The 112,236-nt window shown below is 71.3% G+C and carries 100 protein-coding genes, 1 tRNA gene and 2 pseudogenes (2 of these 103 running past the window's edge); 40 read left to right on the top strand and 63 right to left on the bottom strand.

Going from position 1 to position 112,236, the window contains the following annotated elements:
• Positions 1 to 158 carry the 3' portion of a hypothetical protein gene (locus ACN9MM_RS25765; protein ID WP_426365982.1) on the top strand. 112 nt of this gene lie to the left of the window's left edge, so the window shows 158 of its 270 coding nt (coding positions 113-270); its start codon lies off the left edge, out of view; it ends in the stop codon at positions 156 to 158.
• A gap of 32 nt (positions 159 to 190) precedes the next feature.
• Here ACN9MM_RS25765 and ACN9MM_RS25760 read toward each other — a convergent pair whose 3' ends face one another.
• Positions 191 to 913, bottom strand: coding sequence for a ferritin-like fold-containing protein (locus ACN9MM_RS25760; RefSeq protein ID WP_351192584.1), 723 nt, complete (start codon positions 911 to 913; stop codon positions 191 to 193).
• A 486-nt stretch (positions 914 to 1,399) separates the two neighbouring features.
• Between ACN9MM_RS25760 and ACN9MM_RS25755 the strand changes: the two genes are divergently transcribed.
• The 3 genes and pseudogenes from ACN9MM_RS25755 (at position 1,400) to ACN9MM_RS25745 (ending at position 4,963) form a co-directional block, all read left to right on the top strand.
• Positions 1,400 to 3,919, top strand: coding sequence for a DEAD/DEAH box helicase (locus ACN9MM_RS25755; protein ID WP_426365981.1), 2,520 nt, complete (start codon positions 1,400 to 1,402; stop codon positions 3,917 to 3,919).
• A gap of 155 nt (positions 3,920 to 4,074) precedes the next feature.
• Positions 4,075 to 4,635 (top strand): annotated as a pseudogene (locus ACN9MM_RS25750) (alpha/beta hydrolase); the annotation flags it as partial.
• Entirely contained in the window at positions 4,535 to 4,963 is a 429-nt protein-coding gene (locus ACN9MM_RS25745) for an alpha/beta fold hydrolase (RefSeq protein ID WP_426368967.1), read from the top strand. The pseudogene ACN9MM_RS25750 and the gene ACN9MM_RS25745, both read left to right, overlap by 101 nt.
• Here the strand turns inward: ACN9MM_RS25745 and ACN9MM_RS25740 are convergent.
• Positions 4,947 to 5,780, bottom strand: coding sequence for an NYN domain-containing protein (locus tag ACN9MM_RS25740; protein ID WP_426368827.1), 834 nt, complete (start codon positions 5,778 to 5,780; stop codon positions 4,947 to 4,949). The two genes, ACN9MM_RS25745 and ACN9MM_RS25740, sit on opposite strands and share 17 nt — an antisense overlap.
• 304 nt (positions 5,781 to 6,084) lie before the next feature.
• Here ACN9MM_RS25740 and ACN9MM_RS25735 point away from each other — a divergent pair, with 304 nt between their 5' ends.
• Entirely contained in the window at positions 6,085 to 6,237 is a 153-nt protein-coding gene (locus ACN9MM_RS25735) for a hypothetical protein (protein WP_086823662.1), read from the top strand.
• 104 nt (positions 6,238 to 6,341) lie between these two features.
• On the opposite strand, the gene ACN9MM_RS25730 is transcribed toward ACN9MM_RS25735, so the two are convergent.
• From ACN9MM_RS25730 to ACN9MM_RS25715, 4 genes are all read right to left on the bottom strand, one after another.
• A complete protein-coding gene (locus ACN9MM_RS25730) occupies positions 6,342 to 6,947 on the bottom strand; it encodes a MarC family protein (protein WP_189800030.1) in 606 nt (201 codons plus the stop codon).
• A 218-nt stretch (positions 6,948 to 7,165) separates the two neighbouring features.
• Positions 7,166 to 8,026 carry a PHP domain-containing protein gene (locus ACN9MM_RS25725; protein ID WP_426365980.1) on the bottom strand — a complete coding sequence of 287 codons (861 nt, stop codon included), beginning with the start codon at positions 8,024 to 8,026 and terminating at the stop codon, positions 7,166 to 7,168.
• Between the two features lie 107 nt (positions 8,027 to 8,133).
• Entirely contained in the window at positions 8,134 to 8,772 is a 639-nt protein-coding gene (locus ACN9MM_RS25720; protein ID WP_041131110.1) for a DUF6758 family protein, read from the bottom strand.
• A gap of 220 nt (positions 8,773 to 8,992) precedes the next feature.
• Complete coding sequence (locus ACN9MM_RS25715; protein WP_426365979.1) at positions 8,993 to 9,577, bottom strand: suppressor of fused domain protein; 585 nt, start codon at positions 9,575 to 9,577, stop codon at positions 8,993 to 8,995.
• Between the two features lie 416 nt (positions 9,578 to 9,993).
• Here ACN9MM_RS25715 and ACN9MM_RS25710 point away from each other — a divergent pair, with 416 nt between their 5' ends.
• A complete protein-coding gene (locus ACN9MM_RS25710) occupies positions 9,994 to 11,121 on the top strand; it encodes a magnesium and cobalt transport protein CorA (RefSeq protein WP_426365978.1) in 1,128 nt (375 codons plus the stop codon).
• A 25-nt stretch (positions 11,122 to 11,146) separates the two neighbouring features.
• The gene (locus ACN9MM_RS25705) at positions 11,147 to 11,656 is read left to right on the top strand and encodes a hypothetical protein (RefSeq protein ID WP_426365977.1); all 510 of its coding nucleotides are present in this window, start codon (positions 11,147 to 11,149) and stop codon (positions 11,654 to 11,656) included.
• A gap of 54 nt (positions 11,657 to 11,710) precedes the next feature.
• On the opposite strand, the gene ACN9MM_RS25700 is transcribed toward ACN9MM_RS25705, so the two are convergent.
• On the bottom strand, positions 11,711 to 12,469 hold the full coding sequence (locus ACN9MM_RS25700; RefSeq protein ID WP_382870820.1) for a hypothetical protein: 759 nt from the start codon (positions 12,467 to 12,469) through the stop codon (positions 11,711 to 11,713).
• A 329-nt stretch (positions 12,470 to 12,798) separates the two neighbouring features.
• Between ACN9MM_RS25700 and ACN9MM_RS25695 the strand changes: the two genes are divergently transcribed.
• From ACN9MM_RS25695 to ACN9MM_RS25685, 3 genes are read left to right on the top strand one after another with little or no spacing between them, the layout of a single operon-like run.
• Positions 12,799 to 14,070: a magnesium transporter MgtE N-terminal domain-containing protein gene (locus tag ACN9MM_RS25695; RefSeq protein WP_426365975.1), complete on the top strand. Its 1,272-nt coding sequence runs from the start codon at positions 12,799 to 12,801 to the stop codon at positions 14,068 to 14,070.
• A complete protein-coding gene (locus ACN9MM_RS25690; RefSeq protein WP_426365974.1) occupies positions 14,060 to 14,623 on the top strand; it encodes a DUF1003 domain-containing protein in 564 nt (187 codons plus the stop codon). Before ACN9MM_RS25695 ends, ACN9MM_RS25690 begins: the two co-directional genes overlap by 11 nt.
• Before the next feature lie 44 nt (positions 14,624 to 14,667).
• A complete protein-coding gene (locus tag ACN9MM_RS25685) occupies positions 14,668 to 15,801 on the top strand; it encodes an Mrp/NBP35 family ATP-binding protein (protein ID WP_189800038.1) in 1,134 nt (377 codons plus the stop codon).
• A gap of 65 nt (positions 15,802 to 15,866) precedes the next feature.
• Here the strand turns inward: ACN9MM_RS25685 and ACN9MM_RS25680 are convergent, their stop codons facing one another.
• From ACN9MM_RS25680 to sigE, 5 genes are all read right to left on the bottom strand, one after another.
• Positions 15,867 to 16,472: a hypothetical protein gene (locus ACN9MM_RS25680; protein ID WP_426365973.1), complete on the bottom strand. Its 606-nt coding sequence runs from the start codon at positions 16,470 to 16,472 to the stop codon at positions 15,867 to 15,869.
• Positions 16,473 to 16,546: 74 nt separating this feature from the next.
• On the bottom strand, positions 16,547 to 17,002 hold the full coding sequence (locus ACN9MM_RS25675; RefSeq protein ID WP_426365972.1) for a sec-independent translocase: 456 nt from the start codon (positions 17,000 to 17,002) through the stop codon (positions 16,547 to 16,549).
• Positions 17,003 to 17,093: 91 nt separating this feature from the next.
• Entirely contained in the window at positions 17,094 to 18,947 is a 1,854-nt protein-coding gene (locus tag ACN9MM_RS25670; protein WP_426365971.1) for a trypsin-like peptidase domain-containing protein, read from the bottom strand.
• Between the two features lie 84 nt (positions 18,948 to 19,031).
• Positions 19,032 to 19,991 carry an anti-sigma factor family protein gene (locus ACN9MM_RS25665; RefSeq protein WP_426365970.1) on the bottom strand — a complete coding sequence of 320 codons (960 nt, stop codon included), beginning with the start codon at positions 19,989 to 19,991 and terminating at the stop codon, positions 19,032 to 19,034.
• A complete protein-coding gene (gene sigE / locus ACN9MM_RS25660; protein ID WP_079044462.1) occupies positions 19,970 to 20,728 on the bottom strand; it encodes an RNA polymerase sigma factor SigE in 759 nt (252 codons plus the stop codon). Before sigE ends, ACN9MM_RS25665 begins: the two co-directional genes overlap by 22 nt.
• A gap of 142 nt (positions 20,729 to 20,870) precedes the next feature.
• Here sigE and ACN9MM_RS25655 point away from each other — a divergent pair, with 142 nt between their 5' ends.
• Positions 20,871 to 21,536 carry an O-methyltransferase gene (locus tag ACN9MM_RS25655; RefSeq protein ID WP_426365968.1) on the top strand — a complete coding sequence of 222 codons (666 nt, stop codon included), beginning with the start codon at positions 20,871 to 20,873 and terminating at the stop codon, positions 21,534 to 21,536.
• A gap of 141 nt (positions 21,537 to 21,677) precedes the next feature.
• Here the strand turns inward: ACN9MM_RS25655 and ACN9MM_RS25650 are convergent, their stop codons facing one another.
• A complete protein-coding gene (locus ACN9MM_RS25650; protein WP_009997451.1) occupies positions 21,678 to 21,845 on the bottom strand; it encodes a DUF3117 domain-containing protein in 168 nt (55 codons plus the stop codon).
• Between the two features lie 312 nt (positions 21,846 to 22,157).
• On the opposite strand from ACN9MM_RS25650, the gene ACN9MM_RS25645 reads away from it, so the two are divergent.
• From ACN9MM_RS25645 to ACN9MM_RS25635, 3 genes are all read left to right on the top strand, one after another.
• Positions 22,158 to 22,961, top strand: coding sequence for an enoyl-CoA hydratase/isomerase family protein (locus ACN9MM_RS25645; RefSeq protein WP_382870839.1), 804 nt, complete (start codon positions 22,158 to 22,160; stop codon positions 22,959 to 22,961).
• An 84-nt stretch (positions 22,962 to 23,045) separates the two neighbouring features.
• Positions 23,046 to 24,287 carry an FG-GAP-like repeat-containing protein gene (locus ACN9MM_RS25640; RefSeq protein ID WP_426365966.1) on the top strand — a complete coding sequence of 414 codons (1,242 nt, stop codon included), beginning with the start codon at positions 23,046 to 23,048 and terminating at the stop codon, positions 24,285 to 24,287.
• A 43-nt stretch (positions 24,288 to 24,330) separates the two neighbouring features.
• Positions 24,331 to 25,545, top strand: coding sequence for an FG-GAP-like repeat-containing protein (locus ACN9MM_RS25635; protein WP_426365964.1), 1,215 nt, complete (start codon positions 24,331 to 24,333; stop codon positions 25,543 to 25,545).
• Positions 25,546 to 25,574: 29 nt separating this feature from the next.
• Here ACN9MM_RS25635 and ACN9MM_RS25630 read toward each other — a convergent pair whose 3' ends face one another.
• Both ACN9MM_RS25630 and ACN9MM_RS25625 read right to left on the bottom strand, forming a co-directional pair.
• Entirely contained in the window at positions 25,575 to 26,159 is a 585-nt protein-coding gene (locus ACN9MM_RS25630) for a DNA-3-methyladenine glycosylase I (RefSeq protein ID WP_426365963.1), read from the bottom strand.
• Entirely contained in the window at positions 26,156 to 26,488 is a 333-nt protein-coding gene (locus ACN9MM_RS25625; RefSeq protein WP_426365962.1) for a hypothetical protein, read from the bottom strand. The genes ACN9MM_RS25630 and ACN9MM_RS25625 overlap by 4 nt, the downstream gene beginning before the upstream one ends.
• Before the next feature lie 103 nt (positions 26,489 to 26,591).
• On the opposite strand from ACN9MM_RS25625, the gene folP reads away from it, so the two are divergent.
• On the top strand, positions 26,592 to 27,452 hold the full coding sequence (folP, locus tag ACN9MM_RS25620; protein WP_426365961.1) for a dihydropteroate synthase: 861 nt from the start codon (positions 26,592 to 26,594) through the stop codon (positions 27,450 to 27,452).
• 53 nt (positions 27,453 to 27,505) lie between these two features.
• Here the strand turns inward: folP and ACN9MM_RS25615 are convergent, their stop codons facing one another.
• Together ACN9MM_RS25615 and dapE are read right to left on the bottom strand one after the other, a co-directional pair.
• The gene (locus ACN9MM_RS25615; RefSeq protein WP_382870848.1) at positions 27,506 to 28,255 is read right to left on the bottom strand and encodes a TIGR00730 family Rossman fold protein; all 750 of its coding nucleotides are present in this window, start codon (positions 28,253 to 28,255) and stop codon (positions 27,506 to 27,508) included.
• Between the two features lie 84 nt (positions 28,256 to 28,339).
• Positions 28,340 to 29,434 carry a succinyl-diaminopimelate desuccinylase gene (dapE, locus tag ACN9MM_RS25610; RefSeq protein WP_426365960.1) on the bottom strand — a complete coding sequence of 365 codons (1,095 nt, stop codon included), beginning with the start codon at positions 29,432 to 29,434 and terminating at the stop codon, positions 28,340 to 28,342.
• Between the two features lie 29 nt (positions 29,435 to 29,463).
• Here dapE and ACN9MM_RS25605 point away from each other — a divergent pair, with 29 nt between their 5' ends.
• The gene (locus ACN9MM_RS25605) at positions 29,464 to 30,411 is read left to right on the top strand and encodes a hypothetical protein (protein WP_426365959.1); all 948 of its coding nucleotides are present in this window, start codon (positions 29,464 to 29,466) and stop codon (positions 30,409 to 30,411) included.
• Between the two features lie 346 nt (positions 30,412 to 30,757).
• On the top strand, positions 30,758 to 31,219 hold the full coding sequence (locus tag ACN9MM_RS25600) for an ATP-binding protein (protein ID WP_426365957.1): 462 nt from the start codon (positions 30,758 to 30,760) through the stop codon (positions 31,217 to 31,219).
• Positions 31,220 to 31,287: 68 nt separating this feature from the next.
• Here ACN9MM_RS25600 and ACN9MM_RS25595 read toward each other — a convergent pair whose 3' ends face one another.
• The gene (locus ACN9MM_RS25595) at positions 31,288 to 32,385 is read right to left on the bottom strand and encodes a bifunctional succinyldiaminopimelate transaminase/glutamate-prephenate aminotransferase (RefSeq protein ID WP_426365956.1); all 1,098 of its coding nucleotides are present in this window, start codon (positions 32,383 to 32,385) and stop codon (positions 31,288 to 31,290) included.
• A gap of 82 nt (positions 32,386 to 32,467) precedes the next feature.
• Positions 32,468 to 32,788, bottom strand: coding sequence for a ferredoxin (fdxA, locus tag ACN9MM_RS25590; protein WP_015035968.1), 321 nt, complete (start codon positions 32,786 to 32,788; stop codon positions 32,468 to 32,470).
• A gap of 112 nt (positions 32,789 to 32,900) precedes the next feature.
• Between fdxA and ACN9MM_RS25585 the strand changes: the two genes are divergently transcribed.
• Together ACN9MM_RS25585 and ACN9MM_RS25580 are read left to right on the top strand one after the other, a co-directional pair.
• The gene (locus ACN9MM_RS25585) at positions 32,901 to 33,902 is read left to right on the top strand and encodes a GNAT family N-acetyltransferase (protein ID WP_426365955.1); all 1,002 of its coding nucleotides are present in this window, start codon (positions 32,901 to 32,903) and stop codon (positions 33,900 to 33,902) included.
• Entirely contained in the window at positions 33,887 to 34,744 is an 858-nt protein-coding gene (locus ACN9MM_RS25580) for a tetratricopeptide repeat protein (RefSeq protein ID WP_383673363.1), read from the top strand. The genes ACN9MM_RS25585 and ACN9MM_RS25580 overlap by 16 nt, the downstream gene beginning before the upstream one ends.
• Positions 34,745 to 34,800: 56 nt before the next feature.
• On the opposite strand, the gene ACN9MM_RS25575 is transcribed toward ACN9MM_RS25580, so the two are convergent.
• The 5 genes from ACN9MM_RS25575 to ACN9MM_RS25555 all read right to left on the bottom strand — a co-directional run bounded on the left by ACN9MM_RS25575 (position 34,801) and on the right by ACN9MM_RS25555 (position 38,798).
• Positions 34,801 to 34,875, bottom strand: a tRNA-Leu gene (locus ACN9MM_RS25575).
• Positions 34,876 to 35,006: 131 nt separating this feature from the next.
• Entirely contained in the window at positions 35,007 to 37,139 is a 2,133-nt protein-coding gene (locus tag ACN9MM_RS25570; RefSeq protein WP_426365954.1) for a hypothetical protein, read from the bottom strand.
• A gap of 176 nt (positions 37,140 to 37,315) precedes the next feature.
• On the bottom strand, positions 37,316 to 37,681 hold the full coding sequence (locus tag ACN9MM_RS25565; RefSeq protein WP_426365952.1) for a DUF6113 family protein: 366 nt from the start codon (positions 37,679 to 37,681) through the stop codon (positions 37,316 to 37,318).
• Entirely contained in the window at positions 37,678 to 38,568 is an 891-nt protein-coding gene (gene mshB / locus ACN9MM_RS25560; RefSeq protein WP_426365951.1) for an N-acetyl-1-D-myo-inositol-2-amino-2-deoxy-alpha-D-glucopyranoside deacetylase, read from the bottom strand. The genes ACN9MM_RS25565 and mshB overlap by 4 nt, the downstream gene beginning before the upstream one ends.
• Before the next feature lie 35 nt (positions 38,569 to 38,603).
• The gene (locus ACN9MM_RS25555) at positions 38,604 to 38,798 is read right to left on the bottom strand and encodes a hypothetical protein (protein WP_015035959.1); all 195 of its coding nucleotides are present in this window, start codon (positions 38,796 to 38,798) and stop codon (positions 38,604 to 38,606) included.
• A gap of 177 nt (positions 38,799 to 38,975) precedes the next feature.
• Between ACN9MM_RS25555 and ACN9MM_RS25550 the strand changes: the two genes are divergently transcribed.
• Entirely contained in the window at positions 38,976 to 41,135 is a 2,160-nt protein-coding gene (locus ACN9MM_RS25550; protein WP_426365949.1) for a prolyl oligopeptidase family serine peptidase, read from the top strand.
• Between the two features lies 1 nt (position 41,136).
• Here the strand turns inward: ACN9MM_RS25550 and ACN9MM_RS25545 are convergent, their stop codons facing one another.
• The 7 genes from ACN9MM_RS25545 to ACN9MM_RS25515 form a co-directional block, all read right to left on the bottom strand.
• Entirely contained in the window at positions 41,137 to 42,075 is a 939-nt protein-coding gene (locus ACN9MM_RS25545) for a hypothetical protein (RefSeq protein WP_426365948.1), read from the bottom strand.
• Between the two features lie 176 nt (positions 42,076 to 42,251).
• Positions 42,252 to 43,307, bottom strand: a complete 1,056-nt coding sequence (locus tag ACN9MM_RS25540; RefSeq protein WP_426365947.1) for an ABC transporter ATP-binding protein — start codon at positions 43,305 to 43,307, stop codon at positions 42,252 to 42,254.
• A complete protein-coding gene (locus ACN9MM_RS25535; RefSeq protein ID WP_426365946.1) occupies positions 43,300 to 44,283 on the bottom strand; it encodes an ABC transporter ATP-binding protein in 984 nt (327 codons plus the stop codon). Before ACN9MM_RS25535 ends, ACN9MM_RS25540 begins: the two co-directional genes overlap by 8 nt.
• Before the next feature lie 6 nt (positions 44,284 to 44,289).
• Positions 44,290 to 45,294 carry an ABC transporter permease gene (locus ACN9MM_RS25530; RefSeq protein WP_382865199.1) on the bottom strand — a complete coding sequence of 335 codons (1,005 nt, stop codon included), beginning with the start codon at positions 45,292 to 45,294 and terminating at the stop codon, positions 44,290 to 44,292.
• Entirely contained in the window at positions 45,287 to 46,210 is a 924-nt protein-coding gene (locus ACN9MM_RS25525; protein ID WP_426365945.1) for an ABC transporter permease, read from the bottom strand. The genes ACN9MM_RS25530 and ACN9MM_RS25525 overlap by 8 nt, the downstream gene beginning before the upstream one ends.
• Positions 46,211 to 46,302: 92 nt before the next feature.
• A complete protein-coding gene (locus ACN9MM_RS25520; protein ID WP_426365943.1) occupies positions 46,303 to 47,931 on the bottom strand; it encodes a peptide ABC transporter substrate-binding protein in 1,629 nt (542 codons plus the stop codon).
• A 160-nt stretch (positions 47,932 to 48,091) separates the two neighbouring features.
• Complete coding sequence (locus ACN9MM_RS25515; protein ID WP_426365942.1) at positions 48,092 to 48,586, bottom strand: hypothetical protein; 495 nt, start codon at positions 48,584 to 48,586, stop codon at positions 48,092 to 48,094.
• Between the two features lie 225 nt (positions 48,587 to 48,811).
• On the opposite strand from ACN9MM_RS25515, the gene ACN9MM_RS25510 reads away from it, so the two are divergent.
• A complete protein-coding gene (locus tag ACN9MM_RS25510; protein WP_426365941.1) occupies positions 48,812 to 49,192 on the top strand; it encodes a peptidoglycan-binding domain-containing protein in 381 nt (126 codons plus the stop codon).
• Between the two features lie 68 nt (positions 49,193 to 49,260).
• Here the strand turns inward: ACN9MM_RS25510 and ACN9MM_RS25505 are convergent, their stop codons facing one another.
• From ACN9MM_RS25505 to ACN9MM_RS25475, 7 genes are all read right to left on the bottom strand, one after another.
• On the bottom strand, positions 49,261 to 50,349 hold the full coding sequence (locus ACN9MM_RS25505) for an ABC transporter ATP-binding protein (protein ID WP_426365939.1): 1,089 nt from the start codon (positions 50,347 to 50,349) through the stop codon (positions 49,261 to 49,263).
• Positions 50,342 to 51,400 carry an ABC transporter ATP-binding protein gene (locus ACN9MM_RS25500; protein ID WP_426365938.1) on the bottom strand — a complete coding sequence of 353 codons (1,059 nt, stop codon included), beginning with the start codon at positions 51,398 to 51,400 and terminating at the stop codon, positions 50,342 to 50,344. The genes ACN9MM_RS25505 and ACN9MM_RS25500 overlap by 8 nt, the downstream gene beginning before the upstream one ends.
• 14 nt (positions 51,401 to 51,414) lie before the next feature.
• Positions 51,415 to 52,368: an ABC transporter permease gene (locus ACN9MM_RS25495; RefSeq protein ID WP_426365936.1), complete on the bottom strand. Its 954-nt coding sequence runs from the start codon at positions 52,366 to 52,368 to the stop codon at positions 51,415 to 51,417.
• Positions 52,361 to 53,293: an ABC transporter permease gene (locus ACN9MM_RS25490; protein WP_426365935.1), complete on the bottom strand. Its 933-nt coding sequence runs from the start codon at positions 53,291 to 53,293 to the stop codon at positions 52,361 to 52,363. Before ACN9MM_RS25490 ends, ACN9MM_RS25495 begins: the two co-directional genes overlap by 8 nt.
• A gap of 170 nt (positions 53,294 to 53,463) precedes the next feature.
• Positions 53,464 to 55,104, bottom strand: coding sequence for a peptide ABC transporter substrate-binding protein (locus ACN9MM_RS25485; protein ID WP_426365934.1), 1,641 nt, complete (start codon positions 55,102 to 55,104; stop codon positions 53,464 to 53,466).
• Between the two features lie 479 nt (positions 55,105 to 55,583).
• Complete coding sequence (gene typA / locus ACN9MM_RS25480; protein WP_426365933.1) at positions 55,584 to 57,485, bottom strand: translational GTPase TypA; 1,902 nt, start codon at positions 57,483 to 57,485, stop codon at positions 55,584 to 55,586.
• A gap of 281 nt (positions 57,486 to 57,766) precedes the next feature.
• Positions 57,767 to 60,178, bottom strand: a complete 2,412-nt coding sequence (locus ACN9MM_RS25475) for an ABC transporter family substrate-binding protein (protein WP_426365932.1) — start codon at positions 60,176 to 60,178, stop codon at positions 57,767 to 57,769.
• Positions 60,179 to 60,378: 200 nt separating this feature from the next.
• Here ACN9MM_RS25475 and ACN9MM_RS25470 point away from each other — a divergent pair, with 200 nt between their 5' ends.
• The 4 genes from ACN9MM_RS25470 to ACN9MM_RS25455 all read left to right on the top strand — a co-directional run bounded on the left by ACN9MM_RS25470 (position 60,379) and on the right by ACN9MM_RS25455 (position 64,209).
• On the top strand, positions 60,379 to 60,606 hold the full coding sequence (locus ACN9MM_RS25470; RefSeq protein ID WP_426365931.1) for a hypothetical protein: 228 nt from the start codon (positions 60,379 to 60,381) through the stop codon (positions 60,604 to 60,606).
• 111 nt (positions 60,607 to 60,717) lie between these two features.
• Positions 60,718 to 61,548, top strand: a complete 831-nt coding sequence (locus ACN9MM_RS25465; RefSeq protein WP_426365930.1) for a hypothetical protein — start codon at positions 60,718 to 60,720, stop codon at positions 61,546 to 61,548.
• A 10-nt stretch (positions 61,549 to 61,558) separates the two neighbouring features.
• The gene (locus ACN9MM_RS25460; protein ID WP_426368826.1) at positions 61,559 to 63,442 is read left to right on the top strand and encodes a fumarate reductase/succinate dehydrogenase flavoprotein subunit; all 1,884 of its coding nucleotides are present in this window, start codon (positions 61,559 to 61,561) and stop codon (positions 63,440 to 63,442) included.
• On the top strand, positions 63,439 to 64,209 hold the full coding sequence (locus ACN9MM_RS25455; RefSeq protein WP_426365928.1) for a succinate dehydrogenase/fumarate reductase iron-sulfur subunit: 771 nt from the start codon (positions 63,439 to 63,441) through the stop codon (positions 64,207 to 64,209). Before ACN9MM_RS25460 ends, ACN9MM_RS25455 begins: the two co-directional genes overlap by 4 nt.
• On the opposite strand, the gene ACN9MM_RS25450 is transcribed toward ACN9MM_RS25455, so the two are convergent.
• Together ACN9MM_RS25450 and ACN9MM_RS25445 are read right to left on the bottom strand one after the other, a co-directional pair.
• Positions 64,210 to 65,175 (bottom strand): transglutaminase domain-containing protein, encoded by a 966-nt coding sequence (locus ACN9MM_RS25450; protein ID WP_426365927.1) that lies wholly within the window; start codon positions 65,173 to 65,175, stop codon positions 64,210 to 64,212.
• Between the two features lie 92 nt (positions 65,176 to 65,267).
• Positions 65,268 to 66,293 carry a hypothetical protein gene (locus tag ACN9MM_RS25445; RefSeq protein ID WP_426365926.1) on the bottom strand — a complete coding sequence of 342 codons (1,026 nt, stop codon included), beginning with the start codon at positions 66,291 to 66,293 and terminating at the stop codon, positions 65,268 to 65,270.
• A 197-nt stretch (positions 66,294 to 66,490) separates the two neighbouring features.
• Here ACN9MM_RS25445 and ACN9MM_RS25440 point away from each other — a divergent pair, with 197 nt between their 5' ends.
• Positions 66,491 to 68,578, top strand: coding sequence for a TPM domain-containing protein (locus ACN9MM_RS25440; protein ID WP_426365925.1), 2,088 nt, complete (start codon positions 66,491 to 66,493; stop codon positions 68,576 to 68,578).
• Between the two features lie 29 nt (positions 68,579 to 68,607).
• The gene (locus tag ACN9MM_RS25435; protein ID WP_426365924.1) at positions 68,608 to 69,318 is read left to right on the top strand and encodes a PspA/IM30 family protein; all 711 of its coding nucleotides are present in this window, start codon (positions 68,608 to 68,610) and stop codon (positions 69,316 to 69,318) included.
• Positions 69,319 to 69,352: 34 nt separating this feature from the next.
• Here ACN9MM_RS25435 and ACN9MM_RS25430 read toward each other — a convergent pair whose 3' ends face one another.
• From ACN9MM_RS25430 to ACN9MM_RS25405, 6 genes are all read right to left on the bottom strand, one after another.
• Entirely contained in the window at positions 69,353 to 71,923 is a 2,571-nt protein-coding gene (locus tag ACN9MM_RS25430) for a SpoIIE family protein phosphatase (protein WP_426365923.1), read from the bottom strand.
• A 144-nt stretch (positions 71,924 to 72,067) separates the two neighbouring features.
• A complete protein-coding gene (locus ACN9MM_RS25425; RefSeq protein ID WP_426365922.1) occupies positions 72,068 to 72,490 on the bottom strand; it encodes an ATP-binding protein in 423 nt (140 codons plus the stop codon).
• A 143-nt stretch (positions 72,491 to 72,633) separates the two neighbouring features.
• Entirely contained in the window at positions 72,634 to 73,119 is a 486-nt protein-coding gene (locus ACN9MM_RS25420; RefSeq protein WP_426365921.1) for a (deoxy)nucleoside triphosphate pyrophosphohydrolase, read from the bottom strand.
• Positions 73,120 to 73,158: 39 nt separating this feature from the next.
• Positions 73,159 to 73,338: an SPOR domain-containing protein gene (locus tag ACN9MM_RS25415; RefSeq protein WP_093874257.1), complete on the bottom strand. Its 180-nt coding sequence runs from the start codon at positions 73,336 to 73,338 to the stop codon at positions 73,159 to 73,161.
• Positions 73,339 to 73,493: 155 nt separating this feature from the next.
• A complete protein-coding gene (locus ACN9MM_RS25410) occupies positions 73,494 to 75,224 on the bottom strand; it encodes a purine-cytosine permease family protein (protein WP_426365920.1) in 1,731 nt (576 codons plus the stop codon).
• A 307-nt stretch (positions 75,225 to 75,531) separates the two neighbouring features.
• Positions 75,532 to 76,284, bottom strand: coding sequence for a GntR family transcriptional regulator (locus tag ACN9MM_RS25405; protein ID WP_426365918.1), 753 nt, complete (start codon positions 76,282 to 76,284; stop codon positions 75,532 to 75,534).
• Between the two features lie 213 nt (positions 76,285 to 76,497).
• On the opposite strand from ACN9MM_RS25405, the gene ACN9MM_RS25400 reads away from it, so the two are divergent.
• Entirely contained in the window at positions 76,498 to 77,859 is a 1,362-nt protein-coding gene (locus tag ACN9MM_RS25400; RefSeq protein ID WP_426365917.1) for a glycoside hydrolase family 18 protein, read from the top strand.
• A 163-nt stretch (positions 77,860 to 78,022) separates the two neighbouring features.
• Here the strand turns inward: ACN9MM_RS25400 and ACN9MM_RS25395 are convergent, their stop codons facing one another.
• Both ACN9MM_RS25395 and ACN9MM_RS25390 read right to left on the bottom strand, forming a co-directional pair.
• A complete protein-coding gene (locus ACN9MM_RS25395) occupies positions 78,023 to 79,207 on the bottom strand; it encodes a DUF4190 domain-containing protein (protein WP_426365916.1) in 1,185 nt (394 codons plus the stop codon).
• Positions 79,208 to 79,330: 123 nt separating this feature from the next.
• Positions 79,331 to 80,905 carry a S8 family peptidase gene (locus ACN9MM_RS25390; RefSeq protein ID WP_426365915.1) on the bottom strand — a complete coding sequence of 525 codons (1,575 nt, stop codon included), beginning with the start codon at positions 80,903 to 80,905 and terminating at the stop codon, positions 79,331 to 79,333.
• Between the two features lie 180 nt (positions 80,906 to 81,085).
• Here ACN9MM_RS25390 and ACN9MM_RS25385 point away from each other — a divergent pair, with 180 nt between their 5' ends.
• Complete coding sequence (locus ACN9MM_RS25385; protein ID WP_426365914.1) at positions 81,086 to 82,210, top strand: threonine synthase; 1,125 nt, start codon at positions 81,086 to 81,088, stop codon at positions 82,208 to 82,210.
• 43 nt (positions 82,211 to 82,253) lie between these two features.
• Here ACN9MM_RS25385 and ACN9MM_RS25380 read toward each other — a convergent pair whose 3' ends face one another.
• The 5 genes from ACN9MM_RS25380 to ACN9MM_RS25360 all read right to left on the bottom strand — a co-directional run bounded on the left by ACN9MM_RS25380 (position 82,254) and on the right by ACN9MM_RS25360 (position 92,277).
• Positions 82,254 to 83,021: a DUF4232 domain-containing protein gene (locus ACN9MM_RS25380; protein ID WP_426365913.1), complete on the bottom strand. Its 768-nt coding sequence runs from the start codon at positions 83,019 to 83,021 to the stop codon at positions 82,254 to 82,256.
• A 129-nt stretch (positions 83,022 to 83,150) separates the two neighbouring features.
• The gene (locus ACN9MM_RS25375) at positions 83,151 to 85,796 is read right to left on the bottom strand and encodes a BTAD domain-containing putative transcriptional regulator (RefSeq protein WP_426365912.1); all 2,646 of its coding nucleotides are present in this window, start codon (positions 85,794 to 85,796) and stop codon (positions 83,151 to 83,153) included.
• 453 nt (positions 85,797 to 86,249) lie between these two features.
• Positions 86,250 to 87,833 (bottom strand): N-6 DNA methylase, encoded by a 1,584-nt coding sequence (locus ACN9MM_RS25370; protein ID WP_426365911.1) that lies wholly within the window; start codon positions 87,831 to 87,833, stop codon positions 86,250 to 86,252.
• Positions 87,830 to 89,389, bottom strand: a complete 1,560-nt coding sequence (locus ACN9MM_RS25365) for a restriction endonuclease subunit S (protein WP_426365910.1) — start codon at positions 89,387 to 89,389, stop codon at positions 87,830 to 87,832. The genes ACN9MM_RS25370 and ACN9MM_RS25365 overlap by 4 nt, the downstream gene beginning before the upstream one ends.
• Positions 89,386 to 92,277, bottom strand: coding sequence for a DEAD/DEAH box helicase family protein (locus ACN9MM_RS25360; protein ID WP_426365909.1), 2,892 nt, complete (start codon positions 92,275 to 92,277; stop codon positions 89,386 to 89,388). The genes ACN9MM_RS25365 and ACN9MM_RS25360 overlap by 4 nt, the downstream gene beginning before the upstream one ends.
• Before the next feature lie 161 nt (positions 92,278 to 92,438).
• Here ACN9MM_RS25360 and ACN9MM_RS25355 point away from each other — a divergent pair, with 161 nt between their 5' ends.
• On the top strand, positions 92,439 to 93,842 hold the full coding sequence (locus ACN9MM_RS25355) for an AAA family ATPase (RefSeq protein WP_426368825.1): 1,404 nt from the start codon (positions 92,439 to 92,441) through the stop codon (positions 93,840 to 93,842).
• Positions 93,843 to 93,886: 44 nt separating this feature from the next.
• Positions 93,887 to 94,633, top strand: a complete 747-nt coding sequence (locus ACN9MM_RS25350) for a hypothetical protein (protein WP_234020378.1) — start codon at positions 93,887 to 93,889, stop codon at positions 94,631 to 94,633.
• Positions 94,634 to 94,768: 135 nt separating this feature from the next.
• Here the strand turns inward: ACN9MM_RS25350 and ACN9MM_RS25345 are convergent, their stop codons facing one another.
• Both ACN9MM_RS25345 and ACN9MM_RS25340 read right to left on the bottom strand, forming a co-directional pair.
• The gene (locus ACN9MM_RS25345) at positions 94,769 to 95,299 is read right to left on the bottom strand and encodes an NUDIX domain-containing protein (protein WP_426365908.1); all 531 of its coding nucleotides are present in this window, start codon (positions 95,297 to 95,299) and stop codon (positions 94,769 to 94,771) included.
• 1 nt (position 95,300) lies between these two features.
• Complete coding sequence (locus ACN9MM_RS25340; RefSeq protein WP_426365907.1) at positions 95,301 to 96,656, bottom strand: tetratricopeptide repeat protein; 1,356 nt, start codon at positions 96,654 to 96,656, stop codon at positions 95,301 to 95,303.
• A 223-nt stretch (positions 96,657 to 96,879) separates the two neighbouring features.
• Here ACN9MM_RS25340 and ACN9MM_RS25335 point away from each other — a divergent pair, with 223 nt between their 5' ends.
• The 4 genes and pseudogenes from ACN9MM_RS25335 to ACN9MM_RS25320 all read left to right on the top strand — a co-directional run bounded on the left by ACN9MM_RS25335 (position 96,880) and on the right by ACN9MM_RS25320 (position 99,781).
• Positions 96,880 to 97,629 (top strand): hypothetical protein, encoded by a 750-nt coding sequence (locus ACN9MM_RS25335; protein ID WP_426365906.1) that lies wholly within the window; start codon positions 96,880 to 96,882, stop codon positions 97,627 to 97,629.
• 81 nt (positions 97,630 to 97,710) lie between these two features.
• Complete coding sequence (locus ACN9MM_RS25330) at positions 97,711 to 98,622, top strand: phosphotransferase family protein (protein WP_426365905.1); 912 nt, start codon at positions 97,711 to 97,713, stop codon at positions 98,620 to 98,622.
• 41 nt (positions 98,623 to 98,663) lie between these two features.
• Positions 98,664 to 99,200: pseudogene (locus ACN9MM_RS25325) on the top strand (class I SAM-dependent methyltransferase); the annotation flags it as partial.
• Positions 99,201 to 99,235: 35 nt separating this feature from the next.
• Entirely contained in the window at positions 99,236 to 99,781 is a 546-nt protein-coding gene (locus ACN9MM_RS25320; protein ID WP_426365904.1) for an HAD domain-containing protein, read from the top strand.
• A gap of 91 nt (positions 99,782 to 99,872) precedes the next feature.
• On the opposite strand, the gene ACN9MM_RS25315 is transcribed toward ACN9MM_RS25320, so the two are convergent.
• On the bottom strand, positions 99,873 to 100,376 hold the full coding sequence (locus ACN9MM_RS25315; protein WP_426365903.1) for a DUF2716 domain-containing protein: 504 nt from the start codon (positions 100,374 to 100,376) through the stop codon (positions 99,873 to 99,875).
• Positions 100,377 to 100,556: 180 nt separating this feature from the next.
• Here ACN9MM_RS25315 and ACN9MM_RS25310 point away from each other — a divergent pair, with 180 nt between their 5' ends.
• The gene (locus ACN9MM_RS25310) at positions 100,557 to 101,255 is read left to right on the top strand and encodes a hypothetical protein (RefSeq protein WP_426365901.1); all 699 of its coding nucleotides are present in this window, start codon (positions 100,557 to 100,559) and stop codon (positions 101,253 to 101,255) included.
• 167 nt (positions 101,256 to 101,422) lie between these two features.
• Here the strand turns inward: ACN9MM_RS25310 and ACN9MM_RS25305 are convergent, their stop codons facing one another.
• The 4 genes from ACN9MM_RS25305 to ACN9MM_RS25290 all read right to left on the bottom strand — a co-directional run bounded on the left by ACN9MM_RS25305 (position 101,423) and on the right by ACN9MM_RS25290 (position 106,004).
• Complete coding sequence (locus ACN9MM_RS25305; protein WP_426365900.1) at positions 101,423 to 103,120, bottom strand: relaxase/mobilization nuclease domain-containing protein; 1,698 nt, start codon at positions 103,118 to 103,120, stop codon at positions 101,423 to 101,425.
• Complete coding sequence (locus ACN9MM_RS25300) at positions 103,110 to 103,685, bottom strand: hypothetical protein (RefSeq protein ID WP_426368824.1); 576 nt, start codon at positions 103,683 to 103,685, stop codon at positions 103,110 to 103,112. The genes ACN9MM_RS25305 and ACN9MM_RS25300 overlap by 11 nt, the downstream gene beginning before the upstream one ends.
• A gap of 314 nt (positions 103,686 to 103,999) precedes the next feature.
• Positions 104,000 to 105,175 carry a DUF3631 domain-containing protein gene (locus ACN9MM_RS25295; protein WP_426368823.1) on the bottom strand — a complete coding sequence of 392 codons (1,176 nt, stop codon included), beginning with the start codon at positions 105,173 to 105,175 and terminating at the stop codon, positions 104,000 to 104,002.
• A gap of 634 nt (positions 105,176 to 105,809) precedes the next feature.
• Positions 105,810 to 106,004 carry a helix-turn-helix transcriptional regulator gene (locus ACN9MM_RS25290; RefSeq protein ID WP_385422922.1) on the bottom strand — a complete coding sequence of 65 codons (195 nt, stop codon included), beginning with the start codon at positions 106,002 to 106,004 and terminating at the stop codon, positions 105,810 to 105,812.
• Positions 106,005 to 106,125: 121 nt separating this feature from the next.
• Here ACN9MM_RS25290 and ACN9MM_RS25285 point away from each other — a divergent pair, with 121 nt between their 5' ends.
• Together ACN9MM_RS25285 and ACN9MM_RS25280 are read left to right on the top strand one after the other, a co-directional pair.
• Positions 106,126 to 106,626, top strand: a complete 501-nt coding sequence (locus ACN9MM_RS25285) for a helix-turn-helix transcriptional regulator (protein WP_426365899.1) — start codon at positions 106,126 to 106,128, stop codon at positions 106,624 to 106,626.
• A 24-nt stretch (positions 106,627 to 106,650) separates the two neighbouring features.
• Positions 106,651 to 107,769, top strand: coding sequence for a tyrosine-type recombinase/integrase (locus ACN9MM_RS25280; RefSeq protein WP_426365898.1), 1,119 nt, complete (start codon positions 106,651 to 106,653; stop codon positions 107,767 to 107,769).
• 108 nt (positions 107,770 to 107,877) lie between these two features.
• Here the strand turns inward: ACN9MM_RS25280 and ychF are convergent, their stop codons facing one another.
• Positions 107,878 to 108,966 (bottom strand): redox-regulated ATPase YchF, encoded by a 1,089-nt coding sequence (ychF, locus tag ACN9MM_RS25275; RefSeq protein WP_150266444.1) that lies wholly within the window; start codon positions 108,964 to 108,966, stop codon positions 107,878 to 107,880.
• Positions 108,967 to 109,127: 161 nt separating this feature from the next.
• On the opposite strand from ychF, the gene ACN9MM_RS25270 reads away from it, so the two are divergent.
• Positions 109,128 to 109,865, top strand: a complete 738-nt coding sequence (locus ACN9MM_RS25270) for a DUF6542 domain-containing protein (RefSeq protein ID WP_426365897.1) — start codon at positions 109,128 to 109,130, stop codon at positions 109,863 to 109,865.
• A 30-nt stretch (positions 109,866 to 109,895) separates the two neighbouring features.
• Here the strand turns inward: ACN9MM_RS25270 and ppgK are convergent, their stop codons facing one another.
• Both ppgK and ACN9MM_RS25260 read right to left on the bottom strand, forming a co-directional pair.
• The gene (gene ppgK, locus ACN9MM_RS25265; protein ID WP_426365896.1) at positions 109,896 to 110,639 is read right to left on the bottom strand and encodes a polyphosphate--glucose phosphotransferase; all 744 of its coding nucleotides are present in this window, start codon (positions 110,637 to 110,639) and stop codon (positions 109,896 to 109,898) included.
• A gap of 29 nt (positions 110,640 to 110,668) precedes the next feature.
• Positions 110,669 to 111,712, bottom strand: coding sequence for a 4-hydroxy-3-methylbut-2-enyl diphosphate reductase (locus tag ACN9MM_RS25260; RefSeq protein WP_426365895.1), 1,044 nt, complete (start codon positions 111,710 to 111,712; stop codon positions 110,669 to 110,671).
• A gap of 54 nt (positions 111,713 to 111,766) precedes the next feature.
• On the opposite strand from ACN9MM_RS25260, the gene ACN9MM_RS25255 reads away from it, so the two are divergent.
• Positions 111,767 to 112,236: the 5' end (the start) of an APC family permease gene (locus ACN9MM_RS25255; RefSeq protein ID WP_426365894.1), read on the top strand. The gene runs 883 nt beyond the window's last position; 470 of the gene's 1,353 nt are visible here — the first part of the coding sequence; the start codon lies at positions 111,767 to 111,769; the stop codon falls past the right edge of the window.

Genomic DNA, 112,236 nt, shown 5'->3' with positions numbered 1-112,236 from the left:
CGCTCGGCGGCGTCTTCGGCGCGCTCGTGACCCACGGGGCGCTCGGCCCCGGCCACTTCCTCGCCACCCTGATCGGCGCCGTGGCGGTGGCGGCGGTACTGCTCTCGCTCCTGCTCCGCCCGGCCTCCCGCAGACTGCGCCGATCAGCCACTGTCTGACCGGCGCACGCGCCCGGGACCGTCCGGTCGTCTCAGGCCGCGAGGCCCAGCGCGGCCATCCGCTTGGTGTGCGCCTCGGTGATCCGGGAGAACATCCGGCCGACCTCGGCGAGGTCGAAGCCGTCCGCCACGCCTCCCACCAGCATCGTCGAGAGCGCGTCGCGCTCGGCGACCACGCGCTGCGCCTGCGAGAGCGCCTCGCCCATCAGGCGGCGCGCCCAGAGCGCGAGCCGGCCGCCGACGCGCGGGTCGGCCTCGATCGCCGCGCGGACCTTCTCCACCGCGAAGTTGCCGTGGCCGGTGTCGTCGAGCACCGCGAGGACGAGCCCGCGCGTGTCGGAGTCGAGCCGCGCCGCGACCTCCCGGTAGAAGTCACTGGCGATCGAGTCGCCCACGTACGCCTTGACCAGGCCCTCCAGCCAGTCCGACGGCGCGGTCAGGCGGTGGAAGTCGTCGAGCGCCTTCGCGAAGGGCTCCATGGCCGAGGTCGGCTCGGCGTCGACGGCCGCGAGGCGGTCCCGCAGCCGCTCGAAGTGGTGGAACTCGGCCGAGGCCATCTTCGCCAGCTCCGCCTTGTCCGCGAGGGTGGGCGCCAGCTTGGCGTCCTCGGCGAGCCGCTCGAAGGCCGCGAGCTCTCCGTAGGCGAGGGCGCCGAGGAGGTCGATCACGGCGGCGCGGTACTGCGGTTCCGCGGAAGCCTCCGCCCAGTCCTTGGCGGCGATCCCGGTCGGTGTGGCGTTGTCAGGCGTCTCCATGGAGCGCACAATAGCCCGCCCGCGCGGCCCGGTAAGGCCCTGGTCAGTCAGTGTGACCGTGCCCTCATCACCATTTCTCCCAACACACATGCGCGAATCCGGGGTACAGTGATAAGGCGCCTGCTGAGTATGCGGACATGCTTTCGCACGTTCGGACGTATTCCGTGGGCCGACTCATGAATGAGGATGCCCGGTCGGTGGCCCGATCGGCTCCGGCCCGACAGCCCTTCCGGCGGACCCGCGGAAGGGTCACCCTCAGCGGTACGACGCTCGAGCGACGGCAGTGGTCCCGTGCCACCCGGCGGTGATCTCACCTGATCCCCCCGGAAGATCCCGGCACGGTACGACCCCCTTCGTTCGCCTCGCACCGCGTCTCACAGAAGAGGCAGCACCCTGACTACGACTTTCCGAGACCTCGGAATCCTTCCCGAGACGGCCGAGGCCCTTGAGGCCGTCGGCATCGTCACCCCCTTCCCCATCCAGGAGATGACCCTCCCGGTCGCCCTCACCGGCACCGACGTCATCGGCCAGGCCAAGACCGGTACGGGCAAGACCCTCGGTTTCGGCCTCCCCATCCTGGAGCGCGTCACCGTCCCCACGGACGTCGAGGCCGGCCGGGCCAAGCCCGAGCAGCTGACCGACGCCCCTCAGGCGCTCGTCGTCGTCCCCACCCGCGAGCTGTGCCAGCAGGTCACCAACGACCTGCTGACCGCCGGCAAGGTGCGCAACGTCCGCGTGCTCGCCATCTACGGCGGCCGGGCGTACGAGCCGCAGGTCGAGGCGCTCCAGAAGGGCGTCGACGTCGTCGTCGGCACCCCCGGCCGTCTGCTCGACCTGGCCGGCCAGCGCAAGCTCGACCTCTCGCACGTGAAGGTCCTCGTCCTGGACGAGGCCGACGAGATGCTCGACCTGGGCTTCCTGCCCGACGTCGAGAAGATCATGAACATGCTTCCGCCGAAGCGTCAAACCATGCTGTTCTCGGCCACCATGCCGGGCGCGGTCATCGGCCTGGCCCGCCGCTACATGTCGCAGCCCACCCACATCCGGGCCACCTCGCCCGACGGTGAGGGCGTGACCGTCGCCAACATCAAGCAGCACGTCTACCGCGCGCACAACATGGACAAGCCGGAGATGGTCTCCCGCATCCTGCAGGCCAACGGCCGCGGGCTCGCGATGATCTTCTGCCGCACCAAGCGCACGGCGGCCGACATCGCCGAGCAGCTGGAGCGCCGCGGCTTCGCCTCCGGCGCGGTCCACGGCGACCTCGGCCAGGGCGCCCGCGAGCAGGCGCTGCGCGCCTTCCGCAACGGCAAGGTCGACGTGCTCGTCTGCACCGACGTCGCCGCGCGCGGCATCGACGTCGAGGGCGTCACCCACGTCATCAACTACCAGTCGCCCGAGGACGAGAAGACCTTCCTCCACCGCGTCGGCCGCACCGGCCGCGCGGGTGCCAAGGGCACGGCGGTGACGCTGGTCGACTGGGACGACATCCCGCGCTGGCAGCTCATCAACAAGGCGCTCGGCCTCGACTTCCACGAGCCGGTCGAGACGTACTCCAGCTCCCCGCACCTCTACGAGGAGCTGGACATCCCGGCGGGCACCAAGGGCATCCTGCCCCGCGCCGAGCGGACCCGCGCGGGTCTGAACGCGGAGGAGCTGGAGGACCTGGGCGAGCCGGGCGGTCGCCGCGGCCGCGCCCCGAAGGCCGCCGAGAAGACCGAGGAGCGTCCGGCCCGCACGCGGACCCCGCGCCAGCGTCGCCGCACCCGCAGCGGCGAGCTCGGCGACGCCCCGGCGTCGGCCGCCCCGGCGGTCGAGACCGCGGCCGTCGAGACCCCGGCGGACGAGACCCCGGCGGACGAGGCCCGCACCGAGTCCGGCCCGCGCACCCCGCGCCGCCGCCGTCGCACCCGCGTCGGCGCGCCGGGCTCCGCGCCGGTCACGGCCGCGGTCGAGGTCGTCGAGGCGCCGGCCGCCTCTGCGCCCGTCGTCGAGGCGCCGGCCGCCTCTGCGCCCGTCGTCGAAGCGCCGGTCGCCGTCGAGGCCCCGGTCGCCGTCGAAGCCCCGGTCGTCGTCGAGGAGCCGAAGGCTCCCCGTCGCCGTGCCCGTGCCGCCCGTCCGGAGGCCGTGACGGCCGACCGGACCCCGGCGGCTCCCGCGGCCCCCGCCGCTCCCGAGCCGGCTCCGGCCCCGCGCCGCCGCCGTGCCCGGGTGGCGCGTCCGGTCGAGGAGACCGTGTCGTTCCAGACGCCCGAGACCGCCGCGGTGGCCCTGATGGCCCGGCGTTCCGTCGAGGCGCCGGTCGTCGAGGCCGCTCCGGTCGCCGTCGAGGAGCCGACGAAGGCCCCGCGTCGCCGCACCACGAAGAAGGCCGTCGCCGAGCCGGTCGTCGAGGCCGTCGTCGCCGCTCCGGTGACCGCGACCGTGGCCGAGACCCCGGCCCCGGTCGCGGAGGTCCCCGCGCCGCGCCGTCGCCGTAGCGCCAGCCGGCCCGCCGGTTCGCCGGTGACCGCCGAGGCGCCGGTGGCCGAGGCCCCCGTCGCCGCCCCGGTCGCGGCGGAGCCCGCGCCGCGCCGCCGCCGTGCGGCCAGCCGGCCCGCCGGGTCCCCGGTGGCCGCAGCGGCCGCCGAGGTCATCGTCGTGGCGTCCGTGTCCGCTCCGGTGGTGGAGGAGGAGGCCCCGAAGAAGGCCGCTCCGCGCCGCCGCACCACGAAGAAGGCCGTGGCCGAGCCGGTCGCCGAGACGGTCGAGACGGTCGCGGCCGCCGAGGAGGCCCCCAAGGCTCCCCGTCGCCGCGCGGCCAAGAAGGCGGTCGCCGCCGAGGCTCCCGAGGCTCCCGAGGCGTCCGCGCCGAAGACCGAGCCGAAGGCCCCGGCCCGCCGCCGTACGACCAAGAAGGCCGCGGCCGCCGAGGCCGAGGCGCCGACGGCGGAGGAGGCCCCCAAGAAGGCCGCTCCGCGCCGCCGGACCACGAAGAAGGCGGCGGCGACCCAGCCCGAGAGCTGATCCCACCCCGCACCACCCGAGCGGCCGGCCCCTTCCAAGGGGCCGGCCGCTCGGCCGTATCCCCACGGGGGGGTGGGCGCGGGCCCACAACGGGGTGGGGCGCCGCCCGCGACGGCCGCGCGCGGGCTCGCGAAGGGCGGGGCTACAGTCCACATATGAGCAAGCCCCGTTCCCTCGTTCTGCCGCCCCGCACCCGTGCCCGGCGGCTGGACACCGCCCGCGGACCGTTCGCCGTGCTCGACACGGCGCCCGGCGGCGCGCGGCGGGGCACGGTGCTGCTGCTGCCCGGGTACACCGGCAGCAAGGAGGACTTCCTCGCGCTGCTCGGCCCGCTGAGCGAGGCCGGGTACCGGGCGGTGGCCGTGGACGGGCGCGGCCAGAACGACACGCCGGGCCCCCGCGGCCGGGCCGCCTACCGCCGCAAGGCGCTCGCGCTCGACGCGGTGGCGCAGGCCGCGGCCCTCGGGGACGGCCCCGTGCACCTGGTCGGCCACTCCTTCGGCGGCCTGGTGGCGCGCGCGGCGGTCGCGCTCGCGCCGGGCGCGTTCCGCTCGCTCACCCTGCTCTCTTCGGGCCCCGGCCGGGCTCGCCCGGCCGCAGCGGATCCGGGTCCGGGTGCTGCGCGCCGCGCTCGCGGTGCTGCCGAAGGAGCGGGTGTGGCAGGCGATGTGCTGGCTGGACAGCCGCGGCGAGGAGCCGGACACGACGGACGCGCCGGAGCTCGCGGGCTTCCTGCTGCGTCGCTGGATGCGTACCCGCATCGCCCAACTCGCGGGCGCCGGGCGGCTTCTGCTGGACCGTCAGGACGGTACGGAGCAGCTGGCCGCGCTGCGCCTGCCGCTGCACTTCGCGTACGGCTCGGACGAGATGGTCTGGGCGCCCGCGGACCTCGCGGCGGCGGCCGCCCGCACCGGGGCGCACCGCACGGTGGTGGCGGGCGCCGGCCACTCTCCCAATGTGTCGCACCCGCAGGAGCTGACGGACGGCCTCACCGGTTTCTGGGAGTGGACGAACGCCCCCGCCGGGGTCAGTACTGGGCCTTGAGGTGCTGCCAGAAGCCGTCGCGCAGCGCGCGCCGGAGCGAGGCGTGGCCGCGCAGTGAGCGGCTGAGGAGGCGTTCGGCCTCGACGAGCAGGTCCTGGTCGACCGGTCCGGGCAGGTAGGGGGCGCTCGGCAGCAGCTCGGCGAGGCGGTCCCGGCCGCGTTCGGCGAGCCAGGTCGCGGCGATCTGGGCGCCGACGAAGCGCACCTCCTCGCGGGAGGGCGGCGGCTCGCCCTCGTTCTCGTACGTGGTGACGGGGCGGCGCGTGACGTACGGGCGGCAGAAGTCGAGCTCGAAGGTGCGCTGGCTGTCGACCTCCCAGAGCAGCGCCTCGGCCTGGTTGCGTCCCTCGGCCGCCTCGATCCCCCAGAGGTGGACGCGGGCCCCGTAGCCCTGGGCGGCCTCGACGGCCGAGACGAGGTCCTCGTCACCGCCGACGAGGGCGGCGTCGCTGATGGCGCGGTGGCGGGCGAGGGACTCCAGGTCGGTCCGGATGAGGGAGTCGACGCCCTTCTGCTGGTTGTTGGCGTTGAGGTTGCCGAGGCGGACCTTGACGTCGGGGAGCTCGGCGATCGCCTGCTGCTCGGGGGTGTGGATCCGGCGGCGGGCGCCGTCGTACCAGTAGACGCGGAGGAGTCTGCTGTCGGCGAAGATCGTGCGGGCCTTGTCGATGAAGGCCTCGATGAGGCCCTCGGCGTCGAGGTCGAAGGAGCGCCGGTCCTCGGTGCCCGCCACAAGCAACCCGGCCGCAGCATGGACGTAACCCGCGTCGACGAAGATGGCGTGGGTGGACGGGGTCTTGGCCACCTCGGCCAGCATCCGCTGGAGGAGCTCGTTGGTGCGCTCCAGGCGGGCGTCCAGGGCGTCCAGTGCGCGCTGTCGAGTGTCGGGCTCGGTCGCGTGGGAGCTGTCGGTCTCGGTCATGTGGGGGGTGTCTGCGTCGTTCATACGGGGCTCATTCTCCGCCGCTCCGGGCCCGGCCGCCACACCCCTCTACCCGTCAGTAGTTAGACATCCGAAAATTTTCCTTAGCGTAAGGAATGTTTGCAGGGTGCACGTCGTTGGACCCGTACGTAACGCAGTTCTCCATCTGGAGGATCAACTCAGACGAAGGGAGAAGCCTGTGCGCTTCGAAATCCTGCGACTCGACGACATCGACGGCACGCCCGTCGACCGGACCGTCGTGGACGCCGCCTCCGTCAATCGGATCGTGCAGCAGGCCGCCGCGATCGGCCAGCGCATCTGGATCCGCCCCGCCGAGACCTCGGCCTCGTAACAGGCCGGGTTCCACACCACGCACCGCGCCCCCGCACGGACTTCGCAAGAGCGGAATCCGTACGGGGGCGCAGTGGTGTCCGGGGGCGTTCCCGGGCACCGGCCTCAGGCGTTCTGGATCACCTGGGTGACGCCGTTGATGATCTGCTGCACGGCGATGGCGGAGAGCATCATGCCGGCGAGCCGGGTCACCAGGACGACACCGCCGTCCTTGATGACGCGGATGATCAGCAGCGAGTACCGCATGGTCAGCCAGAGCACGACGTGCATGGCCGCGATGGCGGTCCAGACGGAGACCTGCGAGGCCACGCTGTCGGCGTTCTGCACGGCGAGGATGACCGAGACGATCGCGCCCGGCCCGGCGAGCAGCGGCATGCCGAGCGGGACGAGGGCGACGTTGACGTCCTTGGTCTGCTTGGGCTCGTCGGTCTTGCCGGTGAGCAGGTCGAGCGCGATGAGCAGGAGCAGGAGACCGCCCGCGATCATCAGGGCGGGGACGGAGACGTGCAGGTAGTCCAGGATCTGCTGGCCCAGGAGACCGAAGACGGTGATGACGCCGAAGGCGACGGCGACGGCCTGCCAGGCCATCCGGCGCTGCACCTTGGCCGGGCGGCCGGAGGTGAGGGCGAGGAAGATCGGGGTGATCCCGGGGGGATCCATGATCACGAAGAGAGTGAGGAACAGCGAGCCGAAGACGGCGACGTCGAACACGGTGGGGTGCCTTGCGGGAGAGGTGGAACGGTGGGGTGTACCCCTACGGAGCGGAACACGAGATTCCGCCACCGGGGCAGGAGGAACGCCGCCCCGCGCACGGCACGGAGCCGTACGGGCGGCGTGAGACGGACGGGTGTGGGCACGCGCCGCACCGGAGACGGCGGGCACGGCGGCCCGCCGCCGTCACGAGGGCGGCGGGGAGAGACCCGGAGGGGCTAGAGCGCTCCCCCGGCACCGGGGACCGGGAAGGCACCCGCCGCGCGGCGGGTGATCTCGCCGTAGATCTCGGGGTCGGTGGTGTACTCGCCGGGGCGACAGGTCTTGCGGCTCCCGTGGTAGTCGCTGGAGCCCGTGGTCAGCAGACCGAGCTCCTTCGCGAGTCCGCGCAGCCGGGCGCGCGTCGCCTCGTCGTGGTCCATGTGGTCGACCTCGACGCCGTCGAGTCCGGCCTCGGCGAGCCGGGCTATCGACTCCTCGGACAGCACCTGGCCGCGCTTGACGGCGAGCGGGTGCGCGAAGACGGTGACGCCGCCGGCCGCCTTGACGAGGCGGATCGCGTCGACGGGGTCCAGCTCGTGCTTCTCGACGTACGCCCGGCCGCCGTCGGCGAGCCACTCGGGCGTGAACGCGCCGGACACGTCCGGTACGACCCCGAGCTCGACGAGGGCCTCGGCGACGTGCGGGCGGCCGACGGAGCCGTCGCCGGCGATCCGGGCGACCTGCCCCCAGGTGACGGGGACCCCGAGCTCCTGGAGCTTGCCGACCATGGCGCGGGCGCGCGGCACCCGGTCGTCGCGGACGAGTTCGCGCTCGGCGAGGAGCGCCGGCTCCTCCGCGTCGAAGAGGTACGCGAGCATGTGCAGCCCGATGCCGTCCATCCGGCAGGAGAGCTCGGCCCCGGTGACGAGGGTCAGCCCCTCGGGCAGGGCGGCGATCGCCTCGGCGTGGCCGCGGGTGGTGTCGTGGTCCGTCAGCGCGACGACGTCGAGACCGGCCGCGGCCGCGTTCCGGACGAGCTCGGCCGGGGAGTCCGTACCGTCGGAGGCCGTGGAGTGGGTGTGCAGGTCGATGCGCACGACGCGGTACTCCAGGGGCTCGGCACGGAAGAGGGACGCTCCAGCATAACGGGCGAATCGAACACGCCCGTACGGAACGTCACCGGACGCACCACCGCCGACACCCCCTAGCCGAGCAGCCTCGGGGTGAGCGCGCCGCAGGGCAGCAGGTCGACCTCGGCGCCCGCGTCGCGCAGGTCCGTGAGGACCAGTTCGTCGTACATCAGGAGGCCGGACTGCTCGGGCCACACGATCGCCCACAGCCAGAGGCCGCGCGCCTCCCCCGCGAAGACCGCGCGGTCCTGCGGGGCGCCGGTGACGTGCCAGAGCGGGGTGGGCCGACCGGCGGCGAGGACCTTCGCCTGGGGCGGTTTGTCGATGGCCATGCCGGAGCCGGGGTCGAGGCCGTCGATGCCGGCGTACCGCGCACCGAGTCCGACGCCGAGCTCCTCGGCGACCAGGAGCAGCTCGCCGATCCCGCCGAGCGGGCCGGGCCCGGAGCAGGCGACGGCCGTGGCGCGCCCCCCGCTGCGGTCGTCCCCGGCGTAGGCGACTCCGGTGAAGAGCCAGCCGACGGGCAGGGGCCACGGCATCCACACGGGGACGTGGGACCTGTGCACCACGACCCCGAGGCCCTCGACACTGGGCGGGATCACGGGCTGGAGCGGGTGCACCGAGCCGTGCACGTCACACTGCCAGGAGTCGGCGAAGAGACCGGGCGCCCTGACCCGGCCACCGCACTTCGGACAACTGGGTTCGCCCCTCATAGGGCTCAACGGTCCTAGCTCTTCCGCCCCGCGTCAAGGACGGCCGCACACGATCACCCGTCCGGCCCGGACCGTTCACCCAGGGCACCCGCCGGGGCGGGACGGGGCCGGCGTCCTCGCGACCGGCCGGGACACCCGGCCGCGTCCTCGCGACCAGCCCGGACCCGGACCCGGCCCCGCCCTCGCGAACCGGCCGGGACCCCGCTCGGTCCAGATCCACTCAATCCAGATCCACGGACCTGCGCAGCGGATCGCGCAGGTCCGTCCCCCGGGCCAGCCAGCGCTCCTCCAGGGCCTGCGCCCCGTGCACCCGCTTCCACGCCGCCTCGTTCGACGTCATCGGCAGCAGCGGCAGGAAGCGGACCGGGTCCATCGGCGCGTCGAGGTCCAGGTCCTCCACCAGGCCGCCCGACTCCGCGACGAGCACCGAGCTGAAGGCGGCGCCCGGCCAGAGCGGGTCGCCGACGTCGAGCGAGGCACCCGGGGCCACGATCACGCCCTCGACCTGCGGGGTGGCGGCGAGGACCGCGAGGGGGCGCAGCACCTTGTCGGTGTCGGCGAGCCCGCCCCGTACCGTGAGGACGAGCTCCGCGCGCGGACCCTTCACCGGGTCGGCGAGCGCGGAGGTCGGATCGGCCATCGGCTGCGCGGACATCCCGAGGGTCGCGTACCGCACGAGGTCGCCGTCGACGAACCGCAGCACCTCGATCCGGTCCGTGCCCAGGAAGGTCACCGCGGCCCGCGCGTCCGGTTCGCCGAGTGCCGTCCGCAGCCGGGCCTCGACCAGTGCAAGAACTTCTCCCATGTGGGGAGCATAGATCGCGTATGGAACGGGCAAAGTAAGGGATTGACCCTCTGTCGGCTGATAGTGTTGGCCACTGGTCGGGATTCCCGACTGCTCGTCACACGTCATCCCCGACAGGGGACCGGCCGGAGGAGGTGGGACTGCGATGGACCGAAGTCGATCGGGCAGTACCAGCCGCTCTTCCGCCGCTCCGCACCCCCGCCCGGTGCGCTCCCTCCGGTGACGTCCGGGTCCGGCACGGACCCGCCTCTCCGGCTTCTCGCTCGACGGAAGAGCATCTTCGCCTTTCCCTGTCTGTAGCGACCGCCGTCACCGCGACCCCTCGGTGCCGCCCGCTTTGTGGACGACGTACCTCCCCGTCCCCATTCCGGGCTGTGCCACGCTCGCCGACGGCCGATCCGTGAAGGAGCACGCCCATGTCGATGATCCGTGACCTCACCGCCGCCGTCCGCCCGAGCCTGCGGCACTCCCTGCGCAAGACCCCCACCACGTACACCTCGTACGACCCCACCCGCGACCACTCGGCCTCCAGCGCCGTCGTCGACTGCGCCGTCTACCGCGACGGGCGCCGCGTCGACGACCGCGAGTGCCTCACGCCGCGCGGCGCGATGCACCAGGTGCGGGAGAGCGGCGGCTTCGCCTGGATCGGCCTCCACGAGCCGACCGAGGCCGAATTCGCCGGTATCGCCGCCGAGTTCGGGCTGCACCCGCTCGCCGTCGAGGACGCCGTCCACGCCCACCAGCGGCCCAAGCTGGAGCGGTACGACGACACGCTCTTCACGGTCTTCAAGACCATCCACTACGTCGAGCACGCCGAGCTCACCGCGACCAGCGAGGTCGTCGAGACCGGCGAGGTCATGTGCTTCACCGGCCCCGACTTCGTCATCACCGTCCGGCACGGCGGCCAGGGCTCCCTGCGCAACCTCCGCCACCGCCTCCAGGGCGAGCCGGAGCTCCTCGCCAAGGGCCCCTCGGCCGTCCTGCACGCCATCGCCGACCACGTCGTCGACGGCTACATCGCGGTCGCCGACGCCGTCGAGCTGGACATCGACCAGCTGGAGATCGACGTCTTCTCGCCGGCGGCGAAGGGCTCCACGCGCGGCACGGACACCGGCCGCATCTACCAGCTCAAGCGCGAGGTACTGGAGTTCAAGCGGGCCGTCACGCCGCTGCTCCGCCCGATGCAGCTGCTGAGCGAGCGGCCGATGCGGCTGGTCGACCCCGACATCCAGAAGTACTTCCGGGACGTCGCCGACCACCTCGCCCGGGTCCAGGAGCAGGTCGTCGGCTTCGACGAGCTCCTCAACTCGATCCTCCAGGCCAACCTGGCGCAGGCGACGGTCGCGCAGAACGAGGACATGCGCAAGATCACCTCGTGGGCGGCGATCGTCGCCGTCCCGACGGCGGTCTGCGGCGTGTACGGCATGAACTTCGACCACATGCCGGAGCTGCACTGGAAGTACGGCTACCCGATGGTGCTGACCGGCATCATCGCGGTCTGCTTCACGATCCACCGCACCCTCAAGCGCAACGGCTGGCTGTAGGAACCCGCCCGCTAGGCTTCGGGACATGACAGAAGAGCTGCTCGGGTCCGCCCTCGTCGAGGAGGCCACCAAGAAGTCCGGCCTGGTGTGGGTGCGCGGCACCGGACCCGCCCGCGCGCTCTGGCACGTCTGGCACGACGGTGCCGCGCACGTCGTCGGCGACGGCCCCGGCGAGCAGCCGCTGCCCGGCCTGGTCGACGGCGGTACGGCCGAGGTGACCGTCCGCAGCAAGGACAAGGGCGGCCGGCTCGTCGCATGGACCGCGGCCGTCCGCGAACTCGCCCCCGGTACGGAGGAGTGGGACGCGGCGGTCGCCGAGCTGAAGGGCAAGCGGCTCAACGCCCCGGACGGCGAGGCCATGCCGGGCCGCTGGGCGCGCGAGTGCCGGGTGGTGCGGCTCGACCCCCGGTCCTCGACCACGGACCTGCCGGACGGCTCCCTGGCGGCCGTCCCGCTGCCGACGACGGCGAACACCCGACGCCCGGTCCCGGCGGCACTGCCGAAGCTGCTGTTCGGCAGGAAGAAGCGGCACTAGGGCCTGTCGTCACCTTCCCGTCCGCCCCGCGACGACGGGAAGGTGACGACAGCCCTAGGTGCGCGGCAGCTGCTTGCCGTAGTCGAGGGTCTCTTCCTTCGACGGCTCCGTGAGCGGGAAGTCCTTGCCCCACTCCGAGAGCACCAGGACGCCCCCTCCCCCGCCCCGCGCGAACTGCACCGGGTAGGGCTCGCCGTCCAGGGAGACGTCGAGGGTGCCGCCCTCGCCGTCGGCGCCGCCCTTGACCTTGACCGTGCGGACGCCGCCGATCTGGCTCCGGTCGCCCTTGACCTTCTCGCCGTGCAGGCCGATCAGCCCGTCGAGGAGCGAGCCCATGTCGGTGAAGCCGCGCAGCTGCTTGTACGAGGGGTCGCCCTGCGGGACCTTCACGTACTTGTCGTCGAGCGTGTCGGCGGCCTCGGTGTCCGCCTCCGAGGGCGCGTGGGTCGCCTTGTCGTCGTGGGCCCAGAAGCCGGCGTCGGCCTTCAGGTAGAGCGCGTCGCCGACCCTCAGCAGTTCGAAGGTGCTGTTCTTCGTCGTCACCGAGCCGGTGGCGCCGTCCTGCTTGAGGCGCATGTTGAGCTTGAAGGTGCCGCCCTTGCTGACCAGGGTGCCGGACAGGCGTACGGCCTTCGCCGCGTCGGCCGCGGTCTGCGCCTTCTGCTCGATCTCGGGTGCGGAGAGTCTCCCGACCCCGTTCGTCCCCTCGTCCGGGTCGGCGGCGCAGGCCGTGAGTCCCACCGTCAGTCCGGCGCAGAGCGCCAGGGGCGTGACCGCCCTGCGGATACGCGATGACGGGGTGCGGACGGTCATCTGCGCTGCCTCTCGTGTCGTGGGGGGGGCGACGGCGGGCCCGTACGGGATGCCGCGGGGCGGCCGTGTCCGGGCCGGGCGGAAGGGCCGGGTCCGGTGTGGGGGGCCGAAGGGGGAACGGCAGATCGCAGCGTACCCGGGACAGGTGACGGGCCCCGCAGGCAGCCGTACGGAGTCTCTGCCGGGGCGGGGCGGAACGGCACGGGCTAGCCTGAACCCGGCATAGCTCTGCAATCACCGGCAAAGCTCTACGACAACTCGTATCGACAACTCGTATCGACGACTCGCATCGACGACTCGAATCGTGCGGCACCGAGGAGGCGCGTGGCATGGCGGCAGGCGCCCCCCGGATCTTCGTCTCCCATCTCGCCGGAGTCCCCGTCTTCGACCCCGTCGGCGACCAGGTCGGCCGGGTCAGCGACCTCGTCGCCATGCTCCGCGTCGGCCGCCGCCCGCCCCGGCTGCTCGGCATGGTCGTGGAGGTGCTGAGCCGCCGCCGGGTCTTCGTCCCCATGACCCGGATCACCGGCGTCGCGTCCGGCCAGGTCATCACCACCGGCGTCGTCAACATGCGGCGCTTCGAGCGCCGCCCCACCGAGCGGCTCGTCCTCGGCGAACTCCTCGACCGGCGCGTCACGCTGGTGGAGTCGGGCGAGGAGGTCACCGTCCTCGACGTCGCCATCCAGCAGCTGCCCGCCCGCCGCGACTGGGAGATCGACAAGGTCTTCGTCCGCAAGGGGAAGGGCGGGGTGCTGAGCCGCAAGGGCGAGACGCTGACCGTGGAGTGGTCGGCCGTCACCGGCTTCTCCCTGGAGGAGCACGGGCAGGGCGCCGAGAGCCTCCTCGCGACCTTCGAGAAGCTCCGGCCCGCCGACCTCGCCAACGCCCTGCACCACCTCTCCCCCAAGCGGCGCGCGGAGGTCGCCGCCGCCCTCGACGACGACCGGCTCGCCGACGTCCTCGAAGAGCTGCCGGAGGACGACCAGGTCGAGATCCTCGGCAAGCTGAAGGAGGAGCGGGCCGCCGACGTCCTGGAGGCGATGGACCCCGACGACGCCGCCGACCTGCTGTCCGAGCTGCCCGAGGAGGACCAGGAGCGGCTGCTGACCCTGATGCAGCCGGACGACGCGGCCGACGTGCGCCGGCTCCTGGCGTACGAGGAGCGCACGGCGGGCGGTCTGATGACGACCGAGCCGATCGTGCTGCGTCCCGACGCCACCGTCGCGGACGCCCTCGCCCGGGTCCGCCAGCAGGACCTGTCGCCGGCGCTCGCCGCGCAGGTGTACGTGTGCCGGCCGCCGGACGAGACGCCGACCGGCAAGTACCTGGGCACGGTGCATTTCCAGCGGCTGCTGCGCGACCCGCCGTTCACGCTGGTCAGCTCGCTCGTCGACAGCGACCTGCCGCCGCTGGGCCCGGACACCCCGCTGCCGGCCGTCACGAGCTACCTCGCCGCGTACAACATGGTCGCCGCGCCCGTGGTGGACGAGAGCGGCTCGCTGCTCGGCGCGGTCACCGTCGACGACGTGCTGGACCACCTGCTGCCCGACGACTGGCGGGAGACGGAGTTCCACGAGGAGGGGGCCCGGCATGGCCGCTGAGCGCACGCAGGACCGGGAGCGCGAGCGGGAGCGGTCCGTGCCGCGCATCCGGCTCGACCTGCCGCGCGAGCGGCGGTCCCGGCTGCTGCCGGAGTACGACCCCGAGGCCTTCGGCCGGCTCTCGGAGCGGATCGCCCGCTTCCTGGGGACGGGCCGCTTCCTGGTCTGGATGACGCTGACCGTGGTCGTCTGGATCGGGTGGAACATCTTCGCGCCGGTGTCGTTGCGGTTCGACGAGTACCCCTTCATCTTCCTGACGCTCGCGCTGTCCCTGCAGGCCTCGTACGCGGCGCCGCTGATCCTGCTCGCCCAGAACCGGCAGGACGACCGGGACCGGGTCAACCTCGAACAGGACCGGAAGCAGAACGAGCGGTCGATCGCGGACACCGAGTACCTGACGCGGGAGATCGCGGCGCTGCGGATGGGCCTCGGCGAGGTCGCGACCCGCGACTGGATCCGCTCGGAGCTCCAGGACCTGATCAAGGAGCTGGAGGAGCGCCGGGATCTATTCCCGTCCGGCGACGACCGGGGACGTGACGTACCCGACCGTTGACAGCCCTTTCATGGGCCGGTGGTCCGCGCCGTACCATCGTCGGTATGGCTACGGAAGACGCGGTGCTCGAAGCACTGGCGACGGTGAACGACCCTGAGATCAACAAGCCGATCACTGAGCTCGGCATGGTCAAGTCGGTGGAGATCGAACCGGACGGCAAGGTCGCCGTCACGGTCTACCTGACCGTCTCCGGCTGCCCGATGCGCGAGACCATCACCCAGCGGGTGACCGAGGCGGTCTCCGGCGTCGAGGGCGTCACCGGCGTCGACGTCTCGCTGGACGTGATGAGCGACGAGCAGCGCAAGGAGCTGGCGGCGGCACTGCGCGGCACGAGCGCCGAGCGCGAGGTTCCCTTCGCGAAGCCGGGGTCGCTGACCCGGGTGTACGCGGTGGCCTCCGGCAAGGGCGGTGTCGGCAAGTCCTCCGTGACCGTGAACCTGGCCGCGGCGATGGCCGCCGACGGCCTGAAGGTCGGTGTCGTCGACGCCGACATCTACGGCCACAGCGTGCCGCGGATGCTGGGCGTGGACGGCCGTCCGACCCAGGTCGAGAACATGATCATGCCGCCGTCGGCGAACGGCGTGAAGGTCATCTCCATCGGCATGTTCACCCCGGGCAACGCGCCGGTGGTGTGGCGCGGCCCGATGCTGCACCGCGCGCTCCAGCAGTTCCTCGCGGACGTGTACTGGGGCGACCTGGACGTCCTCCTGCTCGACCTGCCCCCGGGCACCGGCGACATCGCGATCTCGGTCGCGCAGCTCGTCCCGAACGCGGAGATCCTGGTCGTCACCACCCCGCAGCAGGCGGCGGCGGAGGTCGCCGAGCGGGCCGGCTCGATCGCCGTCCAGACCCACCAGAAGATCGTCGGCGTCGTCGAGAACATGGCGGGCCTGCCGTGCCCGCACTGCGACGAGATGGTCGACGTCTTCGGCACGGGCGGCGGCCAGAAGGTCGCGGACGGTCTGACGCAGACCACGGGCGCGACGGTCCCGGTCCTCGGCTCGATCCCGATCGACGTGCGGCTCCGCGAGGGCGGCGACGACGGCAGGCCGGTCGTCCTCTCCGACCCGGACTCCCCGGCGGGCGCGGCCCTCCGCGCGATCGCCGGCAAGCTCGGCGGCCGCCAGCGGGGCCTGTCGGGCATGAGCCTGGGCATCACGCCGCGCAACAAGTTCTGAGCGGCACACCGCACGGCGAAGGGCGCCCCCGAGGGGGGCGCCCTTCGCGTTTCCGTACGCGGTCTCTAGCCGCCGTACGCGCCGAGGTCCTTCACCTGCGAGAACCCGAGCCCGTACGCGCTCATCCCCCGCCCGTACGCCCCGATGTGCACGTCCCCGGCGGAGCCCGCGAGGACCCATCCGAACTCGGACTCCCGGTAGTGGAACGGCACCGGGGCGCCGTCCACCGGCAGCGACAGGGCCGACCAGGCCGGCCCGTCGAGGTCGTCGGCGAGCTCGAAGGCCGTCTCCGTCTGCTGGTCCAGCCAGTGATCCCGCAGCGCGTGGTCGAGCGAGGCGGGCCAGGTGTGGGCGAGGAGCCCGGAGCCGGCCAGCCAGGCGGCGGAGGAGACCGTCGTGGCGTCGAGGACGCCGGTGCCGTCCCCGGTGCGGCGCACGGGGTTCGCGGCGACCGTCACGACGACGGCGAAGCGCTCCTTCTCCGCGCCGCCGGCCTCGGACCTTATCGACGGCTCGTCACCGTGGCCCATCGCACCGTGCTGCACGGTGCCGTCCGCCGCCGTGCCGATCTGCATCAGCCGGCGAGGACCGGTGAACGCCTCGTCGAGCCCGTACCAGGCGAAGGGTGCGCGCAGAAAGCCATCGGCTTCCACCCGACTCGTCGTCTTCATCTCGGCCGCCTCCTCGTTGCGTCAACAGAGGGAGGATAGCCACCGGGGAGGAGCGGGTCGGTGACAGGGCGTCGTCAGGTGGCGTCGGAGTCGTACGGAGGACGCTCGGGAGCGCCCGGATCGTCCCGCTTGTCCTGCTTCTTCAGCAGGTCCGGGGAGCCGTTGACCGCGGCCGGGGCGGACGCGGGTGCGGGCGCGGTCTCCCGGCCGTGAACGGCGTCGGCGACGTCGTTCATCTCCTTCTTGAGGTCGAAGGTCCCGCGCAGCTCCTTGAGCTCCCTGAGGTCCTCGTTGCCCTCCAGCTGCTTGCGGAGGAACGTCTTGGGGTTGAGGTCCTCGAACTCGAAGTCCTTGAACTCCGGTCCCAGCTCGCTGCGGATGTCCTGCTTCGCGCTGTCGGAGAACTCACGGATCTTGCGGACGAACCGGGAGACGTCCTGGATCACCTTCGGGAGCTTCTCCGGCCCGAAGACGAGCACGGCGAGGACCACGAGCGTCACCAGCTCGAGTGCGCCTATGTCGCTGAACACCTAGTAGCTCCTTCACGCCGGTCCAGGGCCCGGTCCACGGTACCCGCCGAAACTGCCGCACGGGTACCTCCCGGCGTCCGCCACATGGCGCTCAGGTGCCCTGGGAGGACCCGAGCGTCAACGTCTTTGTCAGCTCTTTGCCGTTCCGGGTCAGGGTGAGTTCCAGCTTGTCGCCGGGGCGGTGGGCGCGGATCTTCACGATGAGCTCCTCGCCGTTGTGCACGCGCTGGCCGTCGACCTTGGTGATGACGTCCCCGGGCCGGAGCCCCGCCTTGGCCGCCGGGCCTCCGGCGGTGACGGAGGCGGAGCCGTCCTTGCCCTTCTCGCCGACGCGGGCGCCGTCGCCGTTGAACTGCATGTCGAGGCTCACACCGATGACGGGGTGGGTGGCCTTGCCGGTGTTGATGAGCTCCTCGGCGACGCGCTTGCCCTGGTTGATCGGTATGGCGAAGCCGAGGCCGATCGAGCCGGGCTGGCTCGCGCTGCCGCCCTCGCCGTCGCCGGAGCCGCCGCCGGCGGCGCGGATCGCGCTGTTGATGCCGATGACCCGGGCCTTGGAGTCGAGCAGCGGGCCGCCGGAGTTGCCGGGGTTGATGGGGGCGTCGGTCTGGAGGGCGTCGACGTAGCTGACGTCGGTGCCGTCGCCCTTCTCTCCGCCGGCGGTGATCGGGCGCTCCTTGGCGCTGATGATCCCGGAGGTGACGGTGTTGGAGAGGTCGAAGGGCGCGCCGATGGCGACGACGGGGTCGCCGACGCGGACATCGTCGGAGTTGCCGAGCGGCAGCGCGGTGAGGCCGGAGACGCCGGTGACCTGGACGACGGCCAGGTCGTAGCCGGTGTCCTTGCCGATGAGCTTGGCGCGGGCCGTCTCTCCGCTGGAGAACGTCACCGAGATGTCCTCGGAGGACGCGGCGCCGTCGACGACGTGGTTGTTGGTGAGGATGTGGCCCTTGGTGTCGAGCACGAAGCCGGTGCCGGTGCCGGAGGATCCGTTGCCCGTGACGTGCAGGGTGACGACGCCGGGCAGCGCGCTGGCGGCGATCCCGGCGACGCTGTCGGGGGCGCGGTCGGTGTCCCCGGCCTCGGCCTGCGGCAGCTCGACGGTGGTGAGCCCGCCGTTCCGCTCGACGTACGCGCCGATCCCGCCGCCGATGACGCCGGTGATCAGGGCGAAGACGAGCGCGCCCGCGATCGCGAGCCCCTTGCGGGACTTCTTCGCGGGCACCGGCGGGACGCCGGTCCCGGGGGCGCCCCAGGGGTCGTACTGCACCCAGGGCGCGGCCCCGCCCTGCGGCTGGGCCTGCGGGGGCTGCGCCTGCGGAGGCTGGGCCTGCGGAGGCTGGGCCTGCGGAGGCTGGGCCTGCGGGGGCTGGGGCGGCTGGTGGTGCGCCTGCGGCGGTACGGAGGCGGGCGGGCGCTGTACGGGCGGTGCGGGCGCCCACGGGCCCGGCTCGCCGTAGGGCGGCGTGCGGTACTCGTCGGGCGCGTGCAGCGGCTGCTGCGCCTGCGGGGCGGGCGCCCCGGCCGGCACGGGAGCCGCCACGGCCTCCGGCGCGGGCACGGACTTCGTCAGCTCGACGGCCGGCACGGGCGCGGGCTCGGGCACGACCGGCCCGACGGCGGGCGCGGGCACGGGCGCGGCCCCGAGCGGCTCGGCCGCCGGAACCTCGGCCACCGGACCGGGCTCGGTCACCGGACCGGGCTCGGCCACGGGACCTTGCTCGGTCACCGGACCGGGCTCGGTCGGACCGGGCTCCGTCACCGGCGGCTCAGCCGTCGCCGTCGGGTCGGTCGCCTGAGGCTCCGGGGTCTGGCCCGGTCCGGGGTGGGGCGCGGGCAGGGGGAAGTCACCGTCGCCCTCGTCGGCGGGCGGCGGCGTGGGTATCCGCGCCGCCTCCGGTGCGCTCGAAGGCCGGCTCCACCAGTTCGGCTTCCCGTTGTTCATGCTCTCCCCGCAACCGCTGACCCGTCCGCGCCCCTGGGTCGGGCGCCCCTGTCCCTGGATTCAACCAGGTCGTGGGGGCGCCGGTCAGCGGTGGGAGCCGAGCGGTCCGGTCGACGGGCTCGCCACGGGGCTGGGCCCGGGGGCGAAGGCCAGCTGGAGGGCCGGACCCGTCGGACGTATGAACGGCGAGAGCGCGAGGAGCGACTGCGGGGCCGTGTTCCGCAGGTGTACGGCGACCAGCGGGGCGGCCGCCGAGCGCACCGCGTCCGGCGGGACCGCGCCCGACGGCACCGTGCCCTGGTCCGTGGCCGCGACCGGCCCCTGCGGGACGCCGGCCGGGGTCATCGCGGCGAGCGGCTCGGCGGCGGCGACGGACTGGGCGCCCGACCGCTCGCCGGAGCGTGTGCCGCGCCCCGTCCCCGTGCTCGTACCCGCGCCGCCGCCGGAAGCGGTGGCGCGCAGCGGGGTGACGGCGGTGCCGGTGCCCGGGCCGCCGCGAGCGCTCGCGGTCACCGAGGCTTCGAGGGGCAGGGTGCCGCCGAGGGCGATCGCCGCGAACGAGACGGCGCCGGCCGCCGCGACGGCGAAGCGCCGCCCGCGACCGGAGTGCCCGGAGGGGCGGTAGCCGACCTCGTGGATGCGGAAGCCCGTGCCGGGGGTGCCGGGGTGCGGGGTGACGACGGCGGCGGTGGCGAAGCCGTCGGACTTCACTCCGCCCGCGCCGAGGAGGCCTTCCAGGGGGCCGCGCGGTCCTCCGCCGGGTCCGCCCGGCTCACCGGGTCCCCCGGGGAGGCCCTGGAGCCGGGCGAGGAAGCCCTCGGAGGGCGGTGGCGGAGCCGCGGAGGCGAAGACGCTCTTCACCGTGCGCTGGGCGTCGGCCTCGGCCTTGCAGCGGGCGCAGGTCGCGAGGTGCGCGAGGACCCGCTCGCGGGCGTCGTGGCCGAGTTCGCCGTCGACGAGCGCGGCCAGCCGGTCCCCGAGGTGGTGTTCCGCGGGGGTCGGCGACGTGGGACGGGTGCCGCTCACGCTGTCCCTGCCTCCCATCCGACGGAGGCGAGGGCACGCTCCGCCCGGGCCTCGGGCGAGCGGTGCTTGAGGGCCTTGCGCAGGTGGGAGCGGCCGCGGTGGATGCGGCTGCGGACGGTGCCGAGCTTCACGCCGAGGGTCGCGGCGATCTCCTCGTACGAGAGGCCCTCGATGTCGCAGAGGACGACCGCCGCGCGGAACTCGGGCGCGAGGGTGTCGAGGGCCTGCTGCACGTCGGCGTCGAAGTGCGTGTCGTTGAAGACCTGCTGCGGCGAGGGCTCGCGGCTGGGGAGCCGCTCGGCCGCGTCGTCGGCGAGCGCGTCGAAGCGGATGCGCTGCTTGCGGCGGACCATGTCGAGGAACAGGTTGGTGGTGATGCGGTGGAGCCAGCCCTCGAAGGTGCCCGGGGTGTACGTCGACAGCGAGCGGAAGACGCGGACGAAGACCTCCTGGGTCAGGTCCTCGGCGTCGTGCTGGTTGCCCGTCAGGCGGTAGGCGAGGCGGTAGACCCGGCCACTGTGCGTGCTGACGATCTCCTCCCAGGTGGGAGGGGTCCACGCCTGCGATTCCGCATCCGATGCGAAGGTCGCGGTGGTGGGAGCGGAGTCGGTGGAGCGGAAACGGTCAGCTGTGTCGGTCACGGATTTCGGCTCACCCGCCGACCTGAGAAGACGCCGAAGCACTCCTCCCCGATCCACAGGCGCAGCCGCACCTCCCCTGTCGGCTCTGGTGGTGTCCAGTGGAGCCCCTACCATAGCCACCTCGCCCGTTAGCTCCGGATAAGAATCTTTACGCGAATTTGGAACCGGCTCGCCCGGCTGCCTCCTGTCGCGTCCTTCCCCTGGTGAACGCCCGGTCCCATCTGCGGGTTCCCACTGACAGCGGATACAGTCACCGTTGCGTCAACTACGGGGACAGGAGAGGGCCATTACCGCCAACCGGCAGACGAGCTGGTCGTTCGCCGACGCCTTCGTCGCCGAGGACGAAGCTCTGCGCTGGGCCCGTGAGCGGGCCCGGGAGGCAGGGCTGCCCTCGGTGTCCCCGGGCACCGGTGGGGCGCTGCGCCTGCTCGCCGCTACGGCGGACGCCAAGGCGGTGGCGGAGATCGGCACCGGCACGGGCGTGTCGGGCATCTATCTGCTGCTCGGGATGCGGCCGGACGGCGTCCTGACGACCGTGGACCTCCAGCCGGAGCGGCAGCAGTTCGCCAAGACGGCGTTCCGTGCGGCGGGCTTCGCGGGCAACCGGGCGCGTTTCATCCCCGGCCGGGCCCTCGACGTGCTGCCCCGGCTCGCGGACGGCGGGTACGACCTCGTGTTCTGCGACGGCGACCGGCTCGAGTACCTGGACTACCTCGCTGAATCGTTGCGCCTGCTGCGACCGGGGGGTCTCGTCTGCTTCGAGGGGGTCTTCGCGGACGGCCGCACGGTCGATTCGGCGGCCCAGCCGGCGGAGGTCCAGCGGATCCGCGAGCTGCTGCGCGCGGTGCGGGAGAGCCAGGAGCTCGTCCCGTCCCTGCTGCCGGTGGGCGACGGGCTGCTCTGCGCGGTACGCCGGGGCTGATCGCGCCGCCCGGGCCGACCGGCGCCGGGCGCACCGCCGCCGGGCGCACGCGCCGCCCCGCCCCGTCCCGCCCCCGGAGACACCGCTGCCCCGGGACGGCGGACCGTACCGGGGCAGCGCTGGAACTCGTGGAGAAGAGGGTCAGCCGACGACCTTCTTGAGGGCGTCGCCCAGTGCCTCGGCCTCGTCCGGGGTCAGCTCGACGACAAGCCGACCGCCGCCTTCGAGCGGAACGCGCATGACGATGCCCCGCCCCTCCTTGGTCACCTCGAGCGGGCCGTCACCCGTCCGCGGCTTCATGGCCGCCATGCTTGTTCCCCTTCCTGAAACCAGCTCATTGTCAGCCGGGCAGCTCCTTGAAACGGAGCACGCGTCACCGGCTTCGAACACATTGCTTCCAGGTCATTATCCCGCATGGCAGGACCCGATGACCAACATCGATCGGCATCGCTTCCGCAACGCGCTCCCGCAAAACCCCACATTTCGGGGATCGGCCTGCGATACTTCGCCGCTCGAAGTCGGACGGACCGCCTCCAATCTTTGACGCAGCTCACATGGGCGGCACGGGTGATCTCCGCCATGCTGGGCTGGTCAACCACGCGAAGAGGCGAAGGGAACCCGATGGCCGACACGGTGCTGTACGAGGTGAGCGACGGGCTCGCCACCATCACGATCAACCGGCCCGAGGCCATGAACGCGATGAACGTGGCGGCGAAGGTCGCCCTCCGGGACGCCGCGGAAACGGCCGCGGCCGACCCCGCCGTACGGGCGGTGCTGCTGACGGCGGCCGGTGACCGGGCGTTCTGCGTGGGCCAGGACCTGAAGGAGCACGTCGGGCTGCTCACGGCGGACCAGGAGTCCGGCACGCGCGAGACCATGAACACGGTCCGGGACCACTACAACCCGATCGTCCGCGCGCTCACCGGCATGCGCAAGCCGGTCGTCGCCGGGGTGAACGGCGTCGCCGCCGGGGCCGGCTTCGGCTTCGCGCTCGCCGCGGACTACCGGGTGGTCGCCGACACGGCCTCGTTCAACACCTCGTTCGCGGGGGTGGCGCTCACCGCCGACTCCGGCGTGTCGTGGACGCTGCCCCGGCTGATCGGCGCGAGCCGCGCCTCCGACCTGCTGCTCTTCCCGCGCTCGATCGGCGCCCAGGAGGCGTACGAGCTCGGGATCGTGAACCGCCTGGTCCCGGCCGCCGACCTGGCCGCCGAGGCGGAGAAGGTGGCCCGCACCCTCGCGGCGGGCCCGACGGTGGCGTACGCGGCCCTGAAGGAGTCCCTCGCCCACGGCGCCGACCACTCCCTCACCGAGGCCCTCGACAAGGAGGAGGAGCTCCAGACGCTGGCGGGCGCCTCCGAGGACCACACGATCGCGGTCCGCGCCTTCATCGCGAAGGAGAAGCCGAAGTACCTGGGCCGCTGACGCCCGGCGGAACCCGGTCGTACGAAGGGCGGGCGGACCCATAGGATCCGCTCACCATTCGTACGCACATACCTGGGGGGTTCCGTGCGTCCTTCTCCTTCCGCACGCCTGCTGCGCGGCGCGCTCACGACGGGTGTGGCCCTGGGCCTGTCCGCCACCGCGCTGTCGTCGCCGGCACGGGCGGAATCGGGCTACGCCCGCTGTGGGCTGAACCAGATCTGCGCCTTCAGCGCACCGCTCGGTCAGGGCGAGATGCTGGTGCTGCGCAAGAGCGCGATCACGCTCGGCGCCTGGGACAACCGCATCCGTTCCCTCGCCAACTTCTCCGACGAGTCCGTCTGCTTCCACCCCGAACCGGGGTTGGCGCCGGACCGGGCCACGGCCGTCGGCCGGGGCAGCGTGTCCTTCGACGAGAGCCCGTACCCCGAGCTGGACAGGACCATCAGCTCGGTGGAGCTCGGTCCCGGGGCCGGCTACTACTGCGGCTCCGAGAACCGGTACGCGATCCTCTACGGGCCGAACCCGCGGCCCGCCGCCGTCCCGCCGAGCGGCGCCTTCGGCGACATCGACGGCGACCTGTACGCCGACCTGTTCACCCGCGACGGGTTCGGACGGCTGTGGACGTCCCACAACGACGAGCGCGAGGCGACCGCGGCCGCGCTCGTCGGCGGCGGCTGGGGCGCCATGACCGAGCTGACCCGTCACGGTGACTACGACCGGGACGGTCACGAGGACGTCTTCGCCCGCGACGGGGGCGGCGTCCTGTGGTTCTACCCCGGCAACGGCAAGGGCTGGTTCAAGCCCCGCCTCAGGGTCGGCGGCGGCTGGAACTCCGTGCGCGACCTGGCGGCGGCCGGGGACCTGACCGGCGACGGCAAGGGCGACCTGCTCGCCACCGACGGTGCCGGTGTCCTCTGGACGTACCCGGGCGACGGCCAGGGCCGCTTCGGCGCCCGCAAGAAGGTCGGCGGCGGCTGGAAGTCCGTCAACGAGCTCGTCGGCGCCGGAGACATGAACTCCGACGGGAAGGCCGACCTGGTCGCCCGCGACGCCGCGGGCAAGCTGTGGCTCTACCCGGGCAACGGCCGCGGCTGGTTCACGCCGCGCAGGCTCATCGGCGCCGGCGGCTGGAACGGGCTCCGTGAACTGGTGGGCCTCGGTGACGTCACGGGCGACGGCACGGCGGATCTGATCGCGCGCCTCCCCATGGACCCCGACGGCTACGCGCCGACGCGGCGCCTCTACCCGGGGTCCGGGGCGGCGGACGGCCACCTCCGGGCGCCGAAGCCCTTCGGCGAGGCCCGCGGCTCGCACTTCGTCTTCTGATCCCCTCCAGGGACCCCGCATCCGACAGACAGGAGTCCACTTCATGGCCAAGACCGCATGGTCCCGGCGCGCCCTCGTGGCCGCGTCCACGGCGGCGGCCGCGCTCGGCTCGCTCGTCGCCGCCGCACCGGCGGCGACCGCCGCCGACGAGTCCCGCTGCCCCGCGGGCAGGTTCTGCGTCTTCCAGTACCAGTACTACGAAGGCGAGATGAAGATCATCTCGACGAGTCAGCCCACCCTGGGCACCTGGGACAACCGGATCTCGTCGTTCGTCAACAACAGCGGCATGTGGGTGTACCTCGACACGTCGCCCCAGTACCAGGCCGAGGACTACACCATCCTCGAACCGCACAGGGGCGGCATCAGCCTGGGGAGCGGCCTCGACAACAGGATCAGCTCCATCCGCATCGCCACCACCGAACGGGAGGCCGGCGGGTCGGACCCGTGGCTGAACTGGACGTCCAGCGACACGAAGCGCCCCACCGGCCTTCCGGCCGTGGCCCAGTTCGGCGACCTGAACAACGACCGCGTCGCCGACCTGGTGGAGCGCGCGGACGACGGGCGCCTCTGGTTCCTGTCCGGCGTGCGGGACTCCACGTTCAACGGAACCGGGGCGCTCATCGGCGCGGGCTGGAACTCGATGACGCAGATCGTCCGGCACGGCGACTACGACGGCGACCGCAACGAGGACGTCTTCGCCCGCGACCGGTCCGGCGTCCTCTGGCTCTACCCCGGCAACGGCCGGGGCTGGTTCAAGCCCCGCCTCAAGATCGGCGGCGGCTGGAACGGCATGAAGGAGCTCAAGGCGGTCGGTGACATCACCGGCGACGGCCGCCGCGACCTGGTCGCCCGTGACACCGCGGGGGTCCTCTGGACGTACCCCGGCAACGGCCACGGCTGGTTCGGCGCCCGCAAGAAGGTCGGCGGCGGCTGGAACGCCATGACCCGGCTCGCCGCGCCCGGCGACATGACCGGAGACGGCAAGGCCGACCTGCTCGCCCGGGACGGCTCCCGGGGCCTGTGGCTCTACCCCGGCAACGGGCAGGGCGCCTTCGCGGCCCGGAAGAAGCTGCCGTACGCCTGGCCGTCCGGCGAGAGCCTCATGGCCACGGGCGACATCAACGGGGACGGGAAGTCCGACATCCTGCGGACCATCGACGGCGGCCTGTACCTGCACCCCGGCGACGGACGGGGCGGGATCGGCGGCCCCGAGAGCTTCGGCTACTGGGACGAGGCCCCGCGCGTCCACGTCTTCTGATCCCGACGGCCGCGTGGCCCGGGGCGGTCCTACCGCTCGCCCCGGGCCACGCAGCCCGCCAGGTGGTCGTCGACCAGGCCGCAGGCCTGCATCAGGGCGTAGGCCGTGGTGGGGCCGATGAAGCGGAGGCCGCGCTTCTTGAGGGCCTTGGAGAGGGCCGTCGACTCGTCCGTGACCGCCGGGACCTCGGCGAGCGTGCGCGGGGTGGGGCGGGTCTCCGGGTCGGGGGCGTGGGACCAGATCAGCTCGTCGAGCTCGCCCGGGGCCCAGTCGGCGAGCAGCTTCGCGTTGGCCAGGGTCGCGTCGACCTTGGCGCGGTTGCGGATGATGCCCTCGTCGGCGAGGAGCCGCTCGCGGTCCTCCTCGCCGAAGGCGGCGACGGAGGCGATCTCGAAGCCGGCGAAGGCGCGGCGGAAGCCCTCGCGGCGGCGCAGGATCGTGATCCACGACAGGCCCGACTGGAAGGCCTCCAGGCAGAGCCGCTCGAACAGGGCGTCGTCGCCGTGGACCGGCCGCCCCCATTCCTCGTCGTGGTAGGTGACGTAGTCCTCGGCCGACAGGCCCCAGGGGCAGCGCAGCCGCCCGTCGGGCCCGGGGATCGCCTCGCCCGTCACTTCTCGCCGCCCTCCGTGCCGCCGTCACCGGCGGGGGCCGCGCCCGCGAGCGCCTCCTCCAGCTCGGCGATCCGCGCGTCGCGCTCGGCGAGTTCGGCGCCGAGGCGGACGAGGACGTCGTCCACGTCGGCCATCCGGTAGCCGCGGGCGGTGACGGGGAGGCGGAGCGCCTCGACGTCGGCCCGGTCCACCGGGCGGGCAGTGGGCAGGGGGTCGACGAGCTGCTCGGGCGCCACCTCGGGCAGTACCTCGCTGTCGCCGCCGCCGACCACGGCGAGGGTCACCGCGGCCACGACCACCACCATCGTGATGAGCAGAAACCAGAACACCTGCGCGCCTCTTCCCGGAGTGGAAAACGTCCCGTGCCGATCGTGCCATGCGCCACCGACGGTTAGGGTCGCAGGCGAACGGACGCGAGGGAGGACAAAAGGGATGCTGCGCTTGGGACGGCGTGAATTCGGGCCGCACGAGCCGGTGATCATGGCGATCGTGAACCGGACGCCCGACTCCTTCTACGACCAGGGCGCGACCTTCCGCGACGAGCCCGCGCTCGCCCGGGTCGAGCAGGCCGTGGCGGAGGGTGCGGCGATCATCGACATCGGCGGGGTGAAGGCGGGCCCCGGCGAGGAGGTGACGGCCGAGGAGGAGGCGCGGCGCACGGTCGGTTTCGTCGCCGAGGTCCGCAGGCGCCATCCCGACGTGGTGATCAGCGTCGACACCTGGCGGGCGGACGTCGGCGAGGCGGTCTGCGAGGCCGGGGCGGACGTCCTGAACGACGCCTGGGGCGGGGTCGACCCGCGGCTCGCGGAGGTCGCCGCGAAGTACGGCGCGGGGCTCGTCTGCACGCACGCGGGCGGCGCGGAGCCGCGGACGCGGCCGCACCGGGTGGAGTACGAGGACGTGATGGCCGACATCCTGCGGGTCACCGTGGGGCTCGCGGAGCGCGCGGCCTCGCTCGGCGTGCGGCGGGACGCGATCATGATCGACCCCGGTCACGACTTCGGGAAGAACACCCGGCACAGCCTGGAGGCGACGCGCCGGCTCGGCGAGATGACGGAGACGGGGTGGCCGGTGCTGGTGTCGCTGTCCAACAAGGACTTCGTGGGCGAGACCCTCGACCGGCCGGTGAAGGAGCGGGTCCTCGGGACCCTGGCGACGACCGCCGTCTCGGCGTGGCTGGGCGCCCGGGTGTACCGGGTGCACGAGGTCGCCGAGACCCGTCAGGTCCTGGACATGGTGGCGTCCATCGCCGGGCACCGGGCGCCGGCCGTGGCCCGGCGCGGGCTGGCGTAGGGGACGGCTGGGGGGCGCCGGGATCCGGCGCCCCCGTCGGGGTGGGGACGGGCCTACTTGCCGGTCTCCTTGGTCACCAGGGCCACGGCCTCCTCCACGTCGTCCGTGACGTGGAAGAGCAGGAGGTCGCGCTCCGACGCCTTGCCGCCGGCGACGACCGAGTCGCGCAGCCAGTCGACCAGGCCCTTCCAGTACTGGGTGCCGAAGAGCACGATCGGGAAGCGGGTGACCTTGCGGGTCTGGACCAGGGTGAGCGCCTCGAAGAGCTCGTCGAGGGTGCCGAGGCCGCCGGGCAGGACGACGAAGCCCTGCGCGTACTTCACGAACATCGTCTTGCGGACGAAGAAGTAGCGGAAGTTCACGCCGATGTCGACGTGCGGGTTCAGCCCCTGCTCGAAGGGGAGCTCGATGCCGAGGCCGACCGAGACGCCCTTGGCCTCCCTGGCCCCCTTGTTGGCCGCTTCCATGGCACCGGGGCCGCCGCCGGTGATGACGGCGAACCCGGCCTCGACGAGCGCCTTGCCGATCCGTACGCCCGCCTCGTACTCCGGCGAGTCCGGCTTCGTGCGGGCCGAGCCGAAGACGCTGATCGCGCTCGGCAGTTCGGCGAGGGCGCCGAAGCCCTCGACGAACTCGGACTGGATGCGCATGACCCGCCAGGGGTCGGTGTGCACCCATTCCGAGTCGCCCTCGGTGTCGAGCAGCCGCTGGTCCGTGGTGCCCGGCTGGACCTGGTCCCTGCGCCTGAGCACCGGCCCGAGTCGCTGCTCCTCCGGCTTCGTCTCCCCTTCAGGGATACCCATGGCCTGCTCCCTCCGTCGATCCAACGATCTTCTGGTCCGGTCAGCGTAGGACCACAGAGGTGACGAAACGCGAAATTACGGAAGTCAGGCGGTCAGCCAGTCGCGGAGCCGTGCCTCGCAGTGGTGGATCCGCTCGACGGGGACGTGCTCGTCGCGCTTGTGCGCGTAGATCGGGTCGCCGGGGCCGTAGTTGACGGCGGGCACCCCGAGGGCGCTGAAGCGGGCGACGTCGGTCCAGCCGAACTTGGGCTGGGCGCTGCCGCCGACGGCCTTCATGAAGGCCTCGGCCGCGGGGTGGGAGAGGCCGGGGAGGGCGCCGGGGCTCTCGTCGTCGACGACGAACTCGGCGATGTCGCAGCCGTCGAAGAAGGCGCGGACGTAGGCGAGGGCCTCGGCCGGGGAGCGGTCGGGGGCGTACCGGTAGTTCACGGTGACGGCGCAGGCGTCGGGGATGACGTTGGTGGCGACGCCGCCCTCGATCCGTACGGCGTTGAGGCCCTCGTGGTACTGGAGGCCGTCGATGACCGGCTTGCGCGGCTCGTAGGAGGCGAGGCGGGCGAGGATGGGGGCGGCGGTGTGGATGGCGTTGGAGCCCATCCAGGAGCGTGCGGAGTGGGCGCGCTCGCCGGCGGTGTGCAGGATGACGCGCAGGGTGCCCTGGCAGCCGCCCTCGACCTGGGCGTCGGAGGGCTCCAGGAGGACGGCGAAGTCTCCTTCGAGCCAGTCGGGGTGCGCGGCGGCGATCTTCCCGAGGCCGTTGAGGTCGGCGGCGACCTCCTCGTTGTCGTAGAAGACGAAGGTGAGGTCGCGGTTGGGCTCGGGGACGGTGGCGGCGATGCGCAGCTGGACGGCGACCCCGGACTTCATGTCGGAGGTGCCGCAGCCCCACAGGATGCCGTCCTCGTCGAGGCGCGAGGGCACGTTGTCGGCGATCGGCACGGTGTCGATGTGGCCCGCGAGGACGACGCGCTCGCCGCGGCCGAGGTTCGTCCGGGCGACGACGTTGTTCCCGTACCGGTCGACGGTCAGGTGCGGCAGGAGGCGAAGGGCCCGCTCGATCGCGTCGGCGAGCGGCTGCTCGGTCCCGCTGACGGAGGGGAAGTCGACGAGGGCGGCGGTGAGCGCGCCCCCGTCCAGGGAGAGGTCGAGGGGGCCGTCGAGCGGGGTGATGTCTGCCATGTGCCGACCCTAACGCGGCCTCCAGTACGGTGGGCCCCGTGTCCGAGCCCACCCGCCCCCGCCGTCGGGGCCGCCTCGCCCGTTCCGCGGCCGCCTTCGCCGCGCTCCTCGGCCTCGCCTCGTACGTGGCGTTCCACCAGATGACGGGCAGCACGGGCACGCCCCGCTGCAGTGTGGGCAGCGGGGACAACCGCTACGAGTTCACTCCGGAGCAGGCGTCCAACGCGGCGATGATCGCGGCGGTGGGCACGACCCGGGGGCTGCCCGAGCGGGCGGTGACGATCGCGCTGGCGACCGCGCTGCAGGAGTCGGCCCTGCGGAACATCGAGCACGGCGACCGGGACTCGCTGGGGCTCTTCCAGCAGCGGCCCTCGCAGGGCTGGGGGACGCCGGCGCAGATCCTGGACCCGGTGTACTCGGCGGGGAAGTTCTACGAGGGCCTGGAGAAGGTCCCGGGGTACTCGCGGATGCCGCTGACGGTGGCGGCGCAGAAGGTGCAGCGGAGCGGTTTCCCGCAGGCGTACGCGAAGCACGAGCCGGACGCCACGCTGCTCTCGGCCGCGCTGACGGGCCGGTCGCCGGCGGCGCTGACCTGTACGGCGAGCGTGACGGAGGGCCGGCCGGGCGACCCGGAGCAGGTGCGCCGGGAGCTGGTGCGGGCCTTCGGAGAGAAGGCGGCGCCGAAGGTGGTGACGGGTGGTCCGAGCGCGGGGCGTTCGGTGTCGGAGCCGCCGGTGCTCGTGGTGCCGGTCCGGACGGCGACGGGCGCGGGGAGCGCGCCGGGGGCCGGTTCGGACGAGCGGCGCGGCTGGGAGCTGGCGCAGTGGGCGGTGGCGCGGGCGGACGCGCTGCGGGTCACGGAGGTCGCGTTCGGTGACCGGGTGTGGCGCGCGGGCGAGGCCGACGGGGGCTGGTCGAAGGCCTCGGGCGCGAGCGCCGCGGGCCCCGACTCCGTCCGCGTGCGGCTCGCCCGGTAGCCGTCGCGGCCCCGATTCCGTCCCCGCCCGGCCTGCCCAGCAGTCGTCGCGGGCCGAGCATCCGTGCGGTCCTTCACCCGGTCGTGGCATGCGCCCGGCGCGCGGCGGAGGAAAATCGAGCGCTCTTCGAGCCGTCTTTTCCGTACGCCACTCCTCCCCCTCAATTCCCTTGCGACACAAGGGAAGTGACGGTTCGCCAGAGCTTCACGCAATGACACGTTCGTCCATTTTCCTCCCCACCCGACAATACGACGCATTGCCAATTCTTTACCTTCGGCCGCCGCAACCTCCCCCGCCCCAGGGCCGGTTGTCACCGCGTAATCGTCCTCTTCGCCGAAGGAGCACCATGTCCCTCTCCCTGACCCGCCGGATCGCCCGTGCCGCCCTCATCGTCGCGGCCGGAGCAGCCCCCGTGGTCGGTGCGGCCGGCTCCGCGAGCGCCCTGGACCACGGCCTCGCACCGACCGGCGCGCTCGGCGGCGTGACCGCCCTGGACGCCGCCGGCGCGGGAAGCGCCCTCGACGGCGCCTCGCAGACCGCGACCGGTGTGATCGGCGAGACCGGCGGCAAGGCCGTCGGCACGGCCGTCCCGGCCGCCGGCAAGACCGTCGGCACGGCCGGCAAGACCGCCACCCCCGCCGCGCAGGAGGTCGTCGGCAAGACGGCCGGCAGCACGGGTGAGGTCGTCGGCCAGACCGCCGGCGCCGCCGCCGAGAGCACCGAGGCCCCCACCGGCGGCGCCCTGGGCGGTGGCCTGGGCGGCCTGCCGACCGGCCAGACCCTGGGCGGCCTGCCGATCGGCGGCTGACCCCACGGGAACGCCGGAGGGCCCGGGGAGCGCGTGCTCCCCGGGCCCTCCGGCGTCTGCGCGCCGGGTCAGCCCAGGCGCTTGACCGCGGCCTCGACCCGCTCGTCCGTCGCCGTGAACGCCACCCGCACGAACCGCTCCCCGGCCTCGCCGTAGAAGTCGCCGGGCGCCACCAGGATGCCCTTCTCCGCCAGGTACGCCACGGTCTCCCAGCACGGCTCGTCCCGCGTCGCCCACAGGTACAGGCTGGCCTCGCTGTGCTCGATCCGGAAGCCGTGCGCCTCCAGGGCCGCCCGCAGCGCCGCCCGCCGGGCCGCGTACCGCTCGCGCTGCTCCGCCACGTGCGCGTCGTCGCCGAGCGCCGCGACCGTCGCCGCCTGCACCGGGGCCGCCGTCATCATGCCGCCGTGCTTGCGGATCTGGAGCAGCTCGCCCAGGACGGCCGCGTCGCCCGCGGCGAACGCGGCCCGGTAGCCGGCGAGGTTGGAGCGCTTCGAGAGCGAGTGGACCGCGACGATCCCCTCGTACGACCCGCCGCAGACGTCCGGGTGCAGGACCGAGACCGGGTCGGCCTCCCAGCCCAGCTCCAGGTAGCACTCGTCGGAGAAGACGAGAACGCCGTGCTCGCGCGCCCAGGCCACGATCCGGGTCAGCTCGTCCTTCGCGAGGACCTTCCCGGTCGGGTTGGACGGGGAGTTGAGCCAGAGCAGCTTCACCGCGGCGGGGTCGAGGTCCGCGACCGGGTCGTCGTAGACGACGGGCGTCGCGCCGCAGAGCCGCGCGCCGACCTCGTACGTCGGGTACGCGAGCCGCGGGTAGGCGACCACGTCACCGGCGCCCAGCCCCAGCTGCGTCGGCAGCCAGGCCACCAGCTCCTTGGAACCGACCACCGGCAGCACGTTCTCGTGGACGAAGCCGACCGCGCCCAGACGCCGCTCGCACCAGCCGGTGAGCGCGTCCCGCAGCTCCCTCGTCCCCCACACCGTGGGATAGCCCGGCGAGTCCGCCGCCGCGACCAGGGCCTCCTGGATCAGCGCGGGGACCGGGTCCACGGGCGTGCCGACGGACAGGTCCACGATTCCGTCCGGATGCGCCACGGCCGTCTTCTTGTACGGCTCCAGCTTGTCCCAGGGGAAGACGGGAAGGCGCGAAGAGACTGCGCTCACGGGTTGGCTCACTTCCTCGTACGTACGGAAAACGCTTCGGTCCCGTACAGCGGCGAGGCCGTACGGGACCGAGGGCGGACGATCAGCCGTTCTGCGGCGGCAGGGCGGCGATGAAGGGGTGGTCGCGCTCGATCTCGCCGAGCTTGGAGGCACCACCGGGCGAACCGAGCTCGTCGAAGAACTCGACGTTCGCCTTGTAGTAGTCCTTCCACTCCTCCGGGGTGTCGTCCTCGTAGAAGATCGCCTCGACCGGGCAGACCGGCTCACAGGCCCCGCAGTCGACGCATTCGTCCGGGTGGATGTACAAGGACCGCTTGCCCTCGTAGATGCAGTCGACGGGGCACTCCTCGATGCACGCCTTGTCCTTGACGTCGACACAAGGCTGCGCGATGACGTAGGTCACGCTGTCGTTCCTCCTCGATAGGGCTGGTCTGCGCGGGAGCGCGGCGTCGTCGATGCCCGCACCTAGTATCTCCGTTCTTGGGGGCGATCCGAACAGGAGGGGCGGAGAAGCTGTGGAAATCACCGGCGGAGGACGCCTTGAGGTCCGAATTACCAGCGCTGACGTGGGAAAACGTGTCTCCGTTCGGTACGTGACGGACTCGGCGGAAGCGGGCGGCAGGTTCACCGACGCGGTCGGGGTTCTCACATCGTGGGATAACGGTGTGCTGCTGATCACACGAAAGAGCGGTGAGAGCGTCCGGATCGCGGAATCCGCGCTGGCCGCGGGGAAGGTCGTCCCGGCCGCCCCGGCCCGCCGCCGGGGCCCCTCGGCCACCTTCCCGGAGCTCGCCCGCGCCACCGCGCGCGCGTGGCAGCCGGTCGAGAGCGAGGCCCTCGGCGAGTGGACCCTGCGGGCCTCCGACGGATTCACCCGCCGCGCCAACTCCGTCCTCCCGCTCGGCGATCCGGGGATGCCCGTCGCCGACGCCCTGACGCACGTGCGCGCGTGGTACGCGGCCCGGAAGCTGCCCGCGTACGTCCAGACCTCCACCGGCGCCGAAGGCACCCAGGAGCTGCTCTGCGCCACCCTCGACCGGCACGGCTGGCGGCGCGAGGTGTCCGCCGAGGTGCGGATCGCGGCGCTCGCCCCGATCGGCGACCTGGACGCCGACGTCTCCGCCGTACGCCTCTCCCGGGCCGTCGACGAGGCCTGGCTGCGCCGCTACCAGCGCTTCGAGGAGGCGAGCCCGGCCGTCCGCTCCGTCCTCGCGTCCGGTCCGAGTGTGTGGTTCGCGTCCGTCGCGGGCACGGGAGAGGTACCGGCCGCGATCGGCCGCTGTGTGGTCGACGGGCGCTGGGCCGGCTTCCTGGCGGTCGAGGTCGACCCCGGGCAGCGGCGCCGGGGCCTGGCGACGGCCGTCATGACCGCGCTCGCCCGGCGGGCGCTCGACGAGGGCGCGTCGGCGGCCTGGCTCCAGGTGGAGGCGGACAACGACGGCGCGCGGGCGCTGTACGACGGGATGGGCTTCGCGCCGCACCACCACTACCACCACTACCGATGGGCGGAGGCGTGAGCGAGGACGTACCACCACCGGACGCGGACGACTGGCGGCGGGAGTTCGCCGAGGAGGCCAGGGCCGAGCGGCCCGACCTCGCCCGGCTCTGCCTGCTGATCGGCGCGGTGGCCGACCCCGCCGTCACCCGGCACGACCTCGACGAGGCCGAGATCGAACTCGACCGCCTCGCCGGGCTCGTCCCGTACGCGACCCGGATCACCGGGGACTGGGCCGCCGAACTCGCCGCGCTCCTCGGCCGCCACGAGGGCTTCGAGGGCGTGCCCGCCGACTACCAGCGCCTGGAGTCCTCGCTGCTCCACGAGGTGCTCCGGCGCCGCCGGGGCCTGCCCATCCTGCTCTCCGTCGTCTGGATGGAGGTCGCCCGCCGGGCCGGCGCCCCCGTGTACGGGCTCGGTCTGCCCGGCCACTTCGTCGTCGGCTTCGGCGACCCGGCCGACCTGAACCTCGCCGACCCGTTCGCGGGCGGGCGGGCGATGACGGGCACGGACGCCGAGCTCCTGGTGGCGAGCGCGACGGGCGAGGCGCTCGACCGCTCGATGCTCCGGCCGGCCGAACCGGGCGCGATCGCCCTCCGGATCCTCAACAACATCCGCGCCTGGGCGGCCCCCCGCCCCGAGCGCTCCGACGTGGCCCTGTGGGCGGTGGAACTGGCCCTGCTGCTCCCCTCCCACCCGGCGAGGCTCCGCTACGAGCGTGCGGAGCTGCTGGTCCAGCGCGGTGCGTTCCTCACGGGCGCGGTGGAGATGGAGGCGTACGCGCAGGTGATGGACGCGGTGGACCCGGAGTCGGCAACGGCGATCCGCCGCCGCGCCCAGGCGGCGAGGGCGCTGCTCAACTAGATCGCGCGGCCGGGCGGCGCTGACGGCGCCCGCCGAGGGCCGGAAGGAGAGAAGGGGGCGGGGCGACCGGATTCGAACCGGCGTCCTCCGAGATGCTGTCGCGGCGCACTACCTCTGTGCTACGACCCCGCCCTTGCCCGGAACCCTAAGGCCCGCCGCCTCACCCTGACGACTCCTTTTCCAGGTCCCGGGAACGGGCCGGGACGCACGCGAGCCCCCGTCCCCTGGTGGGGGCGGGGGCTCGGTGGCCGGGGCGGGGGTGTCAGCCCTGGCCCGTGAGGTCGATCGTCTTCGTGCGTTCCGCGAGGGTCTTGCCCCGCAGGGCGTCGCGCATCACGAAGGCCACGTCGTCGGCGGAGACCTGGTGCTTGCTGCCGTCGCCCTTGGTGACCATGACGCCGTCGAACGCGCCGTCCAGGAGCCGCTCGATCGCCTTCTTGTCGTAGACCTCGACCAGCCGGCCGTCGACGGCCTTCATGGAGAGGATCTGCGGCAGCGAGCGCGCCGGACCGAAGTCGATGTGCCTGCCGCCCGCCTGGATCCTGATCAGACCGGACATCGCGGGCTTCGCGAACTCCTTCATCGCCCGGTCCAGCTCGGCCTTGGTGACCGACGGCCGGAGGGTGGTGACCGGCAGCTCGACCACCTTGCCCTGGCCCGTCTCGACCTGGGCCCGGAACGCGTCCCGGACCGAGATCATCGAGCGCTGGACGTCCAGACCGTTGCCGGGCTTGCCCTCGACCGGGGTCACCTTGTTCGGCGCGAAGAGGATCGTGCCCTCGGTCGCCGACGCGGAGCTGCCGGCCAGGTCGGTCAGGGCGACGGCGAGCTTCTCCTCGTCGACCGGGAAGACCGGCTTGGCGACCCGCTCGCCGCCGAACAGCGAGCCGATGACCGACACCGGGTTGTAGTCGCTGCCGGCCGCCGCACGGACGGTCTCCTGGCTGTCGAGCGCCAGGCCCGCCCTGTCCGGGGCCAGCTGGACCTTCTTGCCGCCGACGTCGAGCTGGAGCGGGGCGGTGGCCCGCTTGCCGAGCGCCGCGTCCAGCTTGTTGACGGCCTCCTCCTTCGTGCCGCCGCCGATGTCCACGCCTAGCACCGTGGTGCCCTTGGGGACGTCGGAGTGGTTGAGGAGCAGCCCGGCGCCGTACGCGACGCCCGCGAGGCCGAGGACGCCCACCGCGACCAGGACCAGCTTGGAGCGGCCCTTCTTCGCCGGAGCGCGGTCGGCCGCGGGGGCCGGCCGCGGCGCCGGAGCGGGGGCCGGGGCCGTCCGCTCCTCGATGCGCGGGGTCAGGTTCGGGCGGGCCGCCGAAGGCGGGACCACGGGGATGCCGCTGGTGAGCGTGTCCCCGGAGACGTGCGCGCCGTTGGCGGCCGCCGGGGCGGGCTGCTGCGGCGTCAGGATCGCGGTGTCGTCGGACATGCGGGGCGCGCCGGCGCCACCGCCGGCCGCGAACGGGGAGCCCGCGCCCCGGCCGCCCCCGAAGGGGCCGGGCGCGGTGGTGGCGCCGCCGAGGGAGGCGGTGCCGGTCACCGGGCCGGTGGTGGGTCCGTTCGGCGCCGCGGGGCCTCCCGGGACGCCCTGGGCACCGGGCCCGCCGGGACCGCGGTACGCGGGCGTGCCGGAGGCCGGGGTGCCGGTGTACATCGGGGTACCGGCGGCGGGCGTCCCGTCGTACATCGGGGTGCCCCCCGAGGGCGTCCCGTCGTACATCGGGGTGCCGCCCGCCGGCGTCCCGTCGTACATCGGGGTGCCACCCGCCGGCGTGCCGCTCTCGTACAGCGGGTTGCCGGGCGTCGGGGCGGAGGCGGTGACCGGGCGGCTCGACGGAGTCGTGCCGACCGTCGGAACGCCCGAGGTCGCCGAGCCCGCGAAGCCCGTGCCCGGGGCGTCCGGTCCGGGCAGTGCGGGCCGGGCGGCCGGCGCGGGCGCGATCGCGGGCGTGGGGGCCGGGCCAGGGGCCGCCGCCTTGCGGGGGGCGAACCAGTCGCTGGTCTCCTTCGCCTTCGGCGCCTGCGGGGCCTCCTCGGCCGCCCGCGGCGGCTCCGGGGCCACGGCCACCGGCTCGGGCTCCGGCTCCACGACGGGGGCGGGCTCGGGCTCGGGGTCCGGCGCGGGCGCCTCGTTGACCGTCTTGCGGACCACGACGGGCGGAATCGGACGCGAACCCGGGATGTTGATCCGGATCCGGGTCGTCAGCGTCGTCTCGGTCTTGGGCTCCTCCGGCGGCGCGGACGCGCCGGCGGTCTCCTCCGGCACGTCCTGCGTGGGGTGGAGCGACGGATACTGGCGGGATCCGTACGGCGGGGTACCCGAGGGGTATGCGGCTCCACCGCGCCCCTGGGCGCCGGAGGACGAACTGTCAGTCTCTCGACCAGTTTCACGACTCAAAGCAGGATCTCCCGGTTGGCTCCACCGCCCGCTCTTGCTGATGCTCGTGTTGACCCGGGCGGTTCGGCGGCGCGCACCACCATACTGAACACCGCCGCCTTGTACCCGACCCATGGTCGGCGGACGACGGGCAATCCGGCCGAAGTCAGGGCGTCCCCGGACTCAAGTCGTCCTGTTCACGGGGCCGGTCGCGACAGCCGGGGCAGCGTGGCGCACATCACAGCGAGCGCCATGCCGCCGAAGAGGAAGAGCAGCTCCCCGACACCCCCGCCGAACACCCCGTCGCCCTCGGGGCGTCCGAGGCTGAGCAGGATGACGGCGACGAGCCAGCCTCCGCCGGCGGAGGCGACGCCGGTCTGGGTGCCGGTGGCGCGGAGCGCTCCGTAGAAGAGTCCGGCGGTGGCGAGGAGCGCGAGGAGCAAGCCACCGGGGAGCCAGGCGGCTTGGACGAGGGAGCCGGCGACGCCGACGAGGGCGCCGAGGACGAGCAGTCCGGCGTACCAGGCGTACCGGGCGCCCGTGGGGACGGGGGCGTCGCTCACGCGGTCACCCCCGCGAAGAGGTCCGTCTCGCGCTCGCCCTCGGGGGCCCCGGAGACACCCTGGACGAGTTCGTAGTACTCGGTGGTGAAGATCGGCTGGCCGAGGTCGTTGGAGAGGGCGAAGAAGGGACCGTCGACGGCGACTTGGGTGGCGTGCGCGGCCATGGCGGCGCTCTTGCGGGCCGTGTACGCGGGGTCGGCGGCGATCTCGGCGGTGATCCGGTCCTCGTCGACGACGCCGGGGACGTCGTCGATCGCGGCGACGGCCGGGAAGACGGAGCCCTCGGCGCGGAGCCGGGCGAAGCCGGCCTCGGCGACGGGGCGGGGGACGCGGTTCCAGTAGATCTTGGCGATCGTGTGGGCCGGTCCGAGGTCGGGGCGGTAGTCCGGGTCGGCGGCCAGTCCGGCGGCGCGGGTGGCGACCCGGTGGGCCTGGATGTGGTCGGGGTGGCCGTAGCCGCCGTCGGGGTCGTAGGTGATCAGGACCTGCGGGCGGGTCTCGCGGATCACCTCGACGAGGTGGGGCGCGGCGGTGTCGACGTCCGTGTTCCAGAAGGCGTTGGCGCGCTTGTTCTGCTCGGCGCCCATCATCCCGGAGTCGCGGAAGCGCCCGGGGCCGCCGAGGAACCGGTGGTCGGTGACGCCCAGCTCGGTCATCGCGGCGGCGAGTTCGCCGACGCGGTGCGGGCCGAGCCGGTCCTCCCGGTCGGGGGCCAGATAGGCGAGGTCGGGCGGGATGACCTCGCCCTCCTCGCCGAGGGTGCAGGTGACCAGGGTGACGAGGGCGCCCTCGGCCGCGTACCTGGCCATGGTGGCGCCGTTGTTGATCGACTCGTCGTCCGGGTGCGCGTGCACCAGCAGCAGACGGCGGGCGGGGAGATCGGACATGCCCCCCACCCTACGAGGTCAGGACGGGGGCGACGTCAGAACTTGAGGCCGCCGATCATGCCCGCCACGTTCGTGGTGAGGGTGCTGATGGACGGGGCGATGGACGAGCTCGCCAGGTAGAAGCCCAGGAGCGCGCAGACCGCCGCATGTCCAGCCTTCAGCCCGGATTTCCGGATCAGCAGGAAGACGACGATCGCCAGCAGCACCACCACGGAGATCGAGAGTGCCACGGCGGTTCACCTCCACCTTCGGTCGGATATTCGAGCGGTTCGGTCGATCAGCATGTGCCAGAGGGCATGTCAGTCCGATGCATACCCACCTAGCGCTACGGATCATAACTATCCGTGCGGCCGCATCGATCGGCGGACGGAGGCACGAGGGGGGCGCACAGCGCTAGTTTCAGCCGCATGACCTTGTCTTCGCAGCAGTGGGCCACGCCCTCGGCCGGGCTCTCCTTCCCCCGTCAGCACGCGCGGACCCAGCGGTTCACCCTGGGGGCCCCGCGTGGTTTCTCGGTCTCCCCGGACGGGGAGCGCGTGGTGTTCGTCAGATCCGGTTCCGGGACGGACCGTTCCCACCGGCTCTGGGTCCTCGACCTGCCCCGGGACGGCGAACCCGGGGAGCGGGTGGCGGCCGACCCCGCGGCGCTGCTCGCGGGCGCGGAGGAGGAGTTGTCGCCGCAGGAGCGGGCACGCCGGGAGCGGAGCCGGGAGGGCTCGGCGGGGATCGTGGCGTACGCGGTGGACGGGACCGTGGAGTTGGCGGCGTTCGCGCTGTCGGGGCGGCTGTTCACGGCGGAGCTGCGGGCGGGGACGGCGCGGGAGCTCCCGGTGCCGGGGCCGGTGATCGACCCGCGTCCGTCGCCGGACGGGCGGTTCGTGGCGTACGTGGCGGAGGGCGCCCTGCGGGTGGTCGGCGCGGACGGTACGGGCGACCGGGAGCTGGCGGGGCCGGAGAACGAGCACGTCTCCTACGGATTGGCCGAATTCATCGCCTCGGAGGAGATGGGGCGGGAGCGCGGCCACTGGTGGTCGCCCGGCTCGGACCGGCTGCTCGTCGCGCGGGCGGACGACCGGGCGGTGGGGCGCTGGTGGATCGCGGACCCGGCGCATCCGGAGCGGGAGCCGCAGCGGGTGGGGTACCCGGCGGCGGGGACGGCCAACGCGGAGGTGCGGCTGTTCGTCGTGGGCCTCGACGGGGCGCGCACGGAGGTGGTGTGGGACCGGGAGCGGTATCCGTACCTGGCGCGGGTGCACTGGTCGGGGGCCGGGGCGCCGCTGCTGCTCGTGCAGGCGCGGGACCAGCGCGAGCAGCTGATCCTCGCGGTGGACCCGGAGTCGGGGAAGACCGCGACGGTACGGGCGGAGGCGGACCCGGCGTGGCTGGAGCTGCACCGCGGGGTGCCGGCGTGGGGGCCGGGCGGCGGGCTCGTCCGGGTCACGGACGAGGGCGGGGCCCGGGTCCTGGCCGTCGGGGAGGAGGCGTGGACGGGTCCCGGACTGCACGTCCGGGCGGTGCTCGACGTGGGGGCGGACGACGTCCTGGTGTCGGCCTCGGCGGGTGAGGCGGCGGCGGAGCCGGAGACCGGCGAGATCCATGTGTACCGGGTGTCGGGGCGGGGCCCGGAGCGCCTGTCGGAGGGCGCCGGCGTGCACGGCGCGGTGCGCTCGGGCGCGGTGACCGTCCTGGTGTCGGCGCGGCCGGAGGCGCCGGGGAGCGTGGCGCGGGTGCTGCGGGACGGCGAGCGGGTCGCGGTGGTGGCCTCGTACGCGCAGCTGCCGGTGATCTCGGCCCGGGTGCGGCTGACGGAGGCGGGGTCCCGGCGGATCCCGTGCGCGGTGCTGCTGCCCTCGGGGTACGCGGAGGGCGACGGGCCGCTGCCGGTCCTGATGGATCCGTACGGCGGTCCGCACGGGCAGCGGGTGCTCGCCGCGCACAACCCGCACCTGACCTCACAGTGGTTCGCCGACCAGGGCTTCGCGGTGGTCGTGGCGGACGGGCGGGGCATGCCGGGCCGCTCCCCCGCCTGGGAGAAGTCACTGCTGCGGGACCTCACGCCGACGCTGGACGACCAGGTGGAGGCGCTGCGGGCGCTCGCCGGGAGCTTCCCGCTCGACCTGGACCGGGTGGCGATCCGCGGCTGGTCGTACGGCGGCTATCTGGCGGCGCGGGCGGTGCTCCAGCGGCCGGACGTCTTCCACGCGGCCGTGGTCGGGGCGCCGGTGACGGACTGGCGGCTGTACGACACGCACTACACGGAGCGGTACCTCGGCACCCCGCAGGACGACCCGGAGGTGTACGCGGCGCAGTCGCTGCTGACCGACGACGGTCTGACCGCCCCGGAGGAGCCGGCCCGGCCGATGATGGTCGTGCACGGCCTCGCGGACGACAACGTGGTCGTGGCACACGCGCTGCGGCTCTCGTCGGCGCTGCTCGCGGCGGGCCGGCCGCACGAGGTGCTGCCGCTGTCGGGGGTGACGCACATGACGCCGCAGGAGCAGGTGGCGGAGAACCTGCTGCTGCTCCAGGTGGACTTCCTGCGGCGGTCGCTCGGTCTCACGGGGTGAGTCACCAGCCCGGCGGCGGCGGGTAGGGCGGGGCCGGGGGCCGTGCCCCGGCCGCCGGGTGGGGTCCGGGCGCGGTGGCGGGGGCGCCGCGCCCGGCGAGGAGCGCGAGCACCGCGATCCCGGCGAGCAGCTCGAAGCCGGAGGTGAGGACGTCCGCCGTGTCGGGGGTGGTGAGGTCGCCGAGGCGGGTGAGGGTCTCGTACCGGACGGCGCGGGCGACGCCGCCGAGGCCACCGGCCGCCAGGAGCACGGCGGCGAGGAGTCCGAAGGCCCGGCCGTGGCGGGCCCGTAAGAGGCAGGAGACGGCGGCCGTGCCGTAGAGGCCGACGGCGATCGCGGACAGCCAGCCGGGCGGCGGCGCGAGGGCGGGTTTGACGACGGAGCGGCCGCCGGTGAACCGGTCGACGGTGACCTCCAGGGGCAGTTCGCCGGCCCAGTAGAGCTCCCACAGGGTCACGGCGAGCGCGGCGAGCGCGAGGAGGATCCCGGCGGTGATCGCGGGGCCCGCCCGGGGCCGGGTGGGCTCCGGCTCGTACGGGGCGTCCGCCGGGCGGCGGCCGACGGCGGCGGTGAGGACGAGTCCGGCGGCGAGGGCCAGTTCGAGGAGGGCGGTGACGAGGGCGCCGCTCCCGGGCGCCCAGAGCCCGGGGAGGCGCAGCGCGAGGGTGACCGCACCGGTGGCGGCGAGGGCGGAGGCGGCGTGCCGTGAGCGGAGGGCTGCGACCACGGCGGCGGCGTAGGCGGCGAGGAGGACGGGGTCGATCAGGGAGGTGGTGGACCGCCCCCGGATCAGGAAGTGGTGGTCCCCGGCCCAGTACCACGCGAGGTCGGCGGGCGAACCGAGCTCGGCCAGGTCCTGGAGGATCCACACGGCGGCGATGAGGGCGAGCGCGGCGCAGAGCGCGGCGCCCGTGAGACGTGCCGGTCGTGTCACAGTCACGGCCCCGATACTCACGGTCGCGACGCGCCGAAACAAGCGGTTCCGCATGAACGGCGCATGGCAGCCGGCCGGGGCGGCATGTGCGCCCCGGCCGGCTCACGGCACCCGCACGGCCGTACGTCGATCAGCCTGCCGCGTCCGTATATCGGAGTCGATTCCGTCGGGTTGCCCGCAGGTTAAAGGGACTTGGGCTCGTCCTCGCCGTCCTCCGGCGGGACGACCTGCTTCTCCTCCGCGAAGTGACAGGCCGAGTCGTGCTTCGCGGGGGTGTCCGTGAGCCGGAAGACGGCCGGGACGGCGAGCAGCGGGACCTCCAGCTCGCACCGCTCCTGCGCCTTCCAGCAGCGGGTGCGGAAGCGGCAGCCGGAGGGCACGTTGGCCGGGGAGGGCACGTCGCCGGTGAGGATGATCCGCTCGCGGTGGGCGCGTGCCTCGGGGTCGGGGACGGGGACGGCGGAGAGCAGCGCCTGGGTGTAGGGGTGGGTGGGGTGGTCGTAGATCTGGGCGTCGGTGCCGATCTCGACGATCCGGCCGAGGTACATGACGCCGACGCGGTCGGAGATGTGCCGCACGATCGACAGGTCGTGGGCGATGAACACGTACGACAGGGAGAACTCGGACTGGAGGTTGTCCAGGAGGTTGACGACCTGCGCCTGGACGGAGACGTCGAGCGCGGAGACCGGCTCGTCGGCGACGATGATCTCGGGCTGGAGGGCGAGGCCGCGGGCGATGCCGATGCGCTGGCGCTGGCCGCCGGAGAACTGGTGCGGGTAGCGGTTGATGTACTCGGGGTTGAGGCCGACGACGTCGAGGAGGTCCTGGACCTTGCGGCGCCGGTCGCCCTTGGGCGCGACCTCGGGGTGGATCTCGTACGGCTCGCCGATGATGTCGCCGACGGTCATGCGGGGGTTGAGCGAGGTGTACGGGTCCTGGAAGACCATCTGGATGTTGCGGCGGACGGACTTGAGGGCCCGGGGGGACATGGTGGTGATGTCCTCGCCCTTGTAGCGGATGGTCCCGGACGTCGGCCGCTCCAGGTTGACCAGCATCTTCGCGACGGTCGACTTGCCGCAGCCGGATTCGCCGACGATGCCGAGGGTCTCTCCGGCGGCGAGGTCGAAGTCGACCCCGTCGACGGCCTTGACGGCGCCGACCTGCTTCTTGAAGACGATGCCCCGGGTCAGCGGGTAGTGCTTGTGGAGGTCCCGGACTTCGAGAATCGCCTCAGCCATGGAGGCACTCCTTCCAGAAGTGGCAGGCGCTGGCGCGCGGCACCGGGGACTCGGTCACGTCGTACAGCGGGGGTTCGTCGGTCCTGCAGACGTCCTGGGCCATGGGGCAGCGCGGGTTGAAGGCGCAGCCGGGCGGGATCGCGAGCAGGTTGGGCGGCAGGCCCTTGATCGCGTAGAGCTCCTGGCCCTTCTGGTCCAGGCGCGGGATCGAGTCGAGCAGGCCGCGGGTGTAGGGGTGGGCGGGGGCCTTGTAGATCTCGTGGACGGGGGCCTGTTCGACGATCCGGCCCGCGTACATGACAGCGATCTTGTCGGCGACGTCGGCGACGACGCCGAGGTCGTGGGTGATGAGGATGAGGCCCATGTTGAGCTCGCGCTGGAGCTCGGCGAGGAGGTCCATGACCTGGGCCTGGACGGTGACGTCGAGGGCGGTGGTCGGCTCGTCGGCGATGATCAGTTCGGGTTCGAGGGCGAGCGCCATCGCGATCATGATGCGCTGGCGCATGCCGCCGGAGAACTGGTGGGGGTACTGGCCGACGCGTTCCTTGGCGGCGGGGATCCTGACCCGGTCCATCAGCTCCACGGCCTTGGCCTTGGAGTCCTTGCGGGACATCCCCTTGTGGACCTGGAACATCTCGCCGAGCTGGTCGCCGACGCTGATGACGGGGTTGAGGGAGGACAGCGCGTCCTGGAAGATCATCGCCATCTTGGCGCCGCGGACCTTGCGCCGTTCCTCCTCCTTGAGCTTGAGGAGGTCCTGGCCCTGGAAGAGGATCTCGCCGGCGCTGATCTTCCCCGGCGGGATGTCGAGGATGCCCATGACGGCCTGGGCGGTGACGGACTTGCCGGAGCCGGACTCGCCGAGGACGGCGAGGGTCTCCCCCGCCTCGACGGAGTAGTTGACGCCGTTGACCGCCTTGGCCACCCCGTCCCGGGTGTGGAACTCCACGTGCAGGTCGCGCACTTCGAGCAGCATGGGTCCCTACCTCAGCTTCGGGTCGAGGGCGTCGCGCACCGCGTCGCCGAGCATGATGAACGCGAGGACGGTGATGGCGAGCGCACCGGCCGGCCAGAGCAGCATGTGGGGCGCGTTGCGGATGTACTGCGAGGCCGAGGAGATGTCGATGCCCCAGGAGACGGTCGGCGGCTTCAGGCCGACGCCGAGGTACGACAGGGTCGCTTCGAGGGAGATGTACGTGCCGAGGGCGATGGTGGCGACGACGATCACCGGGGCGACGGCGTTGGGCGCGATGTGCCGGAGCATCATCCGGGAGTTGGAGGCTCCGAGGGCCCGGGCGGCCTGGACGTAGTCGTTCTGTTTGGCGGTGATGACGGAGCCGCGGGCGATCCGGGAGAGCTGCGGCCAGCCGAGCAGCACCATGAAGCCGATGACGGGCCAGACGGTGGAGCTGGTCACCACGGACAGGAGCACGAGGCCGCCGAGGACGACGGGGATGGCGAAGAAGACGTCGGTGATCCGGGAGAGGACGCCGTCCCAGGCTCCGCCGAAGAAGCCGGCGAGCCCGCCGAGGATGCTGCCGAGGATCGCCACGCCGAGGGTGGCGAGGACGCCGACGGTGACGGAGGTGCGGGCGCCGTAGACCGTACGGGTGTAGACGTCGCAGCCCTGGCCGTTGAAGCCGAAGGGGTGGCCGGGCTGGGATCCCTCCTGCGCCTTGGACAGGTCGCAGTCGAGCGGGTCTCCGGAGGCGATCAGCTGGGGCCAGATGGAGATGATCACGAGGAAGAGGATGACGAGCCCGGAGATGATGAAGATGGGGTTGCGGCGCAGGTCGTGCCAGGCGTCGGACCACAGGGAGCGGGGCTTCTTGTCGGGGCCGCTGTTCTCGGGCCCGTCGGGAAGGTTCTCCAGGGTCTCCGCCTCGGCGGTGGCGAGGTCGGACGCTCCCCCGGCGCCGGTCGAGGCGATGGCGCGTCCTTCCTCGCCGTACGACTCAAGCGGCTCAAACGGCTCGGGCTCAGGCATAGCGGATCCTCGGGTCAAGGACGGCGTACAGGAGGTCGACCAGGAGGTTGGCCAGCAGGAAGATCAGGACGAGGATGGTGACGAAGCCGACCACGGTCTGCGTGTTCTGGCGGACGATGCCCTGGTAGAGCTGGTAGCCGACGCCGTGGATGTTGAAGATCCGCTCGGTGACGATGGCTCCGCCCATGAGCGCGCCGATGTCGGCGCCGATGAAGGTCACCACCGGGATGAGGCTGTTGCGCAGCAGGTGGCGGCTGATGACCCGGTGGCGGGGCAGGCCCTTGGCGACGGCGGTGCGGACGTAGTCGGCACGCTTGTTCTCGGCGATCGAGGTGCGGGTGAGCCGGGTGACGTACGCCAGGGAGACGGAGGCGAGGACCAGACCGGGGACGATCAGCTCGTCGAGGGGCGCCTCGGGTGAGACGGCCGGTTTGATCCAGCCCCATTTGACGCCGAGGAGCAGCTGGACGAGCAGGCCGGTGACGAAGGTCGGGACGGAGAGGACGACCAGGGTCAGGAGCAGGACGGTGGTGTCCACGGGGCGGCCGCGCTTGAGGCCGGTGACGACGCCCAGGCTGATGCCGATGACGATCTCGAAGAAGATCGCGACGATGGTCAGCCGGATGGTCACCGGGAAGGCGTTGGCCATCAGTTCGGTGACGGGCTGGCCGTTGAAGGCCGTGCCGAAGTCGCCGGTGAAGACGTTGCCCATGTAGGTCAGGTATTGCTGCCAGACCGGCTTGTCGAGGCCGAACTCCTTCTCCAGCTGGGCGGCGGTCGCCGGGTCGCACGCGCGGTCGCCGCACAGTCCGGCGATGGGGTCGCCCATCACGTTCACCATCAGGAAGATCAACAGCGTGGCGCCGAAGAAGACCGGGATCATCTGCAGCAGCCGCCGGATCACGTATCGACCCACGGAGGCCTCCAAAGCGGGTGGGTTGCGGGACGGCGTACGGCCCGGTGCGGGGGTCCGCGGCCCGGGCCGTACACCGCCGAACTGCTACGGCGTCACTTGACCTTGATCTGGTCGTAGACGGGGACGCTGAAGGGGTTCAGGGTCACGTTCTCGACCCGGTCCGAGTAGCCGGCGCTGCCGTTCTGGTACCAGAGCGGGATGGCGCCCATGTCGTCGCGGAGGACGCCCTCGGCCTGCTGGAAGAGGCCGACGGCCTTCGCGGTGTCCGACTCGGCGTTGGCCTGGTCGACGAGCTTGTCGAACTCGGGGTTCGAGTACTTGCCGTCGTTGGACGAGGCGTTGGTGTAGTACAGCGGCTGGAGGAAGTTCTGGATGAGCGGGTAGTCCATCTGCCAGCCGGCCCGGAACGGCCCCGGCATCTTCGACTGGGTCACCTGGTTGCGGAAGTCGGCGAAGGTGCCGATCGGGTTGCCGACACAGGCCTTGTTGTTGCCCAGCGCGCGGTTGATGGAGTTGCACACGGCGTCCACCCACTCCTTGTGGGAGCCGGTGTCGGCGTTGTAGGAGATCTTCATGGTGCCGCCGGGGATGCCGCCGCCCTCGGCGACGAGCTTCTTGGCCTGGGCCGCGTCGTACTTGCAGAAGTCGCCGCAGACGTCCTTGAAGCCGCCGTCCTCACCGAGGACCGGGGAGGTCCAGTCGACGGCGGGCGTGCGGGTCTTCTGGAAGATCGTCTCGGTGATCTGGTTGCGGTCGATGGCCATGGAGAGGCCCTGGCGGAGCTTCTCCTGCCCGGGCTTGTCCCAGGCCGGGTCGTAGAACGGGAAGGAGAGGGTCTGGATGATGCCGGCCGGGACGTTGATGTACCGGCCGCCCAGGTCGGCGTCGACGTTCTTCAGCTGGGAGGCGGGGATGTCGTCGACGAGGTCGAGGTTTCCGGCCGTCAGGTCCGTGTAGGCGGTGTTGTTGTCGGTGTAGACCTTGAGGGTGATGCCACCGTTCTGCGCCTTGTCGGGGCCGGGGTAGGCGTCCCACTTCTTCAGGGCCATCTGGGAGCCCTTGGAGTACGAGTCGATGGTGTACGGGCCGTTGCCGACGGGCTTCGAGAGCCAGCCGGCGTGGTCGCTGTAGAACGTCTGGGGCAGCGGCGAGAAGGCCGCGTAGCCGAGGGTGATGGGCCAGGTGGAGAACTTCTGGGTGAGCGCGACCGTGAAGGTCTGGGGGCCCGTCACCTTGAGGCCGGACATCGTCTCGGCGGTCGGCTCGCCCTTCTCGGGGTGGACCTGGTCGTAGCCCTTGATCTGGCCGAAGAAGTAGGCGTTCTTCTGGTTGTTCTTGAGGTTGGCCCCGTAGTTCCAGGCGTCGACGAAGGACTTGGCGGTGACCTTCTCGCCGTTGGAGAAGGTCCAGCCGTCCTTGACCGTGATGGTGAAGTTCTGCGAGTCGGTGGTGTCGATCTTCTCGGCGAGCATGTCCTTGGCCTCGCCGGTCTTCGGGTCGTACTGCTTGAGCCCGCGGAAGATCATGGAGAGGACCTTGCCGCCCTGGACCTCGTTGGTGTTGGCGGGCTCCAGCGGGTTCTGCGGGTCGCCCCACGAGGAACTCACGATGCCGTCGGCCCCTCCGCCACCGCCGCTGTCGTCGCCGCCGCCGCAGGCCGTCGCCGCGAGGGCGACGGCTGTGGCCAGTGCGGCCCACTTGGCGTGCGTGGCTCCGCGCATGGAGTGCCTCCCGTATGTCCCTGAATATTACTTAGGCCTCAATATGACCCGCATTCAAGAGGACTGCATGTTGTCGGCACCCATCGGTGGGAGACGCCGCCGGCCGGCCGGGGCACCCTTCGCCCCGACCGGCCGGCCGGCCCGCTTCAGCGCGGGAGCTCTACCACCAGCCCGTGCAGAACTGGCGGCCGTTGCTCGAGTCGTACACGCAGGCACGCGAGATGAGCGCGGAGTCGTAGTAGACGCCCGTCCACGTGGACCACGTGTTGGTCGCGAGCTGTCCGCTCCACCCCGAGGTGCCGCCCGCGTGCGAGCCCATGTTGTAGGTGCACTGCAGACGGTCCGCGGTGCAGCGGTCGACGGAGATGTAGGTGAGGTGCTCGTTGCTGCCCGGGGTGTACTGCATCCGGCCCCAGACGTAGACCTTGCCGTTGTACGTGCCCGAGCGCAGTTCGACCGTGACGCCGTTGCCGTTGGTGGCCGGGCCCAGGCGCGTCACCGCCGTACCGTTCCAGGCCAGGTTGTCGGGGTTGATGCCGTCGCAGCCGTAGTTGGAGCAGGTCGCCGCGAAGGCCGCTCCGGGTGCCGCGATCAGTGACATCAGTGCCGTGCACACGATGCCGACGAACATGCCGATTCTTGCCCTGATGCTCACGATGACCTCTCCGTCACAACGCCGGGAACGGCCAGACGCTAGGCACCGGCCCCGCCCGCCGACAAGGCCGATCCGGCCGCGACCCGTCCCGTGACGCCCGGTGGGACGCACTCGGGACACCGGACCGGCCGCCACCTCGTCCCCCGGCCCTAGGGTTCGGATCACCGACCGGCATGAACATGCCGCATCGACCCCACCGGAACTCCCTGGAAAGCGTGACCCGCCATGCCCGAGAACCTCGCCGTCCGCGTCGGCGTCGTCGCCGCGACCGCCCTCGCCGCCCTCACCCTGCCCGCGTCCGCCCAGGCCCAGCCGGGAGCCTCGTTCGTCGGCTACGGCCAGGCCAACAACGCGACCGCCGTGAAGTGCGTGCAGAACGGCCTCAACAACATCATCTCGGACCACTACGCGACGCAGCACGACCTGATCAGCGTCGACAGCGTCTTCGGCCCCGAGACGGACGAGGCCATCCGGTACGTGCAGTACCGGATGCTGGGCGCCTCCGAGGCCGACGGCGTCGTCGGGCCGAAGACGGGCGACCTGATCATGCGGTACGAGTTCGGCTGGTACACCACCTGCTTCCCCTACGTCCCCACCAGCCACTGACACGACGAAGGGCGCCCCGGTCCGTGGGTACGGACCGGGGCGCCCTTCTCGCTCAGCGCGTCAGTGCGTCAGTGCACCGGGACGACCTGCTTCTCCTCGGCGAAGTGGCACGCCGAGAAGTGGGCGGCCGGGGTGTCCACGCCCTTGAAGCGCTGCGGGACCGCGAGGACCGGGGCCTCCTGGGAGCACTTCTCCTGCGCCTTCCAGCAGCGGGTGCGGAAGCTGCAGCCCGACGGCGGGTTGGCCGGCGAGGGGACGTCACCGGTGAGGATGATCCGCTCGCGGTGCGCGCGGGCCTCCGGGTCCGGCACCGGCACCGCGGAGAGCAGGGCCTGCGTGTACGGGTGCGTCGGGTGCTCGTAGATCTGCTCGTCCGTACCGATCTCGGCCATCTTGCCGAGGTACATGACGCCGACGCGGTCCGAGATGTGCCGGACGATCGACAGGTCGTGCGCGATGAAGATGTAGGACAGGTTGAACTCGTCCTGGAGCTTCCCCATCAGGTTGATGACCTGCGCCTGGACGGAGACGTCCAGGGCCGAGACCGGCTCGTCGCAGATGATGATCTCCGGGTTGAGCGCGAGGCCGCGGGCGATGCCGATGCGCTGGCGCTGACCGCCGGAGAACTGGTGCGGGTACCGGTTGATGTACTCCGGGTTCAGACCGACGACGTCCAGGAGCTCCTGCACCTTGCGGCGCCGGTCGCCCTTCGGGGCCACCTCGGGGTGGATGTCGAAGGGCTCCCCGATGATGTCGCCGACCGTCATGCGCGGGTTCAGCGAGGTGTACGGGTCCTGGAACACCATCTGGATGTTGCGGCGGACGGCCTTCAGCGCGCGCCCGGACAGCTTGGTGATGTCCTGGCCCTTGTAGAAGACCTCGCCGGCGGTGGCCCGCTCCAGGTTCATCAGGAGCTTGGCGACCGTGGACTTGCCACAGCCGGACTCGCCCACGATGCCGAGGGTCTCGCCCTGGAAGAGGTCGAAGGAGACCCCGTCCACGGCCTTGACCGCGCCGACCTGCTTCTTGAAGAGGACGCCCTGCGTCAGCGGGAAGTGCTTCTGCAGGTTGCGCACCTGGAGGATCGGCTCGCCGCGGCCCACGGGGGCCTCGACGGCGGCGGCCACGGCCTCGTCGTTCTTGCTGAGGTCAGCCATGGATCGTCTCCTTCCAGAAGTGGCAGGCGCTCTTACGGCCCGGGAGATCCGCGCCGTCCTGCTCGGTGACCGGCACGAGCGCCGGGATCTCCGTGCGGCAGATGTCGTCGGCCTTGGGGCAGCGCGGGTTGAAGGCGCAACCGGTGGGAACCTTGAGCAGGTTGGGCGGCAGGCCCTTGATCGCGTAGAGCTCCTGGCCCTTCTGGTCCAGGCGCGGGATCGAGTCCAGCAGACCGCGGGTGTACGGGTGGGCCGGACGCTTGTACAGCTCGTGCACCGGCGCCTGCTCGACGATCCGGCCGGCGTACATCACGGCGATCTTGTCCGCGACGTCGGCGACGACGCCGAGGTCGTGGGTGATCAGGATCAGACCCATGTTGTATTCCTGCTGGAGCTCCGCGAGGAGGTCCATGACCTGGGCCTGGACGGTCACGTCGAGAGCCGTGGTGGGCTCGTCGGCGATGATCAGGTCCGGCTCCAGGGCGAGCGCCATGGCGATCATGATGCGCTGGCGCATACCGCCGGAGAACTGGTGCGGGTAGTCGCCGACCCGCGCCTTGGCGGCGGGGATCTTGACCTTGTCCATCAGCTCGATGGACTTGACCTTGGCGTCCTTCTTGGACATCCCGTGGTGCACCCGGAACATCTCGCCGAGCTGGTAGCCGACGGTGAGGACCGGGTTGAGGGAGGACAGCGCGTCCTGGAAGATCATCGCGATCTTCCGGCCGCGGACCTTCCGGCGCTCCTCCTCGGACATCTTCAGCATGTCCTCGCCGCGGAACAGGATCTCGCCCTGCGGGATCTTGCCGGGCGGCATGTCGAGGATGCCCATGATGGCCTGCGCCGTGACGGACTTGCCGGAGCCGGACTCGCCGAGGACGGCGAGGGTCTCGCCGGCGTCCACCGAGTAGTTGACGCCGTTGACCGCCTTGGCCACACCGTCACGGGTGTGGAACTCGACGTGCAGGTTCTTGACTTCGAGCAGCGGACCGTTGTGGTCGGAGCCGTCGCGCGGCGCGGGGACGGCCGCGGTCTTGTCGATGATGCTCATCTGGTACGCCCTCCTCAGCGCAGCTTGGGGTCGAGGGCGTTGCGGACGGCTTCGCCGAGCATGATGAACGCCAGAACGGTGATGCTCAGCATGATCGAGGGCCACAGCAGGACGTGCGGGGCCACTCGGATCTGGGCGACACCCGCGGAGATGTCGACACCCCACGAGACGGTCGGGGCCGCGAGGCCCAGACCCAGGTACGACAGGGTCGCCTCGGCCGAGATGTAGCCGCCGAGCGCGATGGTCGCGACGACGATCACGGGGGCCATGGCGTTCGGCAGGATGTGCCGGAAGAGGATCCGGGTCGTGCCGGCGCCGAGGGCCTTCGCCGCGTGGACGTAGTCGGCCTGCTTGACGGTGATCACGGCACCGCGCATGACGCGGGTGATCTGGGTCCAGCCGAGGAACGCGAGGGCGAAGACGACGACCCAGACGGTCCGCTCGACGAAGGCCTGCAGGACGACCATGGCGCCGAGCAGGAAGGGGATGCCGAAGAAGACGTCGGTGAGCCGGGAGAGCACCACGTCGACCCAGCCGCCGAAGTATCCGGCGATCATGCCCATCACGCCGCCGATGATCGTGACGATCGCGGTGACCGCGATGCCGACGGTGACCGAGGCGCGGGTGCCGTGGATCAGACGGGCGTAGACGGAGCGGCCCTGCTGGTCGTAGCCCAGCCAGTCGGGCGAGCCGATCTTGCTGAGCTCCGGCTTGCCGAGGAAGTGGTGGACCAGGTCACCGGCGGTCGGGGACGCACCGGTGAAGAGGGTCGGCCACGCCGAGATCAGCAGTAGGAGCGCGATCAGGATCGAGGAGACGATGAAGTAGGGGTTGCGGCGCAGGTCGGCCCAGGCGTCGCCCCAGAGGCTACGGGCCTTCTCCGCCTTGGCCGCCGGTGCGGACGCGTCCACGGAGGGGGTGGCGACGGCGTCCTCGACGGCGGTTGCGGTCTTGGTCACGTCAGGCATACCGGATCCTCGGGTCCAGGACCGCGTACAGCAGGTCGATGAGCAGGCTGGTGACGAGGTAGACGATCACCAGGATGGTGACGAGGCCCACCAGGGTCGAACCTTCGCGCCGGGAGATCGACTCGGCGATGACGCCACCGATTCCCTTGATGTTGAAGATCGACTCGGTGACGACCGCGCCGCCCATGAGGGCGCCGATGTCGGTACCGAGGAAGGTCACGACGGGGATCATCGAGTTGCGCATCAGGTGGACACCGATGACGCGGCGGCGCGGCAGGCCCTTGGCGACGGCCGTGCGCATGTAGTCGGCGCGCAGGTTCTCCGCCATGGAGGTGCGGGTGAGCCGCGCCACATAGGCAAGGGAGAGACCACCGAGGACGATGGCCGGGGCGATCATCTCGCCCCACTGCGGCTCGGTGCTGACGTTCGGGTCGATCCAGCCCAGGTTGAAGGCGAACACCATCTTGATGATGTAGCCCAGGACGAAGACCGGGATCGCGATGATCAGCAGCGTGAAGATCAGGATCAGGTTGTCGGCCAGGCGGCCGGCGCGCAGACCGCCGACGATGCCCAGGCCGAGGCCGAAGATCAGCTCGACGGCGAAGGCCAGTGCGGCCAGCTGGAGCGTGATGGGGAACGCGTCACCGAGCACCTCCGTGACGGGAAGGCCGTTGCGGATCTGGGTACCGAAGTCCTGGTGCCAGATCATGTTCCACATGTAGCTGACGTACTGCTCCCACTGCGGCCTGTCGAGACCCAGCTCGTGGCGCTTCGCGGCGAGCGTCGCCGGGTCGGCGCCCTTGTCGCCGAACATCGCCAGCACGGGGTCACCGGGCAGGCTGTGCACCATGAGGAAGATCAGCAGGGTTGTCCCGAGGAAAACCGGGATCATCTGGAGCAGTCGTCGTGCGACATAACGCCCCATCATGCCTCCGTTGAGATGTGACAGCGCAACCGACGGGCCCTCCCTCGACAGCATGCCCGGATCCGGGCATGCCGATGTCGTGGAAGGGCCCCCCAGCCGCTGCGTAAGGCACCGAGACGGGACTGACGTTCCGTCAGTCCCGTGACGGCGTGCGGACTACGCTTGGGTGATTACTTCTTGACCTCGACGCCGGTCAGGATCGGGTCGCCGTCCTGACCGTAGGCCACGCCCGAAACCTTCTCGGAGAAGCCCGCGTTGACCTTGTAGTACCAGAGCGGGATGGACGGCATGTAGTTCTTGAGGTCCTTCTCGATCGCCTGGTAGGCCTTGACGGACTCGTCAAGGGTGGCGGCCGAGTCGGCCTTCGCGATCTTGGCGTCCAGCTCCTTGTTGGAGAAGTCGCCCTGGTTGCCGCCCGCACCCGTACGGAACAGGTCCGAGATGAAGTTGGCGTTCACCGGGTAGTCGAGCACCCAGCCGGAACGGTAGAGCGACTTGACCTGCTTGGTCTTACGAGCAGTCAGGTCGGCCTGGAAGTCCGGCTTGCCGTCGCCGACGCACTGGACGGACGTGGCCTGGGTGATGGAGTTGCAGACAGCGTCCACCCACTCCTTGTGGCCACCGTCGGCGTTGTACTGGATGGAGATCTTGTTGTTCGGGACGCCACCGCCGGCCTTGATGAGCTCCTTGGCCTTGGCGGGGTCGAACTTGGTGACGCCGGCGCCACCGTCCTCCTGGAAGCCCAGGACACCCTTGGCGACCCAGCCGGTCGCGGGCTCACGCGTGCCGTTCAGCACCGTCTTGGTGATGGTGGCGCGGTCGATCGCCATCGACAGACCCTGGATGACGCGCGGGTCGACCAGCTTCGGCTTCTTCCACTGGTCCGAGTAGAAGGCGACGGCGATGGTCTGGATCGCGGAGTACGGCTGGTCCACGGCGCGGTCGCCGAGGTCCTGGCGGTAGACCGGGAGGTCCTTCGGCGCGATCTGACGCAGGACGTCGACGTTGCCGGACTTCAGGTCCTCGTACGCGGCCTCGAGGGTGGTGTAGTTCTTGAAGACCACACCGCCGTTCTTCGCCTTGTTCGGGCCCTTGTAGCCGTCGAACCGGGTGATCTCGATCTTCTTCTTGTGGTCCCACGACTTGAACTTGTAGGGACCGTTGCCGACCGGCTTCTGGCCGCCGGCGACCGGGTCCTTGTAGAAGGACTCCGGGAGCGGGGCGAAGACGATGTAGGCGAGCTTGTGCGCGAAGTACGGAACGGCCTTCGTCAGCTCGATCTTGAAGGTGTTCTCGTCGACGACGGAGAGACCCTCGAGCTTGTCGGCGGTGGGCTTGGCGCCCTCGGCCTCGGGGTGGACCTTGTCGAAGCCCTTGATGTCCGCGAACCAGGAAGCCAGACCCTGGGCGTTCTTGACGTTGGCGTTCCAGTTCCACGCGTCCACGAAGGACTTGGAGGTGACCGGGGTGCCGTCGTGGAAGGTCCAGCCCGGCTTGAGCTTGACCGTCCACGTCTTCGAGTCCGTCGTGGTGACCGACTCGGCGTTGATCATCGCCAGGGAGCCGTCGGCCTTGTAGTCGACCAGGGTCGAGAACAGGCCGGACATGACGGCGGAGCCGTTGGACTCCATCGTGTCACCGGTGAGCAGGGGCTTCTCAGGCTCACCCAGCTCGACGGAGAAGATTCCGTTCGGGTCAACAGCGCCCTTGGCGTCGCTGCCGCCGTCGCTCTTACCCCCGCCACAGGCGGTCGCAGCAAGGGCAACGATGATCGCGCCCGTTACCCACTTGGCGCTCTTGGCACCGCGCATGGGTTCCTCCTCATGAGTCCACTTTGTCACTACAAGAGGGGCACTCCGAGTTTCGCCGACACCCCTGACGGCTTTGCACTCAAGTGCCCCGAGTGTGCTCGTGAGTCGGCACTCCCCACAGTGCGTGACCCATTGACCCGAGCTCAATGGAGCCAACTATTAAGTACGTCCGGGCTGTAAACCACACTTAAGTGGTCTCGTTTTGACAACATCGCCAAGGCCCCGAAGACCGAAATCCGGACAAACAGAGCACAGACAGACACGCCCGAAACGGACCGTTAACACACGTACCGGAGAGCGATCGCCGATATGCGGACACCTCGCCTCCGAAATGGAGTTGACGCGACTTGACGAAAAGCCCGGGCCCCCACAGTTTCTGTGGGGGCCCGGGCTCCGGTGCTGACGCCATGTCAGCCGAGAGCGGCGAAGATCACAGGATCATGACCTACCCCGCCGTGCTCGGCCGTATGCGACCTTACTCAGCCGTTCTTGGCGCGGGAAGACGCACGGCCACGCGCGTTCTGGTCGAGGATGACCTTGCGGATGCGCACGGCCTCCGGGGTCACCTCGACGCACTCGTCGTCGCGGCAGAACTCCAGCGACTGCTCCAGGGAGAGCTTCCGCGGCGGCACGATCGCCTCGAAGGAGTCGGCGGAGGCGGAGCGCATGTTGGTGAGCTTCTTCTCCTTGGTGATGTTCACGTCCATGTCGTCGGAGCGCGAGTTCTCGCCGACGATCATGCCCTCGTACACCTCGGTGCCGGGGTCGGTGAACAGGACGCCGCGCTCCTGGAGGTTGGTCATCGCGAAGGCGGTGACCGCGCCGGCGCGGTCGGCGACCAGCGAACCGTTGTTACGGGTCGTCAGCGTGCCGAACCACGGCTCGTGGCCCTCGTGGATCGAGTGGGCGATGCCCGTACCGCGGGTGTTGGTGAGGAACTCCGTACGGAAGCCGATGAGGCCACGGGACGGAACGACGAACTCCATGCGGACCCAGCCGGAGCCGTGGTTCGACATGTTGTCCATGCGGCCCTTGCGGACACCCATGAGCTGCGTGACCGCGCCCATGTGCTCCTCGGGGACGTCGACGGTGAGGCGCTCGACCGGCTCGTGGACCTTGCCGTCGACGAGCTTGGTGACGACCTGCGGCTTGCCGATGGTGAGCTCGAAGCCCTCGCGGCGCATCTGCTCGACCAGGATGGCGAGCGCGAGCTCACCCCGGCCCTGGACCTCCCAGGCGTCGGGACGCTCGGTGTCGAGGACGCGGAGCGAGACGTTACCGATGAGCTCGCGGTCCAGACGGTCCTTGACCTGGCGGGCGGTGACCTTGCGCTGCTTGACCGCGGACTTGGCGTCCGCGCCCTTGCCCGTGCCACCGCGGCCGACGAGCGGCGAGGTGTTGGTGCCGATGGTCATGGAGATGGCGGGCTGGTCGACCGTGATCAGCGGGAGCGCGATCGGGTTCTCCGGGTCGGCCAGGGTCTCGCCGATCATGATGTCGGGGATACCGGCGACGGCGCAGATGTCACCGGGGCCGGCGACCTCGGCGGGCTTGCGGGTGAGCGCCTCGGTCATCATCAGCTCGGTGATGCGGACGTTGGAGATCGTGCCGTCCCGCTTGATCCACGCGACCGTCTGGCCCTTGCGGAGCTCGCCCTGCTCGACGCGGAGCAGCGCGATGCGGCCGAGGAAGTTGTCGGCGTCCAGGTTGGTGACGTGGGCCTGGAGCGGGGCCTCCTCGTCGTAGACCGGGGCCGGGACGTGCTCCAGGATGGCGGAGAAGAACGGCTCCAGGTTGTCGCTGTCCGCGGGAACGGTGCCGTTCTCCGGCTTGGTCAGCGAGGCGACGCCGTCACGGCCGCAGGCGTAGACGATCGGGAACTCGATCTGGTCCTCGTCCGCGTCCAGGTCGAGGAAGAGGTCGTAGGTCTCGTTGACGACCTCGTCGATCCGGGAGTCCGGGCGGTCCGTCTTGTTGATGCAGAGGATGACGGGCTTGCGCTGCTGGAGCGCCTTGCGCAGCACGAACCGGGTCTGCGGGAGCGGGCCCTCGGAGGCGTCGACGAGGAGGACGACCGCGTCGACCATCGACAGACCGCGCTCGACCTCGCCACCGAAGTCGGCGTGACCGGGGGTGTCGATGATGTTGATCGTGATCGGGGCCCCGCCGTCCTTGGGGTGATACTTCACCGCCGTGTTCTTGGCGAGGATCGTGATGCCCTTCTCACGCTCCAGGTCGTTCGAGTCCATCATGCGGTCGTCGAGCTGCTGGTGGGCGGCGAAGGCACCGGCCTGCTTGAGCATGGCGTCGACGATGGTCGTCTTGCCATGGTCGACGTGGGCGACGATGGCGACGTTACGGATGTCGTGGCGCGTGGGCATGGGTGCTTGCGCTTCTCTCGGATCGTGGGATGCGGCGTCAGTTCCTCGTACGCCCGCCGGGCGGACGCGCCACGGCTATGTCCTATGGTACGGGGCTGCCGCGCAAGGGGCTTCCCCGGCCAAGATCCGAGAGGTGTTGCCGGGAGTGCTGGGGGGTGTGGGGCAGGTCGTGCGACCGGGTCAAAGGGCCGACGCGATCCTGCCCGCCGGGATCACCGGCGGGCAAGGATATTGAGCTGCTTCTGAGGTTGCGACCAGCGGTTTCAGAGCTTTCAGTGCTTTCAGGGGGTTCGCTCGGGTCCCTTGGCGGGTTCGGGCTTCTTGAAGCCGATGTCCTGGTAGCGGGGAGCGGCGAGCCCCCAGGCCCCGGCGTTCACCAGATCGGCCCTGGCGGCGACCAGCTGCGGGCGCTGGTAGAGGGGGATGGAACCGGCCGCGGCCCAGATCCGGGCGTCGGCCTGGCGCACCAGTTCGCGGGCCTCCTCCTCGTCGAGCGTCCCCGCCGCCTGGTCGAACAGCTGGTCGATGCGGTCGGTGCCGACGCGGGAGTAGTTCTGCTCGACCAGGAGCGAGCCGTCCGAGGCCGGCTCGGGCTTGGCGAAGATCGGCCGGGCGTCGGTCGCCGGGAAGGCGGAGGCCGGCCAGGAGTAGAGGGCCAGGTCGTAGTCGCCCGAGGCCACGTGGTCCTTGAAGAAGCTGTCGTCCGAGACCTTGGTGACCTCGGTGCGGATCCCGACCGCGTCGAGCATCCGGACGATCTTGTCCCCGACCGCCCGCAGCGACTCGGAGCCCGGCCCGGACGGCAGGACGAAGCGGAGGCTCAGTGCCTTGCCGTCCTTGCCGAGGGACTTGCCGGCCTCGGGGGCCGTCACGGGGGCCGCGGTGCCGCGCGGGGCGTAGGCCCCGGCCATGCCCTGGTCCGGCTTGGCGGCCGACTGGGCGGCGCGGCCGCCGGCACCGGTGTCGAGCGCCTCGGCGCGGGCGAGGAGCGCGGCGCTCTGGCGGGCGGCGGCGGATCCCGGGGTGAGCACGTCCGTGCCGCTCTCGGGGCCGTTCGCACCGATGACGGGGGCGGGGACGGCGCGGCGGTCGCCGGGCTTGTCGTCGCCCACGATGTAGAGGCCCTCGTCGGAGGCGGTGTCGCTCGCCTTCTTGGCGTCGGTGGAGCCCTCGGCCTTCTTCTCCGTCGCCTTCTCCGGGGTCTTCTCCGTGGTCTTCTTCTCGCCCTCCTTCTTCTTCTCCGCCTCCTGCTCCGCCTCGCTGCCCGCCTTGGTCCCGGCGGGCTTCCGGAGCGCGCCGCCGGGGACCCAGCCCGCGTCGGCGAGGAGCGCCTGCGCCTCCTTGGTGTCCTGGCCGCCGAGCGCGTCGCTGCTGTCCGCGTACGCCGCCTGGCCCGCGAGGGCGAGGTGGCTGCCGGGGGGCAGGGCGGGGAGGCCGAGCGGCTTGAGCACGGATTCGGCCAGTTCCTGGCGGTTGATGGCGCGGGCCACCGCTCGCCGTACCCGCTCGTCGGCCAGCGGGCCGGACTCGCCGTTCAGCGAGAGCTGGGTGTAGGCGGGCTCCAGGGACTTGCGGACCACGTACTTCGCCAGGGTGTCCTGGGCGCTCGCGTACCGGGTGATCGCCTCCTGGTTCTTCTTGCGGGCCGCCTGGACCTCCGCCGCCTTCTCGTCGTCGGAGCCGTGGGCGAGGGCCCAGGACTTCAGGGCCTTGGAGGGGGTGACGGCGGCGCCGGGGCCGTGGGCGAGGGCCGCCTCGGCGCCGTTCCGGCCGGCGCGGGCGTCCCGGAGGGCGAGGGTGATCCGATCGGCCGCGGACCGGTCGATCTCGGCCAGGTCGAGGGTGCCCGCGGCGAGCGCGTCGGCCCGGCCGGCGCGGGGGACGACCTTGAGGACGACGCTGTCGAGCTTGGCGGGCTGGCCCCACCAGCGGGGGTTGCGGGCGAGGGTGACGTCGCCGCTCTTCCGGTCGACCGTCTTGAGCAGGAACGGTCCTGCAGTGGCCTTGAGGGTGGTGCGCGCCCCGTCGTTGAAGGCGTTCGGGGAACCCATCACCTGCTTCGGGTAGAGGGGCGTGAAGAGGGACTGCCAGTCGGCGTAGGGCTTGGCGAAGGTGACCCGGACCTCCAGGTCGTTCTTGCCGCGCTCGATCTTCTCGATCCGCTCGTAGCCGGAGTTGCGGGCGGTCCAGTACGCGGTGTCGCGGCCGCTCAGCGCGCGCCACTGGGCCACGAAGTCGGGGGCGCCGATCTCGCGGCCGTCGCTCCACACCGCCTGCTGGTTGAGCTTGTAGAGGACGACCTGCTTGGGCTCGGTCTCGACGACCTGCGCGGTCTCCAGGTAGTCGGGGTTGAGCTGCGGCCGGCCCCGCCCGTCGAGCGTGTAGAGGGAGGGGAGCACGGCCCCGGCGATGCGCGAGGTGGTGCCGTCGGCGTCGGCCTGGAAGCTGTTGAGCGTGGTGGGCAGCGCGTCGACGGCCCAGCGGAGGGTGCCGCCGTCGGCGACCCGGTCGCGTGCGGCGGGCGCGTAGTCCTGGGCCGCGGCCGGGGTCTCGTCGGCCTCGTCGCCGGAGCTGCAGCCGGCGAGGACGGTGACCGCGAGGGCCGCGCTCGTGAGGGTGGCGACGGAGCGGAGCGTGCGGGAGCGCGGGCTCCTGGAGCATGTCCTCCCGCGAGGGGCGCCGATCTGGGACATGACTTGTACCCCTTCGTCCAGATTTATGCCATTTGGAGATGATCAGACCTATTGCTCATACACTGAAAAGGACGGAGCAGATCCGGCCACGGCGACACGGCGGGGCGCCCGGCAAACCCCACTCGTGCGGCCCAACCGCCCGTGCACACGACTTCCCAAGCGAGATGTGACGCGCGACACTCACGAAGGTGAGGGCAACCATGTCCGTTCAGGACGATCTGGCGGCCGTCAGGCGCCGCCTGCAGGACCTGGAACACACGGTCGAAGAACTGGAACGCCGCGTCGGGGCGGAGCGGGGCGCGCCACCCACGCCGTCCGCCGACCGTGCGCAGAGCATGGTGACCATTCCCGAGGCCCCGTACGACGCCGGGAAGTGGACCGACGTCGACGACGAGGGCCTGGGCGCACGCGACCGCCACGCGCCGTAGAGGCATCGGGGCGTCGAGCCGCGGAGCCGAGAGCTGTGGAGCCGCGGACCCGTAGAGCCGTAGAGCCGTAGAGCCGTAGAGCCGTAGAGCCGTAGAGCCGAGGAGGCCCTGTTGGCCACAGGTACGCAACCCCCGACGAGTCGCCGGGCCGCGACGGGGGTGCGCTCCCCGGGGCGCGCCGCCATCGCGGCCCGCCATCTGCGGACCGACCGCTGGTGGCTCTCCCCCGCCGTCACCGCGGCCGGACTGCTCGCCTTCGTCGCGTACTCGACGTGGCGGGCCTTCGCGAACGCCCACTACTACGCCGCCCCGTACGTCTCCCCGTTCTACTCGCCCTGCCTCGCGGAGAACTGCGTCCCCATGCGGGGCGGCCCGAACTGGGAGCTCTTCGGCAGCTGGTGGGGGCTCTCCCCCGCCCTGCTGATCCTGGTCTTCCCGCTGGGCTTCCGGCTGACCTGCTACTACTACCGCAAGGCGTACTACCGGGGGTTCTGGGCGGCTCCCCCGGCCTGCGCGGTCGCCGAGCCCCACCGCACGTACACCGGCGAGACCCGCTTCCCGCTGCTCCTGCAGAACCTCCACCGGTACTTCTTCTACGCGGCGGTGCCGGTCGCCGGGATCCTCACGTACGACACCGCGCTGACCTTCCGGGACGCCGACTACGCCTGGGGCCACGCCGGGCTCGGGACGCTGGTCTTCCTCGTCAACATCGTCCTCATCTGGTCGTACACCCTCTCCTGCCACTCCTGCCGGCACATCGTCGGCGGCCGTCTGCGGCACTTCTCGAAGCACCCCGTCCGCTACCGGCTGTGGACCTGGGTGGGGCGCCTGAACCGGCGTCACATGCAACTCGCCTGGGCGTCGCTGATCAGCGTCGCCGTCTGCGACCTGTACGTGTACCTGCTCGCCACCGGCGCCTTCGACGACCCGAGGTTCTTCTGACATGAGTGCTGTGAGCTCCGTGGAACGGCAGCTGTGGGACGTGGTCGTGGTCGGCGCGGGCGGCGCCGGGCTGCGGGCCGCGATCGAGGCGCGCCGGGCCGGTGCGCGCACCGCCGTCATCTGCAAGTCCCTCTTCGGCAAGGCGCACACGGTGATGGCCGAGGGCGGCATCGCCGCCTCCATGGCGAACGCCAACGAGCACGACGACTGGAAGACGCACTTCCGGGACACCATGCGCGGCGGGAAGTTCCTCAACCAGTGGCGGATGGCCGAGCTGCACGCCCAGGAGGCCCCCGAGCGGGTCTGGGAGCTGGAGACCTGGGGCGCGCTCTTCGACCGCACCCCGGACGGCCGGATCTCCCAGCGGAACTTCGGCGGCCACGAGTACCCGCGGCTCGCGCACGTCGGCGACCGTACCGGTCTCGAACTCCTGCGGACCCTCCAGCAGAAGGTGGTCGGCCTCCAGCAGGAGGACCACCGGGAGACCGGCGACCACGAGGCGCGCCTGAAGGTCTTCCAGGAGTTCACCGTCACCCGCATCCTCAAGGACGGTGACGGGAGGGTCTCGGGGGTCTTCTGCTACGAGCGGGAGAGCGGGCGCTTCCTCGTCCTGGAGGCGCCTGCGGTGGTCCTCGCGACCGGCGGCATCGGCAAGTCCTTCAAGGTCACGTCGAACTCCTGGGAGTACACGGGCGACGGCCACGCGCTCGCCCTGCTCGCCGGTGCGCCCCTGGTGAACATGGAGTTCGTGCAGTTCCACCCGACCGGCATGGTCTGGCCGCCCTCGGTGAAGGGGATCCTGGTCACCGAGTCCGTACGCGGCGACGGCGGGGTCCTGCGGAACTCCGAGGGCCGGCGCTTCATGTTCGACTACGTCCCCGACGTCTTCAAGGAGAAGTACGCCGAGTCGGAGGAGGAGGGCGACCGCTGGTACGAGGACCCCGACCACAACCGGCGCCCGCCCGAGCTGCTGCCGCGCGACGAGGTGGCGCGGGCCATCAACTCCGAGGTGAAGGAGGGGCGCGGCTCCCCGCACGGCGGTGTCTTCCTCGACGTGTCGACCCGGATGCCGGCGGAGAGGATCCGGCGCCGGCTGCCCTCGATGTACCACCAGTTCAAGGAGCTGGCGGACGTCGACATCACGGCCGAGGCGATGGAGGTCGGGCCGACCTGCCACTACGTGATGGGCGGGGTCGCCGTCGACTCGGAGACGGCCGCCACGGTCGGGGTGGCCGGCCTCTTCGCCGCCGGTGAGGTCGCGGGCGGCATGCACGGCTCCAACCGGCTCGGCGGGAACTCGCTCTCCGACCTGCTGGTCTTCGGGCGGCGGGCCGGGCTCCACGCGGCGCAGTACGCGATGTCGGGGGCCGGCGGCGGAGTCGTCGAGGACGACGTGACCGCCGCACGGGCGGAGGCGCTGGCCCCGTTCGACCCGGTCGACGCGGGGCCTCCGGAGAACCCGTACACGCTCCACCAGGAGCTCCAGCAGACCATGAACGACCTCGTCGGGATCATCCGGCGGGAGAGCGAGATGGCCGAGGCCCTGGAGCGGATCGCCGCGCTGCGGGAGCGGGCCGGACGGATCGTGGTCGAGGGACACCGGCAGTTCAACCCCGGCTGGCACCTCGCGCTCGACCTGCGCAACATGCTCCTGGTGAGCGAGTGCGTGGCCCGGGCCGCCCTGGAGCGCACCGAGTCCCGGGGCGGGCACACCCGCGAGGACCGTCCCACGATGGAGCGGTCCTGGCGCCCGGTGAACCTGCTCTGCCGGGCCGGGGACGGCGGGGTCGCCCTGGAGCGGGTGCGCACCGAGCCCATCAGGCCGGACCTGCTCGCCCTCTTCGACAAGGAGGAGCTGGCGAAGTACCTGGCGGAGGAGGAGCTGGACGCATGAGCACGTACGAGGCCCGCTTCCGGATCTGGCGCGGCGACACCGACGGCGGGGAGCTCACCGACTACACGGTCGAGGTGCACGACGGCGAGGTGGTCCTCGACATCGTCCACCGCCTCCAGGCCACCCAGGCCCCCGACCTGGCCGTGCGCTGGAACTGCAAGGCGGGCAAGTGCGGGTCGTGCTCGGCCGAGGTCAACGGCCGGCCGCGGCTGATGTGCATGACCCGGATGTCGGTCTTCGCGCGGGACGAGGTGGTCACGATCACCCCCATGCGCGCCTTCCCCGTCGTCCGCGACCTGGTCACGGACGTGTCCTTCAACTACGCGAAGGCCCGGGAGATCCCGGCGTTCGTCCCGCCCGCCGGACTCGGCCCCGGCGAGTACCGGATGCGGCAGGAGGACGTGGACCGCTCGCAGGAGTTCAGGAAGTGCATCGAGTGCTTCCTGTGCCAGGACACCTGCCATGTGGTGCGCGACCACGAGGAGAACAAGGAGGCGTTCGCCGGGCCCCGCTTCCTCATGCGGGTCGCGGAGCTCGACATGCACCCCCTCGACGCGGCGGAGGAGGCCGGGCTCGACCGGCGGAAGACCGCGCAGGAGGAGCACGGCCTCGGCTACTGCAACATCACCAAGTGCTGCACCGAGGTCTGCCCGGAGTCCATCAGGATCACCGACAACGCCCTGATCCCGCTGAAGGAGCGGGTCGTGGACCGGAAGTACGACCCGCTCGTCTGGCTCGGGAACACGATCAGGCGGCGGAAGACCTAGCTAGGGGGTGTCTTGTCGATCAGGCCGGATCAGGGAGCGGCGTCTGGTGCCGGGCATCGCAAGGCGGAGGAGGGAGGCAACGCGGAGCGTTGTCGACCGACGACAACGCGGCGAGGCGCGGTGCCAGGCGCCGCGAGCCCGGCCTGATCGGCAAGACACCCCCCTAGTACCGCCGTCGCCCGCACCCGCGTTCCAGCGGCCGAGGACCGGCTCGGCGAGGGTGCGGGCGGTGCGGCACAGGGTCTGCCCGTGGAGGTCGAACAGCTCGTCGCGCGAGGAGAAGCGGCCGAGGTCCGCCCGCAGGTGGGCGGACAGGTCGCAGGGCGCCGACCCGGCGCACGCGACCGGCGCGTCCCAGTCGACGGCGGTCCGGGCGACGGCCTCGAAGAGCGTCTCGGCCCCGGAGTTGGTGAACCCGCCGCCGTGCGCGGAGGGGCCGAGCCCGGTGAACAGCTCGGCGATCGGGACCCAGGCGTCCCCGGTGCCGCCGTCCGTGCCGTCCGCGCCGCCCGCGCCGTCGAGCCGGAACTCCGGCCAGGCGAGGAGGACCTCCTCCGGGACGAACGCGCGGAGCTTCGGGAACCTCGGGTACCAGAAGGAGCCGTCCACCAGCAGGCCGCGCACCCGGGTCTCCACGCCGAGGGACCGTGCCACCGCCTCCAGGACCGCCATCCGCTGGCTGCACGAGCCGCGGCCGAGGCGCAGGGTGCGCGACACCCGGCGCCGGTCCTCGACGGAGTACACCGGCCGCACGGCGGTGACGAGGATGCCGTGCGCCACCTGGAGCCGGGCGCGGTCGGTGACCGCCCCGCGCGCCGCGGACTCGCGCAGCACCCGGGCCACGAGCTCCGTCACCAGCGGGTGCTCCAGGTCCAGGACCGGGGTGGGCCGGGTGGACCCGGGTACCTCCCGCGCGAGCGCCTCGGCATCCCGCGCGCGGACGGGCATCAGCAGACGGCTGGTCATGACGCACTCCCCCTCACGGGCGGCCCGCCCGGGCCACCCGGCCTCATCCTCCTCCGCCCGGTCCCGCCCCGGCACTCGGGGGCCCTCCCGGCTCAGAGCCAGCCCGCCCGGTAGGCCGCCCAGTCCCCCTCCTCCGCCGCGAAGTCGACGTACAGCGCGAGGCCGAACCGCTCGCGGCCGGGGTCGGTGCGGCCCAGGCCGAGTCTCGCTCCCTTGACGGCCGCGGCGACCGTCTCCGCGTTCTCGTGGTGCCCGAGGTCGTCCTCGTGGAAGAAGGGGAGGCCCATGAGCAGGTCCGTGCTCTCCGGCGTCACCTCCAGGGCGAGGGACGTCTGCTGGGCGACGTACCCGCCGTACAGGCTCTCCAGCGGCATCCAGGTGTCGTACGACATGACGGCGATCTGGTCGACGCGGCGGGCGACCTCGCCGAAGAACTCCTGCGACCACCACTTCTCGCTGCCGTTGGAGCTGACCGCCCCCAGCGCCGTGTGGGCGCCCGGCAGCGGGTCGATCTGGTGGGCGGCCACCGAGAGCGGGGCCTTGCGGGCCCGGGTCAGCTTCCCGAGGTCGTCGAGGAGGGAGAGGTAGTCCCGGTCGTCGGAGTGCAGCGGCTCCAGGTCGAAGTGGACCCCGTCGAAGCCGGCGTCGAGGATCTGCCGGGCCGAGCCCACGACGGCGCGGCGCGACCCGGCGTCCTCCAGGCGCAGGCCCACGGGCCCCTCGCTCGCCAGGACGTCGCCGAGCCAGGCCTGGACGCGTATCCCGGGCATCAGACGGTGCACGCCGTCGATCAGCCACTCGGCGCGGGCGTACCTCGCGGCCGGCAGGGTCCCGTCGTGCTCCAGGGGCCCGGCGTGCACGTACAGGTCACGGATGCCGCTGTCCTTCAGACGCGCGGCGAGCGCCGTGAGGTCCGCGTCCTTCTTCCGTCCGTCGACCCAGGCGTGCCCGATCCAGAAGGCGTCCTTGCCGCGGGTCCGCGCGTCGTCCCTGAGGTCGCCCGTGTAGCTGACGCGCAGCGCCAGTGCGCCGAAGAGCGGGGGCACCACGAGCAACAGGACCAGGCCGAGGACGAACCAGCGCCCCCGCCTCCACACACGCCTCAGCCGTCCGTCCACCCGAGCCCCCCAAGAGCCGTCGCGTCACTGGAACCACCGTAACGGCGGCTACTGACAGTGACGCCCGGGCGAGGGAAACGGTTTCCGGACGGCGCGAGTCCGCACTTCGGCCCGGGTGCGGGGACGGCGGCGGCCCGGTCGCGGGTGGGTCCGCGGTCCGGTCGCGAGCGTGCATACAGGGACATAGCCTCCCTTCTGTGACACGAATAGCCACCCGAGCCCTTCTCGCGGTGCTGGTGGCGGCGTGGTGGCTCCTCGTGCCCGCCGTACACGGTGCACACGCCGACGACCCCGTCGCCCTGTCCCGGGACGGGCAGATCACCGACCGCGTGGACGCCCTCGGGGACCGCCGCGCCTCCGTGGTCGAGGCCCTCGACCGGCTCTACGACGACCGGCGCGTCCAGCTCTTCGTCGTCTACGTACGGGACTTCTCCGGCCGCTCCGGCCAGAGCTGGGCCGACGCCACCGCGGAACGCAACGGGCTCGGCGTCGACGACCTGCTGCTCGCCGTCGCCACCCACGACCGGCAGTACGGCTACTCGGCCGACCCCGACTCCCGCTTCACCCAGGCCCAGCTCGACGAGGTCGCCCGGACCGCGATCGAACCGGCCCTGCGGCAGAACGACTGGGCCGGCGCCGCCATCGGCGCGGCGAACGGCTACGACGCCGTCCTCGCCGGCCGGCCCGTCCCCACCCCGGCCGTCACCCCCGGACCCGCCGACCCCGGGACCGCGCCCGACGACGGCACCTCGGCCACCGACCTCGTGCTGCCCGTGGTCCTCGTCGGCGGCGCGGGGGCCGTCGCGGCCTACGCGTACACCAAACGGCGGCGCCGCACCGAGACCCGCACGACTCCCGGCGGCGGGCAGGGCTGGGGCCCGCCGAAGGAGACCGCGCCGCCGTCGCCGGCCGAGCTCGACGGGGAGGCCCGCCGGACCCTGGTCGCCACCGACGACGCCGTCCGCACCAGCCAGGAGGAACTCGGCTTCGCGTCGGCCCAGTTCGGCGAGGAGGCGGTGCGCCCCTTCACCGAGGCGGTCGACTTCGCCAAGGAGCAGCTGACCGCCTCGTTCCGGCTGCGGCAGAAGCTCGACGACTCCTTCCCCGAGGACGACGCGACCCGCCGGAGCATGCTGGAGGAGATCCTCCGCCGCTGCGCCGAGGCGAACGCGCGGCTCGACGCCGAGACGGAGGACTTCGACCGGCTCCGCGCCCTGGAGAGCACGGCCCCGGAGGCGCTTGCCGCGGTGGAGGCGGCGTTCCGGGAGCAGACCGGGCGGATCGCGACGGCCGGGGCGACGCTGACCGCGATGCGCGAGCGGTACGCGGAGACGGCCGCCGCCCCCGTCGCCGGTGACGTCGAGCAGGCGAAGGACCGGCTCGTGTTCGCCACGGCCCACGTCGACCAGGCCCGCCGGCAGATCGACGCCGGTGACAACGGCGGCGCCGCGGTGCACATCCGGGCCGCCGAGGGCGCGGTGGACCAGGCGGCCCGGCTGATCGAGGCGGTGGACCGGCGGGCGCAGGAGCTGGCCGAGGCCGTGGGGAGGCTGACGGGCGCGCTCGCGGAGACGGACGCGGACCTGGCGGAGGCCCGCGGGCTGTTGAAGGGCACCGCCGAGGGGGTGTCCACGGCCGACCTCCAGGGCCGGATCGCCCGCGCCGAGTCGGTGATCGCCGAGGTGCGGCGCGGTGTGGACGCCGGGCGGTACGACCCGATCGACGCCCTGCGCCGGGTCGAGGAGGCCGACGGGGCGCTCGACGAGACGCTGGAGGGGGCGCGGGAACGCGCGTCGGGGACGCGGCGCGCCCGCACGCTCCTCGATCAGGTGATGCTGACGGCCCGTTCGGCGATCGGGGCGGCCGCCGACTACATCACCACGCACCGGGGCGCGGTGGGCAGTGAGGCCCGGACGCGCCTCGCCGAGGCCCAGCGCCGCTGGGAGAAGGCGCGGTCGCTCGCGGCCGACGGCGACCCGCAGGCGGCGCTCGTGGAGGCGCAGCAGGCGGACGCACTGGCCCGGCGCGCCCAGGACCTCGCCGAGCAGGACGTCCGCACGTACGGGAACCCGAACGGCCTGGGCGGTGTATCAGGAGTGGGAGGAAGCGGTGGCGGCGGGCTCGGCGGTGCGGTGCTCGGCGGCATCATCCTCGGCGGACTGTTCGGCGGCGGGTCCGGCAGAGGAGGAGGGGGCGGATTCGGGGGCGGAGGTTTCGGCGGCGGGCCCGGCAGCTTCGGCGGCAGCGGCACGCGCGGCCGGCTGGGCGGCGGAGGCCGTTTCTGAGTTCCACGAGATCTCCAAGGAGTGGTGCCATGAGCAGCAAGCAGACGATCCTCGGCCGGGTCACCCAGCTCGCGAAGGCGAACATCAACGCCCTCATCGACCAGGCGGAGGATCCGCAGAAGATGCTCGACCAGCTGATCCGCGACTACGCGAACAACATCGCGGAGGCGGAGGAGGCGGTGGCGGCGACCATCGGCAACCTCCGGCTGATGGAGCAGGACCATCAGGAGGACGTGGACGCGGCGAAGGAGTGGGGCGGCAAGGCGCTGGCCGCCAGCAGGAAGGCGGACGAGCTGCGGGCCGGCGGGCAGACGGCGGAGGCGGACCGCTTCGACAACCTGGCGAAGGTGGCGCTGGGCCGCCAGCTCCAGTCGGAGAAGGAGGCGAGGACCGCCGAGCCGACGATCGCCGCCCAGACCGAGGTCGTACAGAAGCTCAGGACCGGCCTCGACCAGATGAAGGCCAGACTCGGCGAGCTCCGGGCCAAGCGCGACGAGCTGGTCGCCCGCGCCACGTCGGCCCGGGCGCAGAACCGGATGACGGACGCCGTGAAGAACATCGACGTGCTCGATCCGACGAGCGAGTTGAGCCGCTTCGAGGACAAGGTGCGCCGCGAGGAGGCGAAGGCGCTGGGCAGGCAGGAGCTGGCCGCCTCCTCGCTGGACGCCCAGTTCGAGCAGCTGGACGCGCTCGGCGACAGCGCCGAGATCGAGGCCCGGCTGGCCGCGCTCAAGGGCTGACGACGGAACAAGCTGACGACGGAACAGCGGCCGCTCAGAACATGCTGAGGAGCTGTTCCACCGTGGGCTCCGCCGCCCCCTCGCCGTCCGGAAGGTCCAGTTCGAACCAGACGGTCTTGCCGCGCGGGGTGCGGCGTGAGCCCCAGGAGGAGGAGAGCAGTCCGACGAGCTGGAGGCCGCGGCCTCCCTCGTCGGTGTCCCGGGCCCTGCGGCGCCGTGGCTGGACCAGGCCGGCGTCCCAGACCTCGCAGACGAGGGTGCGGTCGCGCAGCAGGCGGAGCCGTATCTCCCCCTCGCCGTAGCGCAGGGCGTTGGTGACGAGTTCACTGACGAGGAGTTCGACGGTGTCGACGAGCGCTTCGAGGTCCCAGGCGGCGAGCTGGGCGCGGGCGAGTTCGCGGGCCCGGCCGACCGAGCGGGGTTCCCTGGGCAGCCGCCAGTCGCCGACCGCCTCGCTGGGCAGCCCCTGGATCCTGGCCATGAGGAGGGCGATGTCGTCCTCGCCGTGTCCGGTGTTCAGGCTGGTGAGGACCCGGTCGCAGACGTCCTCCAGGGGACGGTCCGGGTCGGTGAGGGCGCGCCGGAAGGCCTGGAGCCCCTCGTCCAGGGGGTGGTCGCGGGACTCGACGAGCCCGTCGGTGTAGAGGGCGAGGAGGGCGCCCTCGGGCAGTTCGACCTCGACCTCCTCGAAGGGCTCCCCGCCGACGCCGAGCGGCATCCCCGGGGGTACGTCGAGGAGCAGGGCCTCCTCGCCGGGTTCGACGAGCACCGGCGGGAGGTGCCCGGCGTTGGCGAAGGTGCAGCGGCGGGTGACCGGGTCGTAGACGGCGTAGACGCAGGTGGCGAGGTAGACCTCGGAGAGTTCGGGTCCCCGGTTCTTGTGGGTGCGGGACTGCTGGGCACCGATGGGGGCGCCCAGGCCGCGGGCGATCTCGTCGAGGTGGGAGAGGACCTCGGCGGGCTCCAGGTCGAGCTGGGCGAGGGTGCGGACGGCGGTGCGGAGTTCGCCCATGGCGACGGCGGCGCGCAGGCCGCGGCCCATGACGTCGCCGATGACGAGCGCGGTGCGGTGTCCGGGGAGTTCGATGACGTCGAACCAGTCGCCGCCGACCTCGGTGGCGGCGGTGCCGGGGAGGTAGCGGCAGGCGATGTCGAGGCCCGCGGCCTCGGGGTCGCCGGGCGGGAGCAGGCTGCGCTGGAGGATCAGGGCCCGCTCGTGCTCGCGCCGGTAGAGGCGCGCGTTGTCGATGCAGACGGCGGCGCGGGCGGCGAGTTCGACGGCGAGGGCCCGGTCGCGCTCCCCGAAGGGCTCGCTGCCCTTGGCGCGGGAGAACTGGACGAGGCCGACGAGGGTGTCGTGGGCGACCATCGGGACGACGAGCGTGGACTGGACGAGGTCGCCCTCGGCGCCCGGGACCGTGCGGACGCGTCCGGTGCGCAGGGCCCCGGCGCAGGGCGAGTTGAAGGGGTAGCGGTGGACGGCGCCGACCTCGATGGGCACGGGTCCGCAACAGCCGCTGTCGGGGCCGTGCCCCTCGTCGGTCCTGAGGGGGGTGTCGGAGACGGCGCTGGCGAAGGCGACCCTGCGGAGTTCGGCGCTGCCCGCCCCGTAGCCGACGTCGTGGGAGTTCCCCCAGCGGCCCGGTGGTGCCTCGTCGCCGGTGAGGAGGCCTTGGAAGAGGTCGACGGAGGCGAGGTCGCAGAAGCCGGGGACGGCGACGTCGAGGAGCTCGCGGGCGGTGGCCTCCAGGTCGAGGGAGTTGCCGATGCGGGCGCCGGCCTCGTTGAGCAGGGCGAGGTTGCGGCGGGCGCTGGCGGCTTCGCGGGCGGCGTTGTGGCGTCGGGTGACGTCGATGCCGAGCCCGGCGACGCCGATCGGGCGGCCGGAGCCGCTGTGCACGCGGTAGAGGTTGATGGACCAGTGGCGGCGGTCCCGGGCGCCGGGGGCGGCGCCGACGATCTGGAAGTCGGTGACGGACTCGCCGGTCTCCAGGACCCGCCGGAGGGCGGTGGTCATCCGGTCGGCCTCGGCGCGGCCCAGGTAGTCGTGGACGGTCCGGCCCCGGTGGTCGTCGGCCTCGCCGCCGAAGACGGTGGCGAAGCGCCGGTTGGCCCGCTTCACGGTGAGGTCGGTGCCGAAGAGGAGGAAGCCGAAGGGGGATTGGCCGAATATCGCCTGGGAGGCGGCGAGGTCGGTCTCGATGCGGCGCAGGGCGCGCACGTCGACGACGATGCACAGCGCGGCCCGTTCCCCGGTCTGGGTCTCGCTCGGCATGACGTACATCTCGGCGATGCCCCGGGGCCGGTCCTCGCCGGGCATGCGGAACGGGACGAGGCCCGTCCACTCCTTGCCGTCGAGGATCTCCTTGACCCGCCGGTGACCGCGCTCGCGCAGGTCGGCGGGCATGAAGGCCTCGACGGGGTCCTTGCCCCTGGCCTCCTCGGCGGTGACCCCGAACAGGTCCACGGCCCTTCGGCTCCACTGCTCGACGAGGCCGTCGGGCCCGATCGAGAAGGACGCCACCCGGATGTAGTCATAGATCGAGCCGGGCGGGCTGCTCTGCCACACGACGCCGCCGCTCGCCGTCTCAGGTATCTCGCTCACGCGACCGTCCCCTCCAGCTCACCGCACCGGACCGGCCATGCCCGCAGTATTCAATACGGCAGGCCCCGACGGCACGACGTTCACGATCACAGGGTGGTCTCGTTCGTCCCTCGCCGAGTACCGGTGATCGTTGTCCCTCCCTGTTTACTCACCAGGGAGAGCCAGCTCGAACCATACGGTTTTGCCCGTGCTTCCTCTACGGGTCCCCCAGCGGCGTGCGGAACAGGCCACGAGGCCGAGGCCTCGGCCCCCTTCGTCGTCGGGTCCCGGGGCCCTTTCGGTGGGGGGATCCGGAAGCGGATCGGAGACCTCCACCAGGAGCGCCGGGGGATGCGCCGGGTCGGCGCCGTCGGAGCGGGGGCGGACGAGCCGGACCCCGATGGGTCCGGAGGCGTACCGCAGGGAGTTGGTCACCAGCTCGCTGACCAGCAGGACGGTCACATCGCCGAGGTCTCTGTCGAGTTCCCAGGCGCGCAGGGTCTCGCGCACCGCGTGGCGGGCCGTGCGCACGGCGTTCGCCTCCGCCGGGAAGTGCCACTCCGCGCGCTCGCCGTCGGTGTCGATCACACCCGATCACTTCCCCAGCCGTGCGTCAGCAGGAAGGTCCACGCCCCCTCCCGAGGGGACATTCTGGACATACCCGCTATTCGGGGCGGGATATCCCGTCGGGGGCGTCAGCGGGCGCACGGTGGCACGAACGGCGTAGGAACTCAGTCGCGCGCTCCGCCGCCGGGGGTCGCGGGCAGCCTCAGCGCGGCCTCGGCGACGGCGGGGCGGTCCTGGTCGAGCCAGTCGACCGAATCCAGCTCGCTCCGGGCGAGCCAGCGGAGCTCGTCGTGGTCCTCCAGGGGGCGCGGTTCACCGGAGAGCAGCCGCGCGGTCCACACCCGCAGGACGTATCCGGGCTTCAGCGGCCACTCGCCGGGGAGGGGCTCGCCCGGCTCGACCTCCACGCCGAGCTCCTCCCGCAGCTCGCGGACCAGGGCCTCTTCCGGGCGCTCGCCCGGTTCGAGCTTGCCGCCGGGCAGCTCCCAGCGGCCGGCGAGCTCGACGGGGGCGCTGCGGCGCGCGGCGAGCAGCCGCCCCTGGTCGTACAGGGCACCGGCGACGACGACCACGACGCCGGCCCCCTGGCCGGGGCCGGCGTCGTGCGGAGGCTCGTGGGGCGCGGCGGGGCCGGTGGTGCGTTCCGTCATGGGCGCGAGCGTAGCCCGGCCCGGCCGGTGCCGCCCGGGTCAGAGGGCGGGACTGCCGATGCGCTCGACCCAGTAGAGCTGCTTGTGGCCGCGGTCGTCGAGACTGTCCGCGATCTTCTGGGCTTCGTCCTTCGTCGCGTACCGCCCCACCCGGTAGCGGTTGCCGTTGTCGTCCTGCCGTATGACGAGCCAGGGAAGGACGGGGCCGCTGTCGGTCATCAGGCTTCTCCCTCCGCCGGTCCGGGCGCCGCCAAGGGTCTCCGGGAAACCGCGATCCGCATATGCCGGAGCTTACGCCTGACCTTCACACAGCGGATACGGGTTTTCACAAAGAGGCACGGATCGGCCGGGAACCGACGAAGGGAGGCCGAAGGTCACGCCCCGGGCGCCGCCGCGGGAACGGTGGGCACCGGCATCAGGACGGGGCCGCGGCCCTCGCCCTCGGGGTCCTTGCGGCAGGCGTCCCCGCACGTGGCGTCGAGCGAGCAGCAGAGGGAGCAGACGGGGCCGGAGCGCACCGGGCAGTCGGCGATGTCCGGCAGCTCGTAGGCCGTCTCGCACTCGGCGCAGGTGTGGGTCGCCCGCTCGTCGGCGACCTCCACCCCGGGACCGTTCACCGTGTTGGGGCGGGCCAGGTAGTAGCGGCCCTTGGTGGCCCGGGCGATGAGCGGGCAGAGGACGAGGGCGAGGCCGGCGGCGATGAAGGTGGAGAACGCCTCGGCGTACACACCGAAGAGACCGAAGAAGGCGAGGATCGACACGACGGAGGCGATGACCATGGCACCGAAGCCGGCCGGGTTCACGGCGTACAGGTAGGCGCGCTTGAACTCGATGTACGGGGGGCTCCAGCCCGCCCGCTTGTTGATGACGAGGTCGGCGGCGACGGCCGCGATCCAGGCGATGCCGACGTTGGAGTAGAACCCGAGCAGCTTGTTCAGGGCGGCGAACATGTTCATCTCCATCAGCGTCAGCGCGATGGCGAGGTTGAGGAAGATGTACCAGACGCGCCCGGGGTGCCGGTGGGTGACGCGGGAGAAGAAGTTCGACCAGGACAGCGAGCCGCTGTAGGCGTTGGTGACGTTGATCTTGACCTGGGAGACGATCACGAAGAGCGCCGCGGCGGGCAGCGCGACCGAGCCGAGCCAGGGCCTGAGCGCCTCGATCTGCGGGGCGATCGGCTCCAGGGCGTGGGTCTTGCCGACGGCCTCCAGGGCGACGAAGGCGAGAAGGGCGCCGCCGAGCTGCTTGGCGGCGCCGATCACGACCCAGCCGGGTCCGGCGGCGAGCACGGCGAGGTTCCACCGGCGCTTGTTCGCGGCGGTCTTCGCCGGCATGAAGCGCAGGTAGTCGGCCTGTTCGCCGATCTGGGCGATCAGCGAGAGCGCGACGCCCGTGCCGAGGCCGAAGCCGATCCACGAGAAGCCCGCGCCGGCGCCCTCCGTACCGCCGAAGGAGGCGAAGGCGCCCCAGGCGTCGGGGGCTTCGAACGCGAGCACGACGAAGGGCAGCACCAGGCCGACGAGCCAGATCGGCTGGGTCCAGGCCTGCACCTTGGCGAGGGCGCCCATCCCGCGGAAGACGATCGGGATGACGATCAGGGTGGTGACGAGGTAGCCGACCTGCACCGGCAGGCCGACGGCCTGGTGCATGGCCTGGGCCATGATCGAGCCTTCGAGGGCGAAGAAGATGAAGGTGAAGGAGGCGTAGATGAGCGAGGTGAGCGTGGAGCCGAAGTAGCCGAATCCGGCGCCGCGCGTGACGAGGTCCATGTCCAGGCCGTACGTGGCGCAGGCCCGGGCGATGGGGATGCCGGTGAGGAAGATGACGGCGGCGGCGGTGAGGATCGAGGCGAGGCCGCTGGTGAAGCCGTAGGTGAAGACGATCGAGGCGCCGATCGCGAAGTCGGCGAGGTAGGCGATGCCGCCGAGCGCGGTGCCGGCGACGGTCCCCGGCGACCAGCGCCGGAAGGAGTGCGGGGCGTACCGCAGGGAGTAGTCCTCGCGGCTCTCGTCCGCGGCCAGCCTGGCGTAGCTGCGGCGGGGTCCGGCGGGCGGCCCGGAGGCCGCCTCCGGCTGCGGGGTGGGTGGGGTGACCGTGTCCGTCATGAGGGTTCCTGTCGTCCGACCGGGTCGCGGGTACGGACGAGGAAGGTAGGAGCCGCGCGTGACGTACGGCGGCGGCGCGGGATTGCCACGCGGTAACACGGACTGACGCCCCGTTAACTCGGCGTCACGCCGCCCGGACGCGCCGCCCCGCTGAACGGTCACGCCGACGCCCCGGCCGCGGGCGGGCCTCCGCCCGACGAAGCTCCCGGCCGCGGGCGGGCCTCCCCCGACGAGAGTCCCCAGCCACGGGCGGGCCCCCACCCGCCCCCGACGGCCCTCCCCCCGGCCGCCGACGGCTCACCTCACCTCACCTCACCGGCAGGTGGTACGCGATGCGGTAGCGGTCGGCCGGTACGACGACGTCGGCCGTCTCGACCGCGCGACCCGAGGCGTAGTACGTCCGCTCCAGGACCATGACCACGTGCCCCGGCACCCCTCCGAGGGCCAGGAGTTCCTCGGCGAGGCCGGGCCGGGCCCCCACCTCCTCCACCACGTTGTCCACGACGACGTCGATGGCCGCCATCCGCTCGACGACGCCGCAGCCGCCCAGCGGGCCCTCCTCGGGCAGCATGACCGGCGTCCGGCCGGTGACGGCGAGGGGCTCCCACGAGGTGGAGACCATCATGGGCTCGCCCCCGTCCCGGTACACGTACCGCGTGCGCATCACCCGCTCCCCGGGCTCGATCCCGAGCCGCTCGGCCACCTCGACGCTCGCCGGCTCCTGCTCGCTGCGCGACTCCCAGGTGCCGCGGGCCCCTTCGGCGGCCTGCTCCTGGCGGAACGGGCTCGCGCCGGACGCGGGGCGGTAGCCGGAGCGGGCGATCCGCCGCGGGACGGGCCGCTCGCGCACATAGGTCCCGGAACCCGAGCGCCCCTCCACGAGCCCCTCCGCCATGAGCACCTTGCGGGCCTCCAGCGCGACGGTGTCCGACACCCCGTACTCCTCGCGGATGCGTGCCTGCGAGGGGAGGCGGGTATGCGGCGGAAGCGAGCCGTTGGCGATCTTCTCCCGCAGATCGCTCGCCACGCGCAGATAGGCGGGCTGCTCACCGAACGTCACTGGACACTCCCCTCAGGTTGACTGTCAGCTACAGCCTGACAACCGACGGTCGCGATCCGCAAGCATGGGCCAGAGTTTCACTCGAAGTGATGACGATCCCGGCCACCCGCGGTCACCCGCAGGGAGATGTCGCCGCACCCCTTGACCCCTATTGGTCCAGACCAATAAGTTCCTGCCCGCACGCTCCATCCCGCCTCGCACAGGAACGAGCCCATGCGCCCCAGAGCCCTGACCACGCTGACCCTCGGCACCGCCGCCGCGGCCGCCCTCGGCCTCCTCGCCACCCTGGCCCCCGCCGCCGACGCGCACCCCCGGGCCCCGCACACGTCCGCGTCCCCGCGGGCGACCGCGCACACGCCCGCGCTCAAGCGCGTCGGCTACTTCACCCAATGGGGCATCTACGGCCGGAACTTCCAGGTCAGGGATCTGGAGACGAGCGGCACGGCCGCCAAGCTGAGCCACATCAACTACGCCTTCGGCGTGGTCGGTTCGGACGGCACGTGCCTCATGGGCAACGTCCCCGGCTCGGACCCGTGGGCCGACTACGTCCGCCCCGTCGACGCGGCGAACTCCGTCGACGGCACCGGCGACACCGCCGACCAGCGACTGGCCGGGAACTTCAACGAACTGCGCGAGCTCAAGGCGATGAACCCCGGCCTGAAGGTCATGATCTCCCTGGGCGGCTGGAGCGGATCCGCGCACTTCTCCGACGCGGTGCGCACCGACGCCGGCCGCAAGGCCCTCGTCGCCTCCTGCATCGACACGTACATCAAGGGCAACCTGCCCGTCGACGGCGCCCGGGGCGGCGCCGGGGCCGCCGCCGGGCTCTTCGACGGCGTCGACCTGGACTGGGAGTGGCCCGGCTCGGACGGCGCCCCCGGGAACGTGATCCGCCCCGAGGACAAGCCCAACTTCACCAAGGTCGTACGGGAGTTCCGCACGCAGCTCGACGCCTACGGCCGCTCGCTGAAGAAGCCCAGGCACTACGACCTCAGCGCGTACGTGCCGACCGCGCCCGCCAAGATCGACGCGGGCTTCGAGGTCTCGAAGATCATGCGGGACTTCGACTTCGTGAACCTTCAGGGGTACGACTTCCACGTGTCCGGCGAGAAGACCACCGCCCAGCAGTCGGCGCTCTTCGCCAAGGACGACTTCAGCGTCGACCAGACCGTCAGGGCCTGGCTGCGGCGCGGCGCCCCCGCCCACAAGCTCGTGGTCGGCATGCCCTTCTACGGCCAGGGCTGGACCGGCGTGACCGGGGGCGGCGACGGACTCGGGCAGCCCGCGGCCGGCCCCGCCCCGGCCACCTGGACGGCCGGCTCCGAGGACTACAAGTACCTGAAGCAGCTGGCGGGTTCGGGGACGTACAAGCTCTACCGGGGAGCGGGGAACGGGCACGCCTGGCTCTTCGACGGCACGACCCTGTGGACGTACGACGACCCCACCGTCCTGCGCACCAAGGCCTCCTACGTACGCCGGAACGGGCTCGGCGGCGCGATGGTCTGGTCCCTCGACGGGGACACCCCCGACGGCGAGCTGATCACCGCCATCGACCGGGGCCTCACCCGGCGCTGACGCGCCCACGAGCCGCGGACCGGCGCCCCGCCGCCCACGGTGGTCCGGAACGGCGGTCGGTCACGGGCCGCCGTCCCCGGTCCACCGTCGCCGGTCCGCACCCGACGGGGCCGGGACTCCCGACGAGGGAGACCCGGCCCCGTTCGCACACCGCGCGCCCGGCTCAGGCCTGGGCGCCCTCGCCCGCCGGCGGCGTGCCCGTCAGACCGAGCGCGGTCCGCGCCTCGGCGCCCAGGTCCTCGGGAAGGGCGTCCCAGGCGGCGTCGTACCGCTCCCAGTACGCGTCCTCGTCGGCCGTCGCGGTGACCGCGCCCCAGCGCTTCGAGGCCGTGTCGAGCTCCTTGCCGAGCGCCGCGAGCGCAGCCTTGGACGTGCCGGGCCAGTCGTGCTCCCGCAGGCCCGAGCGGGCCGAGTCGATCGCGGCCAGGAGCTCGCCGGCCCACTGCCGGTTGGCCTCGACGTCCTCGTCCGGGTCCTCCTCCGCCTCCCGGTAGATGACCGTCTCGATCGGGTTGAGGCTCAGCAGGAAGTGCTCCTGGTCGAGGGTCAGCCGGGTCGAGTCGGAGCGCACCGAGCCCGAGAACGGCTTCTCTCCGGTGAACGTACAGGTCACCTCGCGGTCTCCGAGCCGCCAGCTCTCCCGGCTGGGCTGGTAGTAGGAGAGCCCGACGTTCCGCGGGATCGCCCAGGTGTCCATCGCGTAGGCCGCGTTGATCGGCGCGCAGCGCCTGTCGGCGATGTCCTCGATCGCGTCGTCGCCGGGCCACTCGGCGATGCCGGTGACCTTGAAGCTGCCGCTGACCTCGCCGTCGTGCGGGCGGGCGCAGTCGACGGTGCGGACGTCCGTCGCGAACTCCTCGCCCTGGCTGTGGTCCGTGAAGCACTGCCCCGTGCGCAGCGCGTAGGCCGACCGCGAGCGGGAGGCCTCGTCGAAGCCCTCCTTGAAGCTGTGCCACGCCGAGCCGAAGCCACCGCTCGCGAGGCCGACGACGAGCAGCAGGCAGCTGAGGGCGGAGAGCACGATGCCGGCGATGGCGAGTCCCCTGCCGTTCTGGTCCTTCTTCTTGATCTGCGGCAGGGCGACGAGGCCGAGGACCAGCCCGAGGGGCGGGAGGCAGCACACGATGCCGGAGACGAGGGAGCCGACGGCGAGCCCGTTGGTGGTGCGGCGCGGCGGCTGTCCGTAGGGGACGGCGCCGGGCGGGCCCGGTTGCCCGTACGGCGCGTAGGGCATGCCCGGGGAGGTGTACGGGCCCGGTGCGGGCCATCCTCCGGACTGCGGGCCGCCCCCGGGCTGCGGGCCGCCTGCGGGCGGCGGGGTCGGCTGGCTCGGCTGGCTCGGCTCCACGGGTGCGTGCTCCTGTGACGGGCGGGCGATGCGAACAAACGCTCGGTCGCGCATCGTACGTAAGGGGCGGCCGCCCGCAGGCGACCGCCCCCCTGTTTCAGCCGTGGAGTGTCTCGGCCTGGATCAGAACTGCAGGGCCCAGGAGTCGATCTTCCCGGTGTCGAGGTTCGCGTTGTCCGTGACCCGCAGCTTCCACGTGCCGTTGGCGACCTCCGAGGAGGCGTTCACGGTGTACGTGGTGTTGATGTTGTCCGTGCTGCCGCCCGTGCCGAAGGCCTTCAGCGTGTACGCCGAGCCGTCGGGGGCGATCAGCTGGACCTGGAGGTCGCCGATGTAGGTGTGGACGATGTTGACCGGCACCTGGAGCGCGGCGGGGGCGTTGCCCGTGACGCCGCTGACGGTGACCGGGGACTCGACGGTCGCGTTGTCGTTGATCGCGAAGTCCGCGGTGTTCTCGAACTTCGGGCCGGTGGGCGGCGTGGTGGTGCCGCCGCCCACGTACAGCAGCCTGTTCGGGGAGCCGGTGCCGGGGCTGGTGACGACGTTGGGCGTGGCGGCGCTCACGAGGGCCGCGGAGACCTGCGCCGGGGTCGCCGTCGGGTTGTCCGCCAGGTAGAGCGCCGCGGCGCCGACGACGTGCGGGGTCGCCATCGACGTACCGGAGATGGTGTTGGTGGCGGAGTCGCTGCTGTTCCAGGACGAGGTGATGGAGGAGCCCGGGGCGAAGAGGTCGAGGCCGCTGCCGTAGTTGGAGTAGCTGGCCTTGGCGTCGGTCGACGTGGTGGCGCCGACCGTGATCGCCTCGGCCACGCGCGCGGGTGAGTGGTTCGCGGCGTTGTCGGTCTCGTTGCCGGCCGCGACCGCGTAGGTGACGCCGGAGGCGATCGAGTTGCGGACGGCCTGGTCGAGGACGCTGTCGACGCCGCCGCCGAGGCTCATGTTGGCGACGGCCGGCTTGACGGCGTTCTGCGTCACCCAGTCGATGCCCGCGACGACCTGCTCGGTCGTGCCGGAGCCGGAGTTGTCGAGCACGCGGACCCCGACGATCTTCGCCTTCTTGGCGACGCCGTACGAGGAGCCCGCGACGGTCCCGGCGACGTGGGTGCCGTGACCGTGGCCGTCCTGGGCGGTGTTGTCGTTGTCGATGGCGTCGTAGCCGTAGGAGGCGCGGCCGCCGAAGTCGCTGTGGGTGATGCGGACGCCGGTGTCGATGATGTACGCCGTGACGCCCTGGCCCGCGGAGTCCGGGTAGGTGTAGCTCTGGTTCAACGGAAGGGCCTTCTGGTCGATCCGGTCCAGGCCCCAGGAGGGCGGGGAGGGCTGGGTGCCGTCGACGTGGAAGACACGGTTCTGGACGACGGACCGCACGGCGGGGTCGGCGGCGAGCTTCCGCGCCTGCGCCTCGGAGAGCTCGACGGAGTAGCCGTTGATCGCCGAGGTGTACGTCCGCCTGATCTTCGCGCCGAACCGGGCGGCGACGGCCCGGCCCTTGGCGGTCTCCGCCTGCGCGGACTCGTCGAGGGTGACGATGTAGCTGCCGGGGACGGTGCCTTCGGCCCCGGCGTTCTCGACGACGCCCTCGGGCGCGGCCGGTGCGGCGGCGGCCGGGAGGGCGGTGAGGGAGCCGAGGGCGAGGGCGGCGACGGCGACGGCCGCCGCGGTGGCGGTCCGGCGGCGCGGTGCACGCAGCACTGACATGCGGGGGTCCTCCTCGTGGGGGTAAGGCAGGAACACGACACGTTGAGACATGGACATGTCAAGACGACGCGGAAAGTCCACGCCGTCCCGAAGTCCGGCTGACGAGCGAAAGATTGACTGATCCATAGGAATCGCACAAGGGCTCGCACAGCTCCGCAACACCCGTGCCACACGGCTGACATGCTGCCCGTCATGACCGTCTACGAGTGCCCCGACTGCCGGATCCAGTCCCCCGCATCCGCCCTCACCTGGTGCTGCCCGAAGTGCCGCGGCCCCTGGGACCTCGCGTTCACGAGCGCGCCGGTTCCCCTCCCGTCACTCGCCTCACGTGTGAATTCACTGTGGCGTTACGAGGAAGCGCTGCCTCCGCTCCCGTACGGGCCCGAGGTGAGCCTCGGCGAGGGCCGCACACCGCTCGTCCGCCTTACCGAATCGGCCACCGGCTCGGTCTCGGCCAAACTCGACTTCCTCATGCCCACCCTGTCCTTCAAGGACCGGGGCGCCGTGATGCTCGCCGCGCACGCCCGCCGGCTGGAGCCCCGCACGGTCCTCGCCGACAGCAGCGGCAACGCGGGCACCGCGATCGCCGCGTACGGCGCGCGGGCCGGGCTCGACTGCGTCGTGTACGTCCCCGAGGGCACCTCCCCGAAGAAGCTGGAGCAGATCCGGGCGCACGGGGCCCGGGTCGTCGAGGTCCCCGGCGACCGCGAGGCGACGGCCGTGGCGGCGCGCGAGGCCGCCGACGAGCCGGGCGTGTTCTACGCCTCGCACGTGTACAACCCGTACTTCCTGCACGGCACCAAGACCTACGTGTACGAGCTGTGGGAGGAGCTCGGCGGACGCCTCCCGGAGACGATCGTCGTCCCCGTCGGCAACGGCACCCTGCTCCTCGGCGCCGCCCTCGCCGTCGAGGAGCTGTACGGCCACGGCCTCGTCGGCGCCCGGCCCGCGATCCTCGCCGTCCAGGCGGAGGCCGTGTCCCCGCTGGCCGAGGCCTTCCACGCGGGCGCGGAGGACTTGCTGGAACCGGCCGCCGCGCGCCCCACCCTCGCCGAGGGCATCGCGATCCCGGCCCCGCCCCGCGCCCGGCAGATCCTGCGGGCGGTCCGCGCGACGGGCGGCACGTTCCTGACGGTGACGGAGGACCAGATCCGCACCGCCCAGCGGGACCTGGCCGGCCGCGGCCTCTTCGTGGAGGCGACCGGGGTGGCCTGCTGGGCGGCGGTGAGCGCCGCCCCGCCCCGCCCCGGACTCACGGTGGTGCCGCTGTGCGGAGCGGGCGCGAAGACGGGCCTGGCCCCGTGAGCGGCGGCCTGCGCGAGGCCCCGGGTTCACCCCGTCGTACGGATCAGAACTCGTCGGCGCCGTTGCGGAGCTCGTGCGTCCAGTAGCCCGTCTTCGCGGCGGCCTCGTCGACGGCCAGGCCGCCGGCGGGGGCCTGGACGACGATGCTGCCCTCGGCCGGGCCCTCGGGGGCGAAGAGGTTCACGTTGAACTGCTTCACGACCTTGTTGTCCTCGTGGACGCCGCCGAGCGCGATCCGGACGTTCGCGTAGGCGGGCTCGCCGGCCTTCAGGACGACCAGCGTGGCCGGCTTGCTCTTCGCGACGGACGGGATGTCCTTGGCGGTCTGGATCGGGCCGAAGGCGATGAGCGGGTACTCGAGCAGGGTGCACGAGCGGCCGGAGGTGTTGGTGGCGGTGAGGACGATGTGCTCGGTCGGGACCTCGTCCGCCTTCGCCGCCGTGACCTTGATGTCGCCGTAGGCGCAGGCGGGGGCCTTGGCGGAGCTCTTCCCACCGGTGGAACCGGTCGTGCCGGCGGTGGTGGCGCCGCTCTTGGAGCCGCTGCCGGAGCCGGTGGAACCGCCGGCCGTGGAGCCGCCGGTGGCCGAGCCGCCCGCGGAACCCGAGCCGCTCGTCGCGGCCGTCTGGTCCGCCGTACCGCCGCCGGCCGTGCCGCTGCCGCCCGTGGCGGTGGCGGACTGGGCGGCGCTCGCGCTGCCCGCGTCCTTCGCTCCCGCGGCGGCGTCCCCGCCGCCACAGGCGGTGAGGCCCAGCGAGAGGGCGGCGATGGCGGCGGCGGCCAGGACGGTGTGCTTGCGGTGGTTGCGCATGGTGGTTCTCCCCCGTTGACGCGGTCGGTCGACGCACTCGCTCGGTGCGCGTGCCTCGCGGCACCGTCGTGTTCTCCTCGGTGCCGTGTTCAGCTTCCCGGCCCGCGCTGCCGTCCCGCTTACGTACCGCTAACGATCCGCTGACAGCCGCGAGAGACGCGCCGCCGCCCGCGCCGAACCCTCGGTGAAACCGGCCGCGTCGGCCGCGACGATCGCACGTTTCAGCTGGTCGGCGGCCTCGTCGAGACGGCCGATACCGGCCAGTGCCTCACCCAGGGTGATCTGCAGCGAGGCCCGGATGACCACCGCGTCGGGCGCGACCAGTTCCCCGGCGCGAAGGGTGTGGGCGAGCGCCGCCTCGTACTCCTCCGCCTTCAGGCAGTGGCCCGCGAGGTGCTGGAGGGTCAGCACCTGGGTGGAGGGGTGGCCGGTGCGGTCGGCGAGCGAGACGGCGTGCAGCATGAGCAGCCCCGCCCGCTCGTGCTCCCCGGTCGCGTCCAGGACGGCGGCATGGTTGACGTAGGCGATCGCCTCACTGATCGCGTCACCGGCGCGGGCCGCCAGACCGGGCGCCTTCTCCAGGTGGACCAGCGCCTCCTCGTCGCGCCCCTCCTCGTGCAGGATCCAGCCGAGCAGGGCACACGTCCGCGACTGCGCGTCGAGGTCGCCGACGGCCTCGGCCGAGGCGAGACCGGCCTCCAGGAGCGGTGTCCAGCCGTCCCCGATCCGCATGAGCATCAGCGGCCACTGCACGAGCGCGAGCCGCCAGGCACGGTCGTGCATGCCGAGGGCGGCCGCGGCGGCGACCGCGCCCTCCAGGGCGGGCCGCTCGGCCACGTACCAGTCGAGCGCCGCCGTACGGTCCTCGAACTCCCGCGTCGAGGCGGGCCGCCGGGCGTCGGCGGGCAGCCCGTAGCAGGGCTGCGAGCCGGGCTCCGCGGCGGCGTCGGCCGCCAGGCCCGTGTACAGGTAGTGGTCGAGGAGCCGCGGCAGGCCCTCGGGGTCGGCCAGCGGGGCGAGGTGGCGGGCGTAGAGGCGCACCAGGTCGTGCGGCGTCCAGCGGCCGGGGACGGACTCGGTGAGCAGGTGCGCGGCGGCGAGCCGGTCCAGGTCGGCGGAGGCCTGCCCGGGCGTCGTCCCGGCGAGCGCCCCCGCGGCGAACCGGTCCAGGTCCGAGCCGGTGTGCAGGCCGAGCGCGCGGAACATCCGGGCGGCCGACTCGGGCAGCTGCTGCACGGTGAGGCGCAGCGCGGCGGAGACGCCCCGGTCCTCCACGTCGAGCAGCGCCAGCCTGCCCTGCTCGTCGGCGAGTTCGCCGACCATCGCGTCGAGCGTCCACTGCGGCCGCTCGGCCAGGCGGGCCGCCGTGACCCGCAGGGCGAGCGGCAGGCCGTCGCAGAGCCGGGCGAGGCGGGTGGCGGCGGCCGGTTCGGCGGCGACCCGGTCCTGGCCGAGGACGGTGGAGAGCAGGGCCGCCGAGGCGGCGGGCTGGAGGTGTCCGAGCGGTACGGGGCGGGCGGCGTCGGAGGCGATGAGGCCGCCGAGCCGGTCGCGGCTTGTGACGAGGGTGGTGCAGGGGGCGCCGCCGGGCAGCAGCGGGCGGATCTGCTCGGAGGAGCGGGCGTTGTCGAGGACGACGAGCAGTCGGCGCCCGCCCGTGAGGGAGCGGTACAGCGCCCCCCGCGCGTCGACGGTCTCCGGGATCCGCTGCGGCGGGACGCCGAGGGCGAGCAGGAACTCCCGCAGGACGGCGGCGGTCTCGGGCTCCGCGGTGTCGCTGAAGCCGCGCAGGTCGGCGAAGAGACGCCCGTCGGGGAAGTCGGCCCGCCGCTCGTAGGCCCAGTGGACGGCGAACGCGGTCTTGCCGACGCCGGCGGGCCCGGTCACGAGACACACGGGCCCGTCCCCGGCGCGGACGGCGCGGTCGAGCGCGGCCAGTTCGGCGCCGCGCCCGGTGAAGCCGCCCGGAGCCCGCGGCAGGCCCTCGGGCGCCGGGGCCTTGACCTCGACGGCGGGCCGGGGCACGGAGACGGGCTCGGCGGCGCGCAGCAGCGTCGCGTACGCCTCGCTGAGGGTCTCGCCGGGGTCGACGCCCAGCTCCTCGGCGAGCAGCCGCCGCGTCCGGTGGTACCAGTCGATCGCGTCGGACTGACGGCCCGAGCGGGCCAGCGCCAGCATCAGCGCGGCGGCCAGGGACTCGCGCAGCGGGTGGGCGACGGCCTCGGTACGCAGGACGGCGGCGGCCCTGCCGTGCTCGCCGAGCTGCCCGTACGCCTCCGCCAGCGCCTCCACCGACGCGAGGCGCATCTCCTCGAGGCCCCCGGCGGCGGCCTCCAGAGGCCTGCTGTGCACGGTCCCGGTGAGCGCGGGCCCCTGCCAGTACGACAGCGCCTCGCGCAGCATCCGCACCGCGTCGGCGGGCTGCCGCTGCACCCCGGCGAGCCCGACGAGCTCCTCGAAGCGGTGGGCGTCCACGAGGGACTCCGGCATCCGCAGCACGTACGCCGTTCCCTGGGTGGCGAGCTCGACGCCGTACGCCTCGGCCCCGTGCTCGGCGAGCAGCGCCCGCAGCCGCGAGACGTGCCCCTGGAGCACGGTCTTGGCGTGCGTGGGCGGCTCCTCCTCCCACAGCGCGTCGATCAACTGGCCGACGTTCACCGCACTGTTGGGCCGCAACAGGAGCATGGCGAGCAGACTGGACCGCTTGGCGGGCCCCAAGGCTACGTCCCTGTCCTCCGTCACGAGCGCAACGGAGCCGAGCAGCCGGAACTCCACCTGAATACCTCCGCGATCCCTCTCCCCCATTCCGAGGAATCGAGGATACTTGGGAGTAGCAGGTCACCCGCCGGGCGATCCCGCACCCCGAACGAACAGGGCCGGACCCCGAGGCCCGGCCCTGCGCGTCACTCCCGGACGTCAGACGTTGAAGCGGAATGCCTGCGGGCTGATCCTGACCTGCGGCGGAGCCCCGCGCAGGGCTCTGACCTGGGATTTTCTGGTTGGCCTGCGTTGGCTCCCGACGGCCGTTTACGGGTGTCCTGCGGACTGGCTGCGGACTGGCCTACGGGATCTCCGCGGAGTCGAGGTGCCTGCGCAGCTCCGCCGCAACCTCTTCGTCGCCACACTAGGCCGGAAGTGGCCAGAGGTCCTGCTCTCCGTTCGTCACAGCAGGCTGCTCACACACCAGACGAGGTGCAGCGCAGGCTGTGAGGGGCCTCGTGCTTCAAGTCACTCCGACAGCGTGGTGAGGTCCACGCCGAGCTCCTGAGCGAAGGCTTCAATCTCGGCCAGGGCTGAGCGGAGGTCTCCGACCACGGACCGAGTCAGTACGTCAATAGACTTCGTGGGCTCTTTGGCTGCCGAGGCTTCAGGGCTGAGGCGGGCGATGTCCAGGTTCACCTGGTTCTGGGCGAGGAGCTCAGCGGCGTTGTGGCGGCGGAATCGGTCGGACTCCTCACGGTGCTTGCGATCCGGGTCCGAAGGGTCGAAAGCCTGCTTCTCGAAATCGGCCAGATGCTCGGGCTTCATGGGGTTCTTCTTGAGGGTGAAGCGGCTGCCCGTACGGAGGTCGTACGTCCACACGTAGGTGGTATGCGGCGGGTCGTCGTCCGCGCGGTGTCCAGGGACTGCTTCGAAGAAGAGAACGTGGGCCTTCACACCGCCCGCGTAGAAGATATTCTCTGGCAGACGCAGCATGGTATGCAGGTTGTAGCTGGTGAGCAGTTCTCGGCGGACCAGATCACCCACACTGCCGGCACCCCCCTCGTACAGGACACCGTCGGGAACGATCACGGCTGCCCGGCCTTTGTCAGTTAGCTGGGTTCCGATGTGCTGGAGGAAGTTCAGCTGCTTGTTGGTCGTCGTCTGTTCGCCCACCCAGAAGTCCGGACGGTTGTACGTGACGTTGTCGCGGTCATCCGCCTCTGCGTCGGCTTCCTTGCCAGACACGTTGATGCCCGACCTGCGGCCGAAGGGCGGGTTCGCCAGGACCACGCTTGCATGCCGCTCGGGAGGCTTGGCCAAAGCGTCACCGACCTCGATGATCGGCTTCCCGGTTGGGTCACCGAGTGAGTGCAGGAGGCAGTTCATCGCGGCGAGGCGTGCGGTCGCAGGCACGATTTCGTGACCCCAGATCGCCTCCGTACGGAGGTGGTGGAGGTCGTGGTCCGGAAGGTCGTCTCCGTATTCCCGCGTGATGTATTCATAGGCAGAGATCAGGAAGCCGCCGGTGCCGCAGGCCGGGTCGGTGATCGTGTCGTACGGCGTCGGGCGCATACACCGCACGATGGACTCGATCAGCACACGCGGAGTGAAGTACTGACCTGCTCCAGCCTTGGTGTCCGACGCGCTTCGGGCGATGAGAGCTTCGTACGCTGCGCCATTGATATCGGAACGGGCGTTGCGCCACTTCTCCTTGTCGATGAGATCGACAATCAGTCGACGGAGGTGGGCTGGATTCTCGATGTGATTACGGGCCCGATTGAAGATCAAACTGAGGGTGGTGTGGTCGTTCTGGTCACTTCGGCGGCCGAGGTCCGCGAGGAGCTTGCTGTACGCCTCCTCCAGCGGGTCGCCTTCGAGGTCAATCAGCTCAGGCCAGCCACGACCTCGCCACGCGGGAGCAGTAGGCAGCATGTGCTCGCGATCGGCCGGCGGCCGGTAAGCGTTGAGCTGCTCGGTCTCATCGGCCATCTTCAGGAAGACCAGCAGGCTGAGCTGCTCCAGATAGTTGGAAGCGGAGACGCCATCGTCCCGCAGGACGTTGCAGTAATTCCACAGGCGGTCTACGAGCCGGCGGGCTTCCTGGTTCACGAGTTGAACTCCAGAGGGAGGGTGGTCTGCTCGCCGTCGGCGAGGGTGGTGTCGTCTCTCCTTGCGGCAGACACGGGAGCGGCGGCCTTCGCGCGAGACCGGGCCGCCTTGCGTGCCGCCTTCCGCTCGGCCTCAGCGATCTCACGCTCGACGCGGATCCGCTTGAGCAGATCCTCGGCTGGCTCGTCGGCCGGGTCCTGGGGAACTAGACAACCGGAGAAGGCATCAGCGAGGAGCACGCGGCGCAGGGTGGCGGTGTGCGCGACAGCCTGTCGTGTGAGTTCCGCCAGGACTGTGAGGTGCCCCAGTGATCGCTCGCCTGCGGCCACCGCTTCGAGCTGCTCAGCTTGCGGAGGAATCGGCACGGGAAGATTCCGCACCTTGGACATGCTGATCGAGGCGAGGTTGACGCTCTGTTTGGCATGCGATTCGAACCAACCGCGAGCCGCTGAATTGGTATACCAGGCAAGCAGTTTGGGTTGAGTGATTGCATGCTGAATACGGGCTCGAAAGAGGTGGTTCTGGTGAATGCAATCCTCGATCTGATCCTCCCAGATCCACCCGCGGCCGAGTTTGTCCCGGTCGCCTCCTTCAGTCAGGAGTAGATCACCGCTCTCCAGGCGCAGCTTGGACAGTGTCTTCGCCGGAACTCTGATCTTGGTGACTTGGGACAAGTCGAGGCGTGCCCGCTGGGCGTTGGCGACACGCAGGTAAGGCACTTCGGGAAGCGCCTCGTCCGCCTGACGCTTCGAGTCTTTAGTCACCCCGCCGACGACCTCTGCTATATCGGACAGTCGGGACCACCTCCACCCTTTAGCAAGCTCGGGAAGTGCACCGCTGTCAAGATCAGCATCTGGGGAAGTAGGCGATGATGCAGGTACCGCTTTGGGGTCGATGAGGCCGGTGGCGGCCGCTGCCATAGTGGAGTTCTGTAGAGCATCAAGGTGCTCGAGCGCGGCACTCAGTTTGGCCTCGATTGCGTCGAGCCGGGCCAAGTGGGCGTCGAGGACGACGGCAATGCGCTGTTGTTCGGCGATTGGGGGGACAGCAACCGGCAATTGCTTGATCTTGGAGATGCTGATCGATGCCAGATTCACGCTCTGCTTGGCGTTGGCTTCGAGCCATGGGCGCGCGACAGAGTTGAGGTAGAGAGCCAGCAACTTAGGCTCGATAGCGGAGCCGGTGATACGAGCCCGGAATACGTGGTTCTGATGAATACAGGTGTCGATCTGTCCCTCCCAGACCCACCCCCGGCCGAGCTTGTCCCGGTCGCCGCCCTCGGTCATGAGGACATCGCCTGGTTGCAGTCGGTACCGCTCGACGGCATCGGCCGGAACCCGAATCGTCGCCACCTCGCCGAGGTCGAGCTTCATTCGTTGGACGTTCGCCACGCGCAAGTAGGGGACCCCAGGGAGGGAGGGGTCGCTCTGCCGCTTGGCGTCTTTTGTGACACCTCCGGCAACCTCGGCCAGGTCGTCCAGCGTCGCCCACGCCCAGCCATCCGGCAACCGTGATCTTCCGACTCCGCTGCCGTTCTCAACCTTGCCTGCGCTCACGCACCCAGTTCCCTGTCCAACTCATCCACCAGCTCGCCCGGCTTCCACCGGCCATCCCTGAAGGCATCCACGAAGTCTCCGTAGCCTCCGGCCGCCGCTCGCCGGCCCTCGTCCAGCGAGGCCACCGTCAGCGTGGCATTGGCCGCCACCACGTTCACAACCTGCCGTAGCCATGCCCGCTGTCGGTCGTCGAAAGCAACGCCAGCCGTCTCCTGGCGGGCGAGCCACCCCGCAAGGCGACCCTCAACAATACTGCGATATGGCCGAAACTCATTCCCGTCGAGCCTGAGCTCGTACCGCATAACGGACAGGAACTCGACCAATCCCGCGTTCCGCCTCGCGGCACCCCGGGCGATCTCCAGGTCCACGTACGCTTTCCAGAGCTTGGCTTCGGTCCATTCCCGCCGGGTCGCCCGGACCTTACCGATCAGTGCCTTGAGCTCACGGAGCACCTCGCGGGGCGGTCGCCGCTCCTGGAAGGCGATCCTGAGGGCCAGCATGTCGTCCTCATGCTCGGCCATGTACGCCCGCCAGTCGTCGACGACCCTGCGGGCTTCCTCCTCGTTGCGCAGCCCGCGCGCCTCAAGGAGCTGGTCCTGGCTGAGGTGGTCGATGAGCAGCCAGCTGTCCTGAGCGGCTCTGACGAGCGCGGCGCGCAGCTCCTCGCTCGCGGCCAGCAAGCCCACCGCATCGGTGATCTCCACGTCCTCTTCCGGAGCCGAGCTCTCGGCCCGTACAAAGGCTGGCTTCTCGGCGTCTGCGGCCCGGACCAATGAGCGGACAAGTCCCTCGTAGGTCTGGTCGGCCTCCAGGTACTCCTCAATAGCTGCCCGGCCCCGCTCATCGAGGCGGCGTCCGAGGCGGCTGAGGCGGCCGGCGAGGGTGGCGATGTCGTCTGGGTGGAGCAGTTCGCCCTTCTCACAGGCTCGCAGGAGCCGCTCCAGGCTCGGAACAGGTTCGGCGTCATCCCGCACCAGCGGGCGGGCATCCGTCTTCGGGTGCTCAGTGACGCCCACCGCGTCGACGATCACAAACCGGTCCTTGTGGACAGCGTCCGCTGTGACCTTCACCAGATCGAGGTCCTTGACGGTGCGGGCCCCGCGCCCCTTCATCTGCTCGAAGTAGGACCAAGTCTGGATGTCCCGCATGAAGACCAGGCACTCCAAGGCTGGAATGTCCGTACCCGTGGCGATCATGTCGACGGTCACAGCAATGCGCAGGTCGCGCTTGTTGCGAAAATCGGACAGCGCCTTATCAGGGAGGGAAGCCTGGCTGGTGATCTTCCGGCAGAAACCATCCCCAGCTCCGCCGAAAGCAGTGCGTACGGCCTCCACGATCGCGTCGGCGTGCAGGTCGTTCTGGGCGAAGAAGAGGGTCTTGGGGACAATCTCCCGGCTCTGAACCTCGCCGGTTTCCTGATCGACGGTCGGCGGGAAGATCTCGGTGAAGAGGTTGTCGCGGAAGGTCTCCACGACCAAACGGATCTGGTCCGTGGAACGTACCCGCTGATTGACCTCGGTGCGGGCGTAGGTGTCGTCCGCCTCCACGCTCTGCCAGTGCTCGGCACGGGTCAGCTTGTGGACCTTGGCGATGACGGAGTTGACCTGCTGGACGGTGCCGTCCGGATGGACCTCCGTGCTCAATGCGGGTATCACCGATCCCTGCTCGGTGATCCGTGTTCCGATCTTGTAGATGTCGTAGTCGACATTGACACCATCGGCGACAGCCTGTTCGTACGTGTACTGGCTGACCAAGTTGTTGTCGAAGAAAGCGAAGGTCTGGTGGATCGGCGTCGCGGTGAGACCGATCACATGGGCGTCGAAGTACTCCAGGACCGGGCGCCACCGCCCATAAATGGACCGGTGGCACTCGTCAACAATGATCACATCGAAGAAGTCGGGCGGCAGGTCGGGACAGTAGCCCACAGACGCCACGCTGCCCGCAAGGCGGTCGGCCCGTTCCGTCTCGAAGGTGTCGTCGTCGTCGGCTGGCACGGGGATCCCCGAGAGCTTGCACCACAACCGCTGGATCGTCGAGATCACGATCTTGTCTGAGTCCGCGACCGCGCCCTTGCTAAACAAGCGCAGCGGCATCTGCTCGTGCAGGGGCGTCTTGGCCCCCAGCGGAACGAAGTCCCGGTACTCGTTGTACGCCTGTTTGCCCAGGTTGTTGCGGTCCACCAGGAACAGCACCCGTCGGGCGCCCGCGTGTCGCAGCAGGCGGTAGCTGCTCTGCACGACGGTGTAGGTCTTACCCGCACCAGTCGCCATCTGGATCAGCGCCCGCTGGTTGCCGCCGGCGAGCGACTTCTCCAACGCCTTGATGGCCTTGTACTGCGCGGACCTCAGCCGCTTGTAGTCGAGGCGCACGGTCGGGAGCTTCCGCAGGCGGGCGCGGAAAGTCGGCGCGGTCGGCATCCGCTCAGCCTCACGCATCCAGCGTTCCATCGTGGCGGGCTGGTGCGGGGCAATGACGCGGCGGCTGCGAGCACCGCCCTCAGGGCTGTCAGAGGCGGAGGCGCCGTCTAGATATTCGGCGTCCAGAAGGTTGCGGAATCTCCAGGTGGCGCCGTTGGTGGCGTACTGGAACGGCAGGGGGTGGTTGCCCCGCCAAGCCCGGTCGGCGTGCCGGCCCGCGATTCTGGCGGCCTGTTCGGCAGCAGCATCAAGCAGATCCTGCTCCTCTTCCTGCGCGGGACCGGCAGCAACGATCCCGCAGAGCCGACCCTGCACGTATAGCGTGAAGAGGACCAGAGTGGGCGAGACCGGGGAACGCACCGCCTCATGGGCGACACCTAGCTCACGTTCGCTGGGCCCGTAGACCCGCCAGCCCGAGGCGGCCAGAGCTGTTTCTACCGTCCTGGCCCACTCCGGTGCGGCGCCGCTCATGGTCCCTCCCCCAGTACGTCCCTCTCCGGACCAGTCAGTCGTCCGTACACCGATTACAGCAGCCGGTGTACGCGGCCCGGGACCGTACGCGAAGATCAAGCCGGGACTGCCGTTATCACCGACGGTCCGTAAAGTGGGCGACATCACACACGGCGTACGTGATGTCACGCCGAGGGAGGGACAAGCCGGTGTACGTGGCGGGGCTCAGAGTGGACGGGGTGCGTGGTTTCCACGGGCCTCGCGCCTGCGACCTCGATTTCACCCGTCCAGCCGGCGGCTATGCCGGCTGGACGGTGATGGCCGGGCGGAACGGCTCGGGCAAGACCACACTGCTGCGCATGATCGCGCTCACGCTGACCGGTGAGCGCCGGGCACACCAGCTGGAACCGGAGCTCGAGGGGTACCTGACGCACGGTGCCACCCGCGGTTCCGCCGTGGCCAAGGTCGTCGCGAACCGGTCCGCCGACACTATGGCTCAGGACGGGAACGGGCTAGTGGAGGCACGGCTCGACTGGCGGCCCGAGCAGGACGCCAGCCTCTTCGACGAACTCATCGAGGACTATGAGCCACCCACCGAGGTGGTCTTCTCGGCCCCCCGGCCCCTCGCCTCCGCACTGTGGTCCTCGGCCCCGCCGCCCGGCTGGTTCTGCGCCGCGTATGGCCCCTTCCGACGCCTCACCGGCACCGGCCTCTACGAGCGCACTCCGCAGCAGCTTGACCGGGCCGCCGCGCTCCGCACCCTCTTCGAGGAGCAGTCGGCCCTAACTGAAGCCTTCGATTGGCTGCTCTCCCTCCACCTGCGCACCTTGGAGGAGCGCCCCGGAATCGGTCAGCTGAAAGCCTGGGTGCTTCGGCTACTCAATGACGGGCTGCTGCCGGATCGCTACTACATCGAGGATGTGGACTCGGAGGGGATGTGGCTTCGGCGGCAGGGTGACAGCGGCCCGGAGGGCGCCCGGACCGAGCTGCGGCGGATGAGCGATGGTCAGCGGACCGTTATCGCTCTAGTCCTGGACATCGTCAGGCAGATGCACGCAGCGTACGGGGACCTCGGCTTCGAGGAACACGTCGGCGGCAGGATCGTACTGCCGCACCCGGGCGTGGTGCTCATCGATGAGATCGACGCGCACTTGCACATGACCTGGCAAAAGAACATCGGCCAGTGGCTCACGACGCACTTCCCAGCGATCCAGTTCATCGTCACCACCCACAGCCCGTACATCTGCCAGGCAGCAGACCCAGGCGGGCTGATCCGGCTGCCGGGCTCGGGGGAGCAAAAACCGCCACAGGTGGTAGACGGAGAGCTGTACGGGCGGATCGTTTTTGGGACAGGGGACGACGCAGCACTATCGGACTTGTTCGGCCTGGACTCGCCGTATTCCGACGAGGCACGTGAACTGCGAAGCAGATTGGCCGAGTTGGAGTACGACGTCCTGCTTGGGCGGGCCGACGCCGTAAAGACCGAGGAATACCTGCGCCTGCGCGATCGCCTGTCCAGTTCACCCGTGGCCCGTGTAGATGAAGTGATGGAACGATACCGGCTGTCCCGGGAGCGCGACGCGTGATCCCAATCCAACGTCTATCGCTGCCCGAGGCCGTGACGGCACGCATGGCGGTACTCACGGAAAGGATCGGGCTAAGGGACACAGCAAGTGGCCTGCGCAAGAAATACGCGGATAACCTGTGGAACGAAGAGGCCGACGTCAAGAGGGGGCTGCGCGAAGTACTCCTCAAAATGGCTCCGGGAGTCCTCGGCTGCTGCATGTACTGCGGTGGTTTTACCGCGACCGATATCGAGCACTTCGAACCACGGGAGCACGACGCGCTCAAGACCTTCTTCTGGCCCAACCACCTTTTGGCGTGTGGCCCGTGTAACAGCACGTACAAGCGGCACTGGTGGGAGTGTGACGAGGAGACCGGCGAGCCCCTGCTGATCGACCCGACCCGGGACGACCCGTTCGACCACTTGCTGCTGAACCTCAGGGAAGGCAAGTACCGCGGTGAGACGGACAGGGGGCGGACGACTATCAACGTGCTCGCCCTCAACCTCCCTGAGCGACGCTTGGTCGCTGGCCGGAAGATTGCCCGGCTGAACATTAGGTCTGTAGTGAGGGACTGGGGCCGGGCCTGGCAACAGGGAGACGCGGAGGCCCAGCGCGATGCCCTGGACGTACTAAAGGGGCAGCCCTTCGCCGATGTGTGGCAGGCGATGTTGCGCCAAGCTGTGCTCCCGGGAGCAGCCTTGGTCATGAGCGATGAGCCACCCGAGATTCTCTCCCTCTTGCGGAATGAGGAACTGCGTGCGGCGACGCTGATCCAGTTCCCTCTGCAGCCAACGACGGCAGAGGCGACCTGACACAGCCATCCCCGGAGATCAGCCCTTACGTTGCCTCGCCGCACATAGCGTTCGACCATGTCGTGGGAGGCGCACGACAACTGGTGCGCTTGGCCTCCGCCGGACGCCGCATAGTCACGCAGGTAGGGTGCGCAACTAATTCCATCCGTCGAGCGAAACCTGAGAACTTCCCGCCAAGTACTGGTGTAGAGCACTCGCGGTGGTGTCGACGAAGGTTTCGGGGATGGCGTCGGCGTCAACCCACCGGACCTGGGAGTGCTTGCGGGGTTCGCGGTTTTCGGGTTCGCCGGTCCATTCGTGGGCGGCGAAGACGACCGTGAGGAAGCCGTTGGGGGCTTCGACGCCCCAGGCGCCGTGGATGATGTGGGCGACCTTGAGGGACTCGGGCTTCACCGTGAGGCCGGTCTCCTCGTAGAGCTCGCGGACGGCGGTCTCGGTGATCGGCTCGCCAGGTTCACTCTTGCCGACGGGGAGGTCCCACATGCCCTGGGCGAACTTTGCGTTTTCGCTGCGCTGGAGGAGGACGACGCGGTTGGTGGCCTTGTCGTGGACGATCACGGCGGCGACCAGCAGGGTCATGGATTCCAGGGCCGGCTTAAGGGCCTTCGGCTGGGCGTTGGTCTGCTGGGCCACGGTGTTCCCTTCGTCGGGCGGGTTGTTGGGCATGTTAGGCGAGGGCTTCGCGGGCGCGGCGGGCGAGATCGGCGGCGCCGGGCACCTTGCGCCGCTGGTAGAGCGCGAGGGTGGAGCGGATCGAGGTGATCGCCTTGCGGGCGCGGTCGGAGGTCATGCCCTCCATGAGGGCGAGGGCCTGGGTCCAGGCGGCGACGGCTTCGTCGGCGCGGGCCTGTGCGGCGAGGCTGTCGCCGAGGTCGGCGTGGGTGAGGGCGTGGACGCGCTTGTACTTCTCGGGGTCCCAGCGGGTGAGGGCGTCGCGGTGCTGCTGTTCGGTGCCGATGTGGTCGGCGAGATCGGTCAAGGTGCGGGCGGTGTGGCTGGCCACGGTGCCGGCGGCGGGGCCGCTCACGTGGGAGTAGCTGGGCTGGGGGCCGTCGTCCCGTAGGAGGGCGTCCTCGGCGGCGAGCAGGGCGCGTGCGGCCGACGGGTTCTCGTCGGTGGCGGCGTAGGCGCGGGCGTGGGTGATGTGGAGGAGAGCCTCGGTCTGGCCGTCGACGTGTCCGAGACCCGTGCGGAGGGCGCCTTCGACGAGGTCGACGCAGTGGTGGGGCTGTTTGAGGCTGAGGGCCTGGTGGGCGAGGGCGCGCATCATCCAGGCGGCGTGGCCGTGGGGGTCGGCTTCGCAGGCGAGCTTGTAGCCGACCTGGTAGTAGCGCTGGGCGGCACCTTCCTGGCCGAGGTCGTGGTGCTTCCACCCTGCGAGGTAGGCGAGTTCAGCGACGGCACCGAAGGCGGCCCGGCGTAACGCTTCGCTGGGAAAGCGTCCGCGCAGCATGGGGGCGGCTGTGTCGGCGAGGTACGCGGTGACGGTGGTCAGGCCGTGCCCGCCGCCGAGGCGCTCGTCGGCGGCGCTGAAGGCCGCGGTGATCTGGCGTACGACGTCCACGTCCTCCGCACCGACCAAGGACGTGCCGGTGCGAGCGCGGAGCATGCGGGCGGTGGCTTCGTGGTCGTATCCGAGCGGCATGGCGACGCCGGCGGTGGTGAAGGCCGCGATGGCGAGGAAGCGGCGGCGCTCGACGTCGGCACGACCCAGGTCGGTGACTGCGAGGACGGGGTCGGCTTCCGCTGGCGCTTCGTCATCGCTGGACTGGAGGCCGATCTCGGTCTGGGTGATCGTGCGCCCCGCTCGTCGGGACAGCGCCTCGGCCAGGTACTGGCCTACCCGGCCCGAAGGGGCACGGGTGCCGTTCACCCAGTGCGAGACGGCCGACTTGTTGGTCTGGAGGATCTCGCCGTTCTCGGCGGCGATGCGCCGCACGTCTCTGGCAAGAGCCTCGTAGGTGCAGCCGGCCGCGCCGATGACGTCGCGCAGAGGGAAGTTGGGTTCTCGCTGCGCCGCCACGACTGCCTCCGCCCTGGAGCTGTAAACCGCGTATACCGCTTCAACTGCCTTCCACCGTACCCACTGAGCGTGACCACCGGTTCACTTATCAGCAGCCGCCCGGAACGGCGCGACCGTGATCCAGGCTCCCCCTTGGTCCGGGCGGCACCCCGAAGTTCCGTACGCCCACACCAGGCTCGGGCATTCCTGTGCCCGAACCCGGCCAATCAGAGACGGAGACACGGTGACCACCATCAACACCACGGCCATCACGGTCGAGCTGCCCGAGGCGTTCGACCCGCGCTGGAGCCGCCTGCCCGGCATCCAGGTCGACGGCCGACGCATCACCATCGACCCGGCCCAGTACTTCTTCCGCTTCGAGTCGAACACCTGGCTCGTCGCCGACTGGGAGCTGGTCAAGTCCCAGCTCCTGGACGTGGACGAGACGACCGAGAGCACGGTCGAGCAGCTCGCGCTCGACTTCATCAAGCAGCACAGCGAGTCCACCTCCGACGCGGCCCGCGTCCTGGCCACCGCGTACGAGGTGTACGCCTACCTCTTCCGCGACGAGCACCTGGCCGGCCTCAGCCTCCCGCAGATCACCCCCGACCACCTGCGGATGCTCCGCGAGGCGGCCACGCTCATGGCGCTCAATAAGGTCGAGCTGGACGGTCATATCTCCAACGTCGGCCCGTGCTGGTTCTTCCCCGCCGCCACCTCCGTCGTCTTCGACCTGGACGACAAGACGGGAGGGATGCTCGACGAGGTCTACCACGGCGGCTGGTTCAACGAGCACCGCCGGATCGAATCCATCAAGGCCCACGCCGCCCTCGGCGGCCGGCTCGTGCACGGCTGCCAGTCCGTGCCGGACCAGTCCGGCGGCGTGGTCGCGCCCTACGGTGCCTCGATGGCGAACTTCCGTGACGACCTCGCCGCGTTCAAGGCGGGCTGGATCGAGCAGGTCTACGCCCACCGCGTGAACCCCGCCGCGTAACCCACCACCCGATCAGGCTCCGGGGCGGGCCGGCATCCCTCGCCCGCCCCGGACGCCACCACCCCTCCCCGGAGCCCTCACGTGACCACGAACCCCAGCGCCGAACTCCTCGACAACCTGCTCACCGTGGCCGGCCGAACCACCGCCGTACGGGAGGAGGTACGCGTGTGGTCCATGTCCGGCGTCGAGCGCGTCACTTTCCCCAACGACACCACGGCCATCTTCAAGTACGCCAAGAAGCCCTTCGACAGCGAGGACCAGGCCCTCCGGCTGGCCCACACCTTCGGTGTTCCTGTCCCCCAGGTCCACGCCTCCGCCGTCCTGGACGGCTGGCTCGGCATGCTCATGGAGGACCTCGGACCGTCCGTCCGCGAGGCCGACGACCTTGACGGCGTCGCCGCGGCCGTGGTCCTGCACGGCGCCCGTACGGCTCCGCCCTTGCCCGTACTCGACCAGGGCCGGCTGCGGACGCTGCCGACCCGGGCGCTGGAGCATCTCGAACGGCTGCGCAAGGCCGATCGGTGGCAGGACGCCGACGGCGTCGAGGACGCGCTCGACCGTATCGCCCAGGCCGCAGAGGCCCGCTCGGCCGGAGCGACGCTGGAACCGTTCGGATGGGTGCACTCCGAGTTCCACCCCACCAGCCTCCACATCGGCGAGCACGGCTGGCGGCTGCTCGACTTCGCCCGCGCCTTCACCGGCCCCGGCCTGCTCGACCTCGCCAGCTGGCACGGAACCATCGAGCCCCCACACTCCGTCCGCCTGCGCGTCTTCCTGGAGCAGTACGTCACCGCCGGCGGCACCCCCGACGCCCTCGCCCCGCGCGGCGGGCTCACCGCCGAGAACTGGGCCCTGGGCTGGCACCGCATGTGGGCCGTCGAGTGGTTCATGGAGCAGGCCATCCGCTGGATCAACGACCCGGCCACCGACCCCGCCTACATCAAGGCCGTCCGCCGCCACCTCACCGACGTCCTCCACCTCCTGGAGATCTGACGTGCTCGCCCAGGCATCCCCCTGGCACGCCCACGCCCTAGCGACTCCTGGAACTCGGCTGCGGCCCCGGCCACAACGCCGCCCACCTCGCCACCCGCCACGGCGCCCACGTCACCGGCGTCGACCTGGTCGGCCTCCAGGTCCGCCGCGCCCGCTCCCACTACGGACGGCTGAACAATCTCGCCTTCGTCGCCGGCCACGCCCTGCACTACCTGCACGCCTCCGACGAGCAGTTCGACGCGATCTACTCCGTCTTCGGCGCCGTCGGTCTCGCAGCCCCCGAGCTGCTGCTCCCGGCCATCGCCCAACGCCTCACGCCGGGCCGGGTGCTCGCCTTCTCCGTCCCCCACCCGCTGCGCGGCGGCCGAAGCCCCTCGGGTGACGACCGACCTCGCCGCGACTACGTCACCCTTCCCGACCGCTCCCGGCTCCCCATCGCCCGCTGGGAGTTCTCCACGGACCGCTGGGAGAAGCACCTCAGCCAGGCCGGCTTCTGGCTCACCTCGGCCCAGGAGTTCCACGACCCCCGCATGGGCCACTGGCCCACCACCCTGCTGATCCGCGCCCGCAAGCTCTGACCAGCCATTCGCCCCGGCTTCCCTTGGAGGAACGGATGCGCCCGCCCTACCTGCTCCTCGACATCGACGGCGTCCTCATACCCTTCCCCGACGTGGATGGTTCGATCCCGGCCACTCACGCCAGCCACGACGTCGTCCCCAACGGCCGGAGCGCCGACAACCCGGTCACTGTCTGGCTCCACCCCGACCACGGCCGCCTGCTCATGGACGTGATCCGTACCGGCCTGGTCACCCCCGTCTGGTGCACCAGCTGGCGGCAGGACGCCACCACCCTCATCGGCCCGCTTCTGGGCCTCCCGGACCTGCCGTACGTCGACCTGCCGCGCCCCCAGATCACCACCAGCCACCCCAACGGCTACCTCTGGAAGCGCGACCACGTCGACGCCTGGCTGGACGACGCCCCCGCCGTCTGGATCGACGACGACTTCACCGGCCTCGACCATGCCTGGGCGGCCGAGCGCACCGAGAAGGGAACGGCGACCCTCCTCGTTCAGCCTGACCCGCACCTCGGGCTGCAGCCCGAGCACCTGACCGAGGTGACGAAGTGGGTCGCGCAGTTACCCACAGTCCGAGCCGCCTAACGACTGATGCCCTCGCTGACACGGGCAGCGAGGGCATCAGGGTGCGTTGTTGGGTCTGGCTGCCTGGGTGTCTTGGGAGTCGGGATCCAACTCAGGCAGTGCCGACTGCCCTGCCGGACCTACGGATCGGCTGGCCGAGAAGCTTCTCTACCTCCGCGGATGCGGCGTCGAGGAGTTCCTGACCGAACAGACAGAGGGACTCTTCCCAGGGGTGCCCAAAACTGCCTATACGGAAGTCTTCCGAGAGGTAGATGTAGTAATCCCCGTCGGGGTACGGACTCAAAGGCCATGCCGGCTGCCCAGGGTCACCGACGCCCTGCGGTGCGAAGCGATACGACGTGTGCTGCCAGTCGAGCGCGAGCAGCGTTCCGCTCGGGCCAATGCAGGAAGTCAGCCCCTGCTCGACCACCTCGACCAGGCGGTCCAAACGCTCGTATTCAGGGTCGTCGTCAAGCGCGGCAAGGCTCCAGGTAACCGATGCGACGGGCTCCTTGATGGCTGGCCACTTGGAAGAGCTCGTACTCGGCTGAAACTTGAACTCGTCGTAGAAGCGGTCCCAAACGCGTCGATACTCGGCCTCAAGCAGCTCGACCACGGGACTCTCCATCATGGCCCGATCCTATCGATTCGCCCGTGTGAGGATCGGAGATAGGTCCTTCACGGACCCTCGGCCCCCTCCACTCGGACCATCAAGGCATTGCGTGAGAGGTGGGGCACGGCCTGATAGCCTGCGATCTTCGCCGGTCGCCCGGACGGAGTCCCCCGGCAGGTCTTCATGTCTTGCTCTGAGCAACTCACGACAGCTCTCGATGCCCTGGACCGCGCCTTCGCCTCAGAAGATCCCTTCCTCGTCACAGGGTGCACGTACTGCTACGTCGAGCAAGACTTCGCCGAGCTCTCCGGGCCACTGCACCTCATAGCCGACGACCTGGTCTCCTCGGTTGCCGCAGAGGTGCCTGATCATTGGGGGGACTTCCCTCGTCTCTATCGCCGCCTCGTCCCGCGCATCATTCGCCCACTCGTCACCGGCCAGCTCCACGTCGACGAGGAGCTCATCGCCTCCCGCCTGGTTCAGGCCAGCTGGACTACCTGGGACTTGCCCTTGGCCGAGGCCCTACGGGACGTCTGGTCCGCTTGGTGGCAGAGCACGCTGCATACCCACCCCAGCCCCGTGCCCGTCAGGGATTCCCTCAGCCTCATCACCGTGGCCACCAACAGCCTGCGTCCTTGGCTGAACGCATGGACCATGACCAATACGCCAGCCGCCGACGCGCACTTGGCAGACCTCGTTAACGACGTGATGTTCGAGTTCGAGATCACCGACTTGCGCATGGGCTTCTACGATGAGTACGACGCCACTGCCGAGCTGTTGGGCTGGCTCCTCACCGAAGTGCGCGATCGCGTCATCGACACACGTCTCGACGACCCCTTCCTCTATGAGCACCTTCAGGCAACCGCTCAGCGCTCCATCTGATCCGGTACGCCATCCGGAACTGAACGGAAAGCCCCGTCTCCTCAGGGTTGGGCTTCCCCCGAGGGAACCCTTCCGATGTTCCCTCGGGGAACGTGTCGCACCAGGGGGCTGCGCCGGCCTTCGCCTGCCAATCCCTTCGTCGGGAATCTGACTGGGAGAAACCGGGGTCAGCGGTGCCGACTGCGCTCTTCGGGCCTCATGGCCACTGGTGTGGCCGGAGGGTGTGGCGTGGCGGACGTGGGCGACGTTCCGCTGGTGGTGCTTCGGCTGCGAGCCGCTTGCGTCCGCCGGTTCGGCTGAGCGGTGATGCGCCAGTTGAGGACCTCGGCGGGGCCCTCGGCGCTGTCGAGTTCCCGCTGGACGCCCACCTCCGCCAGGAGACGTCGGGGATTGTGGCTGGCGGTCTCCGCCCGGGCGAGGGTGGTGGTCAGGGCGGTCCAAGTGGGGTCGGCGAGGATCCGGTCGGCGTGGTCGGGGAGGACCGCACGAATGTCCTGCTCGTAACGGCGGGCGGTTGCGGCTCGTGGTGCGCGGCGGGCCAGGTCCGCCAGGGCGGGTGCGGCGGCCTGCTGGTAGCCCGCCTGGAGGTGGCGGAAGGCTTCCTCGGCCGCAGCGGCCTGCTGTTCGTGGCCGCGCTGCTCATGCCACTTGGCGGCGGCGCGGGCCAGGTGCACGGTGGCGAAGAGCAGGGCGACGGCGAGTCCGCCCGGCTCGCTGGAGGCATAGGCAAGTTCCTTGGCGGCCTTGCGCAGAGCGGTGGCGGCCTGGTGGTCGGCACGGGTGGCGGAGCGGCGGGCGCGGTTGAACGCCATCGCCGCCGCCCGCAGTTCCGCCCGGTGAGGGCCGGTCGTGGCGCTGGCGATGTTGTAGAGGGCATCGCCGAAGGCAGCCAGGTGGCCCTGGGCGGCTGCATCGTCACCGGAGCCGAGGACGGTGTGGGCTGCGTGTATGGCGGTGGTGGTGTGGCGCCATGGGGCGGCGGGGTCTGCCAGGTACCGGGGGCGGTCGGCCAGCTTCTGGTCGAGGAGGCGTTCGCGTAGGCGGTTGATGGAGAGGTCGGGGGCGAGTTTCGAGCCGCCGTACCAGACGGGTTCGCCGGCTGCGTTGGTGTCGCCGGGGGCGGCGAGGCTGTAGCCGATCACGTCGCCTGTCTCGGGGCCGATGCGTGTCTTGACCTTGATGCCGAGGGACTGCAGCACGGTGAAGTAGTCGGCTTCGGTTTGTACGGCGGCGGCGACCGCGTACGCCTGCTCGCGGAGCCAGTGCCGTGCCGTGACCGTCTGGCCCTGGCGCTCGGCCTTGGCGCGTTCGGCGCCGGTGGCGGTGCGGGGCGCGGTGAGGTCGCCGGACTTCAGGCGGCGCAGGCCGAACTCGGCCTCGATCTTGCGGCACTCGGCTTGGGCCCGCTGTCCGTCGCGGTGGGTGCGCGGGCGGCGCCCGTCGGCGCGGACGGTGGTGGCCATGAGGTGGATGTGGTCGTCGGCGTGGCGCACGGCGATCCACCGGCATGCCTTGTCGTCACCTTCGGGGGCGATGCCGGCGGCGTGCACTATGCGGCGGGCGACCTCGGCCCACTCGGCGTCGGTGAGGTAGCGGTCGCCGGGCGCGGTGCGGACCGGGCAGTGCCAGACGTGCCGGGGTGGTTTCTTGCCGCCCAGTTCGCGGGTGCGCAGGTCGACGTGGTGGTCGAGGCGCTTGGCGAGGTGGGTGTAGGTGGCCTTGGGGTCGCGGCCGGGGTCGGGTGCGCCGGCCATGTCCCAGGCGGCGACGATATGGGGGTCGGTGTGTTCGTCGCGGCGGCCGGGGCCGAAAAGGTAGGCGATCAGTCCGCGGGTGTCGGAGCCGGTGGAGACGTCAGGAACCATGCGCGGTGCCTTCCGTCAGGAGCTGGTCGATCAGTCGGTAGCTGTTCTCTGCTGCTTGCTCGACGCGGTCCAGCACCGCCTCGGCACGCTCGGGCACTGTTCCTCGGTGGATGGCTGCGGTGATCTGGTTGAGGTTGCCGCCGATGCGGTTCAGCGCGACTGTGTGTGCCTCGACGGCCTCGACTAGCGGGCGGATGGGATCGTCCTCCGGGCTGCCGACCAGTCCCGCCTTGCCGAGGGCCACGGCGAGGGCGGCGTCTCCGACGAATCCGGCGAACTTCTGACCGCGCTGGTGAGCGGCGGCGCTGATCACGCTCACAGCGGTCCGGGTGAAGCGGATGGTCTTCTCCTGGTCGCGCTTCTCCACGGTGCGCTTGCGGTTCATCAGCGCGGGCAGGACGGGGGCGTCGAGATCCCGCCAGGAGGGCCGCTCGGCAGGCAGCGAGATGTCGGTCGGCGGCTGAGTGCTCGGGGCGACGGACTCGGGTGCGGGCGGGCAGCTGGTCTCGGCTGTGCCCTCTTCCGGCTCGGGCGCCCCCTGGCGCTCGGCCTTCTCCTCCGCCACCCCTGGGGCGGGGGCAAGCGCGGACGAAGCCTCGTTAGAGGCTCGTTCGCTCCAGCTTGCTGCTGATCGGCGGGTCAGGCCGAAGAACCCCTTGCGGCGGCGGGTGGGGGCGTTGTCGGTGCTCGTTTCGGGCATGGTGACGCTCCGGTGGTCGTGTGGGTGGGGCTTCGTCACGTCCGTTGCATCCGTCCCGTAGCTGGTCAGGACAGGTACGGAGGCGGCCGCAGGTACGGAGTGATCCGTATCGGCGAGGAACTCCGTCCCCGCGCTGACCTGCACGGGGACGGATGCGACGGATTGATACGGAGCTGGTGTCAGCGCGTGGGCCTGGGGCCGGCAGGCCCGCCGGGCGGGCCGATGGGCAGCGTCCCGGACGGAGGGGCCGGTGGCTTGCGCTGGGCTCGACGTGCGAGCACGGCGTCGCCGGCTGCAGGGGCCGGTGGGGCGGGGTCTGGGCAGTAGCGGGCCCAGGCGTCGAGGAACTGGTTGCGGGCGTATGCCTTGGCCTGCCTGCCGTTCTCGAAGCGGTGGTTGGCCGGGCTGATGCCGAAGTCGCGCAGCAGGTTGGCCAGGTGGTAGGCGTTCAGGCCCTTCGTTCCGTACTCGGCCCACGGTGCCTCGGCGTCCTGGAGGAGGGCGGCGAGCAGGTCGTGGCTGCGCAGCGCCTCCGTGTTGCCCTGTTGCTCGAACACGCGGCGGATGTCGCGCAGCAGCCGGGTCTTCAGCGTCGTCTGCTCGTCCTGAACCACCTCGTTCCGGGTCATCGCCAGGCAGGCGGCGCGGGCCTGGGCGGGCCAGTGTCCGCCGGCCAGGTCGGCGACGATCACCAGGGGCTCCCAGGTGTCCGCGGCCCGGTCTTCGACCGGCATCGGTGGCACCAGCCGGTGCGCTGCCCCGCGCAGTGGAGTCAGCCATGCGGCCAGCCTGTCGCGCAGCGCGTTCAGTTCCGGGACGGAGTGCCGGGAGCGGAAAGGAGCGACCTTCTCGCCGGGCTTGCGCTTCTGCATGCGGAGCACGACGGCGCGGTCCATGATCGTGTCCGGCAGGTCGCCGATGCCTGCCAGCGCGGCCATGGCGAAGGTCGGGAACGCGGTCGGCTTGTGTTCCGGGCCGGAGATCCGCCAGGCGGGGCGGTTGCGCTGGTGTCCGGCGTTCAGCAGGCCACGCAGGTCCTCCTTGTCGCCGGCCTTGGGGCCGAAAATGGTGTCGGCCTCGTCGACCAGGAGCGTCGGCGGGTCCTCGCCGATGATCCGGAAGACCACCGCCGGCGAGGTGTTTACCGTCATCATCGGCCGGGACACGGTCTCGTGGAGCACGTCCAGGACACGGGACTTGCCGCAGCCCTTGGTCGGTCCCACCACCGCCAGGCGCGGCGCGTGCTGGAGGGCGGGCTGGATGTGGGAGGCCGCCACCCACAGGGTGGCCGCGGTCAGGGCCTCCTCGCTCGGCAGCACGACGTACCGGCCGATCGCGGCGCGCAGCTCGTCCAGTACGGCGGTCCCGTCCTGGTCCCGGTCCGCCGTGAGGCTGGCGCGCTCGCGGTCCCCAGTTCCCGGTCCGGGTTCGGGGACCGTCCCCGGAGCACCGTGGTGACCGTGGTCAACCCGGACCGTCGGTCCGGGTTCGTCTGCCGACTGACCGGAACTCTCCGCCCGGTCCCCGGCTTCCGGACCGGCTCCATGGTCCGGGTTCCCGGTCCGGTCGGTCAGGCCGCTGAGCTGGGCGTTCTCCGTCGGTCCGGGTTCCTGGTCCGGATTGACCGGATCTCCGGTCCGGGTTTCGGTCGCGGGCCGGTCCGGTTCCGGACCGACCGGACCAGCGGCACGGTCCGGTCGGTCACCGGTCCGCGGAGAGGCGGGCCGGCCGTCCGCCCGGTCCGGACGGTGCCACGGGATGCCCTGGCCGGGGACCGCAGTGGCAGGCCAGATGACCTTGTGGGATGTGTTCGAGGTGGAGGGGGACGTAGAGTCCTCCATCGACGTTCCTCTCAGGTGAGGGACGGGACGGGCAAGGTCCCGCCTCTCACCGGTTCGTTCGTTCAGGGATGGGCGACGTGCAGGGGAATCTCCGGCCCTCGGCGTTGGCGCGCCGGGGGCCGTTGCTGTGCCTGGGCCTGCTGGCGGCTCACGAGGCCAAGCCCCATTCCTCCTGGCCGTCGATCAGGGTGCGCTCGTAGCGCAGCAGCTCGGCCTCGGGGTAGAGCACCCGCTTGCCGACCTTGATGCCGCGCGGCCCCTTCCCGATGTGGCGCCAGTAGCGGACGGTGCTCTCGGCTGTGCGGTAGCGCTCGGCGACCTCGGTGGTGGTCAGGTATCGCATGCATTCCCATTCGGCTAGGTGGCGATTCGATCTGCATAGAGTTGTACCCCGGGATCGCCGGTTAACCAAATCGGGAAGCTCATGTTTCAATTGGGATAGCGACGGTGGCGATGGAGGTTCGATGGCAGGCGACAGGCCCGAGGGCGGCGAGGTGCCGCTGCTCTACAGCGAGGGGAACGTGGCCGCGCGCGTGGCGCTGGAGCGCGAGGTCAGAGGGTGGAGCACGACTGAGCTGGCCGAGCGGGTGACCAGAGCCGGCGTCAAGATGAACCAGACGGCGGTCTGGCGTATCGAGAACGGCACCCCCCGTCGGCGCATCAACCTCGACGAGGCTCTCGCCTTCTCCCGCGTCTTCGAGCTCCCTCTCGAAGAGCTCATGTCACCGCCTCTGGAAGGGCTCGACATCGCCAGCCGGCGGCTCGTCCAAGAGGCCGTCGAGGCGTTCTACGAGACCCGCGACGCGCGCGACCGCCTCCATCACGCCGTGGTCGCCATCGCCGACCACATCAAGGCCCATCCCGACAGCTCGCGGGCGATCCACGAGCAATGCCTCCGCCTCATGGGCGACGAGCGCGACGCTCGCACGCTCAGCAACGACATCGCGGACGGCGGCCACTACTGACAACCGACACGAAGGAGTGGCCACTTGGCCAACATCCAAAAGCGCCCCAACGGCAAATGGCGTGCCCGCTACCGCGATCTCGACGGCAAGGAGCACGCCCGTCACTTCGAGCGCAAGATCGACGCCCAGCGGTGGATCGACGAGGTCACGGCCAGCCTGGTCACCGGGCAGTACGTCGACCCACGGTCGGCGAAGAAGCCCTTCAAGGAGTACGCGGAGGAATGGCGGGCCATCCAGCCGCACCGGCCTTCCACAGCCAAGGCGGTGGCCCAGCACCTGCGCTGCTACGTCTACCCGGTCTGGGAGAAGCGGGCACTCGGCGCCATCAAGCCCGGCGACGTACAGAGCTGGGTCACCAGCCTGACCACCACGCACGGGCTGGCCGCCAGCACCTCACGGACGGTCTTCAACACGGTCAACGCCGTCTTCCGGGCGGCCGTCCGTGACCGCATGATCCCTCACAATCCGTGCGCCGAGGCAAAGCTGCCCTCGGTGCCACGGAAGAAGATCGTGCCGCTGGCCGTCGAGCAGGTGCGGACTCTGTCCGAGGAGATACCCGCCCGATACAAGGGCCTCGTGCTGCTCGGCGCGGCCACCGGGCTCCGCCCCGGCGAGCTCTTCGGCCTCCAGGTCCGCCACCTCGACCTGCTGCACGCGACCGTCTCGGTCGAGCAGCAGATCCAGCAGACCGCCAAGCACGGCGTGTACGTCTGTCCGCCCAAGACCGCTCGCTCGCACCGCACGGTCCCGCTCCCCCGCATGGCGGTGGATGCGATGAAGGCCCACCTGCGGGACTTCCCCGCCGATGGGCCCGAGAGCTGGATCTTCACGGCGCCGCAAGGCGGACCCGTGGTCTACACGCACTTCATGGACGGGTCCTGGCGGCCCGCCTGCGCGAAGGCCGGCATACCGAAGGGCACCGGACCCCACGCCCTCCGGCACCACTACGCCAGCCTGCTGATCAAGCACGGCGAGTCGGTGAAGACCGTCTCCGAGCGCCTCGGCCACACCAACGCGGCCATGACGCTGAACATCTACACCCACCTGTGGCCCGACTCCGAAGAGCGGACCCGGGCCGCCGTCGACAAGGCGTACGCGGACCAGTCCGCCGGCGCCCAGCCACAGGTCGACGAAGCGGCGTAGCCGCTCCCCCGCGCGCTGACCGAAGTCAGCACGCTGCGGACTCTGTGCGGACCGCAAAGGCCGCCCAACCCGCTCCGTCGCAGGTCAGACGGCCTTTCGCCGGACGTATCAGACGTTGAAGCGGAACTCCACGACGTCGCCGTCCTGCATGACGTACTCCTTGCCCTCCATGCGGGCCTTGCCGGCCGCGCGGGCGTCGGCGACCGAGCCCGTTTCGACGAGGTCGGCGAAGGAGATGACCTCGGCCTTGATGAAGCCCTTCTGGAAGTCGGTGTGGATGACACCGGCCGCCTCGGGGGCCGTCGCGCCCTGCTTGATCGTCCAGGCGCGGGATTCCTTCGGGCCGGCCGTCAGGTAGGTCTGGAGGCCGAGGGTCGCGAAGCCGACGCGGGCGAGCGTGGCGAGGCCGGGCTCCTCGGCGCCGACGGACTGGAGGAGCTCCATGGCGTCCTCCTCGTCGAGCTCGGCGAGGTCCTGCTCCAGCTTGGCGTTGAGGAAGATCGCCTCGGCCGGGGCCACGAGGGCGCTCTGCTCGGCCTTGAAGGCGTCGTCCGTCAGCTCGTCCTCGTCCACGTTGAAGACGTACAGGAACGGCTTGGTGGTGAGGAGGTGGAGGTCGTGCAGGAGCTCCGCCTTCTCCGAGCCCTGGACGATGCCCTGCGAGAAGAGGGTGTCGCCCTTCTCCAGGATCGCCTGGGCGGCCTCGACGGCGGCGACCTTCGGCGCCGTGTCCTTCTTGATCCGCATCTCCTTCTGGAGGCGCGGCAGGACCTTCTCGATCGTCTGGAGGTCCGCGAGGATCAGCTCCGTGTTGATCGTCTCGATGTCGTCCTTCGGCGAGACCTTGCCGTCGACGTGGACGACGTTCTCGTCCTTGAAGGCACGGATGACCTGGCAGATCGCGTCCGACTCGCGGATGTTCGCGAGGAACTTGTTGCCCAAGCCCTCGCCCTCGCTCGCGCCGCGCACGATGCCCGCGATGTCGACGAAGTCGACCGTCGCCGGGAGGATGCGCTGGGAGCCGAAGATCTCGGCCAGCTTGGTCAGGCGGGCGTCCGGGACACCGACGACGCCGACGTTGGGCTCGATCGTGGCGAACGGGTAGTTGGCCGCCAGCACGTCGTTCTTGGTCAGGGCGTTGAACAGGGTCGACTTGCCGACATTCGGCAGACCGACGATTCCGATCGTGAGCGACACGGTGGCGACTTCCTGAAGTGTGGATGGTGGGCCGATCCCCCAGTTTACGGGCGGGCTGAACCGGCCAGTGACGCCGACCTTCGGTCGTTCTCGGGGGCAAGGTCACCCAAAGGGCGTGTCCCGGACCCGGTTCCCGCCCCCTTCCGACCTACGTTGGTCAGGTGGAGCAGCACAGGACAAGTCAGCCGCAAGGCCGCCGAAGGCCGCAGAACCCCGCCACGCCGCCGGTCGCACCGCCGGGCGCGCTCGTGGAGGGCGCGGCCGTCTACCGCGTGACCGGCAGGGCCGGGCGCCCGCCCGGACGCGCCCGCGTGGAGCGGGCCGCGGTGGCCGAGGCGGGTGCGGGTGCCGCCGGAGCGACCGGGGCGGCCCCGGCCGGCCGCGGTTCCGGGCGCCCCGCCGGGCGCCGGCCCGCGCCGCCGGTCGTCGTCGCCCTGCGCCGGCTGCCGTCGCCCCGCCTCACCGGGCTCGGCAGCGGGCTCTTCGCCTCGGCCGTCATGCTCACCCTCGGCCTCCTCGACCAGCTGCTCCTCGACGGCTCCCCCGTGGTCTACGGCCTGCTGTTCCTGCCGGTCAGCGCCCTGACGGCGCTCTGGGTACGGACCGCCGACCTGGTCACCGCCCCGATCGCCGTCCCCATCGCCTTCGCCGTCGGCGTCGTCCCCATCGCGGGCGGCACAGGCGGCTTCGGCGGCCAGGCCATGGCGATCGTGACCGCCCTCGCCGTGCACGCCGGGTGGCTCTACGGCGGCACCCTCGTCGCCGGTCTCATCGCGAGCGTCCGTAAGGTGCGGGACATGGGGCGCCGCCATCGACGGCCCGCCGCCCGGACCGCCCCGGGGGCCGGCGAGGGGCCGGGCGGACGGCCCCGGGCGGCGGGACGCCGGCCCGTCGTGTAGACCAGGCAGGGGCGGATCCGGGCCCGCCCCTCAGGACGTCCTCGCCGCCATCCCCGCACCCACGATCCCCGCGTTGTTCTGGAGCTCCGCCGGGACGATCTCCGCGCGGATGCCCTCGATCAGCGGCAGGAACTTGTCGGCCTTGCGGCTCACGCCACCGCCGATGATGAACAGTTCCGGCGAGAAGAGCATCTCCACGTGCGCGAGGTACTTGCGCAGCCGCCGGGTCGCCCAGTGCTCCCAGCTGAGGTCCTCGTCCTCCTTGGCCTTGGTCGAGGCCCGGGTCTCCGCGTCGTGCCCCTTGAGCTCCAGGTGGCCGAGCTCGGTGTTGGGGACGAGACGGCCGTCGGCGAAGAGGGCCGAGCCGATGCCCGTACCGAGGGTCAGCAGGATCACCGTGCCCTTGCGGCCCCGGCCCGCGCCGAAGGTCATCTCCGCGACCCCGGCCGCGTCCGCGTCGTTCAGGACGGTCACCGGGAGCCCGCCGAGCCGGTCGCTCAGCAGGGTGCCCGCGTCGACGCCGATCCAGGACTTGTCGACGTTGGCGGCCGTACGGATCGTGGAGCCCGTCACGACGCCCGGGAAAGTCACCCCCACCGGTCCCGTCCAGCCGAAGTTCTCCACGACCTCCACGACGCAGCCCGCCACACCGTCGGGTGTGGCGGGCTGCGGGGTCAGTACCTTGTGGCGCTCCTCGGCGAGCGTGCCGCGCTCCAGGTCCACGGGGGCGCCCTTGATGCCCGAGCCGCCGATGTCCACTCCGAAGACGTTCATGGACCCACGGTAAGGGCTGGCGCGCCGCGCTACTCCTTGACGGGCGCGGCCGCCGCGAGCTTCTCCGCCTCGGCGCGCAGGTCCTTGTTCCGGAGCTCCTTGGGCAGCGAGAAGGTCAGGGACTCGTCCGCCGTCTTGACGATCTCCACGTCCGCGTAGCCGCGCTCGGCGAGCCACTCCAGGACCTCCTGCACCAGGACGTCCGGGACGGAGGCGCCGGAGGAGAGGCCGACGCTGGTCACGCCCTCCAGCCAGGCCTCGTCGATCTCGCTGGCGAAGTCGACCAGGTAGGCGGCGGGGACGCCGGCCTGCTTGGCGACCTCGACCATGCGGATCGAGTTGGAGGAGTTCTTCGAGCCGACGACGATCACCAGCTCGGCCTGCCCGGCCAGCTCCTTGATCGCGATCTGGCGGTTCTGCGTGGCGTAGCAGATGTCGTCCGACGGCGGGGAGATCAGCTGCGGGAACTTCTCCTTCAGCGCGTCGACCGTCTCCATCGTCTCGTCGACCGAGAGCGTGGTCTGGGAGAGCCAGACGACCCGGGAGGGGTCGCGGACCTCGACCTTGGCCACGTCCTCGGGGCCGTCGACCAGCTGGATGTGGTCGGGGGCCTCGCCGGAGGTGCCGATGACCTCCTCGTGGCCCTCGTGGCCGATGAGGAGGATGTCGAAGTCCTCCTTGGCGAAACGGACGGCTTCCTTGTGGACCTTGGTGACCAGCGGGCAGGTGGCGTCGATGGTCGCGAGCCGGCCCACGCGGGCCTCCTCGTGGACGGTCGGGGCGACGCCGTGCGCGGAGAACATCACGATGTTGCCGGGCGGCACCTCGGTCGCCTGGTCGACGAAGATCGCGCCCTTCCGCTCCAGGGTCTGGACGACGTACTTGTTGTGGACGATCTCGTGCCGGACGTAGATCGGCGCCCCGTACTGCTCCAGGGCCTTCTCCACGGCGATCACGGCACGGTCCACGCCCGCGCAGTAGCCGCGGGGGGCGGCGAGCAGGACACGCTTCGGGCGGTTCGTCGCGGAGGCGGAATCGGGCGTCGGCGCGGGCGTTGCAGTCATGCGTCCCATCGTAAGGCCGCGTCGGTGAGCGTCTGGAGCGGCGGCGTGGCCGAAACTGGCGCCATGGCTGAGGAGACGCAGGTCACGGACCACGAGAAGCTGCGGCGGAATCTCGGGTTCCGTGACCTTGTCGTGTACGGACTGCTGTTCATCGCCCCCATGGCGCCGGTCGGCGTCTTCGGCACGCTCGACGCGAAGTCGCACGGAGCGGTGGCACTGGTGTACGTCGTGGCCACCGTCGCCATGGCGTTCACGGCGCTCAGCTACGCCCAGATGGTCCGGGTCGCACCGCAGGCCGGCTCCGTCTTCACGTACGCGCGCAAGGGCCTCGGAGAGGGGCCCGGTTTCATCGCCGGGTGGATGGCGATGCTCGACTACCTGCTGATCCCGGCCGTCGCCTACCTCTTCGCGGGCATCGCCATGGAGGCGCTGGTCCCCGAGGTGGACCGGTGGGTGTGGACCGGGATCGCCGTGGTCGTCACCACCCTGCTGAACCTGTGGGGCGTACGGGCGGCGGCCCGGGTCGGCTTCGC

Origin of the sequence: Streptomyces sp. E-08 (genome assembly GCF_049913095.1) — a bacterium.
GTDB lineage: Bacteria > Actinomycetota > Actinomycetes > Streptomycetales > Streptomycetaceae > Streptomyces.
This window is presented reverse-complemented; position numbering and strand designations above follow the sequence as displayed.

What these genes read in the sequence shown, in the direction of transcription:
- ACN9MM_RS25760 (WP_351192584.1), bottom strand. Translation starts at nt 913, where the DNA reads ATGGAGACGCCTGACAACGCCACACCGACCGGGATCGCCGCCAAGGAC.
- ACN9MM_RS25755 (WP_426365981.1), top strand. Translation starts at nt 1,400, where the DNA reads ATGACCCTCCCGGTCGCCCTCACCGGCACCGACGTCATCGGCCAGGCC.
- ACN9MM_RS25740 (WP_426368827.1), bottom strand. Translation starts at nt 5,780, where the DNA reads ATGCTGGCCGAGGTGGCCAAGACCCCGTCCACCCACGCCATCTTCGTC.
- ACN9MM_RS25720 (WP_041131110.1), bottom strand. Translation starts at nt 8,772, where the DNA reads ATGAGGGGCGAACCCAGTTGTCCGAAGTGCGGTGGCCGGGTCAGGGCG.
- ACN9MM_RS25715 (WP_426365979.1), bottom strand. Translation starts at nt 9,577, where the DNA reads ATGGGAGAAGTTCTTGCACTGGTCGAGGCCCGGCTGCGGACGGCACTC.
- ACN9MM_RS25710 (WP_426365978.1), top strand. Translation starts at nt 9,994, where the DNA reads ATGTCGATGATCCGTGACCTCACCGCCGCCGTCCGCCCGAGCCTGCGG.
- ACN9MM_RS25705 (WP_426365977.1), top strand. Translation starts at nt 11,147, where the DNA reads ATGACAGAAGAGCTGCTCGGGTCCGCCCTCGTCGAGGAGGCCACCAAG.
- ACN9MM_RS25700 (WP_382870820.1), bottom strand. Translation starts at nt 12,469, where the DNA reads ATGACCGTCCGCACCCCGTCATCGCGTATCCGCAGGGCGGTCACGCCC.
- ACN9MM_RS25695 (WP_426365975.1), top strand. Translation starts at nt 12,799, where the DNA reads ATGGCGGCAGGCGCCCCCCGGATCTTCGTCTCCCATCTCGCCGGAGTC.
- ACN9MM_RS25690 (WP_426365974.1), top strand. Translation starts at nt 14,060, where the DNA reads ATGGCCGCTGAGCGCACGCAGGACCGGGAGCGCGAGCGGGAGCGGTCC.
- ACN9MM_RS25685 (WP_189800038.1), top strand. Translation starts at nt 14,668, where the DNA reads ATGGCTACGGAAGACGCGGTGCTCGAAGCACTGGCGACGGTGAACGAC.
- ACN9MM_RS25680 (WP_426365973.1), bottom strand. Translation starts at nt 16,472, where the DNA reads ATGAAGACGACGAGTCGGGTGGAAGCCGATGGCTTTCTGCGCGCACCC.
- ACN9MM_RS25670 (WP_426365971.1), bottom strand. Translation starts at nt 18,947, where the DNA reads ATGAACAACGGGAAGCCGAACTGGTGGAGCCGGCCTTCGAGCGCACCG.
- ACN9MM_RS25665 (WP_426365970.1), bottom strand. Translation starts at nt 19,991, where the DNA reads ATGGGAGGCAGGGACAGCGTGAGCGGCACCCGTCCCACGTCGCCGACC.
- sigE (WP_079044462.1), bottom strand. Translation starts at nt 20,728, where the DNA reads ATGGTAGGGGCTCCACTGGACACCACCAGAGCCGACAGGGGAGGTGCG.
- ACN9MM_RS25650 (WP_009997451.1), bottom strand. Translation starts at nt 21,845, where the DNA reads ATGGCGGCCATGAAGCCGCGGACGGGTGACGGCCCGCTCGAGGTGACC.
- ACN9MM_RS25645 (WP_382870839.1), top strand. Translation starts at nt 22,158, where the DNA reads ATGGCCGACACGGTGCTGTACGAGGTGAGCGACGGGCTCGCCACCATC.
- ACN9MM_RS25635 (WP_426365964.1), top strand. Translation starts at nt 24,331, where the DNA reads ATGGCCAAGACCGCATGGTCCCGGCGCGCCCTCGTGGCCGCGTCCACG.
- folP (WP_426365961.1), top strand. Translation starts at nt 26,592, where the DNA reads ATGCTGCGCTTGGGACGGCGTGAATTCGGGCCGCACGAGCCGGTGATC.
- ACN9MM_RS25615 (WP_382870848.1), bottom strand. Translation starts at nt 28,255, where the DNA reads ATGGGTATCCCTGAAGGGGAGACGAAGCCGGAGGAGCAGCGACTCGGG.
- dapE (WP_426365960.1), bottom strand. Translation starts at nt 29,434, where the DNA reads ATGGCAGACATCACCCCGCTCGACGGCCCCCTCGACCTCTCCCTGGAC.
- ACN9MM_RS25600 (WP_426365957.1), top strand. Translation starts at nt 30,758, where the DNA reads ATGTCCCTCTCCCTGACCCGCCGGATCGCCCGTGCCGCCCTCATCGTC.
- ACN9MM_RS25580 (WP_383673363.1), top strand. Translation starts at nt 33,887, where the DNA reads ATGGGCGGAGGCGTGAGCGAGGACGTACCACCACCGGACGCGGACGAC.
- mshB (WP_426365951.1), bottom strand. Translation starts at nt 38,568, where the DNA reads ATGTCCGATCTCCCCGCCCGCCGTCTGCTGCTGGTGCACGCGCACCCG.
- ACN9MM_RS25550 (WP_426365949.1), top strand. Translation starts at nt 38,976, where the DNA reads ATGACCTTGTCTTCGCAGCAGTGGGCCACGCCCTCGGCCGGGCTCTCC.
- ACN9MM_RS25540 (WP_426365947.1), bottom strand. Translation starts at nt 43,307, where the DNA reads ATGGCTGAGGCGATTCTCGAAGTCCGGGACCTCCACAAGCACTACCCG.
- ACN9MM_RS25535 (WP_426365946.1), bottom strand. Translation starts at nt 44,283, where the DNA reads ATGCTGCTCGAAGTGCGCGACCTGCACGTGGAGTTCCACACCCGGGAC.
- ACN9MM_RS25530 (WP_382865199.1), bottom strand. Translation starts at nt 45,294, where the DNA reads ATGCCTGAGCCCGAGCCGTTTGAGCCGCTTGAGTCGTACGGCGAGGAA.
- ACN9MM_RS25520 (WP_426365943.1), bottom strand. Translation starts at nt 47,931, where the DNA reads ATGCGCGGAGCCACGCACGCCAAGTGGGCCGCACTGGCCACAGCCGTC.
- ACN9MM_RS25510 (WP_426365941.1), top strand. Translation starts at nt 48,812, where the DNA reads ATGCCCGAGAACCTCGCCGTCCGCGTCGGCGTCGTCGCCGCGACCGCC.
- ACN9MM_RS25505 (WP_426365939.1), bottom strand. Translation starts at nt 50,349, where the DNA reads ATGGCTGACCTCAGCAAGAACGACGAGGCCGTGGCCGCCGCCGTCGAG.
- ACN9MM_RS25500 (WP_426365938.1), bottom strand. Translation starts at nt 51,400, where the DNA reads ATGAGCATCATCGACAAGACCGCGGCCGTCCCCGCGCCGCGCGACGGC.
- ACN9MM_RS25495 (WP_426365936.1), bottom strand. Translation starts at nt 52,368, where the DNA reads ATGCCTGACGTGACCAAGACCGCAACCGCCGTCGAGGACGCCGTCGCC.
- ACN9MM_RS25490 (WP_426365935.1), bottom strand. Translation starts at nt 53,293, where the DNA reads ATGGGGCGTTATGTCGCACGACGACTGCTCCAGATGATCCCGGTTTTC.
- ACN9MM_RS25485 (WP_426365934.1), bottom strand. Translation starts at nt 55,104, where the DNA reads ATGCGCGGTGCCAAGAGCGCCAAGTGGGTAACGGGCGCGATCATCGTT.
- typA (WP_426365933.1), bottom strand. Translation starts at nt 57,485, where the DNA reads ATGCCCACGCGCCACGACATCCGTAACGTCGCCATCGTCGCCCACGTC.
- ACN9MM_RS25475 (WP_426365932.1), bottom strand. Translation starts at nt 60,178, where the DNA reads ATGTCCCAGATCGGCGCCCCTCGCGGGAGGACATGCTCCAGGAGCCCG.
- ACN9MM_RS25470 (WP_426365931.1), top strand. Translation starts at nt 60,379, where the DNA reads ATGTCCGTTCAGGACGATCTGGCGGCCGTCAGGCGCCGCCTGCAGGAC.
- ACN9MM_RS25455 (WP_426365928.1), top strand. Translation starts at nt 63,439, where the DNA reads ATGAGCACGTACGAGGCCCGCTTCCGGATCTGGCGCGGCGACACCGAC.
- ACN9MM_RS25450 (WP_426365927.1), bottom strand. Translation starts at nt 65,175, where the DNA reads ATGACCAGCCGTCTGCTGATGCCCGTCCGCGCGCGGGATGCCGAGGCG.
- ACN9MM_RS25435 (WP_426365924.1), top strand. Translation starts at nt 68,608, where the DNA reads ATGAGCAGCAAGCAGACGATCCTCGGCCGGGTCACCCAGCTCGCGAAG.
- ACN9MM_RS25420 (WP_426365921.1), bottom strand. Translation starts at nt 73,119, where the DNA reads ATGACGGAACGCACCACCGGCCCCGCCGCGCCCCACGAGCCTCCGCAC.
- ACN9MM_RS25415 (WP_093874257.1), bottom strand. Translation starts at nt 73,338, where the DNA reads ATGACCGACAGCGGCCCCGTCCTTCCCTGGCTCGTCATACGGCAGGAC.
- ACN9MM_RS25410 (WP_426365920.1), bottom strand. Translation starts at nt 75,224, where the DNA reads ATGACGGACACGGTCACCCCACCCACCCCGCAGCCGGAGGCGGCCTCC.
- ACN9MM_RS25400 (WP_426365917.1), top strand. Translation starts at nt 76,498, where the DNA reads ATGCGCCCCAGAGCCCTGACCACGCTGACCCTCGGCACCGCCGCCGCG.
- ACN9MM_RS25390 (WP_426365915.1), bottom strand. Translation starts at nt 80,905, where the DNA reads ATGTCAGTGCTGCGTGCACCGCGCCGCCGGACCGCCACCGCGGCGGCC.
- ACN9MM_RS25385 (WP_426365914.1), top strand. Translation starts at nt 81,086, where the DNA reads ATGCTGCCCGTCATGACCGTCTACGAGTGCCCCGACTGCCGGATCCAG.
- ACN9MM_RS25380 (WP_426365913.1), bottom strand. Translation starts at nt 83,021, where the DNA reads ATGCGCAACCACCGCAAGCACACCGTCCTGGCCGCCGCCGCCATCGCC.
- ACN9MM_RS25360 (WP_426365909.1), bottom strand. Translation starts at nt 92,277, where the DNA reads ATGAGCGGCGCCGCACCGGAGTGGGCCAGGACGGTAGAAACAGCTCTG.
- ACN9MM_RS25355 (WP_426368825.1), top strand. Translation starts at nt 92,439, where the DNA reads ATGTCACGCCGAGGGAGGGACAAGCCGGTGTACGTGGCGGGGCTCAGA.
- ACN9MM_RS25350 (WP_234020378.1), top strand. Translation starts at nt 93,887, where the DNA reads ATGGCGGTACTCACGGAAAGGATCGGGCTAAGGGACACAGCAAGTGGC.
- ACN9MM_RS25345 (WP_426365908.1), bottom strand. Translation starts at nt 95,299, where the DNA reads ATGCCCAACAACCCGCCCGACGAAGGGAACACCGTGGCCCAGCAGACC.
- ACN9MM_RS25320 (WP_426365904.1), top strand. Translation starts at nt 99,236, where the DNA reads ATGCGCCCGCCCTACCTGCTCCTCGACATCGACGGCGTCCTCATACCC.
- ACN9MM_RS25310 (WP_426365901.1), top strand. Translation starts at nt 100,557, where the DNA reads ATGTCTTGCTCTGAGCAACTCACGACAGCTCTCGATGCCCTGGACCGC.
- ACN9MM_RS25305 (WP_426365900.1), bottom strand. Translation starts at nt 103,120, where the DNA reads ATGGTTCCTGACGTCTCCACCGGCTCCGACACCCGCGGACTGATCGCC.
- ACN9MM_RS25290 (WP_385422922.1), bottom strand. Translation starts at nt 106,004, where the DNA reads ATGCGATACCTGACCACCACCGAGGTCGCCGAGCGCTACCGCACAGCC.
- ACN9MM_RS25285 (WP_426365899.1), top strand. Translation starts at nt 106,126, where the DNA reads ATGGCAGGCGACAGGCCCGAGGGCGGCGAGGTGCCGCTGCTCTACAGC.
- ppgK (WP_426365896.1), bottom strand. Translation starts at nt 110,639, where the DNA reads ATGAACGTCTTCGGAGTGGACATCGGCGGCTCGGGCATCAAGGGCGCC.
- ACN9MM_RS25260 (WP_426365895.1), bottom strand. Translation starts at nt 111,712, where the DNA reads ATGGGACGCATGACTGCAACGCCCGCGCCGACGCCCGATTCCGCCTCC.